A 113,290-nucleotide genomic window follows, 5' to 3' on the forward strand; every position below is an offset into this window, starting at 1 on the left:
CGTACAGCCTCTCGCTTGAACTCTGGGCTGTAGCGTTGATACCTACGTTTGTCGGTCATGGGACACCTTCCTCTCTGACGGTATAGTCACATTCGAGGTGTCCGTAAAATCAGGGTCAGTTCAGATCGACCCCATCCTTGTTGTCGCGAACCTGATCATCGCCGTGTTTTTCTTGCTGAATATTGGTGCCTTGCGGCTGGGTGTTCATCATGTCCTGATCAGCCATCACGGCTGCGGAAAAAAGCCCGCTGACAACGATCGCGCCTGCGTACAAGATTTTCATCTGAACCTCCGACTATCGGGGCGGTAAAGGACTTACCATCTCAATAACCGACCTGTCGCGCTGAAGATTCGTTCATTCCCTCCCGGTGCCCCGTTTTCGTGAGTCAGTCCGCTTTGCGCAAAATCATCCATATCGATTGCGATTGTTTTTACGCTGCGATTGAGATGCGAGACGATCCAAGCCTGGCACGGCGGCCGATTGCGGTCGGCGGCGCTGCAGATCGTCGTGGCGTCATCGCCACCTGTAATTACGAGGCGCGAGCCTATGGTGTGCGCTCGGCCATGGCTTCGGGGCACGCGCTGAAATTATGCCCGGATCTGCTGATTCTGCGCCCGCGGATGGATGCCTACCGCGAGGCATCGCGTGAGATCCAAAACATCTTCAGAACCTATACCGAACAGATCGAGCCATTGTCGCTGGACGAGGCTTATCTCGATGTGTCTGCCTGCGAGCATTTCTCTGGCAGCGCTACGCGCATTGCCGAGGACGTCCGTCGGCGAGTCTGGCAGCAGCTGCGTATCACCGTGTCGGCCGGCGTGGCGCCAAACAAGTTTCTCGCCAAGATCGCCAGTGAGTGGAACAAGCCGGACGGGCTGTTCGTCATCACGCCGGCGCAGGTGGATGAGTTCGTAAAGGACCTGGAGGTCAATCGGCTGCATGGTGTCGGCCGTGTCACGGCCGAGAAGCTGGCGCGGCTGGGGATTCGCACCTGCAGCGATCTGCGCGAGTGGGGTAGGCTGGAGCTGGTCCGCGAGTTCGGTGCGTTTGGCGAGCGGCTTTGGGGGCTTGCGCGAGGTATTGATGAGCGCCCCGTGCAGGTGGAAAGTCGGCGTCAGTCGGTAAGCGTCGAGCAGACATACGATCGGGATCTGCCTGATCTGGCGGCCTGTCTCGAACGTCTGCCGGAGCTGTTGCAACAGCTCACTACCCGTATGGCCCGGCTGGACAGCGGCTATCGGCCCGGAAAACCGTTCGTGAAGCTCAAGTTTCACGATTTTACCCAGACCACTATGGAGCAGGCTGGAGCCGGTCTCGAATTGGACGATTACGCGGACTTGCTTGCCATTGCCTTCTCTCGCGGCGCCCGCCCGGTTCGGCTGATCGGGGTCGGTGTGCGGCTGGTCGATCTGCGTGGTGGCTTCGAGCAGTTGAGCCTGTTTTGACGACTGTCGCTGTTTGCTTTCCTCGGAAAGCATGAAGCCGCTCTCGTGGAGCGGCTTCGGGTGTTGCGATAAAAGAGGGGAATCCCTGGCCTGCCTGTACCAGGGTCCCCGAAACTGGTTGATTCAGTCTATGCACTGGATGTGCCAGTTTCGTGAATAACTGGTGCAGGTGAGCCTAAGGTTATTGGAAATCAGCGCAGCGCCTTGGATATCAGTCTGCGGCTGCTGATTCGAATACCCATTTGGCCAACGCTGGAGGAGCAGTGGGGGAATAGTCCGGCCACCAAACGCCTTATGGCAGTGCGCATGCCATGTTGCATGCGCAGATATGGAGCGGTTAGTCCTGCTCGGGCCAGAGGCGTAGCGGTGTGCCTTCGGCTGGCCAGAGGCGCAGCTGATCGATGTTGGAAACGTCCCAGCGCTCGACTCGGTTGAGCAGATCGAGGAAGGCATGCTCCTGCTCCATGATCTCCTCAGCGCACAGCTTGCGTGTACTGCCCAGGTTGCTGAAGCGGAGCTGCTGTCCGTTCTGCTCGTAGCTGCCGAACCAGTGATTGCAACCGGCATTGCCGTAGGCGCGCCCTTCGCTGAGAGTGAGCGATACGGCGGTGCGGCCGATCACCGGCTCGTCGCCGATCCACTCGGCGATATAGGTGACGTCGCGCTGCAGCTCGAGTTGCTCGGTGGCACAGCCTGTGAGTCCGAGGGCGGCGATGAGTGGCAGGATTCGTGAAGTCATGCCTGTTGCTCCTTCTGGCAGCTGGGGCAGCGGTGTTGGTCGTTCTGGTCGGACCAGCCCAGTTCGGTGATGCGCGCCTGCGCGGCAGGCTTGCGGGCGGCCTCGCCGAGCTTGGCGTCGACGGCGAACTCGAAGTCCAGCTCTTTTCCACAGCTATCGCAGGCAACCTGCCAGTTGAGGATCTCAAGCTCGTGGAATACAGGCCCGTTGGCAACTGCCATCCATTGCCCGGGTGGATTGATCAGGTAGCGGACCTTATCGACGGTCAGTCGCTGTGATAGATCGCGGCTGCCCTTGAGGGTGACGATCAATACGTCGCCGCTGCGAATGGAGCCGCCATTACCGGTAACCTGATAGCGGCCAGGCACCAGCGCGCGGCATTCGGTGAGGGTGTGGGCGGGGTTGAGCAGGGTATAGCGGTAATCGTGTTCGGCCATGACTCGTGATCGACGGTGAGTTATGCGCGCAATGCTAGCACGCGTCCTGGCGGCAGGCGTGCCGCCAGGACGAATCACCTCCGAGAAGACTGTGTTCTTACTGCGCCCTGGCGGCTGCTGGTGTGCCGAATGTCTCCTCGAAGAAGCGCTGCATATCGCGCCAGGAACGCTCATCCGCGGCTTTCTGATAGGCCACGTCGAGACCGTGCTCTTTATGGGCGTCGGCGCCCGGATTGGTGAAGCCATGCTTGGCACCGGGCAGGCTGACGAACTGGTAGTCGGCGCCGGCCTTGACCATCTCGACGTTCAGCGCGGCGATGTCGTCGGTGCTGATCATGCTGTCTTCGCTTCCATGCTCGACCAGCACGCGCGCCTTGACGCTGCCTGGCGCGGCGCGGGTCTCGGTAGCAAGCGCGCCGTGGAAGCTGACCACACCATCCAGCGGAACGCCTTGGCGGGCCATGTCCAGTACCACCTTACCGCCAAAGCAGTAGCCGACGGCGCCGAGTTTGGCGGTATCGGTCCGGGCCTGTTCCTTGAGCAGGTCGAGGCCGGCATTGAAGCGTCCTTTGGCGGCATCGGCGTCCTTCAGCGCCGCCTGCATGAAGCTCATGGCGTCCTTCGGATGCTCGGTGTTCTTGCCTTCACCGTACATGTCGATGGCCAGGGCGCTGTAGCCTAGTTCGGCGAGGTCGCGAGCGCGCTGCTTGGCGTAGTCGTTCAGCCCCCACCATTCGTGAACCACGACGATGCCGGGTCGCTTGCCTTCTATGGCGTCGTCATAGGCGTAGTAGCCGATCATCTCGGTGCCATCGGCAGCGGTGTAGGGAATTTCCTGCGTCTGAATCTCGGCATTCGCAGTGACGCTGGCAGCCATGAGCAGGCCGAACAGGCAGTGGCGCATCTTGAGATCTCCTTGATGGTCGTTATGTGGCGAAGGGGGGCGAAGTAGGATAGCGGTTCTTCGACTGTGCGCGCAGCGCCTGGGTTCGGCCGTGCGATGGATACGCATAAAACGAACAAGCCCCGCCGGATGGCAGGGCTTGTTTGTAGCGCGTGGCAGAGGTGTCATCCGCCCAGGTAGGCGTCACGTACCTTTGGATCGGTCAGCAGGTCGTGACCGCTGCCCTGCATGACGATGTGACCGTTTTCCAGCACGTAACCGCGGTCGGCCAACTTGAGGGCCTGGTTGGCGTTCTGCTCGACCAGGAACACCGTCACGCCATCCTCGCGCAGCTGTTCGATGATCTCGAAGATCTGCTGGATGATGATTGGCGCCAGGCCAAGCGATGGCTCGTCGAGCAGCAACAGCTTGGGCTTGCTCATCAGTGCGCGCGCAATGGCGAGCATCTGCTGTTCACCGCCGGACATGGTGCCGCCGCGCTGCTGATAGCGTTCCTTGAGTCGCGGGAACAGGCCGAGCACCTTGTCCAGCTGCTCCTGGAAGTCCGTCTTGCCGGTGAAAAAGCCGCCCATGGAGAGGTTCTCTTCAACCGTCAGACGAGCGAAGATCCGCCGTCCCTCGGGCACCACGGCGATGGCCTTGCGCATGATGTCGCAGGTCTGCTGGCCAACCAGCTCCTCGCCCTGGAAGCGGATGCTGCCACTGGCCGCCTGCGGCGAGCCGCAGAGGGTCATCAGCAGGGTCGACTTGCCGGCGCCGTTGGCGCCGATCAGGGTGACGATCTCGCCTTGTTCCACTTGCACGTTGATGCCGTGCAGCGCCTGGATCTTGCCGTAGAAGGTTGAGACGTTTTCGAAAGTCAGCATGCTCACGCCTCCCCCAGATAAGCTTTGATCACGTCCGGATTGTTGCGCACGTCTTCAGGCGAACCATCGGCCAGCGGAGTGCCCTGGTTGATCACGTAGATGTAGTCGGAAATGCTCATGACCAGCTTCATGTCATGCTCGATCAGCAACACGGTAACGCCGTGCTCGTCACGCAGCATGGCGATCAGTGCCTTGAGGTCCTCGGTTTCCTTAGGGTTGAGGCCGGCTGCCGGTTCGTCGAGCATGAGGATGCGTGGGCGAGTCATCATGCATCGAGCGATCTCAAGCCGGCGCTGCTGACCGTAGGCGAGGGTGCCGGCCGGGCGATTGGCAACGTCGGTCAGGTTGACCTGCTCCAGCCAGTGTGCGGCGAAGTCCATCGCTGCGCGTTCACTCTTGCGAAACGCAGGCGTCTTCAGCAAGCCGGCAAGGAAGTTGGTGTTCAGATGACGGTGCTGAGCGACCAGCAGGTTTTCCACCGCCGTCATGTCCTTGAACAAACGGACGTTCTGGAAGGTACGCACCACGCCCTGGCGGGCGATCTTGTGGCCGGGCAAGCCTTGAATCGGCGTACCGTCGAGGAGGATTTCCCCAGCAGTCGGCTGATAAAAGCCGGTCAGGCAGTTGAATACCGTGGTTTTACCAGCGCCGTTGGGGCCGATCATCGAGACCACTTGCTTGTCGTGTACCGTAAGCCCTACGTCGTTGACTGCCAGCAGGCCGCCGAAGCGCATCATCAGGCCGCGTACTTCTAGAATCGGGCGGCTCATTGCTTCAACTCCAAGTGCGGGCGCTGCATCGGCAGCAGGCCTTGTGGACGCCAAATCATCATCAGCACCATCAGGGCGCCGAACATCAACATGCGGTATTCGCTGAACTCGCGCATCAGCTCGGGTAGCAGGATCATCACAATCGCCGCGAGGATCACCCCGAGCTGTGAGCCCATGCCGCCCAGCACCACGATGGCGAGAATGATCGCCGACTCGATGAAGGTAAACGACTCCGGTGAAACCAGGCCCTGGCGCGCGGCGAAGAAGCTGCCGGCGAAACCGGCGAAGGTTGCGCCAAGGGTGAAGGCCGAGAGCTTGATGACGGTGGGGTTCATGCCCAGCGCGCGGCAGGCGATCTCGTCCTCGCGCAGGGCTTCCCAGGCGCGGCCGATCGGCATGCGCAGCAGGCGGTTGATCACGAATAGAGTCAGCAGCACCAGAAGCAGGGCGATCAGGTAGAGGAAGATCACCTTGTTCACGGAGTTGTACGCTACTCCGAAGTACTCGTGGAACGTCTGCATGCCTTCGGCGGCACGGCGGTCGAAGGACAGGCCGAACAGGGTTGGCTTGTCGATGCCGCTGATACCGTTGGGGCCGCCTGTGACGCTGGTCATGTTGCGCAGCAGGATGCGAATGATCTCGCCAAAGCCGAGAGTCACGATGGCCAGGTAGTCACCGCGCAGACGCAACACCGGGAAACCCAGCAGGAAGCCGAACAACGCAGCCATCGCACCGGCGATGGGCAAGGCGGTCCAGAACCCTACACCGTAGTAATGCGAGAGCAGCGCATAAGTGTAAGCGCCCACGGCGTAGAAACCGACATAACCCAGGTCCAACAGGCCTGCCAGCCCCACCACGATGTTCAGGCCGAGGCCGAGCATCACGTAGATCAGGATCAGCGTAGCGATATCCACCGCGCCGCGTGATCCGTAGAACGGCCACACCAGCGCGACCAGCACCAGAGCCAGGATGATCCAGCGTTGCGTCGAGGGCAGGGTGAGGAAGTTGCCGGCACCGGCAGGTACGCTTGGCAGGTTCGGGCTCGCGGCCCAGCCAGCGGCCAGATGCGTGCGGAACAGCTGCCAGACGAACATGGCCACGGCGCAGGCGGCGATGATCCAGAAAGTACTGAGGTCGGCGCCATGTACTTCGACGCGGATGCCGACGGTGGTGAGCTTCAAGCCGAATACTGGAACCGCCACGGCGAAGACCAGTAGGGCGCTGAAGAAAGCTAAACGGAGATTGCCGCTCATACCTTTTCCACCTCTGGTCGGCCGAGGATGCCGGTGGGGCGGAACAGCAGCACTAGAATCAGCAGGCTGAACGCCACGACGTCCTTGTACTGATCGCCGAAGATATCAGCGCCGAAGGCTTCGGCCACACCGAGTACCAGACCGCCGAGCATAGCGCCCGGGATGCTGCCGATACCGCCGAGCACCGCCGCGGTGAATGCCTTGATCCCGGCGAGGAAGCCGATGTGCGGGTTGATTACGCCGTACTGCATGCTGATCAGCACGGCCGCGATGGCCGCCAGCGCTGCGCCGATGACGAAGGTCAGGGCGATGATGCTGTTGGTGTTGATGCCCAGCAGGTTGGCCATCTTCAAGTCTTCGGCGCAGGCGCGGCAGGCGCGACCGAGGCGTGACCGGGAGATGAACATCGTCAGGCCGTACATCGCGACGAAGGTGACCACGAAGATCAGGATCTGCATGTACGAGATCACCACGCCATTCATGGCGCTTTCGCCGATGACCAGATTGCCCGGCATCAGGTTGGGGATGGCCTTGTCCTTGGAGTCCTGCGCCAGCAGTACGACGTTCTGCAGAAAGATCGACATGCCGATTGCCGAGATCAGCGGTATCAACCGATTGCTGCCGCGAAGCGGGCGGTAGGCGACCCGTTCGATGCTGTAGCCGTAGGCGCTGGTGACGATCATGGCTGCGGCGAACGCGCCGATCATCAAGATCGGTAGTGCGTCCAGGCCCATCATGGACAGGCCGACAATCGCGATGAAGGTTACATACGAGCCGATCATGTACACCTCGCCATGGGCGAAGTTGATCATCCCGATGATGCCGTAAACCATCGTGTAACCGATGGCGATCAGCGCGTAGGTGCTGCCAACGGTCAGCCCGTTGATCAGCTGTTGTAAGTAGTGGTAAAGGTCAGGCATCACTGCGCTCCCGAAGTCCCCGTGCTTGCTTGCGGTCTGGTGCGCTGCCCACGTCGAACACACCGCACGCTTGGCGCGGCGCCACTGCGGTACGACGCCTTGCGGATCACGCAGGGCTCCGGTTCGAGGCGGGTCTGCTGTTCAGGCCGCTCGTCAGATTACAGGTATGGCAAGGCGGCCCGATGCTTGTGGCAGGGCCGCCTGCTAAAACAAAGCCCACAAGCGAGTGTGGGCTTTGCGAGGCTGATGGAAATTACTTGGCTTCGGTCTTGGTGCCGTCCTGGTGCCATTCGTAGACGACGAAATTGAAGTCTTTCAGATCGCCTTTTTCGTCGAATGCAAGCATGCCGGTCGGGGTGTCGAAGGTATTGCTGCGCAGCGCCTCGGCTACCTTGTCGGTGTCGGTGCTGCCGGCTTTTTCGATGCCTTCGGCGATGACCTGTACCGCGGCGTAGGCCGGGAATACGAACGGGCCGGTCGGGTCCTGCTTCTTGGCTTTGAAGCCGTCCACAAGCTCCTTGTTGCGCGGATCCTGATCGAACGACTTCGGCAGTGTCACGAGCATGCCTTCGGAAGCTGGACCGGCGATGGCGGAGATTTCCGAGTTGCCGACGCCTTCCGGACCCATGAAGCGTACGTTCAAGCCTTTTTCTTTGGACTGACGCAGCAGCAGACCCAGTTCCGGGTGATAGCCGCCGTAATAGATGAAGTCGACGCCTTCACGCTTGAGCTTGGCGATCAGCGAGGAAAAGTCCTTGTCGCCGGCATTGATGCCTTCGAACAGGCCGACCTTGACGTTCTTGCCTTCCAGGGTCTGCTTGACCGCAGTGGCAATGCCTTCCCCGTACTGCTGCTTGTCGTGGATGACTGCGACGTTCTTCGGTTTGACGTGGTCGGCGATGAAGTTGCCGGCGGTAGGGCCCTGCAGACTGTCCAGACCGATGGTGCGGAAGATCAGCTCATAGCCGCGGGAGGTGATGTCCGGACTGGTGGAAGCCGCGGTAATCATCAGGATGCCTTCGTCCTCGTAGATGTCGGACGCCGGCTGAGTGGAGCTGGAGCAGAGGTGGCCGACTACGAACTTGACGTTGTCGTTGACGATCTTGTTGGCCACCGCCACGGCCTGTTTCGGATCGCAGGCGTCGTCATAGCGAACACCCTTCAGTTGAGCGCCGTTCACCCCGCCGGCCTTGTTGATCTGCTCGATGGCCATTTCGGCCCCGATGAACTGCATGTCCCCGTACTGCGCCACCGGCCCTGTTACCGGCCCTGCCAATCCAATGCGGATGGTCTCGGCGGCCAGGGTGTAGCTGGCTGCGCCGGTCAGTGCCATTGCCAGGAAAATTTTCGAAAGACGCTGCTTGGTCTTCATAAGTGCTCCACTTGCTCGTTATTGTTTGAATCATGCGGACCGGAGTGCCGTTAAGAGGCGAACATCCCGAAACGCTCCGGCAACTGTACCGGCACAGTGTAGAAGTGTCTCCTGCGTTTGCACAGCCGGCAGATTCAACCGTTTGATGGGAATCGGGGCGCGGGTATCATTGCGCCCTTTTCGTTTCTGGTGAGTCCCATGGCTGACGACGCAAGCACTCTTTATGCCAAGCTGCTGGGCGAAACTGCAGCGATTACCTGGGAAGAATTGCAGCCGTTCTTTGCTCGCGGTGCGCTGCTGCAGGTATCTGGCGATGCCGATCTGGTGGAGGTCGCGCTAGCCGTCGCCGAGGATGATCGGAGCAGGGTCGCGATCTGGATGGATGGGGGGCAGTTGTCAAAGATGAGTGCCGAGCAGGCACAGGATTGGTTGGAGCGCGATCCGGACCTATGGGCCGTAGTAGTCGCCCCCTGGGTTTTGGTGCAGGAGCGCGGTCGGCAAGCTGTCGTGCACTGAAAAGGAGCGCGACGTCCAAGGATTGCCTGGGATCAGCTTCGCACCCAGCGTTGCCGTGCCCAGGCACTCAGGCTGTCCACCGCCAATACCATCAGCAGCATCGCCAGGATTACCGTCGAGGCCTGGGCTTCCTGAAACAGGCTCAAACTCATGTAGAGCATCTGACCGAGGCCGCCGGCCCCGACAAAGCCGAGCACGCTGGCCATGCGGATGTTGTTCTCCCAACGGTACAGCGTGTACGCCACCAGTTGCGGCCAGAGCGAGGGCAGCGTGCCGTAGCAGAAGGCTTCGATGCGTCCGCTTCCGGCCAGTCGCAGGGCATCACCGGGTTGTGCCGGGGTGTTTTCCAGCGCCTCGGCGAACAGGCGACCAAGCACGCCGGCTGTATGCAGGGCCAAGGCCAGGGTGCCGGCGTTCGGCCCGAGGCCCGCTGCCAGCACCATCAGCGCCGCCCACACCAGCTCCGGGATTGCCCGCAGAGCATTGAGCAGCAAGCGCGATGCCGCTTGTGGCAGCAGCCCGAAGCGGCCAGCCGCTGGCAGCGCCAGCAGTAGGCCCGCCAGGGCGGCGAGTACGGTGCCGACGGCCGACATTGCCAGCGTTTCCAGTGCCCCGAGACCGATGGCCTGAAGGTGCGCAGGCGACAGGTCGGGAGCCATGAAACCTGACGCATAAGCGGCCATTTGCCCGAGGCCGTCGCGGCTGAGCAGGGCGGCGCTTTCCAGCTGCAGAAACGTGAAAGCAGCGACCACCGCAGCGACCAGCCCAATTGGGATCAGCAGGCGCGACAGCAGCCTCATGCGAACCTCCAGCGCAGCAAACGGCTGAGCAGGTCGGCCAGCAGCACCAGCGCGAGGAACGTCAGCAGCATGCTGGCAACTTCGCCGCCGGCAAACATGCGCATCGACAGGTCCATCTGCTGGCCAAGCCCGCCGGCGCCAACGAAGCCCATCACCACCGAGGCGCGGATCGCGCACTCCCAGCGGTAGACGGTATACGACAGCATCTCGCCCGTAGCCTGCGGCAGTACGCCGTAGAGAAAGGCCTGCATCCGCGAGGCGCCGGCGCCGAGCAGTGCGCGGGCGGGCAATGGGTCGACCGATTCGAAGATCTCCGCGTAGACCTTGCCGAGCATACCGGCGTAGGTGATGGCGATGGCCAGCACGCCGGCGGTGGGGCCGAGGCCTACGGCACGCACGAAGAGCAATGCCCAGACGATCTCGGGAATGCTACGCAGTACGATCAGCAGCCCACGTACCGGCCAGCGCAGTGCCTGTGCCCACCAGGCCGGGCGGCCGCCGCGGCTGAGCGCCGAAAGCGACAGCGCACGCGTGGCGAGGAGGGCGCAGGGGATGGCGACGGCCAAGGCCAGGGTCATACCCGCGGTGGCGATGGCCAGTGTTTCCAGCGTCGCCTGCCAGAGCAGCCTGAGAAACTCGCCGCCGTGCTCCGGCGGCCAGAACGCTGAAACAAACGTACCCATGGTGTCGGCATTACTGCCATCGAACAGTACGCCCAGATCCAGCTCGCTCAGCTTCAGGCTGGGCCATAGAAGCGCCACGGCGAGCAGGGCCAGCATCAGACGCGGCGCAGCGGCAGGGTCGCGATGGGCGAGCGCGGGGTTCAGCATCGAGGAATGTTCAGTTGCGGCGCCGGCGCAGTGGGGGAGGCGGGAACATGCTCGAGCTGTTGGTTCGCATACAGCGCGGCCAGCTCGTCCGGACCGACCTCTGTGGCAGGTCTGTCGAACAGGATGCGGCCGTCTCGTACACCGACGATCCGCGGGAAGTGTTCCAGCGCCAGCTCCACCGCATGCAGGCTTGCCAGCAGCGTGGCATTTCGGCGTTGGGCCTCGCGGGTGAGCACACCTAAGGTGTGGCTGGCGAGTACAGGGTCCATGGCCGAGACGGGTTCGTCGGCGAGAATGAGGTCTGGCGCCTGGTAGAGCACGCGGGCAATTCCGACGCGCTGCAGCTGGCCGCCGGAAAGCTGGTCGCAGCGCATGTACAGCTTGTCGGACAGGTCCAGGCGCCCAAGCGCATCGGCGGCGCCCTGGCGGTCCAGTGGATAGATCAGGCTGAGCAGGCTTTTGAGCAGCGGCCATTGGCCAAGTCGCCCGGCCAGCACCGCGGTGACTACCCGCTGGCGCGGTGGCAGTGGCGGCGCCTGATGAATGAGGCCAATGTTGGCGCGCATCCGCTGGCGGGCGCCAGCGGCAAGCGTCCAGGGACGCTTGCCGAGCAGTTCGAGATCACCCTGGTCGGGCTTGAGCGCCGTGGCCAGCAGACGCAGCAAGGTGGTTTTGCCGGCCCCGGACGGTCCGATGATGGCGACACGTTCGCCTTGGGCGACTTGCAGATCAATCGCGCGCAGTGCGTTTTGTCCGCCGGCGTGGGTGTGGCCCACGCCGTGCAGCTTTAGCGCCGGCCCACGTTCGGTATTGCGGTCCGTCGCTGGCGGCGCTTGTAACGTGCTCATGTGCGATGAATACGCGGCGTCACTTCAGCAGTCCGGCAGCGCGTGCAGCTTCCTCGATGCCTTCGTAGTTCTCCGGCTTGGTCTCGATGAAGCGACTGGCAGCCTGCAGGTCGAGAATGGCCTTGTGTTCGGGGTTTGCCGGATCAAGCGCCAGGAACGCCGCTTTGATTTTCTCGACCAGCGCCGGGTCGAGGTTGCCGCGCACGGTCCAGTTGTAGTCGTAATAAGGTGGTGTGGTGGAGATAACGCGAACCTTATCGGTGTTGATCTTGCCCGCTGCGACCAGCTTGTCCCAAACCGACGCGTTGAGTACACCGGCATCGGCCTTGCCGGCTTCGACCCAGGCGGCGGTTGCGTCGTGGGCTCCGGAGTAGGCGATGCGCTTGAAAAATTTCTCCGGCTCGATGCCATCCTTGAGCATGAAGTAACGTGGCATCAAGCTGCCTGAGGTCGACGACACGGAGCCGAAGGCGAAGGTCTTGCCCTTCAAATCAGCCAGCGACTTCACTTCGGGATCAGCGGTGATGAACTTGCTGGTGAACTTCTCATCCTGTTCGCGCTGTACAAGCGGGATAGCATCGCCGGTCTTCAGGCGAGTCTGCACGAAGGTGAAGCCGCCTAGCCAAGCGAGATCGAGGCGGTCGGAGGCCAGGGATTCGACCACGGCGGCATAATCCGATACCGGGGTGAACTTCACCGGCATACCCAGTTGCTGCTCCAGGTACTCGCCCAGCGGCTTGAACTTGCGGATCAGCTCGGTAGGGGCTTCGTCGGGAATGGCGGAAACCCGAAGGACTTCAGCGGCGTGGGTGGTGACAATAGACAGGGACAGGGCAAGGCCGGCGACGGCTGCCAGGGAGCGCTTCAGCATTGAGGGTTCTCCGGTTCAATAGCGGAAAAAGCGCGCGGATTATAGAACCTGCGGCGCGTGAAGCGCCAAGCGAAAGCTGAGTGATGGCTCTAGTCGACACATAGGAAAAATATATTTAGAAATATCCTGAAACATGACGAACTTTTTTCGGGCGCAAGACCTAAGAGAACTGTAGTGGCCGAATATTAGCAATGTGCCACCCCCCCCCGTGCAGCGAAAGGAACGAATGTGAAGGGTAATGATAGGCGCCGGTCGACCGTGGTATGGGCGGATGGTCATTCGTTCAGGGAGGTCGCTCGGGTTCAAGCGCAACCTGTTGCCGATATGGAATCGATCAGTGTGCCGTTGACCAAGAAGATGTTTAACGAGGCCCGCATTGCGGCTGTGCTACTAGGCCCGTTACTCATCGATCTGCCTCAGGGCTAAGCTCACCTCTTCGGCGGGAGCTAACTAGCCGCGGCGCGACCGAGTCGCGACCGCGGCAGCTTTCTCACTCCGCTCGGCTCGTTCAGGCGCCGCTGAACAGCACAAGCAACACCACGCCGAGGATCACTCGGTAGATCACGAACGGCAGCATGCCGACCCGCTCCAGCAGCTTCAGGAAGATGTGGATGCACAGGTAGGCGCTTACCGCCGACAGCACCACGCCCAAGCCCATCGCTGTCCAATCCACAGATGCGCCACCTTCTACGAGATCGAGCGTGCTCAGCGCACTGGCGAGCACGATGATCGGGATCGACAGTAGAAAGGAGAAGCGCGCGGCGCCGGAACGAGACAGTCCCAGTAGCAAGCCTGCCGTCATGGTCACCCCAGAACGCGAAGTGCCGGGAATCAGCGCCAGAGCTTGCGCGCAGCCGATCAACAGGATGTCCTTCCAGGTAAGGCTGTGCTCATCGCGCGGTTGCGCAGTTCGTCGTCCGACCACGTCCGACCACCACAGCAGCAGACCGAAGCCGATGGTCGCCCAGGCGATCACCAGTGGCGAGCGCATCTGCACTTCGATGAAGTCCTTGAACAGCAGCCCGGCGATGCCGGCCGGAATGGTTCCGAGAATTACGGCCCAGGCCAGCCGGCTGTCACCCACGCGCTCACGGCGTGCCACCGAGGAGAACCAGTCGCGGGTCATGCCGAATACTTCCTGGCGGAAGTACCACACCACCGCGACCAGGGTGCCGAGGTGGACGGCGACGTCGAATGCCAGTCCCTGGTCTTCCCACCCAGCCAGGTGTGGGAAAAGGATCAGATGAGCCGAGCTCGATACCGGCAAGAACTCGGTAAGCCCCTGCACGATGGCCAGGACGATGATCTGAATTAAGTCCATTGCTTGTTTCCTGCGATGTTCTGGTGCACGCGCTTTGCCAAGCGGGAGTGCGTTGAGCGGTGGGTTTGCGCGAGGTGAAACCTCGGGGCCTCATTCAGAGGCGCTTTAGGGCGGATCGTTCCGGTTGATCGGGCAATTTGCTGGGTTGATCACTGATTACATTCTGACACCAGGCTGCGCACGGGCGACAGCGCCGGAGTCTTCCGCGCTATGCATGGCTGTATGTCGCAGCCCGGCGCTAGAATCGCAGCTTCGTTCACCGAGGAGCCGCCCATGACCGATCTGCCAACTCTAGCCTTCGCCGGTATCGGCCTGATGGGGCTGCCGATGTGCCGCCGCCTGCTGGCGGCAGGGTATCGCGTGGTGGTGTGGAATCGCTCGCCCGAGAAGTGTCAGCCTCTTGTCGAGCTGGGTGCCCAGGCGGCGGCGTCGCCCGCTGAGCTCTGTGCGCAGGCGGATATCGTGCTGTTGTGTCTGGCCGATACCGCCGCAGTGCGCGAGGTGTTGTTCGGCAAAGGCGGCATCGCCGAAGGTGGCAAGGCCGGCAAGCTGCTGGTCGATCACTCCAGTCTCGAGCCGACCGCGACACGCGACATGGCCGCCGAGCTGGAATTTCGCAGCGGCATGCGCTGGGTGGATGCTCCGGTGTCCGGTGGTACCGCCGGAGCGGAGGCCGGCAGCCTGGTGATCATGGCCGGTGGTCGCACCGAGGATGTGGAGCGGGTGCGGCCCGTACTGATGAATCTGGGCCAGCGTCTTACGCACATGGGGGATGTCGGCGCTGGTCAGGTGACCAAGGTGTGCAACCAGATGATCGTCGCCTGCAATGCGCTGGTAATCGCCGAAGTGGTCGCGCTCGCCGAGCGGGCAGGGGTCGATGCCAGCCTACTGGCGCCTGCGTTGGCTGGTGGATTCGCCGACTCCAAGCCGCTGCAGATTCTCGGCCCGCAGATGGCAGCGAGCGAATTCGAGCCGGTCAAATGGCATGTGCGGACCCTGCTCAAGGATCTGGATACTGCGGTGAAACTCTCCCGCGAGCAGGGCTCGGCAACGCCACTGAGCGGGCTTGCTGCGCAGCTGATGCGCCTGCATGGCAGCCAGGGCAATCTGGAGCGCGATCCAGCAACGTTGGTGCAGATGTATCGGGAGGGCAGCTTGTGAAGTTAGCCGCCAACCTTTCGCTCCTATTCAACGAACTGCCACTTGCCGAGCGCATCCTTGCTGCCCGAACGGCTGGTTTCGACGGGGTGGAGATCCAGTTTCCGTACGAACTGCCGGCCATCCGCCTGAAGGAACTGCTGGAGCGTGCGGGTTTGCCACTCGTGTTGATCAACCTGCCGGCCGGAGACCTGACGCAGGGTGGACTTGGCCTGGCCGGCGTGCCCGAGCGCCAGGAAGCGTTCGACATCGCGTTGCATGAGACCCTGACCTACGCGTTGATGGCGCGCCCGCTCAGCGTGAACGTATTGCCGGGACGGCTGGCTGAGGGCGTTGAGCGTGAGCGGGCGCTGGAGACCCTCGAACGCAACCTTTGGAAGGCTGCCGAGGCCTTCGAGATGCTCGGCATTCGCGTGCTCTGCGAAGCGATCAATCCGCTGGATATGCCGGGCTTTCTGATCAATACAGCGGAAGATCTCAAGGCGCTGCTGGAGCGGGTGGATCATCCCAACTGTATGGCGCAGCTGGATTTCTATCATATGGCCCGTCAGCAGCTGGATGTGCCGAGCTGCATCGCCCAACTGGCCGGTCGTATTGGTCACGTGCAGTTTGCCGACTGCCCGGGCCGGGGCGCGCCCGGCAGCGGTGAGCTGGACTTCAGCGCAGCGTTGCAAGCCTTGCAGGCGGTCGGCTACCAAGAGTGGCTGAGCGCCGAATACAAGCCGGGTGATCAGGGCACTGCAGCCAGCCTTGGTTGGCTGGCCGAATGGCGCGAGCGTTGAGCCATCGCGCGGCATAAGCGAGGTTGATGTTCGGAGACAGGAGCTGGCGCAGACTCTAGAGTCAGTCTCGAGTCCCGGCTGGTCTGCGGCCGGCAATATAAGAACAATTCGAGACCGACGTCATGCAGCCTTCCACCCAAGCATCCAACGCCTGGCGCGTGCTGTTTCTGCTGTTCCTGGCGAACCTGTTCAACTTCTTCGATCGCACCATTCCGGCGATCATCGCCGAGCCGATCCGGTTGGAGTGGAATCTCAATGACTTCCAGCTCGGCTTGATCGGCACCGCATTCACCATCGTCTATGCCATTGCCGGCTTGCCGTTGGGGCGCATGGCTGACCTCGGCTCGCGGCGCAAGATCATGGGCTGGGGGCTCACCGCCTGGAGTGGCCTCACGGCTGTGAATGGGCTGGCCTGGAACTTCTGGAGCTTCCTGCTGGTGCGCATGGGCATCGGCATCGGTGAGGCAAGCTATGCGCCGGCAGCCAACTCGCTGATCGGTGATCTGTTCCCGGCACACAAACGCTCTCGGGCGATGGGTATTTTCATGCTGGGGCTGCCGCTGGGGTTGCTACTGGCGTTCTTCACCATTGGCTCGATGGTCGAGGCGTTCGGCAGCTGGCGTGCACCCTTCTTCATCGCCGCGGTACCCGGGCTGGTGCTGGCGCTGTTCATCTTCATGATCAAGGAGCCATCGCGCGGCGCCGCCGAGACCGTCAAGGTTTCGCAGGAGCCGGTGAAGCAGCCGATGCGCAAGGTGTTGTCGATTCGCACCTTTTGGTGGCTGGTGATGGCCGGGCTGGCGTTCAACTTCGCAACTTATGCCTGCAACGCGTTCATGGTGCCGCTGCTGATGCGTTACCACGGCATGCCCCTGGTAGAAGCCTCGGTCGCCACTGGCGTCATCGTCGGCCTGACTGGCCTGGTCGGGCTGACGCTGGGCGGTTGGGTCGCCGACCGAATTCATCAGCGCTTCGCTCGCGGTCGCTTGATTTTCGCCGCTGTGAGTATGCTGATCGCCACCATCGCGACCGGCTACGCGCTACTGGCCGGGCGTATCGAGGCCGGCGTGTTCGTCGCGGTATTCAGCATCGGCTGGTTGTTCTCGTACAACTTCTACACCTGCGTCTATACCGCGATCCAGGATGTGGTCGAGCCGCGCCTGCGGGCCACCGCTATGGCGCTGTTCTTCGCCGGCCTTTACCTGCTCGGCGGCGGCATGGGGACGGTCGTGGTAGGCCTGCTCTCGGATCACTTTGCCGAAGCCGCGATGCTTGCCGCCGGTGCTAGCGAAATGGCCGAGGCATTCCGAGCCGAAGGATTGCACGGGGCGATGTACCTGATCCCGGGCTCGCTGCTGTTGACCATGGTGTTCCTGTTCATGGCATCGCGGACCTTCTGCGCCGATGCCAAGCGCATGACTGCGGGGATGGCTGCAGATGCGCCCGGAGCGGAAGCAGTACCTGCCTGACACGGCGTTGCGTTATGGGGTTTGTGCCCGGACCAGCAATGGCCGGGCATTTTTTTACGTCTGCAAAATCCATCGGCCTAGTGGTCGACGATAGACCTGCATCCACGGGCAGCCTCCTTTACACTGCGCGGCCGTTTTTTCCGTAGCCGTGGAATCCGCCATGCTCAACGCCTTACCTGCCCGCGCCTGCGGCATCGACTTCGGCACTTCCAACTCCACGGTTGGCTGGTGGCGGCCTGACGTCGATCCGCTGATTGCTCTCGAAGGCGAGCAACCGACCTTGCCTTCGGTGGTGTTCTTCAATCTCGAAGAGCGCCGTCCTGTCTACGGCCGGCTGGCGCTGAACGAATATCTGGAGGGTTACGAAGGCCGCCTGATGCGGTCGCTCAAGAGCTTGCTCGGCTCCAAGTTGCTGAAAAGCGAAACCACGGTGCTCGGCAGTTCCATGCCATTCAAGGAAATCCTCGGCCTGTTCCTCGGCACCCTCAAGCAGCGCGCCGAAACGGCTGCGGGCCGGCCATTCGAGGAGGTCGTGCTGGGGCGCCCTGTGTTTTTTGTCGATGACGACCCGCAGGCCGATCGAGAAGCGGCGGACACCCTGGCCGCAGCGGCGCGCAAGATCGGTTTCCGCGATGTGTCTTTCCAATACGAACCGATCGCCGCGGCCTTCGATTACGAGTCGCGTATCGAGCGCGAAGAGCGCGTGTTGATCGTCGATATCGGTGGCGGTACGTCGGACTTCTCGCTGGTGCGGCTCTCGCCGGAGCGGCGGGCTGTCGCTGATCGTCAGGCGGACATTCTGGCCACGGGTGGCGTGCATATCGGCGGCACCGATTTCGACAAGCAGCTCAGCCTGCACGGCGTGATGCCGCTGTTCGGCTATGGCAGTCGGATGAAAAGCGATGCGCCGATGCCCACCAGCACCCACCTGAACCTGGCCACGTGGCACACCATCAATGCGGTTTACGCACCCGCGTCGCAACGCGCGTTGCAGAGCATGCGCTACGACATCGTCGACCCCACTGGTATCGATCGTCTGTTCCGCCTGATCGACCAGCGCGCCGGACACTGGCTGGCGATGCAAGTCGAGCAGAGCAAGATCGAGCTGACGGAGCAGCAATATTTCGCCATCGATTTCGAACGTATCGAACCGGCGCTACGGGTCGAGCTGACCCGTCAGGGATTCGAAAGCGCCATCGCGCCATTGCTCGACCGCATCGGCGGCAGTATTGGCCAGCTGCTGGCGGATGCCGGGGTGCGTCATGATGAGGTCGATACGGTGTTCTTCACTGGCGGCTCGAGTGCCATTCCGGCGCTGCGCGAGAGCGTCGCCGGTCTGCTGCCGCGGGCACGCCACGTGGAGGGCAATCGCTTCGGCAGCATCGGTAGCGGGTTGGCCATCGAGGCGCGCAAGCGCTACGGTTGAGGCGGGAGATCTCGACGGCGCTGACACAAATCTTCACATTGCCGGGTCAACGCCCGGCTCGGTGCGCGGGTCTCAACACAGGTGCTCCTGCGGAGCGTCTCATTGAGGAAAACGCTAATGGCCTATCGAATACGCCCTGCGCGCAACGCTGCCAAAGAGGTACGCAAAGCCGCGCTGGGACGCATCAACAAGGCGATCCAGGCGCTTTGCGTTGCGCCAGCCGAGCGCGCCGAGGGCGTTCACCAGGCGCGCAAGCGTTTCAAGGAGCTGCGCGCGCTGCTGCGGCTCGTGCGTGAACCCTTGGGCACGCGCTTCAAGGTCGACAATCGCCGCCTGCGGGACGCCGGGCGACGCCTGGCAGAGTCGCGCGATGCCGCAGCCATGCTGGAAAGCTGGGACGCCCTGGCGCGCACCGATCAGCCGTTGTTTGTCAGCGATCCATTTCGCCAGATCCGTCTGCAGTTGCAGCAGCGCGCCGCACCGGATGGCGAGGCGCACACCGGCTTCGATATCGAGGTGACGCAGGTGCTTGGCGAACTGCGCTCGCTGACTCAGGACGTGAAACATTGGAAATTGCCCGGCAAGGGCTTCGGGTTGCTCGCCGACGGGTTTCGGCGGACCTACACCGATGGTGTGCGGGATCTCGCTCGGGCTCAGAAGGAAGACTCGGACGAGCTGCTCCACGAGTGGCGCAAGCGTGTGAAGGATCATTGGTACCACTGTCAGCTGCTGTCTCCGTGCTGGCCGGATGCGCTGGAAAGCCGAGCCGAGCAACTCAAACAGGTAGCTGACGCCCTGGGTGATGACCATGACCTGGCGATGATGACGCAATTGATGCAGCGCGAGCCCGACCTGTTTGGCGCGCCGGAAACACGGGACCTGTTGCAACGCTGTATCGAGCAACGTCGCGCTCAGTTGCAGCAGCGCGCATTGCACCTTGGCAGCCGGCTGTATGCCGAGCCGCCTAAAGCGCTGGCGGCCCGTGTGGGTGCGTACTGGCGAATCGCCCGCAAAGAGCAGGCTTAGGTCGCCCGACGCCTCGACTTGCTCACAGTCCCTGAAGGTGGGTTTCAACCCGCCTTCAGGACACCAGGGCGCGGTGGTACCGACTCAACCGGCGACCAACACCCGGATTGCCTCCAACCGCAGTGCAGCCTTGTCCAGCGCTGCCAGGCCGTCTTCACGCTGCTGGCGCAAGGCTTCGATCTCGCTGTCGCGCACGCTCGGGTTGACCGCTTGCAAGGCCACCAGCCGGGCGAGCTCTTCATCCAGACCTGCTCTGAGCTTGCGCTGCGCCTCGGCGACGCGCTCGGTGTGGCGCGGCGCGATCTTGGCTTCGGCGGCAGCAATCTGCGTCGCCAGTACGTCGCGCTGAGCTTGGACGAACTTGTTGGCACTGGCCCGCGGTACGCTTTCCAGCTGATCGTTCAGGGTGTCGAACGCCACCTTCGATGCCAGATCGTTGCCATTGCCGTCGAGCAGGCAACGCAGCGCCAACGGCGGCAGGAAGCGACTCAGCTGCAGTGCGCGAGGCGCAACCACTTCACTGACAAACAGTAACTCCAGCAGGACGGTGCCCGGCTTGAGGGCCTTGTTCTTGATCAGCGCCACGGCGGTGTTGCCCATGGAGCCGGACAACACGAGGTCCATACCCCCTTGCACCATGGGATGTTCCCAGGTGAGGAATTGCATGTCTTCACGAACCAGCGCCTGCTCGCGGTCGTAGGTGATGGTTACCGCTTCGTCATCGCCCAGCGGGAAGCTGGCATCCAGCATCTTTTCGCTCGGGCGCAGCACCAGAGCGTTTTCCGAGTGATCCTCGCTGTCGATGCCAAATGCGTCGAACAGCTGCTCCATGTAGATAGGGAGGGCGAACTGGTCATCCTGTTCCTCGATGGCTTCGACCAGGGCTTTACCTTGCTCGCCGCCACCGGAATTGAGTTCCAGCAGGCGGTCACGGCCGCTGTGCAACTCGGCTTCCAGGCGCTCACGCTCAGCGCGGGCTTCGTCGATCAGCAGTTGATAGGCCTCGTCGTCGCCTTCTTCCAGCTGCGACAGTAAACGTGGACCGAACCGATGCTGCAGTGCGTTACCGGTCGGGCAGGTATTGACGAAGGCATTCAGCGCCTGGTGATACCACTGGAACAGGCGTTCCTGAGGGCTGGTTTCCAGATAGGGCACGTGCAGCTGGATGATGTGCTGCTGACCGATACGGTCGAGGCGGCCGATGCGCTGCTCCAGCAGATCCGGGTGTGCCGGCAGGTCGAACAGCACCAGATGGTGGCTGAACTGGAAGTTGCGGCCTTCACTGCCGATCTCCGAACAGATCAGCACCTGTGCGCCAAACTCCTCGTCGGCAAAATAGGCTGCCGCGCGGTCGCGCTCGAGGATGCTCATGCCTTCATGAAACACTGTGGCTGGAATGCCCGAGCGCACGCGCAGCGCATCTTCCAGGTCCAGAGCGGTCTCGGCATGGGCGCAGATGACCAGCACCTTGAACTTCTTCAGCATCTTCAGCGTGTCGATCAGCCACTCGACACGTGGGTCGAACTGCCACCAGCGATTGCTCGCTTCGCCGTCGTCCTGCTGGCTCTGGAAGGCCACTTCCGGATACAGCTCGGCATGCTCGCCCAGCGGCAGTTCGAGGTATTCGGCCGGGCAGGGCAGTGGATAGGGATGCAGCTGGCGCTCGGGAAAGCCCTGTACGGCGGCGCGGGTGTTGCGGAACAGCAGGCGGCCGGTGCCGTGCCGGTCGAGCAGCTCGCGGATCAGGCGGCTGCTGGCCTCGATGTCGCCATCGGTAGCAGCCGCGAGCAGAGCTTCGCCTTCGGCGCCGAGGAAGTCGTGAATGGTCTGGTGGGCCTGCTGCGAGAGACGCCCTTCGTCAAGCAGCTCCTGCACCGCCTGGGCCACCGGCTGGTAGCTGGTGCTTTCTGCCCGGAAAGCCTCCAGATCATGAAAACGGTTCGGATCCAGCAGACGCAGGCGTGCGAAGTGGCTTTCCTGGCCCAGCTGCTCTGGGGTCGCGGTCAGCAACAGTACGCCGGGGATAACTTCGGCCAGTTGCTCGACCAGCTTGTATTCGGGGCTGGCGTTTTCCGGATGCCAGACAAGGTGATGCGCCTCGTCCACCACCAACAGATCCCAGCCGGCAGCGAAGGCTGCGTCTTGAGCGCGCTCGTCTTCCTTGAGCCACTCCAGCGATACCAGTGCCAGCTGTGTGTCTTCGAACGGGTTGCTGGCATCGCTCTCGATGAAACGCTCGGAGTCGAACAGGGCGACTTCCAGGTTAAAGCGGCGGCGCATTTCTACCAGCCATTGGTGCTGGAGGTTTTCCGGTACCAGGATCAGTACCCGGTTGGCGCGGCCCGAGAGCAGCTGACGATGGATGACCAGGCCGGCTTCAATGGTCTTGCCGAGGCCCACTTCGTCGGCAAGCAGTACACGCGGAGCGATGCGGTCGGCGACTTCCTTGGCAATGTGTAGCTGGTGCGCGATGGGCTGCGCACGCACGCCACCCAGCCCCCACAGCGAAGACTGCAGCTGAGCGCTCTGGTGGTGCAGGGTGTGATAGCGCAGGCTGAACCAGCCCAGCGGGTCGATCTGCCCGGCGAACAGGCGGTCGCTGGCCAGGCGGAACTGAATGAAGTTCGATAGCTCGGTTTCCGGCAGCGTGCGGGCTTCGTTCTGCGCGGTTAAACCGTGGTAGACCAGCAGGCCGTCGACGTCGTCGGCTTCGCGCACCGTCATCTTCCAGCCTTCGAAGTGGGTGATCTCGTCACCCGGCACGAAGCGCACTCGCGTTAGCGGCGCACTGCGTGTGGCGTACTGGCGGGTTTCGCCGGTAGCAGGGTAGAGCACGGTGAGCATCCGTCCATCCTGGGTCAGAATGGTTCCGAGGCCGAGTTCTGCCTCGCTGTCGCTGATCCAGCGTTGCCCCGGTAGATACTGCTGCGCCATGCTGCCTCCCGCTGTGAAAAAGCCGGCTATCTTAACGGAACGTTGCCATCAGAGCGACGACCGATGGCGACTGTTCGACGCATGAAGTGTAGCGGTCCTGTTAAAGTTGGCCGGTACCGCGCCGATTCATCGGTAAAGAGGGGTAACGAGCATGCTGCCACCCATTCCATCAGGCGTATTTCCGGTCAACGCCCAGCAGGACGCCGTCAAACCGCGCCCGGAAATCGCCCCGGTAACGCCCGTGCAGCCGAGCTCCGATGAAAGCGCGGTAGCCCTGGATCGGCGGCACCCTCAGGAGAGTGAGCAAATGCTGCGTGACGAGCAGCGCCGCCGGCAGCGTCGTGGGTATACCCCAGAAGAGCTGGCTACAGGCGAGACCGAGGAGCAGGACCAGGCCGAGCTCGACGAGCTGCCACGCCAGGGCCTCTGGGTGGATGTCGAGGTCTGACATGCACCACGCTGACGCAGGCCGTGAGTCGTTGATCGAACTGCCTGATGCTGTGCTGGGCTACCGCGCACATTGGATCGATAGCGAAACCGCTGACGCCTTGTTGCGAGAGCTGATCGACGCCACGCCCTGGACGCAGCCCGAAATTCGAATCTACGGTCGCTTGCTCGCGGTGCCGCGGCTGGTTGCCTGGTACGGTGATCCTGGCGTCGGGTATCGCTATTCCGGCCTGCGGCATGAGCCGCTGGCGTGGACACCGTCGCTGCAGCGAATTCGCGAGCGATTGCAGGTGGAGACCGGCCAGCGTTTCAATGGAGTGCTGCTCAACCTGTATCGCGATGGACGCGACGCCATGGGTTGGCACAGCGATGATGAAGCCGAGCTGGGTGATTGTCCGACGGTCGCTTCGCTGAGTCTGGGCGCAGAGCGGCGCTTTGACCTGCGGCGCAAGGGCGGTGGACGAATCCAGCATTCGCTCGTCCTTGGCCACGGCTCGCTGCTGGTCATGAGTGGTGCAACGCAGCATCATTGGCAACATCAGATCGCGCGTACCAGCAAGGTGCTGCAGCCGCGCCTCAACTTGACCTTCCGCCTGATCCAGCCGAGACCGACTTGATGAGCACCGACGAGAAACTGATCGATTTCAGCGCCGAGCGCGCCCGGCGCATTCATGACCTCAACGACAAGCGGCTCGAGGACATGCGCAAGACCTTCGAGCAGGTCCTGCCGCTTGGCAAAACGAAGAAGAAAGGCAAACGATCGACCAAGAAGCGCTAATCCTCCGATAACGCCCCCGCTGCAGCTGCCTTTTTCATATCTATTCGCTATTAAACGGCGGCATTCGGTGCCGTGCGTTCAAAAGTGTCCTTCTGGTCTGCCTGAAATCGCCCTGCATACCCCTATTTTCTTGACCTGGATCAGTCGTTGCGTGCGCCTGTCGCCAGCATTTTGCGCCCATTGATCAGGGTCAATTTTTTTCGAAGGTTGCCGGTTTAACTTGAACCCATCGAACAGCGAATCAAGTGTCGGAGGTAGGTCTCATGTTTGTCGATAATGTGGTGCTCGCAGGGGTGGTCACGGTCGGCCTGATGGTCGCCTTCCTCGCAGGTTTCGGATATTTCATCTGGCGGGATGCTCACAAGAAGAGCTGATCCGACAGATTCAAAGAGCACGCAAGGCATTTAGGCGACCTATGGTCGCCTTTTTTTTGCGCGCGATTTACCGACGTGCCTGAGGCTGTACGAACACGACCGTCGTGAATGCCGGTACCTCGAACTCCCCACTGATGACCGTGGCCTGGCGACTGATCGGATCGACTGAGCCTTTCAGCACTGGATGCAGCTGGTAGCCATCCCCGCCTGGCAGGCGAACCCGCTGGTCCGACGCATTGATCACTACCATCAACGAGCTATAGCGCCGGTCCAGATCGCGGCCGTCGCGCGGGCCGTCGGCCAGGCTGAAGGCGATCACGCCGGGCTGCTGTTCGGGGCCAGTGTTGTGAAACTGCAAGCGACGCTGCACTTCACGGGCGCTGTCGAGCTGGAACAGTGCACTGTCACTACGAATTTTCAGCAGCTCCAGAAAGCGCCGCTTCGCCGCGACGATTTCAGCGGCCCCCGGTTTGGCCTGTGGGTCGACGATGATCTTGCGAATCAGCGGCCAGTTGTCGCCGTCCTTGTCTGCGCGTGGCAGGCCCTTGTTCCAGTTGTTGTCCTGATAGCTGAAATCCACCGCGTTGAACCAGTCTCCCGAGTCGTAGCTGTCGCGCTGCATGGACTTTGATCGCAGCATGTCAGAGCCGAGATGAATGAACGGCACACCCTGGCTGAACAGCGGCACCGACAGCGCCAGCATGTGCATGCGAACCCGGTCGGCAACCGACAGGCTGCTGGCGAGCTTGTACTGGTTGTTGTCCCACAGCGTCTGGTTGTCGTGCTTGGAGACATAATTGACGGTTTCCTGTGGGTCCAGCGTATAGCCGGCGGGCTGGCCGTTGTAGTCGATCTCGCTGCCCTTGCGCGTGCTGCCGTCGGCGGTGACGAACTGGAAATCGCGTAGCCCGCCGGCGATGCCGACGCGGATCAGGTCGGCGGCGTGGAGCAGTTGCGCTTTTTCCTGAGCCCCGGCGCCGCTTAGTTCATTGGGCCGCAGATAGAGCCCGTTGGCGAAGCCCTGGTTGCGGCGAATGCTCTCGCCGCTGTCGAAGGGGCTGCCGCCGCGTACTGCATCACGTTGCCGATCATTGAAGGTACCGATACCGGTGCCGGCCATGTTCAGTTGATTGGCGTTGATACCGCGGGCGTTGCCGGCAACCTCGCCGAATTCCCAGCCTTCTCCGTAGAAATAAGTGTCGCGATCGATGCGGCGAACGGCGCGATACGCATCGACGATCTGCTCGCGCATGTGGTGGCCCATCAGATCGAAGCGAAAGCCGGCGATCTTGTAATCGCGGGCCCAGACCTTCAGCGAGTCGATCATCAGCTTGGCCATCATGCGATGTTCGCTGGCAGTGTTCTCGCAGCAGGTCGAGGTTTCCACCGCGCCGGTAGTCGGGTTGCGGCGGTGGTAGTAGCCAGGTACGACCTTGTCCAGAACGGATTTTTCGGCCAGGCCGGAAGCGTTGGTGTGGTTGTAGACCACGTCCATCACGGTAACGAGGCCATTGTCGGCGAGCGCCTGCACCATCTGGCGGAACTCGATGATGCGTTGCACGCCTTCGGCGTCGCTGGCGTAGCTGCCCTCGGGCGCGGTGAAGTGGAAGGGGTCGTAGCCCCAGTTGAAATCATCCAGGCCGCGCAGGTCGTCGTACAGCGATTGCGCCTGGCCGCTGGCGGGGTCGAAGCCCTCTAGCACCTGACGAACGCTCGCTGCGCCACAGTACTGCGCCCAGCGCTCCCGGGCCCCGTCCGACAGGTCGCAGAGCTTGGCGAAGGGGTCGTCCAGATTGATCCGCTGTGCGGGGTCTTCATCGATGGTGGCAATGTCGAACACCGGCAGCAACTGCACGTGGGTGAGCCCGGCCTTCTGCAGGTCACGCAGGTGCCGCATGCCGTCGCTGTTCTGGTGGGTAAACGCTGCGTAGGTACCGCGTAGCGAGGCCGGCAGACTGGTGTCGCTGGCGCTGAAGTCGCGCAGATGTGTTTCGTAGATCACGCTCGCTTCGGGGCGCTCCGGGTGTGGCGGACGCACCGCATCCCAGCCGGCGGGCTTGAGATCGTCGGCGTTCAGGTCGACGACCTGGGCGTACTGGCTGTTGCGCGACAGGCTCAGGGCATAGGGATCGCTGACCAACGTCGTCTCGATTCTGCCGGTGCTTGGCCGATAGGCGGTGACTTCGTACTGGTAGTACTGGCGATCCAGCGAGCGCGGGCCTTCCAGGCTCCAGACGCCGAGCCGCTCCCGCATGGGCTTCGGATAGCCGGGTAGCAGCCGTTTGGATGCATCGAACACGTGCAGACGAACCTGCTGCGCGGTCGGTGCCCAGAGCTTGAAAGACACACCTCTGGCATCGAGCGTCGCGCCCAGCTCGCCGTTGTAGGCGAACAGCATGTCGAGGATGCCGGCGGTCTGCACTTCGGTGGCATCGATGATCCGGCCGTCCGCGTCATAGGCGATTACCACCAGTTGGCTCATCACGGCGCGGCGCAGGTCATGTGCGCCGGCTTTGATCCGGTACGCCGGGGCATCGGCCAGATGCGGGTGCTGGCGCCTGAGGCCAGTGCGCAGGCTCGACGGCTGCATCGCCAGGCTCTGCCCGCCACTAACGGTAAGCGCCTCACTGTCGATGCGAATGCTGGCATCGTGGGCATAGCGCAGCTCGACGCGGCTGGCGCCCGGAGCGCCGCCCACCAGCGCAAGCGTGAACGGATCGAGCCAATGCGCCCGCGCGCCCTTGATCGCCACCGCGCTGCCGCTCAGCGGCGTGCTGGAAAGCTGTGGGTTGCCGCTGACCGAGAAGACACGACGGCCCAGTTCGTCGAAGCGCCAGGTCAGGTCGCCACCGCCCAGATCCTTCTCGTCGCCCTTGTGCATGATCAGGTTCAGGCAGCTGGCGTCGGCGCTGAGTGGGATGCGGTAGAGCGCGCCGTTCTGCGGGTCGGTCTCCGCCGCCGCGAGCGGTTGCGTCCAGCTGGTTTCGGTCGCACTGCCATTACAGTCGGCGGTGTTCCACAGGTGCGGGCCCCAGCCGTTGTAGTCGCCGTCGGCGCGTTGGTAGTAGAGCAGGGCCTCGTCCGGGCCAGGGTCGAGCGGAACAGCCGAAGCGGATGGCACGGCCAGCGGCAAGCCGCCGAGGAGCAGCGCCGCCAGGCGCCAGTGAGCGATCGAGCGAATGAGCATGGGTGAGGGTCCCGTTGTTGTTCTTTTTGTACTGCTCGCTGGATGGTCGATGCGCGTGATCGGATCGGCATCCTTCCTGCGGGAAGTGCACGGGGCGTAGCCAACGGCCGTAATAGCCTTGTGCCTGTCCCCCGTCCGGGGCCGGTTCCCTGCCGACAGGCGTGGTAGAAATGAAGAGGGCGCCGCTCGGGCGCCCTCCATCTACCGTCGCCAACCGGTGGCGAACCTGGAAATGCTCAGCCGATGGAAATCGGCGGCAGCTCCTTCAGTTCGACGGTTTCCTGCTTGCGCGGGGCGAGCACTTCGGCTTCGCCGTCGACCACCAGTTCGTCGTTCTGGTTGAACACCCGGGTGGCGATGCGCACGCGGTTCTTTGGCAGCTTCTCGAGAATTTCCAGGCGCACGGTCAGCGTGTCGTTGATCTTCACCGGACGGGTGAACTTCATGGTCTGGCCCAGGTAGATGGTGCCTGGGCCAGGCATGGTGCAGGCGACCGCGGCGCTGATCAGCGCGCCGCTGAACATGCCATGGGCGATGCGCTCCTTGAACAGGGTACCGGCAGCGAACTCGGCATCCAGGTGCACCGGGTTGCGATCACCGGACATCGCGGCGAACAGCTGGATGTCCTTTTCCTCGACGTGTTTTTCGTAGCTCGCCTGCTGACCGACCTCCAGGTCGGCGTAAGGCGTGTTGCTGATCGTGCTCATGGATTGTCCTCAGGCTGGTCGGCGCACCGGATGCTGCGCCCGATGGATCGAAGCGGCTCGCGCGATCCGAACTGGCCGGTGCCGCGCGCTGGGGCTGCATTCTAGAGGCATGGGCTGCGCTTGTCCCGGCGCCGGACCGCGTGATGCCGTGATGAAAGATTCACGGCGGTGATTAATGCGGCTCGGGCTGTTGCGCCGCGACGCCGACCTGCTAAGTTCGCCAGAGCCCGCTGTGCGTGGGCCAGACACTCTCAGGTAAAGAGGCCAATAACAATGCAGCCTGAATTCTGGAATGACAAACGCCCTGCCGGCGTGCCCAACGACATCGATCTCGCTGCCTATCGCTCGGTCGTGGAGGTGTTCGAGCGCGCCTGCAAGGCGCACGCCGACCGCCCGGCGTTCAGCAACATGGGCGTGACCCTCAGCTATTCCGATCTGGAACGTTACTCCGCCGCGTTCGCCGCCTGGCTGCAGCACCACACCGATCTGCAGCCCGGTGATCGCATCGCCATCCAGATGCCCAACCTGCTGCAGTACCCGGTCGCGGTGTTCGGCGCGCTGCGTGCGGGGCTCATCGTGGTCAACACCAACCCGTTGTATACCGCGCGGGAGATGCGCCACCAGTTTCAGGATTCCGGCGCGCGGGCGCTGGTGTACCTCAATACGTTCGGCAACCACGTGCAGGAGGTGCTGGCCGACACCGCGATCGAGCACCTGATCGAGGTGCAGATCGGCGACATGCTGCCGACGTTGCGCGGGGCGCTGGTCAATGCGGCGGTCAAGCATCTGAAGAAGATGGTGCCCGACTACAGCCTGCCGCAGGCCGTGGCCTTCAAGAACCTGCTGCGCGACGGCGCGCGCCACAGCCTGAAGCCGACGCCGCTCAGCCTGGATGACATCGCTGTGCTGCAGTACACCGGCGGCACCACGGGTGTGGCCAAGGGCGCCATGCTGACCCACGGCAACCTGGTGGCCAACATGCAGCAGGTGCGGGCGAACATGCAGCAGCTCGACGCCCAGGGTCACCCGGTGATCCGCGAAGGCCAGGAGGTGATGATCGCCCCACTGCCGCTGTATCACATCTATGCCTTCACGGTTAATTGCATGTGCATGATGGTCACCGGCAACCACAACGTGCTGATCACCAACCCGCGAGATATCAATGGCTTCGTCAAGGAGCTGCAGCGCTGGCAGTTCTCCGCCTTCCTCGGCCTCAACACCTTGTTCGTCGCGCTGATGGCCCATCCGCAGTTCAAGAAGGTCGACTTCTCCCGCCTCAAGGGCACCAATTCGGGCGGCACCGCGCTGGTTTCGGCGGTGGCCGAGCGCTGGAAAAGCATGACCGGCTGCACCGTCGTCGAGGGCTACGGCCTGACCGAGACGTCGCCGGTGGTCTGCGCCAATCCTCACGGCGAGCATTCGCGGCTGGGTACTGTCGGCCTGCCGGTGCCCGGCACCACGCTGAAAGTCATCGACGACGAGGGCAATGCCCTGCCGCTGGGCGAGCGCGGCGAGTTGTGCGTGAAGGGACCGCAGGTGATGAAGGGCTACTGGCAGCGCCCCGAGGCGACGGCGGAAGTGCTAGACGAAGAGGGCTGGCTGCGAACCGGTGACATCGCCGTGATCGACCAGGACGGTTTCGTCAGCATCGTCGACCGCAAGAAGGACCTGATCATCGTCTCGGGCTTCAATGTCTATCCCAACGAGATCGAGGACGTGGTGATGGCTCATCCCAAGGTGGCAGCCTGCGCCGCCATCGGCGTGGCGGACGAGAAATCCGGCGAGGCGGTCAAGTTGTTCGTCGTGCCGAGCGACCCGACGCTGACCCAGGAAGAACTGCACGCCTACTGCCGGGAGAATTTCACCGGATACAAGATGCCGCGCCATTACGTGTTCCGCGATGCATTGCCCATGACACCGGTCGGCAAGATCCTGCGCCGGGAGCTGCGCGAAAGCGCCTGATGGCGCGAGCAGGGCGCCTGTCGCAGACAAGGAAGGAAGTGACCGGGATATTTGTTCCGGTCACTTTATGTCGAAAGCCTCCTTCGCGGACTCTATTCGCTCCCCGGCAAAGCTGCTAACCTCGGGAACGCTTTTTGCCCGATCAGCGGTACAAAAGTTAACAAATCACAACAAAACAGCTGCCATCGCGCAGTGATAAAGCGGTTGCTTAGGAGTGGGGTTCATGACCGATAACTTCTGGAAGGATAAGTATCCTGTTGGGGTCGCCAGCGAGATCAATCCCGACGAGTACCAGAACATCCAGGCTGTGCTCAAACAGTCGTGCGAGCGCTTCGCGGACAAGCCGGCGTTCAGCAATCTCGGCAAGACCCTGACCTACGGTGAGCTGTACAAGCTGTCCGGCGATTTCGCCGCCTACCTGCAGCAGAACACCGATCTTCAGCCCGGCGACCGTATTGCCGTGCAACTGCCCAACCTGATCCAGTACCCCATCGTGGTGTTCGGCGCCATGCGCGCCGGGCTCATCGTGGTCAACACCAACCCGCTGTACACCGCGCGGGAGATGGAACACCAGTTCAACGACGCCGGCGCCAAGGCGCTGGTCTGCCTGGCCAACATGGCGCACCTGGCCGAGGAAGTGCTGCCCAAGACCGGCATCAAGCACGTCGTCATCACCGAAGTCGCCGACATGCTGCCACCGCTCAAGCGCATGCTGATCAACGCGGTGGTTAAGCACGTGAAGAAGATGGTGCCGGCCTACAGCCTGCCGAAAGCGGTGAAGCTCAACGATGCCCTGGCGCTGGGCCGCGGCAAGGCGGTGCGCGAAGCGTCGCCCAAGAGCGAAGACGTGGCCGTGCTGCAGTACACCGGCGGCACCACCGGCGTGGCCAAGGGCGCCATGCTGACGCACCGCAACATCGTCGCCAACATGCTGCAGTGCAAGGCGCTGATGGGGTCGAACCTCAATGACGGCAGCGAGGTGCTGATCGCCCCTCTGCCGCTCTACCACATCTACGCCTTCACCTTTCACTGCATGGCGATGATGCTCAGCGGCAACCACAACATCCTGATCTCCAATCCGCGCGACCTGCCGGCGATGATCAAGGACCTGTCGAAGTATCGCTTCAGCGGCTTCGTCGGCCTCAACACGCTGTTCGTGGCGCTGTGCAACAGCGAAGACTTCCGCAAGCTGGATTTCTCCGCGCTCAAGGTCACCCTGTCGGGCGGCATGGCGCTGCAGCTGGCGACGGCCGAGCGCTGGAAGCAGGTGACGGGTTGCCCCATCTGCGAAGGCTACGGCCTGACCGAAACCAGCCCGGTGGCCTCGGTCAATCCGATCGAGCACATCCAGATCGGCACCATCGGCATTCCGGTTCCTTCGACGCAGTTCAAGGTCATCAATGACGATGGCCAGGATCTGGCGCAAGGCGAGATCGGCGAGCTGTGCATCAAGGGCCCGCAGGTGATGAAGGGTTACTGGCAGCGCCCCGAGGCCACTGCCGAAGTGATCGACGCCGAAGGTTGGTTCAAGTCGGGCGATATCGGTGTCGTTCAGGAAGACGGTTACATCCGCATCGTCGACCGCAAGAAGGACATGATTCTGGTCTCCGGTTTCAACGTCTATCCCAACGAGCTGGAAGACGTGCTTGCCGGTCTGCCAGGGGTGCTGCAGTGCGCCGCCATTGGCGTGCCGGACGAGAAGTCCGGTGAGGCGATCAAGCTGTTCGTGGTGGTCAAGCCGGGGGAGAGCCTGACCAAGGAACAGGTCATGCAGCACATGCACGATAACCTGACCGGCTACAAGCGCCCGCGCTACGTCGAATTCCGCGACAGTCTGCCGACCACCAACGTGGGCAAGATCCTGCGTCGGGAATTGCGTGACCAAGAATTGAAGAAGCTCGCCGAAGCGAGCTGATCGAGCCGCACTCCAAAAGCCCCGCCAGCTGCACGCTGCGCGGGGCTTTTTTTTGGTCGATGCTCGCCGCGACGCTAGAAGCCCCGTGCTAGGCACATCTGACGGGCACTGACATGCGTTTTCTGAGAGACCCTTCACGCTGAAATGTTTTTTTCATCGTAGGGGTAAAGTAACCCGAGGATTAGCCGACAAGCTCTTGCAATACCTAAGTGCCATCACCTTTGGTCGGTGGTCGCTAGTACTTCAGAGATAGATGCCATGCTTTCGAATCTTCGACTTCGCGCGAAACTCCTGCTGCTGGCCCTCGGGCCGATCCTGCTCCTGACGATCATGCTCAGCGGCATCGCCGTGTATAAGCTGCGTAACCTTGCCGAGGAGCAGGAGGAGCACACCCGACAGAGCCTGATCAGCGACCGCCGTGCCGAACTGCAGAACTACGTGCAGCTCGCGCGCAATGCGCTGGCGCCGATCTACGACGCCTCGGCCGACGGCGACATGCAGGCGCGCGACCAGGCAGTGGCGATCCTCGAGCGCCTGTCGTACGGCAAGGACGGCTATTTCTGGGGCTATGACGACAAGTCCGTGCGCGTTCTGGACGGCAACACCCGCGACAAGATCGGCCAGAGCTTCTACGACTTCCGCGACCCGAATGGCGTCTATGCCATCCGTGAGCTGGTGGCGGCGACGCAGAACGGCAGCCATTACGTCGATTACAGCTTCGGGCTGGCCGCCAGCAGTACCCTGGTGCCCAAGGTCGGTTATGCCGAGTACCTGCCGAAGTGGAAGCTGGCATTCGGCACCTCGCTCAACCTCGACGACGTCGAGCGCGACGTCGAAGAGGCGCACGCCGAGTTCCAGCAGCGCATCGATGTTCTGGTGACCATCATGCTCGGCTCGGCCGCGGCGCTGCTGGTACTGATGGCGATTCTCGCGGTGTTCATGAGCAACGCCGTACTGCGGCCGCTGCTGCTGATCAAAGTCCGTCTGGACGACATGGCACAGGGCGAGGGCGACCTCACACATCGCCTGCCGGTTACCAGCAAGGACGAACTCGGTGAACTGGCCGGCGCCTTCAACCGCTTCGTCGAGAAGATTCATCTGCTGGTACGCCAGGTCGCCGGTACCACCACCGAGCTGACCGGCATGGTGGGCGCGGTGGCCAGCCAGGCGCAGCGTTCCGAGCAGGCCATGGCCAGCCAGCGACACGAAACCGACCAGGTCGCCACCGCGATCAACGAGATGTCCGCCGCCGCCCACGAAGTGGCGATGAGCGCCCAGCGTGCGGCCGAGGCGGCGCGCGAGACCGATCAGCAGGGCGTCGCCGCCAAGCAGGTGGTGGACCAGAGCATTCGCCAGATCCACGAGCTGGTGGGCGAGTTGCGCGGCAGTGGCGAGTCGCTGGAAGGTCTGCAGCAGGACGTGAAAGGCATCGTCGGCGTACTCGACGTGATCCGCGCCATTGCCGAGCAGACCAACCTGCTGGCGCTCAACGCCGCCATCGAGGCAGCCCGTGCCGGCGAGGCCGGACGCGGTTTCGCCGTGGTCGCCGATGAAGTCCGGGCGCTGGCCAGTCGCACCCAGCAGAGTACCGGCGAGATCCAGAACATGATCGATCGCCTGCAGGGCGCAACGTCGCACACGGTCAGCACCATGCTGCGCGCTGGCGAGACGGGCGAGAGCACCCGCGATCATGCCAACCAGGCCGGCGAGTCGCTGGATGCGATTTCCGCCCTGATCGGCACCATCAATTCGATGAACGCGCAGATCGCCGCCGCAGCCGAAGAGCAGACCGCCGTGGCCGAGGAAATCAACCGCAGCGTGCACCACATCGCCGATGCGGTGGACGGCGTCGCCAGTGACGCGGCGCAGGGTGCTCAGACTGCACGTGAACTCAATGGCCTGGCCGATCAGCTGCAGGGCCTGGTGGGGCAGTTCCGCATCTGACTGAAAATCTGCCAGCCGCTCTGGAATGGGCAATAGCGAAACCCTGCTTGGCAGGGTTTCGCTGTTTTCGGAGTAAAGAAATAATCCCTGGGGACGACAACGAGGGAGGTGCTGCGTTGTTTGGCGCTTAAGTCACGCCTGTTTTCGGTCGCAGTTTTCTTGCTCAATATGTGCCTACAAGGATGGATCAGAATGCTCTCCAATCTTCGTTTGCGAATGAAGCTGCTGCTACTCACGCTAGGTCCTATTCTTCTGCTTACGATCCTGCTCAGCGGCATCGCGGTCTATGAACTGCGAGCACTTGCCGAACAGCAGGAAGAACACACTCGAAACAGCCTCATTCAGGATCGCCGTGCCGAGCTCAAGCACTACGTCGAGCTTGCGAACAAGGCCATCGGGCCGATCTATGACCGTTCCGCTGAGGGCGACCTGCAGGCACGCGATCAAGCCGTGGCCATTCTCGAGCGCCTGGCTTATGGCAAGGATGGCTATTTTTGGGGTTATGACACCCAGACCGTACGCATCCTGCAGGGCAACACCAAGGACAAGATCGGTCAGAGCTTCTACGACTACCGCGACCCCAATGGCGTCTATGCCATTCGCGAGCTGGTCCGTGCCGGGCAGGACGGCAGCCATTACGTCGACTACAGTTTCGTGCTCGGCGACAGCAGCGTGCTGGTGCCCAAGGTCGGCTACGCGGAGTTCCTGCCGAAGTGGAAGATGGTCTTCGGCACATCCCTCAACCTCGACGGGGTCGAGCGTGACGTACAGGCTGCCCGTGCGGAGTTCCAGCAGCGCATCGATGGTTTGGTAGTCATCATGCTTGTCTCGGCTCTCGTGCTGCTGGCGCTCATGGCGCTGCTGGCCATTTTTATGAGCAACGCTTTGCTCCGTCCACTGCTGCTGATCAAGCGCAACCTGGACGACATGGCCCAAGGCGACGGCGACCTCACCCATCGCCTACCTGTTACCAGCCGGGATGAACTGGGCGAGCTGGCCATGTCTTTCAACCGCTTCGTCGAGAAGATTCACTCGCTGGTGCAGCAGGTCGCTGGAACCACTACGCAGCTGAGTGGCCTGGTCGGTGCGGTAGCCAGCCAGGCACAGCGTTCGGAGCAGGCCATGGCCGACCAGCGCAGCGAGACCGATCAGGTCGCCACGGCCATCAACGAGATGTCCGCTGCCGCCCATGAGGTCGCCATGAGCGCGCAGCGTGCCGCCGAGGCGGCGCGTGAAACGGATCAGCAGGGTGTTGCCGCCAAGCAGGTAGTCGACCAGAGCATCCGTCAGATCCACGAATTGGTGGGTGAGCTGCGTGGCAGTGGTGAGTCGCTGGATGGGTTGCAACAGGACGTGAAGGGGATTGTCGGCGTGCTCGATGTGATCCGCGCAATCGCCGAGCAGACCAACCTGCTGGCACTCAACGCAGCCATCGAGGCGGCACGAGCCGGTGAGGCCGGACGTGGTTTCGCCGTGGTCGCGGACGAGGTGCGTGCGCTGGCCAGCCGCACCCAGCAGAGCACTGGCGAGATCCAGGGCATGATCGACCGGCTGCAGAGCGCGACCTCGAACACCGTCTCCACCATGCTGCGTGCCGGCGAAAAGGGCGAGAGCACTCGCAACCACGCCAATCAGGCCGGTGAGTCGCTGGATGCGATCTCAGCGTTGATCGGCACGATCAACTCGATGAATGCGCAGATCGCTGCTGCGGCCGAAGAGCAGACCGCCGTGGCCGAGGAGATCAATCGCAGCGTGCACCACATTGCCGATGCGGTAGACGGCGTCGCCAGTGACGCGGCGCAGGGCGCGCAAACCTCGCGCGAACTCAATGGCCTGGCCGAGCGCTTGCAGAAGCTGGTGGGTCAGTTCCGTATCTGATCCGGGCTGTTTCAGGCGGCAGGTGCAATGCCTGCCGCCCTGTCGGGCAGGCCTGGCCGGCACTCCGGCTCATGGCTCGGTTTCTGTCGTATCCAAGACCGCTAAATATAGGTTCCCTTATCCCGATCAATGGTGCTACCGGTTGGCGGTTGTCTCAGAACCGAGACGGCGACCGTTCGGTCTAGCTCCCTATGGCCGCGTCCGCTTAATGCCGTAGGGGACGATGGCGCAAGCCACAGGCGGCCTGCCCATCAATCCGTTGCAAGGATGAGTTACCCATGCACAAGAAAAACAATGCTGTTCGGGTAGTTGCTTCTCTCGCATTGATCGTCAGCAGTGCCGCCTTGGCTGCACCGCAGGTCGATACCGCACAATTCAACGACTTCTGGACGCCAGACAAGCCCAATGCGGCGCTGTGTCGTTCTCCGCTATTGGTCGGCACGCCGGTCGGTTTGCCGCGCTGCATGCAGGCGAGCAACGTCATGAAGCATCTTGAGGCGCTGCAAGATATCGCCGCGCTCAATGACGGCAATCGCGCGTCTGGTCAGCCCGGCTATCAGGCGTCTATCGATTACGTTCGCAGTCGCCTCCAGCGCGCCGGCTATCGGGTCGAGATACAGGCCTTTCCCTTCCTCGCCTTCTATCCGGTCAGCCCCGGAACGCTGAGCGCCGTGGCGCCGCAGCCGGCGCAGTACGTATGGGAGGAAGACTTCTCCTATGCCGACCAGACCGATCCTGGCAACGTCACCGCACCTGTGGTGCCCGTAGACCTTGCACTCGGCGCCGGCAATACCTCCACCAGTGGCTGCGAGCCCGAGGATTTCGCCGGCTTCCCGGCCGGGGCCATCGCGTTGATGCAGCGCGGCACCTGTCCGTTCGGGCAGAAGGCGACCAATGCCGCGGCGGCCGGTGCGGCGGGGGCAATCATCTTCAATCAGGGCGACACCGAGGACCGCAAGGGGCTACTGGTTGCGACTCTGGGCGAGGACTACAGCGGCGGCATTCCGGTGATGTTCTCGACCTACGACAACGGCGTTGCGTGGGCGCAGACCGCTGGCTTGCAGCTGAGCATGAACGTCGATGTGGTGCGCGAGCAGACCGAAACCTACAACCTGCTGGCCGAAACGCGCCGCGGTGACCCGAGCAACGTGATCATGGTCGGCGCGCATCTGGATTCGGTGTTCGAAGGCGCCGGCATCAACGACAACGGTTCCGGCAGCGCGGCATTGCTGGAAATGGCGCTGCTGATGAGCAAGGCCCGGCCGGAGAACAAGGTGCGTTTCGCCTGGTGGGGGGCGGAGGAGTCCGGCCTGGTCGGCTCGACCTACTACGTCACGCAGTTGCCGGATGAGCAAAAGCGGCGCATCAAGGCCTACCTGAACGTCGACATGATCGGTTCACCGAACTACGGCAACTTCATCTATGACGGCGACGGCTCCGACTTCGGCCTGCAGGGACCACCCGGCTCGGGCGCCATCGAACGTCTGCTGCGCACCTACTTCCAGCTGCGCAATGCGCCTTCGGAAGGCACCGAGATCGACTTCCGCTCCGACTACGCACAGTTCTTCGAGGACGGTATCGCCTTCGGCGGACTGTTCACCGGTGCCGAGGACATCAAGACCGAGGAGCAGGCGCAGCGTTATGGCGGCGTCGCCGGGGAATCGTTCGACCAGTGCTATCACACGCCGTGCGACAACCTGGGCAACATCTCAACCGAAGCCCTGGAGTTGCATGGCGATGCGCTGGCCTTCGCCACCAGCTGGCTCTCGCTGTCGACCAAGATGATCGATGACGAGATCGCCGCAGCGGCCGAGCAGAGCATCGGCACCATGCGAATCCAGCAAGTGCAGGAGAAGTCGCGCTGGGGTCACTGGATCCGTTGATCGCCTGAATACCGCGCCGGCTAGCCGGCGCGGTCCCCTCCAAGTATCCCTTTCCCTTCGGCCCGCCGGGCAAATCTGCGACAATCGCGCTCTTCTCGAATTGCCCCACGGCTGTCCATGACCGACGCAACGCCCGCTATCGATACCCTGCTGAAGAATCTCGACCAGGCCCTGTTCGCTGATCGCCATCGTCTGCGCCGACAGCTGCATGAGCTGAGAAAGAAGCCGGACGAAGGCAAGCTGGCCCAATGGCTGGAACGTTTTCAGGCCTCCGTAGCCAAGGTCGAAGCTCGCCGGCAGAGTGTGCCGAGCATTCGCTACGACGATAGCCTGCCGATCGCAGCCAAGCGCGACGAGATCAAGGCCGCGCTGGAAAAACACCAGGTGCTGGTGATCGCCGGTGAAACCGGCTCGGGCAAGACCACTCAGCTGCCGAAGATCTGCCTGGAAATCGGCCGTGGCGTGCATGGCCTGATCGGCCATACCCAACCGCGCCGTCTGGCCGCACGAAGCGTTGCCACCCGCGTGGCCGAGGAAATCGGCACGCCGCTGGGTGAACTGGTGGGTTATCAGGTGCGCTTCGAGGATCAGAGCAAGGACAGCTCGCTGATCAAGCTGATGACCGACGGCATCCTGCTGGCCGAGACGCAGCACGACCGCTTCCTCGAGCGTTACGACACCATCATCGTCGACGAGGCCCACGAGCGTTCGCTGAACATCGACTTCCTGCTGGGCTTTCTCAAGACCCTGCTGCCGCGCCGGCCGGATCTGAACGTCATCATCACTTCGGCGACCATCGACCTGCAGCGCTTTTCGGAGCATTTCGACGGTGCGCCCATCGTCGAGGTGTCCGGGCGTACTTACCCGGTGGATACCTGGTACCGGCCACTGGCGGCCGAGATCGACGAGGACGGCAATCGCGTCGAGGACGACCTTACCGTCGACCAGGGCATCCTCGCGGCGCTGGACGAAATTACGGCCCACGAACACAGCATCGGCAAGCGCCCCGGCGATGTGCTGGTGTTCCTGCCCGGCGAACGCGAAATTCGCGACGCGGCCGAGGTGCTGCGCAAGGCCAACTTGAAGTTCACCGAGGTGCTGCCGCTGTATGCGCGGCTGACGCCGGCCGAGCAGCAGAAAATCTTCCAGCCGCGACCGGGGCGCAAGATCGTGCTGGCCACCAACGTTGCGGAAACCTCGCTGACCGTACCGGGCATCCGCTACGTGATCGACTCCGGCACTGCGCGCATCAGCCGTTACAGTTACCGCGCCAAGGTCCAGCGCCTGCCGATCGAGGCGGTGTCCCAGGCCAGCGCCAACCAGCGCAAGGGCCGTTGCGGGCGGGTCGAGCCGGGTATCTGCATTCGGCTTTACAGCGAGGAGGATTTTCTAGGCCGGCCGGAATTCACCGATCCGGAAATCCTGCGCACCAACCTCGCCGCGGTGATCCTGCAGATGCTGCATCTGCGCTTGGGTGACATTCAGGATTTCCCCTTTATCGAGTCACCGGATGGCAAGGCTATCAGCGATGGCTTCAACCTGTTGCTGGAGCTCTCGGCGGTCAACCGCGAGAACCAACTGACCCCGCTGGGCCGTCAGCTGGCGCGGCTGCCTATCGACCCGCGGCTGGGGCGCATGCTGCTTGAAGCTGCTCAGCAGGGAGGTCTCGCTGAAGTGCTGATCGTCGCCAGTGCGCTCTCGGTGCAGGATGTGCGTGAGCGCCCGGCCGACCGTCAGCAGGCGGCCGACCAGGCTCATGCGCAATGGAAAGACCCGGATTCGGACTTCGCCGCGTTGATCAACCTGTGGCGGGGCTTCGAGGAGCAACGCCAGGCGCTGGGCTCCGGTGCGCTGCGTACCTGGTGCCGGAAGAACTTCCTCAACTACCTGCGTCTGCGCGAGTGGCGTGACGCGCATCGCCAGCTGACGCTGATTGCCCGTGAACTCAGGCTTGGTACGCCCAAGACGGTGGATGGCTCCGGCCATCCACCCTATGCCCAATCCGGCTCCCGTAGCGTGGAAGACGGCGAAGCCTCTTCCACGCGTCCGGCCGGTGCCAGCACCCAACCTGCCCCGACCACCGACACCAAGGTCAACGTCATCCTCCGCCAGCAGGCCGAAGCCAGCGAGGCGGCGCAGAAGGCCAAGGGCTACGCTGCCGTGCACAAGGCAATCCTCGCCGGCCTGCTCAGCCAGGTCGGCCACAAGACCGAAGAAGGCGATTTTCTCGGCGCGCGCCAGCGGCGCTTCTGGGTGCATCCATCCAGCGTGATCGGCCGCAAGAAACCCAACTGGCTGATGGCCGCCGAGCTGGTGGAAACCACCAAGCTGTTCGCGCGCATGGTCGCCAAGATCGAGCCCGACTGGATCGAGCCGCTCGCCGGGCATCTGATCAAGAAGAACCACTTCGAGCCGCACTGGGAGAAGAAGCGCGGCCAGGTGGTGGCCTACGAGCAGGTGACGCTCTACGGAATGATCGTCGTTGGCCGCCGGCCGGTGCATTACGGCCCTATCGACCCGCCTGCGGCGCGAGCGCTATTCATTCGTGAAGGGCTGGTGCGCGGGGAGATGCACAGCCGCGCTCGTGCGCTTAGCGTCAATCGTGACCTGCTTGAACGGCTCGATGAACTGGAAGCCAAGGCCCGTCGCCGCGACATTCTCGCCGACGAGGAAACACTGTTCGACTACTACGACGCGCGCGTGCCGCAGGACATCTACCAGACCGCCAGTTTCGAGAGCTGGTATAAGCGCGAGAGCGCGAAAGACCCGCAGCTGCTGGTCATGCGCGAGGAAGACGTGCTCGCCCGCGAGGCCAGCGAAGTCACCGCCGCGCAGTACCCGGATTACCTGAACATCGGCGAGCTGCAGTTGCCGCTGGAATACCATTTCGAACCCAATCACCCGCGCGATGGCGTGACCTTGCGCGTGCCGGCGCCGCTGCTGCCGCAGTTGCGCAGCGAGCGGCTCGACTGGCTGGTGCCGGGGCTGCTGGAAGTCAAGGCGGTGGCGCTGGTGCGCAACCTGCCCAAGGCGCTGCGCAAGAACTTCGTGCCGGTGCCTGATTTCGTCGGTGCGGCGCTCGCAAAGATCAGCTTCGGTGAACGTTCGCTGCCCGAGGCGTTGGGGCGCGAACTGCTGCGCATGACCGGTGCGCGGGTGTCGGAGGAGGCTTGGACCGAGGCGGCAGCCGGCCTGGAAAACCATCTGAAGATGAATATCGAAGTGGTCGACGCCCGCGGCAAGATCCTTGGCGAAGGGCGCGATCTGGCTGAACTGACTGCGCGCTTTGCCGAAGCCAGCCAGGCTGCACTGGCGCCGCCGCAGCAGAAGGCCGAGCAGAAGCCGGTCGAGGCCAAGGACTTTGCCCAGGTCGCGGAAAAGGCCCAGGCGAAAATGGCCGGGCTGTCGATGACGGTCTACCCGGCGCTGGTGGAGGAGGCTGGGGTTGTCAAGGAAGGGCGCTTCCCGACCCAGGCCGAGGCCGAGTGGCAACATCGCCGCGCGCTGCAGCGCCTGTTGCTGCAGCAGCTGGCGGAGCCGGCCAAATACCTGCGCAACAAGCTGCCGGGGCTCACTGAGCTAGGTCTGCTCTACCGCGACATGGGCAAGGTCGATGGGCTGGTCGAGGACATCCTCCTGGCGAGCCTGGGCAGCTGCATCCTCGATGGCGAAGTCCAGTTGCCGCGTGATGGCGCCGCGCTGGCGTCGCTAGCTGAGCGCAAGCGCGGCGACTGGACCGCGCATGCCGAGCGCCTGGCACGTCTGACACTGGAAATCCTCAAGCACTGGCACGGCCTGCAGAAGCGCTTCAAGGGCAAGATCGACCTGGCTCAGGCCGTGGCGCTCAACGACATCAAGGCGCAGCTGGGTAATCTGGTCTATCCGGGCTTCGTCCGCGAAACGCCTGCCGAGTGGCTGAAGGAATACCCGCGCTACCTCAGGGCCATCGAGCAACGCTTCGAGAAGATCGGTGCGCAGCTGCAGCGTGATCGCGTCTGGTCCGGAGAGCTGGCCGGCTACTGGGAGCAGTACCAGGCGCGCCTGAAGAAGCACTCGCAGGAAGGCAAGCGCGATGCCGAGCTGGCGCTGTATCGCTGGATGCTCGAGGAATATCGCGTCTCGCTCTGGGCGCAGCAGTTGGGCACGAAGATGGCCGTCTCCGACAAGCGTCTGAACAAGCAGTGGAGCCAGGTCGAGCCCTGATAGCGGCGCCTGGCGCACGGATCGTCAATTTGCAGGAAGCCCATGGATATTCGGAACAGGCTGGCGGGCGTGGCTGGCTCGCTCGCAGCCTCGACACTCTTCGCCACGCTGTACTACTACACCTCGCTGCTCAAGCCGTTGACCGGCCAGCAGATCTACGGCTGGCGCATCCTGCTCACCGCGCCCTGCCTGGCATTACTGCTGCTCGCCATCGGGCGTTGGGGCGAAGTCCGGCAGATTCTGGTGCGCCTACCAGTAGAGCCGCGACTGTGGCTCGCTTTGCCGCTGTCCTCAGCGCTGGTCGGGCTGCAGCTCTGGCTGTTCATGTGGGCGCCGATCAATGGCCACGGGCTGGACGTCTCGCTTGGCTACTTCCTGCTGCCGCTGACCCTGGTACTTACCGGACGGCTGGTCTTCGGTGAGGCGATCAGTCGATTGCAACGCCTGGCCTGTTTGCTGGCGGCTGTGGGCGTCGGCAACCAGCTGCTGCTGGCTTCGTCGCTGTCATGGCCGGTGCTGGCCGTAGCCCTCGGCTATCCCTGCTATTTTGTCCTGCGCCGGTGGGTAGGCACCGCCAGCCTCGGTGGCCTGTGGGTCGATCTGGTCATCAGTCTGCCGGTCGCCGCGCTGTTTGCCTTCTCCGACCGAGACACCCTGCAACAGCTCGCGGCGAGCCCGGCGCTGCTGCTTCTGATCATCGGCCTGGGTGCGCTCAGTGCGCTGGCTCTGGCGCTGATGATCGTCGCCAGCAAGCACTTGGATCTCGCACTGTTCGGCTTGCTCAGCTATGTCGAACCGGTGCTGCTGGTCGTCGTGGCGCTATTGCTCGGCGAGAGCATCACAGCGGACCAATGGCTGACCTATGCCGCTATCTGGGCTGCGATCGCTGTGCTGGTCTTCGAAGGGTTGCGGGCGCTGCGTAGAGGGCGAGGGTAGCGTTCGGACGCCCTTGATCCACACGTTGAAGTGGGGGCGTCGGCTGGTCTGGTGGAAAACGGCAAAGCATTTTCCACCGACTCAGGAGCAGCGAGCTGCTAGATCAACCGCTGCGCAATTAACCCAGCGGTGACGGCCAGCCCCAACGCACCGAGTAGCAAGGCCAGGCGCCAGCCCGATTTGCGCGGAGTCTCCAGTGCCGGCGTCGAGGTTGCCGGGGTCGTGGCGACGTGCAGAGGGTTCGGCGTGGCAGGGCGGGGCCGGGCGGCCTTGGACTGGGCAGCGACAGCGGCAGGCAGGTCAGCGGCGCGGACGAATACGGTGGCGTCCTCGTCGACGATTTCTGGTGCGCTGACCTTCGGCCCGATCACCAGCAGCGTGGTATTGCCCAGCTGTACCTGATCACCCGGCTGCAGGACGGCAGTGGTGACTTTCTCGCGATTGACCATCAACCCGTTGGCTGAGGCCAGGTCTTTCACTTCCAGCACATCGCCCTTCAGATAGAACTCCGCGTGCCGTCGGGATAGCTCCGCATCGGCGAAGCAGAGCTCGCATTTGACCGAGCGGCCAAAGGTCATCGAGCCGGTGATGTGGTACTTGTGGCCTTGGTTTTCACCTTTCACAACCTGCAACAACCAGCGCGGGGCAACCGCGACCTTGGTACCGACCTTCGCTGGATCGGCGATTTCCAGCTCCACTGCACCCAGCCGCACGCGGTCGCCAGAGCGAATCTGATAACGCTCGCCGACCTTTTCGTCATTGACATAGGTGCCACCTGGCGTGCCGAGGTCGGTCAGGTAATAGAAGCGGTTTTCGAGAAGCAGCTCCGCGTGGAAGGGTGAGATTCCGGCATCGGCGAGGACCAGCTTGTTGCTGCGGTCCGAGCCAAGGGTGAAGCGCTCATCGGCAAGCCAGACCGGGCTCTGGCGGTTGTCAACGAAGTGGATCCTGAGCATGTCGGTATACCTTGAGAGGGGTGGTCTGATCGATGAGCCAGGGCTGGACGGATCAAGCCGTGAGTGTTAGTTGAAAATTCGATTCCACAGGCGCTTAACGGGGTTTGCCGGCGCCTGGGAGGTTTGCGTGGTAGCCGGTGCGGCGCGCGAGGTGCTGGCGGCGGCGCGCGGCGCAGGCCTTGGTGCACGTGCCTTGGCAGCTCGCTGGGCGTGGGCATCGTGTAGCGCGAGCAGGGGCGTGTAATCCGGCGATGCTTCCAGCCCCTGCTGGATGTATTCCTGCGCCAGCGCGTATTCGCGTCTGCTGTACGCCGCTTCGGCGAGTTCGACATAGCGCTCGCTGACCCGCGCCAGCCCATCGCGCGCCACTTCGTTCTCCGGCAGCCAGCCCAATACCTGCTGGTAGTAGTGCACGGCGCTGTCTTCGGCCGGCTGCAGCAGTTGATCGTCTGCCAGGCGTTGTGCGGCCAGCTCCAGGGCGACGGCAATGCGCGCATCGAGGACGCGCCGTAGGCCATCGAGGGCCTCTGCATTATCCGAGTCCAGGCGCAGGGCCTGGCGATAGTAGTAATCGGCGTTGTCGAACGCCGGTGTCATCAACTGGCCGTCAGTCAAGCGCGCCTCGGCGTGGCTGAGATAGTCGCTGATACGGCTGTATTGAACCCACTGATATCCACCGGCACCTAGCGCGGCTACCGCTACGACCAGCGCTGCGCTGATCCCCGCCCAGCGGCCGAACCCGCGACGTCTACGACGGCGCCTGATCTGAGGTTCGATGAATACAGCCGGCGCAATGCGGGTCTGGTCCATGTCCGGCTCGGTGAGCGTGTCGATGGCTGCCAATAGCTCGCGGCAACTGCTGAAGCGATCGCCCGGCTGCTTGGCCAGCATGCGATCGAGCAGCGGTTGGTAGGCCGCCAGCGCTGGAGGCAGCTGGGGTGCGGGCATCTGTAGATGGTTGAGCACCGTTTGCGGATAGCTGCTGGCGCGGAACGGGTTGGTCCCGGTGAGCATCTCGGCGAGGATCACCCCGAGGCTGTAGATATCGCTGCGCGCGTCCAGCGGTTGGCACTGGGCCTGCTCCGGACTGCTGTAAGCAGGACTGCCGACCGCGATGCCGAAGTGGGTGAGTTCGTTATCCAGCTCGACCGCTTTGGCAACGCCGAAGTCGGTGAGTACAACGCTGCCGTCGTCACGGAAGAGGATATTGGCCGGCTTGACGTCGCGATGAACCAGCCCGCCATCGTGCACGACTGCCAGGCCGCCAGCCAGTTGCCGGATGATGTCCAGTGCGCGCGAGGGGGAGAAGACGATGCCGCGATGCTGCGCGAGGTCGCCACCGCCGATGTACTCCATTGCCAGGTAGTGCCGGCCATCGGCGATCTTGCCGATGTCATGGATGGTGATGATGGCCGGGTGGCGCAGTGAGGCGACGATATGGCCTTCCTGGATGAAACGCTCGGTGAACGCCGCATCCTCTGTTCGCAACAGCACCTTGACCGCCACCTCGCGATCCAGCGATAGCTGCGTGGCCAGGTACACCTCAGCCATTCCGCCTTTTCCGAGCCGCTTGTGCAGGCGATAGCCCGGTATTTCCAGCATCCGATGCATTGTGAAAACTCGTGCTTGCTACGACTTGAGGGGTTTTAACAGCATGTTGATGAAGCGACGGCCGCGGGACTCGGCCATAGGGGGGGCAGCGGTGCGGCCGATTACGATGCAGGAAATGTTGTCGCGTCCGCCATGTCGATTGGCTTGGTCGATCAACTGCTCCACCAGGTTTTCGAGCGTATCGGCAAATGTGCAGCAGGCATGGATCTGCGCGTCGGTCAGCTCGTTGGTCAGGCCATCACTACACAGCAGAAGCAGTTCGCCGGCCTTGAGTGTTCCCCTGCCGGTACCCACTTCCAGGGGCACCTCGCGCCCCAGGCAGCGCAGGATGATGCTGCGCCAGGCGTGGCTTTGAGCGTCGACGGGCTTCAACTCGCCGGCGTCGATCATCATCTGCACCCAGCTGTGGTCTCGAGTCAGCTGTTCGATGCCGTTTGAGGTAACCAGATACGCTCGGCTATCACCGACCCAGGTGAGCTCGAAGTCGGCGCCATGGAAATGCGCAGCCACTAGCGTGGTTCCCATGCCATCGTCTACGGCTGCTTCCAGTACCGCCTGGTTCGCCTGCTGGACCGCTGCCTGCAGCAGTTCGCCGCTTTCGATCGCCTGCTGCAACGCTGCGAGCGCCAGGTTGCTCGCGACCTCGCCGCACTGGTGTCCTCCCATGCCGTCAGCTATCGCCCAAAGCCCCTGTGCGGGCGAGCAGAGCAGGGCGTCTTCATTATGGCTACGCTTCCGGCCAGGCGAGCTTTGCCCAGCGTAATCCAGCAATGAGTCAGAGAGGGTAGGTTGCATGCGAGGGCCCGGTCCTTGTTCCTGCGGCACGACATCGAGCGAGCATGATGCGTTGGGCTTGTGTGCCTGTCATCGACCGGGAGGGGAGGAAGCGCAAAACTGTTAACTCGTGCAAAGCGGACAGATTTATTTTGCCGCTTGGCGATCATGTGGCTGGTATGGCATCGACATCGTGCGTGCGTTGCTGCTGACGGTCAGCGATGTTTTGCGGCGGAAGGGCGGTAGCGACGGAGGAGGCTTTTATTGCCTGACGACGTTATAACGGCTTTTTGATCCGGCTTTTTTGAACAACCAGCAAGCTTCACTCTGTGAGAAATATAAGTTGGTAATGCACGTTAATTTTCCCGCCACGCATCTGGGTTCCCTGTAGTCTCACATTCCGCTCCTCACTGATAAATGCGTCGCCGCTTTACCCATCTATTTCAGTAACGAGGAGCGAACGTGCGCTTAGCTGATTTTATTATTAAAAATATTGAGTCCATCCTTCAGCAATGGGAAGACTTTGCCAAGACAATGACCCCTGCCGCCAATGGAATGGATTCGGTGGCGTTACGGGACCACGCAGAACAGATGCTGCTTACGATCGCCGCAGATCTGCGAACGACCCAGACAGCCAAGGCGCGGATCGCTAAATCGCACGGTAAAGCGCGGCCTTCGGGAGATGTCACTCCGGCAGAAACACATGCGGATATTCGGCATTCGTCCGGCTTTACGATTGGGCAGATGATTGCGGAGTACCGAGCATTGCGCACGAGCGTACTGGTGCTGTGGATGTCATCTTCTGATGAAACGAAAGAACATGAGATTTCGGACATTGTTCGGTTCAACGAAGCAGTTGATCAGGCACTTGCGGAATCGGTTGTCAGTTATGCAGAGGCCGCCGATGTTGCCCGCAACGTTTTCCTCGGCATATTGGGTCATGATCTGAGAAGCCCGCTCGGCGCCATTTTGCTAAGTGCTGACGTCCTTCTAAGTACAGCGGATCTTCCGCCCAAGTCGACTATAAATGTGTCGCGTATTTATACGAGCGTTAAGCGGTCCATCAAGATCGTGGGCGATCTATTGGACTTCACGCGCACGCACTCCGGCGCAGGAATCCCCGTTCGCAAAGACAGCGAAGATCTGGCCCTGGCGTGTGAAGGAATGGTAGAGGAGGCGAGGGCGTACAACCCGGATCGGCAAATCGTTCTGCAATCGGAGCCGAACCTCCAAGGACAATTTGATAGATCGAGAATGGAACAGGTCATTGCCAACCTGATCGGAAACGCAGTCCAGCATGGGGAAGCAGGTACGCCAGTCACTGTCAGCCTGAAAACCGATGAAGGAGCCGCGTTGTTGACTGTGCACAACGTCGGGAGGCCGATCGAAGAGTCGGCGATAGGCAGCATCTTCAATCCAATGGTGCGTCATCTTCAAAGTGGCAACGTCGAGTACGGCGCTGGAGCGGGTCTTGGGCTTGGGCTCTACATTGCTTCCGCCATAGTAGATGCGCATCACGGCAGTATCGAAGTGGATTCGAGCGCGGGTAGTGGCACCACCTTTTCTGTCCGTATCCCCTTGGACGGCTCCCAAGTTGCGTAGCGAACGCTCCGGCCTTGATCTGCTTTATCCGCAGCCGCTATCTGCTGAGCTCATAGGCGCACATATTGACCGTTGCGGCCAGGTTCAGCGATTCGATGGTGCCGCAGCCCGGAATCGTGAAGGGTTGCGCATTAAGCGCGGTCAGTTGCTCGCGAGGCACGCCGCGGGCTTCGTTGCCGAACAGGTAGCAATCGAAGGCGCGGAAACTCGCCGATTGCACGGGCTCGCCGCTCATATCCAGGCAGGCGATGCGCTCGAAGCGTGTACGCAAGGAATCCAGTTCCACATCCAGCTCCAGCGGTGCATGAAAGATGGCGCCCATGCTCGAACGCACGACCTTGGGGTTGTACGGGTCGACGCTGCCGGGGCTGAGCAGGCAGCGGAAATTGCCGAACCAGGCCAGGGTGCGCAGGATGGTGCCGAGATTGCCTGGGTCCTGAATTTCATGCAGATAGATGGCGCGTTCGCCAGCAACTGGCGCAGAAACCGGCGCGCCTGCCAGCGGCATCGGCACCAGCGCAACGATGCCCTGCGGGGTCTTGGTGTCGGCGATCTGCGCCATCTGGCGCTCGCTAATGACGTGAGTCTTGAACGGGCTTTGCCAGTGCTCGTAGGCGCTGGTCACATACAGCTCGCTGCCCTGCAGCTGTGGGTTGTGCAAGGCCGCCTTCTGCAGTTCCAGCAACAGATGCTCGCCCTCCACCAGAAAATGACCGAACTCGGCGCGGTATTTTTTCTGGTGAAGTTTTTTGATGTCGTCGAATTTCATCAGGGCGGCGCTCAGTTGCTCTGCACTTGGGGCTGTTCCGCATCAGCCAGCATGGACTTGGCCAGCGCCTCGGCAACCTTGATGCCATCCACGCCCGCCGAAAGAATGCCGCCGGCGTAACCGGCGCCTTCACCGGCCGGATACAGGCCGCGCAGGTTGAGGCTCTGCAACGTCTCGTTGTCGCGGGTGATACGGACCGGGGACGAGGTGCGTGTTTCGATGCCTGTAAGCACCGCATCAGCACGATCGAAGCCGCGGATCTGCTTGCCGAACGCCGGCAGCGCTTCGCGGATGGCCTCGATTGCATACTCGGGCAACGATGGCGCCAGATCGCCCAGGCGCACGCCCGGTTTGTAGGAGGGCTCGACCTCCCCAAACTCGGTTGAGGGCACGCCGCGAATGAAGTCGCCCACCAATTGCGCGGGCGCGCAGTAATCGCTGCCACCCAATTCATAGGCGCGCGACTCCAGGCGCTCCTGCAGTGCTAAGCCGGCCAGCGGGTCGCCCGGGAAGTCTTGCTCCGGGTTGATGCCGACGACGATGCCCGCGTTGGCATTGCGTTCGTTGCGCGAGTACTGGCTCATGCCGTTGGTCACAACGCGCCCCGGCTCGGATGTGGCCGCCACCACGGTGCCGCCCGGACACATGCAGAAGCTGTACACCGCGCGGCCATTCTTGGCGTGGTACACCAGTTTGTAGTCTGCGGCGCCCAGCTCGGGATGGCCGGCGTATTTGCCCAGCCGGGCCTGATCGATCATCCCTTGCGGGTGTTCGATACGAAAACCGATGGCAAACGGCTTGGCCTCGATGAACACGCCCTGGCGATGCAGCATGCGCACGGTATCGCGGGAGCTGTGCCCCAGCGCCAGCACCACATGGCGACTCTTGATCGTCTCGCCGCTGGCCAGCACCACGCCTTCGAGCTGGCCATCGTTGATCACGAGATCGGTCACTTTGCTCTCGAAGCGCACTTCGCCGCCGAGGGCGATGATCTCCTCGCGCATGGTCGAGACCACACCGGTGAGCCGGAAGGTGCCGATGTGCGGCTTGCTCACATACATGATCTCGGCCGGTGCGCCAGCACGAACGAACTCGTGCACCACCTTGCGGGCATAGAACTTGGGGTCCTTGATCTGACTGTAGAGCTTGCCGTCGGAGAACAGCCCGGCGCCGCCCTCGCCGAACTGCACGTTGGATTCCGGCGTCAGGACCTTCTTGCGCCACAGCGCCCAGGTGTCCTTGGTACGGCTGCGCACATCCTTGCCGCGCTCCAGCACGATGGGCTTGAAGCCCATTTGTGCGAGCAGCAGCGCCGCGAACAATCCGCAGGGGCCAAAGCCCACCACCAGCGGCCGCTCGCTCAGATTGGCTCGCGCCTGGCCTACCGGGTAGTAGTTGGTGTCCGGCGCTGGACGCACGTTGTGTTCATCGGCAAAACGCGCCAGGACGGCCGCCTCGTCGCGGACCTCCAGATCGATGATGTAGATGAACAGAATGACGCTGTTCTTCTTGCGCGCATCGTAGCTGCGCTTGAACACGGTGAAATTCAGCAGGTCGGCGTCGCTGATGTTCAGGCGTTTGACGATGGCCGCACGCAACTCCTCGGCGGAGTGATCGAGATGCAGGGATAGTTCGTTGACGCGAATCATGCTGGTAGTCCTGGCCGGTGACTCCGGCAGAGGAAGAAAACAGGGGGAAGAGGCGCGGATTGTACCGGCGCGGCTTGTGCCTGTCAGGTCAGGCCTGGTGGTACTCAAGAAGGCGCGACGTTTGCTGGTGACTACGCCTGCAACCCCGTCGATTTAACCTGCGCTGCATTATCGGCCTATAATTGCCGCCATTTCGCGCCCAACAGCTTCTGCTCTGCACCATGCGCTGGCCGGCCCGCTTCTCCCATTTTGATTTTCCGTGGTTGCCTCCCTCCATGAAACGATCCAAAAGCAGCCGTCGTTGGCTGGATGAACACGTCAACGATCCCTACGTCAAACAGGCCCAAAAGGATGGCCTGCGCTCGCGTTCCAGCTACAAGCTGATCGAACTGAACGAGAAGGACAAGCTGATACGCCCCGGCATGCTGCTGATGGACCTCGGCTCTGCCCCCGGTGGCTGGTCACAAGTGGCCGGCAGGCTCGTGGGCGAGAAAGGACGGGTCGTGGCCACCGACATCCTGCCAATGGACCCGCTGGACAACGTCGACTTCATTCAGGGCGACTTCACCGAGGACGCCGTATTCCAGCAGCTTCTCGACACGCTCGACGGCCGGCAGCCTGATCTGATCGTTTCCGATATCGCGCCCAATCTCAGCGGCGTCGCTGTCGCCGACCAGGCTTCCTCGATGTACCTGGTCGAACTCACCCTCGACATGGTCCGCAAAGTACTCAAGCCCAATGGCAACTATGTGGTCAAGGTCTTCCAGGGCGAAGGCTCCGACGATTTCCTGAGAGACGTGCGCACCTCATTCGAGAAGGTGGTGGTCCGCAAGCCCGCGGCATCACGACCGCGCTCGAACGAGGTTTATCTGGTGGCGAAGGGGTTCAAGGGCCAGTGAGTTGGCGTGGCGGCGCTGTTGCAGCAATCCAGGTTTTTGGCTGCTGCCACTCTGTTGGATCTAGCCGTATTTGAGCGAGCGCTAGTTCGGCCTGCGCGTCTTGTGAAGGCTGTGTGCAGCGCGAGCTTATTCGTACTCAAACATCCGCCAGAGTTGGCTGGGTAGTTCATTTCCACTTGGCCAATAGCGCTCTGCCTTGGCTGTTTTCGGCCAGGAGCGGAACCTAGTGAACACCGTCAGAGCACTGCCCCCATCAAAACTTTGCGCGAACGTCCACTAGCCCGTCAGTAACGACAGCGGTGACAGTTGTAAATGTAGTGAAATACATCGGCAGACTGGTCAGTTGCCTTCCGTCCGGATAAGTCACCACAAATGCTATCGACGACTCGCCCGCTACTTTGAACGTTCGCATTGCGCCCGGCGCGATGGCAGGAAGCTTTTTGCGATTGACGCTCCATTGAGCTTCAACCTGCACGGTGACGCCCGATTGGTTTCGAATGACGACCGTGGGCGTCGCCCAATAGTTAACGACTAGCAGCAGTGCGGCACATAGCGCCGACAAGGTGAGAAGGGTAACTGCGATACGTCGAGGTAGCGTACAGCTGCGGGTCATGTCGGTTCCGTTAATGGTAGATAGCTTCGCTTGTACAACGCGTTGCCGGCGAATTTTAGCAACGGAACACGTGCCCAGCCGGGCAGCCCACGCATCCTGTCCCGCGCAGCGCATTGCTTATGGACCCAATCGACGTGTGGTTTGCGTCGGCGCGTGTACTCGGCGAGCGCATCGCTGATCTTTGGGGCTCTGCCAAGCGTTTCGGCCAGTACCAGTGCATCTTCCATGGCCATCGCAGCACCCTCCGCCATGCTTGGAGAAGAGGCGTGGGCCGCATCGCCAATAAGTACCGCGCGCCCCTTCACCCAATTATTCATGACCACCTGTTCTATATGGCTGAAGTGAATCTGAGCATCAGCAGGCATGTGGGTGATGAGGGGGGATAAGGGGGGCGAGAAAGCGGCGATTAGGCCGGGTGGAAGGTCGGTCAGGTTTCGCTGCGTCTCCCATTCGTTTATCGCCATATCCGCATAGACATAGACCTGGTCGGCGCTGATCGGTATTGCCAGCAAACTCATTCCGTCCCCGAGCATGACTGTCCAACCGTCGACCTCGGCGATATCTTTGGTAATAAAGCGCCAGCACACATTGCCGGTGTACGAGGGCTTGACGTCGGGGAACAGCTCTTGGCGAACCTGCGAGTGGATGCCGTCCGCGCCGATGACGAGGTCGTACTCGCCTGCGGTGCCGTCGGAGAAGGTCGCCAGGCTTATTGGGCCACGCTGCTCGATCCCGGTGAGCGAGGTGCCGAAGCGAAGCTCAGTGTCACGCAATGAGTTGCGCAGTGCGACATGCAGAGCGGCCCGGGGCAGCGCCAGGCACGGCCCGCATGAAGACCAGACATCTCCGGTCCGCGTGACGCTCAGGGGGGTCCCTCGGCTATCAAGGATACGTTGGGTAGTAATCGGCACGGCGCCCGCTGTAATCGAGTCCAGCAGTCCTAGGGCCTGCAAGGCCCGGGTGGCATTGCCTGGCAGGTAGAGCCCGGTTCCCCCTTGTGGAAGATCAGCCCTGCGTTCGATCAGGTCGGAGGTGAATCCCTTCAACTCCAGCGCCCTGGCCATGGCGAGGCCGGCGATACCGCCGCCCACTATCAAAACTCTCATCCGGTTACTCGCTCGGTGCTGTGGCTGTAGCGATCACACCCTGCGCCGCAAGGATAAGGTCTGCCGCTCGTTCGCCGATGACGACGCAGGGCGCCATGGTATTGCCGATGGTGATGCGAGGCATGATCGATGCATCGGCGATCCGGAGTTTGTCGATGCCATGGACGCGCAGTTGATGGTCGACCACCGACATCGTATCCCGGCCCATTTTGGCTGTGCAGGACTGGTGCCAGTAGGTTACGGCCGAATTGCGGATGAATTGTTGCATCGCGCGATGTTCTCTCGGCCCTGGCACGACTTCTCGCTTGATCAAGCCATTGAAGGCTTCGCTATTGCCGAGCGCCCTGCACAGGTTGATCGATGCGAACGCCGCAGTCATATCCTCCGGAGCGCTCAGCGAGTTCGGCTCGATGAGCGGGCCATCCAGTGGACCGGCACCCGACAGGCTTACATGCCCTCGACTGACAGGCCTGGCCAGGCCTGCGAACATCGTCCAGCCATGTTGCGGCGCTGGAATACCGACTTCAGCGGGCGAGGGCACCGCGAACTCGAGTTGACACTGCAGCAAGTCCGGGGCGTCCAGGCGACTGTCGCTTTTCCAGTACAGCTTGGTTTCACACCCGCCGGCGCCCACTGGTTGAGGTTGCAGGTACTCCCAGGTGCAGCCAAAGGCGATATGGTCCTGGAGGTTTCGGCCCACTCCGGGAAGGTGATGGATCGGGGCGATACCGTGGGCACGCATCTCGTCTTCCGGGCCCACGCCCGATTGCATGAGCACCTTCGGCGTGTTTATCGCGCCCATGGATAGGATGACTTCGGTTCGAGCATGGATGCTCTGCCGTTCGCCGCCGATCACCACTTCAACGCCGACTGCCCGCGTGCCGTTCAGCAGGACACGGGCCACCAAAGCGCCGGTCAGGACCGTTAGATTCGGGTAGTGCAGTCGCGGCCGGATATACGAGTCGTACATGGATTCGCGCTTGCCGTCCTTGATGCGCAGATCGGTGATCGCGACACCACCCGGGCCCTCCATCATCTCGCCGTTGGCGCTGTCGTACCGGGGGATGCCCAAGCGGCTGGCCGCGTCCAGCGTTGCCCAGGCAAGGGGCTGAGGCGAGGCCGGCTGCTCGACGTAAACGGGGCCGCCTGAACCGCGACGCACGGCATCCGGTGTGCCTTGCCAATGCTCGATCCTGCGGTAGTAATTCAGCACTGAGTCGTAGCCCCAGGCTGGGTCGCCGGACTCGGCAGCGAAATGATCCCAGTCCGACCGATGCCCGCGCGCCCAGACCATCACGTTGATGCTGGACCCGCCGCCGAGTCCCTTGCCCATGTTGAGCGAGAGGCGACGGCCGTTGAGTTGAGGGGTGGGCTGCCCCTCGAATGCCCAGTCGCGCTCCGTGCCGAGGTTCAGCGGCCATTGCGCCGGCTCGATCACCTCGGGGCCGGCGTACCCGTTGCCGGCTTCAATCAATAACACGCGTGCATTGCCGTGGTCGGCGAGACGGGCCGCGACCACGCAGCCCGTCGTGCCTGCACCACACACGATGTAGTCATAGTTTCGATCATGCAGATGATCCATGCGTCCACTCCAGCTCCAAAGATTTTCAGTGGCGTCTGCGATCACTGCTCGCCCACGCTGCGTACCGCCTCGAGAATCACCTCGGCTACCGCGTCGGGCTGCGACTGCTGGGGAACGTGGCTGGTGTGCAGCTCCGCCACCGTGGCGCCGATGCGCTTGGCAGAGGAGCGCTGGACGTCCGGGTGAATCATCCGGTCCTCGGTGGCGAGCAGATACCAGGAGGGCTTTGTCTTCCAAGCCGCGACGGTCGTCTTGTCCTCGAAGGCGGATGCTTGGATAGGGCCTTGGGTCGCGGTCATCACAGCGGTTTGCGCCGCCGGGAGATCCTGCGCGAAGTCCTTGGCCATACCATCGGGCGTCAGGTACAGGAAGCCGTTGGCGTCTGCCTTGATCTGGCTGATGCCGGGAGGCGTGGGTGCCCCTTTACCTTGTTCGCCGCTGGTTTGCCCGGCGTCTGGTGCGAAGGCAGCGACATACACTAGCGCGCTGACCTTCTCGTCACTGCCGGCTTCAGTAATCACGGTGCCGCCCCAGGAATGGCCGACCAGAACCACCTTGCCCTGCTGGTTGCTCAGCGCACGGCGCGTAGCGGCCACATCATCAGCGAGCGAGGTAAGCGGGTTCTGCACGACCGTAACGGCAACCCCTTCGGCCTGGAGTCGCGGCACCACCTTGGCCCAGTCGGAGCCGTCGGCGAATGCGCCGTGTACGATCACCACCGAAGGCGTTGTACCTTGCGCCTGGCTGACGGTCGCGGCAAATGTACTCGCAAGGGCAAAGGCAGCTGTGGCGACTTTCGATTTGAGTGTTTTCATTGGATGAGCTCCTATGTGGGAGCTCAAATTCTGCTGACTGGCCTGCGCCTCGGGCATCGGTCATTTATCCGACCCTGGAGCATTTTTTCATGGATAGCGCGCTGCAGCTGGACATCTCTCTGAGCGGAGCACTGACGGCTATTGCCCAGGTAGGTGACCTCAGCATGGGACAGCCGCTCGGGCATTCCCAACGCGTTGCAAGCCTGGCACGCATGCTGGCGCAAGCCGCGCACGGCGATGGCGAGCACCTGCAGGTGGCGGAGCAGGTCGCCTTGTTGCGCTGGTCCGGCTGCACTGCCAATGCCGAAGGGTTTGCGGATCTGCTCGGTGATGACGTCGAGGGCCGCCGCGCGATGCTCGATCAGACCCTGGGCAAGGAAGAGATGAACGCGGTGCACCAGGCGACCCCTCTTGCCGTCGTGCATTGCGAGGTGTCTGGTGAAATCGCCAAAACCCTCGAACTTGGTATCGCTGTCGAAGCGGGATTGTGCCGCGTGTTCGAAACCTACGATGGGACCGGGCGGCCGTTGGGCGTGACCCATGAGCAGATTCCGGAGGCGGCCTATCAGGTGGTGCTTGCCGGTGATCTGGACATTCTCAGCCGAGCACATGGCCTGGACGCGGCGCTGCGCTGGATTCGCGGCCAGTCGGATCGGCGCTATCCGGCTTCGCTCGTGTCATTGCTCGTGGAAAACGCCGGGGAATGGCTGGCGAATCTCGAAACGCTCTTGAAGCCACCGGCTCATGCACAGACAGAGCGCTCCGTTTCGCTGACGCTGGTTGGGGACGTGATCGACCTGAAGCTTCCCTGGCTGGCGGGGCATTCGCGTCAGGTGGCGCATGTGGCTATGGAGGCGGCACGCCTGTCGGGGCTTAGTGAGCCCACGCTGACAGCGATCGGCAAGGCTGCGCTCATATACGGTCTCGGTCGGGCCGCCGTTTCCAACCACCTCTGGAATAGTGCGGGGGCGCTGCCCTACGGCGCTGCGGAGCGGGTGCACCTCGTGCCTTACTGGACGCAACAAGCACTGCGGCCGATCAATGAACTGGCCGCGCCTGGGGAGATTGCATCCCATGCTTACGAACGGCTCAACGGCAGCGGCTATTTTCGAGGCGTGATGGGTGATGCGCTGTGCGCTGAGCATCGGCTGTTCGCCACTTCCGTGGCCTGGGTCGCGCTAAGAGGGGCCAGGCCGTGGCGGTCGGCATATGGCGAGTCGGAGGCGGCCAAGCTGCTTAAACAGGATGCCAGCTACGGACTGTTCGACAACGACGTCTGCGAAGCGGTGATCGCAGCCGCACGGGGCGAGCGTCGGGTTCATCAGCCGAAAGCTTCAATACTCACTGCGAGAGAATGCCGCATTCTTCTGGAGATCAGCCGTGGCGCCAGCAATAAGCAGGTGGCGCGGCTACTGGACATCAGCCCGAGCACGGTCCGCACGCACGTGGAGAGTATCTTTCGCAAGCTGGAATGCTCGACCCGAGCCGCTGCCACCTTGAAGGCGCTGACGCTGGGACTGATCGCCTGATAGCGGGCGCGGCAAATGGATCGCTCGAGCGGCTGCTGGGGCGGGTGATCGGGATTAGGCGAGTTCGTCTTAGCTTTTTTGGCTGGCGCGAACCAGGGCTACGAATGCCTGGAACGCGGCAGAGGGGTTGCGGCGGTTCGGGTAGTACAGGCAGAGGTTGTCCCGGGGAGGCGTCCAGTCCTCAAGGACCCGCTCGAACTGCCCGGCTTCGATTTCAGCCTGAACGTCCTGCTCCATGAAAAAGCCGAGCCCCAAGCCTTGTTGCACGACCGCCTTGGACACACTGGCCTCGTCGAGGGTCAGCGGCCCGGCCACATCAAGCTTTATAACTTCATCATCTCGTTCGAAATGCCAGGGAAAGAGGGCGCCATTAGGGAGCCTTATGCGGATACAGGCATGGTTGAGAAGGTCGGGTGGGGTGCGAGGCCGTCCATGTCGGGCGAAATAAGCAGGCGTACCGACAACCGCGTAGCGCCGGGGCTGGCTGAGCGAAATCACGATCATGTCGCTCGGTACGAGGCTTGCGGAACGTACCCCAAAATCGAAACCGTCAGCGACGATGTCCACCAGGCGGCCTTCGGTGACGAGGTCGATATGCACCTTCGGATGCTGTCGCAGGAACTCCACCACCAGCGGCAAGAGCGCTGCCCGTGCGGCAGTGGCGAACGCGTTGATTCGCAGCGTGCCCGAGGCGCTTGCATTATGCGATCGCACGGCGTCGAGCGCTGCCCGTACATCTTGCAAGGCCGGCCCCACCTGCTCCAGAAAGATCCTGCCTGCCTCGGTGACAGCCACGCTGCGTGTCGTGCGATTGAACAGCCGCGTCTCGAGGCTCGCTTCCACTTTGGCGATGGTGTTGCTAAGCGCGGTGGTCGATACGTTGAGGTCAATGGCTGCCTGGCGAAACGAAGCCCGGCGCGCCACCGCGATAACAGCGTCCAACTCACCGAGGCCAAGGCGTAGGTCTGGCATGGATTGTCCTGTATTGCGGGATGGGACATTTGGGTATGTCCCAGTTGAGCAAATTGTCGCTTCGGCAGCAAGATCGCTCGCCAAGCCCGTCCAGGACTAAACCAATGCACCTTCAGCTTCTCGACCCTGATGAGGCACGCGACCAGCTCGGCGGTAGCGGCAGCCGGGTTGTAGCTGACGCGTCCAGTGCCACAGCCGCCGGCGGCAAGCGCCGGTTGCATCAGCCGAGGGCAGCAGTGCTCAGCGCACGCGAATGCCGTGTTCTTCTGGAAATCAGCCGGGGCGCCAGCAATAAGCAGGTGGCGCGGCTGTTGGAGATCAGCCCGAGCACCGTGCGCACTCACGTAGAAAACATCTTTCGGAAACTGGATTGTTCCACCCGAGCGGCCGCAACCCTGAGGGCATCGATGCTAGGTTTGATCTCCTGATCTTGGCGCCCCGGCACACGTGCGATGCTCGTGGCTCTGCCTGGCCAAGAGCAACCGCTACTAGCATCTTGACCGCGCCCGTGGATCATGCGAGCCAACCTCTTTGGGCCTCCATCGTAGTCACGGATGTGCCTGGGCTATCTGCCTACCGGTTTCTAAACATCCAACTTCGCTTGGCGGACATGTCGCGCCTTAAAGCCTGGCGCTACACCGTTAGGCCCGTCTTTCTCAGCTCACCCACGCCCCCAGCAGCTCAGGTCGTGCGCAGACGGACGAAAGCTTGATAGGCCATTAAGTTTAGCCGAATGCTATTAATTGTCCTGATTTAAGGGATTAGCCATGAATCTTTGTCCCTATTGAGCTGGCTGTTACCGCGGCCGCAAGATCGCTTTGAAATCCATCCAGGAGAAATTTCGAATGAGCCTACAGCTTCCGGACGTCGTCGAGACGTACTTTGACATCAGCAGCGGTGGTGACCTATCGCAGCTTGCCAGCTGCTTCTGCACGGACGCCACGGTGTTCGACGAGAACAAAACTCATGACGGCCTCGCGGCCATCGAAGCCTGGCAGCATGAGGTTCGGCAGGCCTTCGCCTTCGAAGTTGAACCGCTTCAGGCGCTACAGGGGGAGGGCAAGCTGACTGTCAACACGCGGCTTACCGGTAATTTCCCTGGTAGCCCGGTCCAGCTGAACCAAGTGTTTAGGCTGGAGAACGGCCGAATCCTCTCGCTGGAGATCATCCCGTGCTGAACCTTGAATTGAGCGGTAAGCGGGTCTTGGTGACCGGAGGCACGAAGGGCGTTGGGCGTGCGGTTGTCGACTTGTTCCTGGCTCAGGGCGCGAAGGTGATGACCTCGGCCCGGCAGGCCGACTTCGAAATGCCGGGAGGCCTCTTGGTCGCGGCAGATCTCTCGACCCCGAAAGGCTGTGAGGCGTTGGCATCCGCAGTCAAAGCGCGACTGGGAGGCGTCGACATTATCGTGCATGTGCTGGGTGGCTCTTCGGCCCCCGGTGGCGGCTTCGCTGCCCTGGATGACGAGCAGTGGCAACGCGAGCTCGACCTGAACCTGTTTCCGGCCGTGCGCCTGGATCGCGCCTTGCTGCCGGATATGCTGGCGCAGGGGCAGGGCGTCATCATCCACGTGACTTCGATCCAGAGTCGGCTGCCTCTGCCGGAAGCCACGACCGCTTATGCCGCGGCCAAGGCTGCGCTCTCGACTTACAGCAAGAGCCTATCGAAAGAGGTATCGCCGAACGGGGTGCGGGTCGTCCGAGTATCGCCTGGCTGGGTTGAAACCGAAGCCTCAGTCGCATTGGCCGAGCGGCTCGCGCAGGAAGCGGGAACTGACTATGAGGGTGGCAAGCAGATCATCATGGGCGCACTGGGGGGTATCCCGCTTGGGCGCCCATCGACACCGATGGAAGTTGCTGACCTGATTGCTTTCCTTGCTTCGCCTCGGGCCGCTTCCATCACCGGGACGGAGTTCGTTATTGATGGTGGAACAGTGCCGACAGCCTAGCCTTGGCTGGCTTGAGAGAATGTGCCGGAAACAGAGGTCAGCAAGGTGTGCCCGTCATGACATCCGGATGTCTGCCTCTGGCCGAAATGGACTTTAGCGACCGGCAACTCATGGCCGGTCGCTTCTGATAATGGCGAACGGAAACCGGAAGCTGGCCAAGCCTCGTGCGAGAACTTTGCTAGCGTGACGATCCTATTAATGGTGCTCGAAGATCTTATGTATCTTCTGAAGCACAGCAGCATCAACTCGCGGAACAAGCTCGAGCGCTCCGAGGTTTTCCTGCAACTGCGCCACGCTTGAGGCGCCTACCAAAACTGACGTTACAGCTTGGTTTTGAAGCACCCAGGCTAATGCCAGCTGGGCCCGGGTTGCTCCGAGGCCATTGGCTATTGCCTTGAGCTGCTTGGCCGCCGCAATTCGCTCATCTCTCTTGTTCTCGAAAACGAAATCTTCGAGCCAAGAAAAACCCTCGGTCGTCAGTCGAGTGCCTGCAGGAATGCCTTCGTCGTAGCGCCCAGCCAGAACTCCGGATGCCAGCGGGGACCAAGTAGTCAGGCCGAGCCCATGGTCATGAACCAGCGGCTGGTACTCGTTCTCGACACGTTCTCGATGGAACAGATTGTATTGCGGCTGCTCCAGTTGGGGCGGGATGAGACTGTTGTGCTGACAAAACTCTATCAGTCTCAGAATATCCTTCGCGGGCCACTCCGATGTTCCCCAGTACAAGACCTTACCTTGCTGAACTAGCGTGTTCATCGTCCAGGCAATTTCCGCGATAGACATGCCGGGTTCAGGACGGTGGCAGAGGTAGAAATCTAGGTAATCGACACCGAAGCGTTGCAGCGCTTGGTGGCAGGCCTCTGTGATGTGCTTGCGGCTCAGGCCCTGCTGGGTGGGGCGCGATGGATTCGCGGTCGCGTGGTTGTCGCCAGTGCCGAACAGCACTTTGCTGGAAATGCAGTAACCATCACGCGACCAGCCGAGTGTTTTGATTCCCTGGCCAAGCATGCGCTCTGCCTCACCGCCAAGATATACCTCGGCACTGTCAAAGAAGTTAATGCCGTGGTCGTAAGCACACGCGAGGCATTCATTGGCGCCACGTTGATCTAGACGTGTGCCGAAGGTTATCCAGCTTCCGAATGAAAGGACTGAAAGCTGCAGAGACGAACTGCCCAATGAGCGATATTGCATGACCGATCTCCGGTTGGAAAAAGACATGCGCATGCTGGGGCCAGCCACACTCCCGGTGAAATACCGTTTATGTCGGCCAGTGAGACGAAAGAAGTATCAAGCGTGGCGCTTGACCATCTCGACGAACGCGTCACGCAGGGGCGAGATAACCGCGTTGTTGCTGGCAATGTTGAGCGCCACCGAGCCAAGCTCTTGGGAAGCACTGTGTCGCAGAGGCCGGAATACAACATCCTGCAGCCCTGAGCGTTCAAATGAGGCCGGTACCAGCGCTACCCCATAACCCGCCGCTACCAGTCCCAAGACTGTCTGAATTTGTCGAGCGTATTGAACGATCCGTGGTGAAAATCCCGCACCTTTGCATAGCGCGAGTAACTGATCATGAAAGCCCTGACCGAGTGCGCGAGCCGACATGACGAATGATTCTCTGGCAAGATCCTCAAGCCTGACAGTGTTGCTTAACGCCAACGGGTGACTGGATGGCAATGCAACTTGGATGGGGTCGAACAGCAGCCGCTCGATGGTCAGCAAGGGTGTTGTCGTCCCAGGACAACGCATCACGCCTATATCGGCTTCGCCGCTCTCCAAAAGCTCGACCTGCTCCCTTGTAGTGGCCTCGATGAAGCTCAGCTCAACAGAAGGCATCTGCTCTCTGAATATGCCCAGGGCCCGCCAAAAGCCTGGATAGTAATTGAGGCTGATCACGGCAATTACCAAGTTCCCCTCGATGCCTTGGGCGACTCTGCGGGTGTAGGCGACACCTTCGTTCAGCGCTTCGAGCAGCTCGTGGGCCTTGCCCAGGAGTGCCATTCCTGCACTGGTGAGCTCCACAGTTCGTTTGTCGCGAACGAACAAGGGATAACCGATATGTTCCTCCAGCCTCCTGATAGCCTGGCTGAGTGGAGGCTGCGCCATATGCAGCCGTTCCGCGGCGCGGCTGAAATGCAGCTCTTCGGCGACGACAACGAACTGGCGTAACAGGCGTGTTTCAATCATTTATCCACCTCGGTATGCCGATAGTTTTGGTGCGGCCAGGCATTTTGGCCAAGGAATCTCTGCCGGCTCGATTCAGGTATTTGGAATCGGAAAAGGTCGGCGCAATCACATGGCAGGCAGTGTAGGAGCTTCATTTCTACGCAGACGCATCCATGCCAGAAGCGCCACCATAAGTACGACGGCACCCGCAACGAGCGATAGGGAAAAACCGGCTTGGGCGCCTTCGTTGTCGACAATCTGGCCGGACACAGCAGCTCCCAGTGCCACGCCAACATTTAAGCCAGCCAGAAGCCAAGTCGTGCCCTCTGTCAGCTTCCGTTCGGGTACTAGGCGCTCGATCAGGGTCATTGCCACGATCATGGTGGGTGCGAAGAACAGCCCGGCTACCAGCACTGCGGTTGCCAGGTAAGGAATGCTGTCTACGACCATCAGCGGTAGTGTGGTCACGGCAGTAGCCAGGCCACCTAACAGCAACTGGTGATGCAGAGGGGCTTTTAACTGAAGCGCTCCATACCACAATCCCGACACACAGGAGCCCACGGCATACGCTGACAACACTACGCTGGCGGCTGCCGGACGGCCGAGTTGGTCAGCAAAAGCTACGCTGACCATATCCACCGTACCGACGATCATTCCCATGGCCACCATCAGCAGCGTTAGCAGCTGTACATTCGGCATTAGCATCACGGAACCTGAACAGCCTTTCGACGGTTCCTGAGTCTCCACAGCAGGCTCGGTGTCTCGTTGAATGAGCAAGGCGAATACTCCGAGTGTCAATACTAACGCTGCTGCCAGCAGAGCTGCTTGGGGTAACACCATCACTGCCAGCCCCACAGCCAGTGGAGGCCCGACAATGAACGTCACCTCGTCAAAAACCGTTTCTAACGAGTAGGCCGTTTGCAAATGGGGCCGGCCTCGATAGATGGCTGTCCAGCGAGCCCGAACCATCGCTGACATGCTCGGCATGAAGCCCGCGAGTAACGCACCGAGGAACAGGCTCCAGTCTGGCGCGTTCCACTTGGAGCAAACCGCCAGAGCCATAAGCCCGATGACGCTGATGGCGGTAGAGAAGGGTAGTATTCGGCTCTGACCATGCAGGTCTACCAAGCGCGATACTTGAGGTGACAGCATTGCGTAAGTCAGCACGAACGTAGCCGAAACCATGCCTGCCAATGCATAACTGCTCTGTGATTGGGACAGCATCGTAATGATGCCGATACCGGTCATTGGCAATGGTATACGGGCCAGTAGGCCTGCCAAGGCGAAGGCTCTACTGCCAGGTGCCTCGAAAAGTTCTCGGTAATAGGTGGCCATCTGAGTCTCCTTGGTAACCAGCTTTTAATACATTGCAGCGAGATGGGAATACATACGCCGCGTATGAATATGATCGTATATACATACGCCTGGTATGTAAATAATCATGCAGGTCTAATAAGGAGGGGTTAGATGGCGCGCCGCACCCGTGTGGAAATGGAAGAAACCCGCGCTTCGTTGATCAGCACCGCCCGCAAGGTGTTCTGTGAGCGTGGTTATGCCGAAACCTCGATGGATGATCTGACGGCGCAGGCGGGGTTGACGAGGGGCGCGCTCTACCACCACTTCGGTGACAAGCAGGGCTTGCTAGCGGCGGTCGTCGCTCAGATCGATGGTGAGATGGATGCCCGCCTTCAGGCAATTTCCGACAACGTTGCGGATGCATGGGGAGGTTTTACTGGCCGATGCTATGGGTATCTTGAAATGGCTCAAGAGGCTGAGATTCAACGCATCGTGTTACTTGACGCGCCCTCTGTGCTTGGCAATGCCGGCGACTCTCAGCAGCAGTGCATTGCCTCTCTGCTGGGGTTGATCGAAGCGCTTATTGATGGAGGGGTGGTTCGAAAGATAGACCCTCATGCTCTGTCGGTTATGATTCAAGGCAGCTTGACTGAAGCTGCTTTCTGGATAGCTCGTGGGGAAGGTGAGGGACATCGACTTAAACAAGCGAAAAGCGTTCTTCAAGTGCTGCTCGAGGGGATTCGAATCAGCTGTGACCAAGGTTAAGAGCCTAGGATGCCGCTTCTGGCCGAAAGCAGCACGTCGCCACCGGCATCTACCGGCAAGAAGCGGGCTGTAAAGCACCTCTACCTAACAGCGGTTCTTCGCGTCATTCCCCAACCCTTTCGTTCGGGGCTAGGAAGGATCGACATAAGGGCTTGTCGGGTTTCTGCGTAACAAGCTCACAGGAGTTCTGGCCGGGCTGGTTGATATAGCCCTCTGTAGCGGACGAAGAGCACATTCACTTCTTTCAACTGCTAAGACTTCTCATTTATATTCGCAGCCATATTCCTTGCCCTCTCGCGGCCCCATCGTGTCTCACGCCCCATCCCGATCATCCTTGGTCACGGTGCTAACCCGTCATTACGACGAGTTGGTCGATTCTGTGCGCCGCCGCTTTGGTGATCGTCATGCGGCGCATGAGGTCGTGCACGATGTTTGCGTACAGCTGCTTGAGTCACCCGAGAAGGAAGGTGTGCGTCTGCCCTTGGCCTTGCTGCGCAAGATCACCCATGATCGTGCCATCAGCCATTACCGCAGCGAGCGTCGACGACTGGCTTGGGTCGACGAGCATGTAGAGTTGCCAGATGTCATCTGCAGCGCATTGAGCCCGGAGTGCCATCACCAGGTCGCTGACGAGTTGGAGCGCCTCAGCGCCGCTGTCTCTACCTTGTCGCCACGCTGCCAGCAGGTGTTCATCATGCACAAGATCCATGAGTTGCCGCAGAAAGAGGTAGCAGTGCAGCTGGGGATATCGCTGAAGGCCGTGGAGAAGCACCTCAAGCTGGGCATGACCCGCTGCCGTATCATGCTCGGCTACCAGAAGGCCTAGTCATGAACCAGAACGAACCGCAACAGAGCGAATTCGTCCCCGCAGACGACGCTATTGCACGCCACCGCGATGAGCTGAAAAAGCGCTTTCCGCTGCCATCACCGGTAAAGCAACCTAAACCCCGCAGTTTCACCACGCTGAGTGTCGTGATCGCCACCCTGGGGCTTGCCGGCGTTCTGGCCTGGCTCGACCCCAGCTACAAGACCGAGCAGTTTGGCAGCGCTATTGGTGAGCATCAGGTTATCCCGCTGGCGGACGGCAGTCGCATAACTCTGGATGCTGCTAGTCGGATCAAGGTCAGTTGGCACCTGCGCTCACGCCGGGTGGAGCTGCAAGCCGGCCAGGCACTTTTCAGTGTCGCCCCCGCCCTCTATCGCCCATTCCTGACCAGCGCGGGCTCGACCCAGATCAAGGTGGTCGGCACCCGCTACAACGTCAGTCGTTATCAGGACGATGTGCGTGTCACGGTAGAAGAAGGCAAGGTCGATGTTCGTGGTAACCATGCAGGCGTCCGTCTCGGGGCAGGCGGGCAGATTGAGGTACGCAATGGTCGGCTCGGGAAACCTGCGCGGGTCGACGCTACGGCCTTCGTCGCCTGGAAAGAGGGTCGCCTGGTATTCGAGCGCACGCCCCTGCGTGAAGTGCTCGAGGTAATTCAGCGGTACCAGCGCCAGCCCATCGTCATGGATGACAGCAGCCTGGCCGAGCTTCCGGTATCGGGGGCCTTCGACAGCGCGCGCCTGGACGTAATGCTGGCATTGCTGCCGAAGATCCTGCCGCTAGAGTTGAACACTGATACCGATGGCGCGCTGCATCTGACGCGGCGCACAGCGCAAAAATAAATAACGCCCTGAGGTAGGGTTTCCTCTTCGCTGTGGCGGCTAACTCCAGGAACACAACACTTTTCCCGGAGAACCACGCGTGATAACCCCGACCCTGCGCCTTTCCCTGTTGGCCAGCAGCCTGTTGCTTGGCTTGTCGTCGATGGCCCAGGCTGCCACTGAAGTCGACTTCGACCTGCCGGCCGCACCGCTCGAACAATCGCTGAACGCCTTGGCCAACCAGTCCGACGCGCAGATTCTCTTTTCCAGCGATATCGCGGCCGGCAAACAGACGCCAGCGTTGCGCGGTCGCTATACCACCTCTGATGCGTTGCAGAGGTTGCTCGGCAATAGCGGCCTCAAGGTGCAACAGCAGGACGAACACACCTATATCGTGGTGCCCGACGTAGCCGCAGCGCCGCGCCCAGCACCAGCCGCACCGCTTGAGCTCGCCCCGATCATGGTCAGCGGTGAGAAAATCAGTCGTACCCTGGCACAAACCCAGTCGAGCGTCGTGGTCGAGACAGCCGAAAGCATGCGCGCGCATGGCGACAGGGATATCGGCAGTGTATTCAGCCGAACCCCAGGCGTGTACACCCAGGCCGGCAATGAAAACTGGGGCATCCGCGGCGTACCGGTTTCGGGCTTCGATGATCAAGGCCCGGCGACCCTGAACGGTGCCGTTTCGGTATACGTGGACGGAGCCCAACAGCCCAACCGGGCGCTGACCCTGAGCCCGATGTCGATGTGGGATGTAGAGCAGGTAGAAGTGCTGCTTGGCCCGCAATCCACCACCCAAGGCCGTAACTCCCTGGCCGGTGCGGTGGTGATTCAAACCCGTAACCCCACGTTCGAGCCGACTTTCTCGGCACAAACCAATGCCGGCAGCTATGGCGAAAGCGGCGCAGCGGTGGCCGGTGGCGGCGCGCTGATCGATGGTGTGATCGCCGGCCGCGTGGCCGTGGATTACCAGGACGGTGATGGCTATATCGACAACATCACCACCGGCAGCGACGCCAACCCCAACCGCAACAAGAATGCCCGGGGCAAGCTGCTGATCCTGCCCAACGACGACCTCGACGTACTGCTTACCTACGCCCATCACAACAGCCAGCAGGGCGACAATTCGATTCTGCGCAGCAACAACGATGTGCAGTATTACAAGATCGCCTCCAACACCAAGGCCTTCGACAAGCTGCAGCAAAATACCGCCACCGCCAAAGCTGACTACCGCCTGGACGAGGCCTTTTCCCTGACCAGCCTGACCACCGGTACGCAGTCGGATTACCAGTCGCGGCTGGACTTTGACCAGACCGCCACTCGCGACCAGGAAGTCGCGCGCACCCAGGAAACCCACCTGTTCAGCCAGGAGCTGCGGCTGGCTTACGAGGGCGACAACCTGCGCGGTTTTGCCGGCGCTTATTACGGCCGCACCAGCAACGCCTACCACGACAGGCTGAGCAATAATGGCAATCTGCTCGGCACCGTGAAGGGCTACACCAGGATCCACAACAAGGCGGTGTTCGGCGAACTGAACTGGACCTTCGCGCCTGACTGGACCCTGATCACCGGCCTGCGCTACGACAACGAGCAGAACGATACCGATGTTGAGCAGGATGACTTTTCCAGCCCTGGCCAGGTATCGAAAACGTTCAACGCACTGCTGCCAAAGCTCGGGCTGGACTATCAGTTCGCAGCCGATCAGTACCTCGGCTTCATGGTGCAGAAAGGTTACCGCGGCGGTGGTGTCAACGTCCGCGCCGGCGGCGGGCACGCCGACTACGATCCGGAGTACACCATCAACTACGAGCTGTCATACCGTGGTTCGTGGCTGGACGACAGCCTGCGAGCTCGGGCCAACCTGTACTACACCGACTGGAAGGACCAGCAGGTGAGCATGCTCGATAACGCCGGTGACTTCTTCCAGGTTTATAACGCCGCCAACAGCACCATCAGGGGCCTGGAGTTGTTCGTCGAGCAGGATCTCACCAGCCGCCTGCAGGTGAATGCCGGGCTCGCCTACACCGATGGGCGTTACGGCGACTTTGTATTTGGCGATGGTGACGACCTCAGTGGCGAGTCGTTCCTCTATGCACCCAAGTACAAGGTTTCGGTCGGTGGAAGCTATCGCTTCGACAATGGCCTGAAAGTCACCAGCGACGTGATCTATCAGGAAGGCAGCCCATCGCAGTACGAGTTCGACGCCAGCGGTGACGTGATCCATACACGCCGCAGTGATGACTTTGTACTGGTCAACCTCAATGCCGAATATGAGCTGATCAAGGGCTTGGCCGTGTCGGGCTACGTGAAAAACCTGTTCGACAAGGAGTACGTCACCAACAACCGTGGTGGCGACATCATCGATGTGGGTGCCCCTCGGACTGTCGGTCTGGTTTTGCACTACGACCTCTAACCTTGGAGTGAAGCCAAAACAGTGGCCAGAGCAATCCGCCACGCGCTCTGGCCCGATTTAGGGGGACGGGCGTGCACACTCTAGCGAAAACCCCGGCAGGGAATACGGCTCTGGCACGTGGCGCTTATCTGCTTGTTGTGCTGGTGGCCAGCTATGCCGCGATCTGGACGCTTACGGGCTTTACCGGGCTGGTCTTGTTGCACCTGGGCTTGGCGCGCAGTGAGGCGGCGATCTTCAGCAGCTTGCTGGGCTTCGTACTCTATCCGGCGCTCGTCATCGCGGCACTTGTAGTTAAGCGGTCATTGCGGCTCTGGGGTGTATTGATGGCGGCTAGCGTTTTGCTGGAAGTGATCAGCCGCTGTTGGGGGAGTCCCTGATGTTTAGCAACTTGCGCCAGGCCATGCTCTGGATGCACAGCGTGCTCGGCCTGGCCTTCACGGGGCTGCTGTTCGTGGTGTTCTTTATGGGCAGTCTGGCCTTGTACGATCGCGAGCTGGACCGCTGGATGCTGCCGCAGACGCGGCTGCCAACGGCTGCAGCCGAGCTGTCCCTGGATGGTCACGTGCTGCCGATGGTTGAGTCGCTAATTGCGGGGCAGGCGCTGGAACAATGGTTTATAGAACTGCCCAGCAGCCGGGTGCCGCCGCTACGCCTGCAGACCTGGGATCTGCAGGGCAAGGGGCAAAGCCGCTTTATCGACCCAGGCACTGGCCATGTGCTCGAAACGACGGCTAGCCAGGGCGGAGACTTCTTCTACCGCTTCCATTACACCCTGCACCTGGAGGTCGGTCGCCTGGGCCTGCTGCTGGTTGGCCTGGCCAGCATGGCCGGGTTGCTGGTGATCATCGCCGGGCTGCTGATCCATGTGCGACTGTTCAAGGACTTCTTCAGCTTTCGGCCGGACAAGATACCGAGGCGCTTGCTGGATCTGCATAACCTCTCCGGGGTGTTCGCCCTGCCGTTCTTTCTGACCTTGCTGCTGAGCGGCCTGGTTATCAGCTTTCCGCACTATTTACCGGCCGGCATGCTGGCGACTTATCAGGAGCAGGCTGGTGAACTCGCCAGCGAGGCACGTGACCTCTTTAGCCGGCCGGCGTCAGGCCAGGCTGGCAGCCTGGCGTCGCTGGATGACATGGCCGAGCAGACGCGAGCCATATGGCAAGGCGGAGAACCGGCATTCATCCGTGTCTGGCACCCGGGTGATGCCCTGGCCTATGTGGAGATCAGTCGTTCCCTCGCTAGCCGCGTGAGCCAGGACGCCGACACCCTGTACTTCGATGGCCCCAGCGGGCGGCTGTTACATCAAGCCAGGCTCAAACCCGCAGCCTCCATCTATAGCCTGCTGGCTGGGCTGCATGTGGCGTATTTCCAGCAGCCATTGCTGCGTGCGTTGTACTTCCTGGCTGGGGTCAGCTGCTGCCTTGTGCTGGCCAGCGGCCTGCTCTATTGGACCGAGAAACGTCGCTTGCGTTTGCCCCAAGGCAGAGCGGGCCTGCGTATGGCCGAAGTACTGGCGGCCTGCCTGATCACCGGCCTACCGCTGGCGACCCTGGCCATGCTGGTGAGCAATAGGCTGTTGCCGGAGAGTCTGGTGCAGCGGGCGAGTTGGGAGCAGTGGTTATTCTTCGCCACCTGGTTGGTCGCAGCCGTGCATGCGCTCTTCATGGTTTGCCGCTCTAGCGAAAGCCGGGCGCCATGGCGAAGCCAATGTGCGGCTATCGCCATGCTTGCCCTGGTGACGCTGTTGCTCAACGGCATAACCACCGGCGACTATCTATGGCGAAGCCTGAGCCAGTCCCACTGGGCCGTAGCCGGGGTAGATGGCGGCTTATTACTTAGCGCTTGGCTGGCTGCCTACACCTGGCTGCGCCTGGGCCGGCCCCGGCGCTTGCACTATAAGGCGCTCGAGGATGCTTGATCTGCTGCTCATTGCCAGCCTGCTGGTTCTTTATCTACTCGGGCTGGCGTGCCTGGCGCTAGCCCAGGACAAACACTGGAAAACGCTGAACCTTTGCTCTCAGCGCCAAGCCTGGGTAGTTCCTATCGGCTGGGGCAGTCTGGCACTGAGCCTACTGCTGGCCTGGGCCTATCAAGGCGTGGCTTTCGGCAGCCTGATGTGGGTGCTTCTGCTGCCGCCCAGCGGCTATGTCATGGTCTTCATCCTGGCCTGGAGACCGCAGTGGTTACGGCCGCTGGCCAGGCTACTGAGCCGGTAGTTTCTCCGTTCAGCTGTAGAAGCTCGAAGGCGGAACGCCGAACTGCCGGCGGAAAGCAGCGGCGAAGGCGCTCTGGCTTTCGTAGCCGTGCTGTAGGGCGACTTGCAGCACCGGCAGGCCTTCGGCCAGGGCTTCCAGCGAGAGCAGCAGGCGTGCCTGTTGGCGCCAGCGGCCGAAGGTGATGCCGGTGCTGCGAAGGAAGCGCCGGTGAAAGGTCTTCGGGCTCATAGCCAGCTGCTCCGCCCAATGCTCGGCGCCGCCTTCCTGCGCCGGGTTCTGCGCTAGGGCGTAGCAGACTCGGGCTATGCGTTCGTCATTTGGCCAAGGCAGGTGGAAGGGCAGTACCGGCAGGCTGCGCAGTTCGTCGAGGAGGAAACGCATCAGGCGGCCGTCCCGGCTGTCCGCACGGTACTGCGCCGGCACCTGGGTAGCGGCCTGGATGAGTTCGCGCAGTAGCGGCGACACATCGATCACGCAGTTGCCCGTGGGCAGTCCGTCGATGGCGTCGGGGTTGACGAATACGCTGCGCATGCACGCCGTGCCGCGTATGCGCAGGGAGTGCTCGACGCCGGCCTGCAGCCAGACGCCACGGGTCGGCGGTATGACCCACCGGCCGGCGGGGGTCTCCACCACTAGCACCCCGGAGATGGCATAGATCAACTGCGCACGTGGATGGCTGTGGGCGGGCACTTGATGACCGCTGGGATAGTCGACTGCGACGCCGGTGACCGGCATGGCCAGGGATTCGTAGGGCTGTTGGCTGTGGTCGACCATAGGCGGATCCAGAGTGTGCTGCTGGCCAGCTTAGTCGCAGGAATGACCATTTGGCGATAACGACGGACCATTTGCCGTGAATATCCAGGGGTGCGGCTGCCTATGCTGGGCGCATGTCTCACCGGAACCCCGCCATGAACGCTCCGCCTCCCTCGCTAATGCTAATCGCTCTGAGCCTCGGCCGGGGTCTGTCGCCGCGCATGCGGTGGCGAATTGCGATCTCCCCCAGATCCCGGCCTTGAACAGCCCGCCATGGCGGGTAGGGGAGATTGGCACCGTCCATTTTCCCGTTCGAGGTCCGACCCATGCTCCGCAATCCGCAAACCAAGTACCGTCCCTTTCCCGGCATCGACCTGCCCGATCGCCGCTGGCCTTCTCGCCGCATCGCTGAGGCGCCGGTGTGGCTGTCCACCGACCTGCGCGACGGCAACCAGGCGCTTTTCGAACCAATGAACCGAGAGCGCAAGCTGCGCCTGTTCGGTGAGCTGGTGCGGCTGGGCTTCAAGGAGATCGAGATGGGCTTCCCGGCCGCCTCGCGCACCGACTTCGAGATCATCCGCCAACTGATCGACGAGGGCGGCATTCCCGATGACGTCACGCCCATGGTCATGACCCAGCTGCGCGAGGACCTGATCGACGAGACCGTGCGGGCCGTGGCCGGCGCGCGGCGGGTGATCGTACACCTGTACAACGCCATCGCCCCGGGGTGGCGGCGCTTGGTGTTCGGCCTCTCGGTGGACGAAGTGGAACAGTTGGTAGTGCGCCACGTGCAGCTGCTCAAGGACAAGGTGGCTGCGCACCCGCAGACTGAGTGGGTGCTGCAGTACTCCCCGGAAACTTTCTGCATGGCCGAGCTGGAGGTGTCACTGCGCATGTGTAACGCAGCTATCCGCACCTGGGACGCTGGCCCCGGCCGGCCGATCATCGTCAACCTGCCGACTACGGTGGAAGTGGCGACGCCGAACGTCTTCGCCGACCAGATCGAGTGGATGCACGAGCGCCTGGAGCGCCGTGAGCACGTGGTTCTCTCGGTTCACCCGCACAATGATCGCGGCACCGGCGTGGCCTGCGCCGAGCAGGCGCTATTGGCCGGCGCCCAGCGCGTGGAAGGCTGCCTGTTCGGCAATGGCGAGCGCAGCGGCAACCTCGACCTGGTAACCCTGGCGTTGAACCTCTACACCCAGGGCGTCGACCCGCGCCTGGACTTCTCCGACATCGCCGGCGTGGCGCGGGTCGCTGAGGCTTGCACCGGGTTGCCAATCCACCCGCGCCATCCCTATGTCGGCGACCTGGTGTTCACCGCCTTTTCCGGCTCGCACCAAGACGCCATCGCCAAGGGGTTCGCCGCACAGGACCCGGAGGGCTTCTGGGAGGTGCCCTACCTGCCGATCGATCCCAAGGACCTGGGACGCACCTATGACAGCATCGTGCGGGTCAACAGCCAGTCGGGCAAAGGCGGCATCGCCTACCTGCTGCAGCGTGACCACGGCGTGTTGATGCCGCGGCGGATGCAGGTGGAGTTCAGCGCCATCGTGCAGAAAATGGCGGACAGCAGCGAGACAGAATTGACCAGTACTGAACTCTGGGAACTGTTCCAGCGCACTTATCTGGCGCCGGCGCGCCCTGGTGGCAATCTTGTCTATATCGGCCACCAGCTGTTCGAGGACAGAGCTGGCCAGGGAGTGGTGCTGGAGATCGCGCTGCCCAATGGCCGGCAACGGAATCTGCAGGGAGTGGGCAACGGCCCGATCGACGCGGTGGTTGCCGCCCTCGGCCTGCCCATCCGAGTCGACGGCTACGAGGAGCGCAGTTTGGGTGGTGGTGCTGGAGCCCAGGCCCTGGCGCTGGTCGAGGTTGCCTGGCCGGGCGTGGCCGGCTCGCGCTTCGGTGCCGGCAACCACGCGAACATCATCATTGCGTCGATCCAGGCGCTGCTTGTCGCGGTGTCACGCTTCGACGACGGCCCAGCGCAGTTGGCCGAACGCTGAGCTAGATCACGCGTCAGTTGCCTCCAAAGGCCTTTGACAGCCACAGGCGGGTTTTCAGGTGACGGGGGTTGTAGCCGCTTATCACTTAGTCCTCTAGCGTTTCCAGCGGATGATCCAGCGTTTGCACGAACGCTTCGCTGGCACAGTACAAGCGAAGATCGTTCGCGAGCCCGCTGCCTGTGAAGGGCAGCGGTTGTCCGCCCAACACGTTATGGATAAGCGCCCGGTTGCCATAGGCCATGGGGTAGCGAAAACCTGCGCTGGTACCGGCTATTCCGTCATGCAGTCTGTCGGGGGTACGAGCGTACCGCCAGGAACCCCGTGACGCAGTGATCCGTTGTAGTTGAAACGCTGCACGCCTACGAGGGTTTGTCTGATGGACTACTGTCAGGCATCTCCAGACGACTTCGAGAATACTAAAGTGCTCGCCTTCCAATGTCTGGTATTGGCTGAGGATTCAATCGGTCGTAATCGTGCTTATCGAGAGATAAAAAAGGCCGCCTTGCACGGGCGGCCCCACGTTGGGGTTAAAACTTGACCACAGCCCCGTCTTCCGGAATGTCTACGCGGTCTTGGATACCCTTCTCGGTGACGTAGGCTTTCAGCTCTTCGCGGCTCTGGCCCATATGATTGATAGCGTCCATGTGGGTGGCTACGATCCTGGCGTTGGGCAAAGCCTGGGCTGCACGTGCTACGTCTTCCTTGCCCATGATGATGGCGCCGTCATAGCCGGTCACCAATGCATAGCCGGCGTTAACGACGACTACCTCCGGGTTGTACTGGGCTAGTGCCTGGTCCACTTCGTCGCGCCAGATGGTGTCGCCGATCAGGTACATGGTCTTCTGGCCCGAGACCTGGAAAACCACACCCATCGCCTCACCGAGAAATTCAGCAAGTTGAGCATTGGCGTACATCTTGTCGGTGCCATGCTGGCCACCGGTCTTGCTCAGGGTAACGCCGCCGAATTCTGTTCCGTCTTCGAGGATGCGGACATTCTTGAAGCCTTGATCACGGATGATCCTGGCATCCGACTCGTTCTGTACGAATAGCGGGAGGTTCTTTGGCAGCAGCTCTTGCGCCGCGTCGTCCCAATGGTCGAGATGAGTGTGCGTAACGATGACTGCGTCTACTCCAGCAAGTATTTCCTGCGTCGACATCGGCAGCTCGACCAGTGGGTTGCGTAGCTCGCTGCGATAGGTGCCTTCGAAACCGGGGTAGGTGCCTTTTTTCGCCAGCATCGGATCGATGAGGAACGTGGTATCGGCGTAGATGATCTTCACTGTGGCATTGCGGATCTGCTGCATCTGCACGGCGGCACTAGCCGGGGTAGACGAACCAGTGTTTGCATCATTTGCCCAACTGGCGCCGGCGGTAAGGCTGAGTGCGAGGACCAGAGAACCTGCGAGGCTGCGTTGAAAAAGCATGAGCGACTCCTGAGAGTTTGTACCGTTGGTAGGTGCTCATTGTGGAGACCGAGCTACAGTGATGAAATCGGCCTGAACGACAATCATGAATAAATTCGGGCCAATGTTTGCGGTATGGTCTAGCCTATCGCTGGTCCGAAGAACATAAGACGCAGAGCGCTCGTTTGGCCCTGCGTAAATGTTCGTCCGTCGTAACGCTACCGGGAGCTCAATGACCTCAACACATGTCTGTGTCGTCGCCTTCGAAGGTGTCAGCCTGTTTCATCTTTCCGTGCCTGCGATGGTCCTGGGTGCAGGAGAAGAGGGCGCCAGTGACTCGCGCTATGAGGTGTCTTACTGTGCGGCGCAGCCGGGCAAGGTGCGCTGTGATCAGGGGCTCAGCATCGATGTGCCGGAAGGCATGGCAGCCATGGAGCGGGCCGATATCGTCATCGTTTCTGCCTGGAGCGATCCCGAACTGGCCGCGCCTGTTGAGCTGATCGAAGGCTTGCGCCAGGCTCACGCCCGCGGCGCCTTGATCGTCGGCCTGTGTCTTGGCGCTTTCGTACTGGGCGACGCCGGGCTGCTCGATGGGCGAGAAGCGACCACCCATTGGGTGGCGCGTGAAGTGTTTGCACGGCGCTTTCCGCATAGCCACTTCCGGCCCGACGTGCTCTATGTGGCAGACGACAACGTCATCACCTCGGCCGGGACGGTGGCGGCCATCGACTGCTGTCTGCATTTGCTGCGTCAACGTCACGGTGCGGATGTCGCCAACCGGATTGCGCGGCTGCTGGTCACGCCCCCGCATCGTCAGGGCGGGCAGGCCCAGTACATCGAACAGCCGGTGCCTCAGTTGCCGAGCGAGAGCCGGCTACCCGAGGTGCTGACATGGGCGCGCGAGCATCTGCAGGAGGCCTTGTCGCTGGATGCCCTTGCCGAGGTCGCCCATATGAGCCGCCGAACTTTTACCCGGCGATTCCGCGAGGCAACCGGCACCACCTTCATCAAGTGGCTCAATGCCGAACGAGTGGCAAGAGCCCAGCAGTTGCTGGAAACGACGGACATGCCCATCGAATGCGTCGCCTCGCAGGTCGGCTTCGGCACCACGCTTTCGCTGCGCCAGCAGTTCGCCGCTCAGCTGGGCACCACGCCCTCGGAGTATCGGCGTACGTTCCATGCGGTGGTTGGTTGAGACTGGCTAGCGGGCGAGCAAGTGCGCTCAGGAGTAGGCCTATCCGCTTTCTCACGTCCGCGACCGGCAGAAATCGGCCAAAAGCAGCCAGTGGCTAACGGCAGAGCTGTGAGCAACGGCAGTGTTTACGACCTGCGCCTCGATCACGCGGATCTCTTCGGGCCTATTTGGGCTGCCAAAGATCACGCCCCAGCGCTTCATTGAGTAGATCGCAGGCACCGCCTCATCGTTGGCGCGGACCAAGGGCTGCTGTTTAGCAGTTTAAGAGGCGCTGGAATTGGTCTGATACGTCTTGGTAGCGGAACGGCTTTCTTAGGACAGTCTGCTCGTTATATCTGGCCGGTACTCCCTCCGCGCCAAATCCGGTTGCAAACATGAAGGGTACGCCGCGCGCGATGAGCGCGTCGGCAATGGGAAAGCTTTTGATCCCGTGTAGGTTGACGTCCAATGTCGCGGCGTCGAAGTCTTTCTCGTCGATAAAAGCAAGTGCTTGATCAACAGTTGCGGCTGACGTGATGGACGTACACCCGAGTTCGGCCAGCATGTCCTCGACAAGCATCAAAACCATCAACTCGTCTTCGACGACCAAGATGCGCCGACCGGCAAGCGGCTTACTCGACATGGGCACACTCGGGTGCCGGAATATCAATCGTGCAAACCGCGCCTTCTTCCGGAAAGTCGAGATGCACGGTCCCTGCCAGCTCATGACACAAACCACGCTCGATCACCTGCGAACCGAACCCTTTGCGCGACGGCGGAGCCACAGTTGGGCCGTCCTTTTCCTGCCAACGAATAATCAGCCTGTTGCCCGCCGGCATGGGCGCGACCGCCCACTCGATCAGGACGCATCCTGCTTCGTTGGATAAGGCACCGTACTTCAGGGCGTTTGTCGCGAGCTCGTTGAGCGCGACACCGAGCGCCAGCGCCGTCTGCGGTGAAATGCGGACATTTCGACCCGTGATGACGAAGCGCGCCGCGCCATCGCCTGCGACCCCAAACGGCTCCAATACCTCGTTCACTAAATCGCGAAAACTCACGCCGTTCCAATGCTCACGGGTAAGGAGATCATGCGATCGAGAAAGAGCAAAGAGGCGGGAATCGATAGACTCTCGAACGATCTGGATATCGGATGACTTTTTGAACGACTGCCAGACTATCGCCTGCACCGTGGCTAAAGTGTTTTTTACGCGATGATTAAGCTCGTCGATGAACATTTCCGACTTGTTTTGCGCCTCTTTGTGCTTGGTAATATCCATGAACGAAACGAAATGCTGCACGATCTCGCCACTCTCGTCCCACACCGGGCTTATGAAAACCGAGACGAACAACGTACTGCCGTCCTTCCGGTTATAGTCGATATCCAAGTTATTGTCGTGATTCTCACATTTCTCGAATTCGGACTTGATCTTCTCGATGACCTCAGGGTCAACGCGCTGTTCCAGTAAGGAATTGAAACTCTTGCCCAATGCCTCGTTCCGATCGTACCCAGTCAGCTTTAGAAAGCTGTCGTTTGCGTAAACGATCGGGTCGCCGGGTGCCTTCGCGTCGGTAAAAAGCATTGCCATGCGTGTCGTCTCCGCGGCAACAACAAAAGGTCCAAGGTCCTTTCGGAAAACGTCGACGACGGCCTCAGCGTCTTCCTGCTTTTCGGATTTTGGCTGGACTTCAGACATATCAAAGCTCCACTCGAATTGTCTGCTAGACCTTATGCCGCCTGGAAACGAATCAAGTCTCCTACATGAACCATCACAATAGAGGATCGTCCATCGGCTTATTGGTTCCAACGTTCGTCATGTGTCCGCGCTTAGCTCAATTAAGCGAGCATCCGATGCGTTGGCCCAGCCACGCAAACAGGATATAGCCGCCGAAGATTACGGTCAGGATCACTCCGCCGATCACGGGGCCAATAGGTCCGGCTGCGGGTAACAGGCTTCGTGATGCCTGAGGTTACGCTCGGTCCCGAATGTCTGCATCTGGCCGTAGCCGCCAATCCCCTTGTCGGAAAGGCAGTCTGGTGGCCGACTAACATCCAAGCACATCCGCCCCGAGTTTCCTCTTTCCATGAGATTTTGGGGAACGCAACGCCTCACCCCATCGCCTGCAAAAACCGCCCAACCCGCTCCAACACTTGCTCCGGCTGCTCGCGATGCGGTACGTGGCCGACGTCGGGTAGCAGTGCTTGTTCGACATGGCCGCTGGCGTGTTGGGCGATTAGTTGGGGGTGGCGTTCGGAGCCGAATTCGTCGGTGTCGCCATGGATGGCCAGTGCCGGGCAGCGTACGTCTGGCAGGGCGTGGGCGAGGGTCCAGGAGGCGAAGTCGGGGGCGAGCCAGGTGTCGATCCAGGCGCTGAGCACCCAGTCGCTTCGCTCGCCATGGTAGCGACGCAGACGTTCGCGCTGTGCAGGGTCAGCGAACCAGGCTTTGGCTTGGCGAATGCCTTCCAGGGTGCGTGCTTCGACGAACGTGACCGCTGACATCGTGATCATCGCCTGGCAGGCTTCGGGATATTGCGCGGCGCAGTGCACGGCCATGCTGCCGCCGACGCTGTGACCGAGCACGACGAAGCGCTCGATGCCCAGATGTTCCAGCACGCATGCGAAGCCTTGCCCAGCTTCGTCCTCGACGAAGGTCGGCGCGGGTGGTGCGGTCAGTCGGTCGGAGCGGCCGAAGCCCAGCCGGTCATAGGCGACCACCGTTCGACCGGTTGCCTGGGCGAGTGCGGCGGGGAAATCTTTCCATTGTTCGATACAGCCGAGCGACTCGTGCAGCAGCAGGATCGGCGCGCAGTTCGAGCGCAGCGCGCCGGCATCGGGAAACCAGCTGCGGACGAACATCTGCCCGTGCGTGCTCTGTATCCATAGGTCGGTCGAGTCGTTGCCGAGCGTTGCGCTGCTGGTCATTGAGGCTTTTCCTGAGCGGTGCGGACGGCATAGCAGTACTGTTCTTTTACGTAAACGTCAACATGCAGTGACGGATGTATCGGCAGCGCTTTGCTGCCTGCGGGAGGAGCAAGGGCAGTCGATAGCACGCGTTGATGTGCTGCATAAGGCGCGGGCGTTCTGCGGGCAGATTGGCGCAGAGTCGGGTTGGACCGCGGCGGCTAGGCCCGCCACGGTGGCGCGCGTCAGCTCAGATAGCGCTGGAACCAGGCGATGGTGCGCTGCCAGGCCAGTTCCGCTGCCTGCTCGTCATAGCGTGGTGTGCTGTCGTTGTGAAAGCCATGGTGGGTGCCGGGGTAGATGTAGGACTCGTAGTGCTTGCCGGCCGCCTTGAGCGCGGCTTCATAAGCGGGCCAGGTTTCGTTGACGCGCTCGTCGTGCTCGGCGAATTGGAACAGCAACGGTGCCTGAATCTTTTCAACATCCGCCGGATTGGCCTGGCGCCCGTAGAACGGCACCGCTGCCGCCAGTTCCGGGTATGCCACCGCGGCCGCATTGGCCACGCCACCGCCATAGCAGAAGCCGGTGATGCCGACCTTTTCGGTGGTGGCTTCGTGGGCCATCAGCCATTCGATCGCGGCGAAGAAGTCGTTCATCAGCTTCTGCGGATCGACCGCGGCCTGCAGTTCACGGCCCTTGTCGTCGTTGCCGGGATAGCCACCGACCGAACTCAGCCCGTCTGGCGCCAGGGCGATAAAACCGGCCTTGGCCACGCGCCGTGCGACGTCTTCGATATAGGGGTTGAGGCCGCGGTTTTCATGGACGACGACAATGCCTGGCAGCTTGCCCTCGGCCTTGGCCGGACTGACCAGGTAGGCACGTACTTCACCGTGGCCGTTGGGCGATGGGTAAGTGATGTATTCGGCGACGATGTCGGGATCGGTGAAGGCGACCTGCTTGGCCAGCACGTAATTAGGTGTAAGCGCCTCGAGCACCGCCACGGCAGTCATGCTGCACAGGGTGAAGGCCGCCGCGCGGTCGAGGAATTCCCGGCGGCTGAGCTTGCCGTGAACGTAGAAGTCGTAGAGTTCGAGCAGCTCGGGGGCGAAGTCTTTTGCGGTAAGACGTTCCATCGGCGGCTCCGTCGAGTCAAGCGGTGCTGGGCGGCTGCGCTGGCAGCGGGTCAGCAACCAGTGTAGTCAGCCAGGTCGCAGCCGCCGTGATCGCTGACGATCTTTATAGTGCTGAACGCGGCGGGCGCTGGTTGGGTGGCTCGACCGCTGTCAGCTGACCGTCCTTGCCGAGGCGTAAGCGCATGAAGTCTTCGGCAAGCAGCAACTGGCCGGAGTAGAGCTCGCTGGCCTCGGCGCGCAGGTCTTCGATGGAATGACCGCGACTTGCATTCTTCTGGTAGCGCGCGCTGAAGTGGGTCAGCACCAGATTCGGCAGGCCGACCGTTTGCGCAAAGCGCGCCACCGATGCCGCAGTGCTGTGGCCGAAGTCACTGCGGGCGTCGTTGGCGACCGCCTTGGTGTAGGTCGCCTCATGCACCAGCAACTGGGCGCCGCGACAGGCGTCGGCGAGTAGTTCGGGACGGTCATTGTCGCCGCCGATGACGATGCGCTGCGGCGCGCGGCTGAAGCTCAGGTAGTCGTCGCTGTGCAGTACGCGGCCTTCGTGCTCGATGTCGAAGCCGCGCGCCAGTTGGCCCCAGAGCGGGCCGCGGGGCACGCCGTCGCGTTCGAGGCGGTCGATGTCCAGGCGCGGATCAGGCCGGGCCTCGGTGAAGCTGTAGCCATAGCAGGGCACACGGTGGGAAAGGGCGGTGGCCTCGATACGCGTGTTCAGGCTGCGCCATTCGTCCAGTGACTCGACGGCGAGAAAGTCGAGGTCGTAGCCGAGCCAGCTCTGGCTCATCTCCAGCGTCGCGCGCACCCAGGTTTCGATGCCTTGCGGGGCGATGATCGTCAGGGCGGTCTTGCGTCCCATCATCCCGGCGCTGGCGAGCAGGCCGGGCAGGCCGTAGCAGTGGTCGCCATGCACATGGGTGATGCAGATCGCTCGCAGGTCGTGCAGCGACAGCGGCGTGCGCAGCAACCGGTGTTGGGTGCCTTCGCCGCAGTCAATCAGGTACCAGCTCTTGCCGATGTCCTCCAACAACGCCAAGGCAGTGACATTGCGGCTCCGGGTGGGAGTGCCGGATGAGGTGCCGAGAAATAACAGATCCACGTCACTGTTCCTTTCTGCCGTTCAGATTGATTACGAATGGTCTAGCCTTTGCCAGTGCAGTCGCATTTGCGTTTTCTCCCGACATATCCCCTCACAGCTGTGCCTGCTTTAACGGAGCCGGGTAAAGGTTGCTGAAAGCTTGGTTTCGTAGCCTCCGGGCTCAGCTGTTTCAGCTGGACAAAAATAATGAGGAGATAAGCTGTGTTGACCCTTATTGGTCTGTTGACCATTTGCAGCCTGGTTGTGTTGTTGCTCGTCGGGCGCATGGCGCCCATTCTGCCGCTGATTCTGGTACCCCTGGCAGGCGCGCTGCTGGCCGGCTTTGGGCTGGAGGCCATTACCGGGTTCTTTACCGATGGCCTTGGCAAGGTGATCTCCATTGCCACCATGTTCGTCTTCGCCATCACCTTTTTTGGCGTGCTGCAGGATACCGGGTTGTTCCGCCCCATTATCGGAACAATGGTCAAGCTGACCCGCGGCAATGTCATCGCCGTTACGGTGGCCACCGCAGTGATCGGTATGTTGGCCCACCTCGATGGCGCCGGTGCGACCACTTTTCTGCTGACGATTCCGGCCTTGCTGCCGCTTTACCGGCAGCTGCGCATGAGTCCCTACCTGATGTTGCTGCTGTTGGCCCTGGGCGCCGGCATCTTCAATATGGTGCCCTGGGCAGGGCCGCTTGGTCGTGCGGCGGCGGTCACGGGTATCGAAGTCACCGAGCTGTGGCGTCCGTTGATCGCCATTCAGGGCGTCGGCGTGGTGCTGTTGGTGGCGCTGGCGGCGTTGCTGGGCTGGCGTGAGCAGAGGCGCATCGCATCAGGCGTCGGTGGTGCCGATGCCGGTGTCCTGGTCGAAAGCAAACACAATCTTCACGAGCCCACCGATGAAGAGCGCGCTCTTGAGCGTCCCGGCCGGCTCTGGGTCAATGGTGGGCTGTTCCTGTTGGTGCTGATTTCGCTGTTCGCCGGCGTGTTGCCGGCCGGCTATATCTTCATGATCGGGCTGTCGTTGGTGCTGCTGATCAACTACCCCGGCGGCAAGGCGCAAATGCAACGCATCGCGGCGCACGCACCGGCGGCCCTGAGCATGGGCATGATCATCCTGGCAGCCGGTTCGATGCTGGGGATTTTCACGGGCACGGGCATGCTGACATCCATTGCGCAGGATCTGGTTCAGGTGTTGCCAGCCTCGATGGTGCCCAATCTGCACATCATCCTTGGCGTCTTCGGTCTGCCGATGGAGCTGATGTTGAGTACCGACGCCTACTACTTCGGTCTGTTGCCGGTCACCCTGGAAGTGGTGGCGAACCATGGCGTCGAGCCGGCGAGCGTGGTGTACGCGATGACCATCGGCAACATCATCGGAACGTTCATCAGCCCGTTCTCGCCAGCGCTCTGGCTCGCGCTCGGGCTTGCCGGTCTCGATCTGGGCCGACACATCCGCTACTCGCTGTGGTGGATGTGGGGCTTTTCCCTCGTGTTGTTCTTCGTCGCCTGGACGCTCGGCTTGTTCTGAGACCTGCACGACTGAGCCAGGCTACGCGCCTTCGAAAGCGATTCATTCGAGGGCGCATAGCAGGCGACCGCGCTGGTGTACCTACAGATACTTGAGCCAGGTGATGTCCCTGCGCCGCGCCTTGAGTTCGGCGAACCAGCGCACCGCCGGGAACAGGACCACAGCCAGCGCTACGGTGCATAGCCACAGCGGCCACACTGCGTCGAAACCGAAGTGATTGCCGCGGTTCAGGCCCCAGATAGCCACGGCGGCGATATAGAGCAGCTTCAGCACATACAGGTGCAGCAGGTAGAAGAACATCGGCGCGGCGCCGAACACCGTGAGCGGTCGCAGCCAGGCGCTACCCTGCTTGCGTTCGAAGTAGCGCAGCAGAAGTAGGCCGCAACCCAACGTCAGGCACAGGAACAGCAGCGACGGCGGGTACTTGGTGATGTTGAGCAGGCTCATCAGGGTGCGCAGACCGTCTTCGCCGACGACCCAGTGCTGCTCACCGTAGCCGTTGATCAGCCGCAGCAGGATGAAGGTGAGCAGGGCGCCTTGAGCCCAGCCGCCCAGGTAGCGCTGACGTCGCTCGGCGTCCGCGTTCCTGCCGAACCAGGGGCCGGCGGCATAGCCGAGAGCGATCACGCCGATCCACGGTAGCAGCGGGTAGGAGGTGCGCAGGCGCAGGCTTTCCGAAACCTCGAGCCAGCCGCGGTCGTGCAGGATCGCCCATGGCACGTGAAGCGCGGAGTCTGCTGCGAACTGCAGCGGATCGAGCAGGTTATGCCCGCCAATGATCACCAGTCCCAGCACGATCAGCGCTGGGCGCGGCAGCCAGAGCAGCACCGACAATGCCAGCATGCTCAGGCCGATGGCCCAGATGACTTGCAGATAGATCACCTGTGGCGGGAACTGGAACGTCCAGGCGAAGTTCACCAAGGTGAACTCCAGCGCCACCAGGAACAGCCCGCGTTTGAGCAGAAAGCTCGACACCGCACGACGGTCCTGATGCTTTTCTCCATAAAGGAAAGCGGACAGGCCGGTGAGGAAGATGAACACCGGCGCGCACAGATGCGCCAGCGTGCGGCTGAAGAACAGCGCCGGCTCGGTGACCGCGACGTCCATCGGGTCGGGCACTTGCATATGGAGGAGGAAGGTTTCGCGGACATGGTCCAGCAGCATGAACAGGATCACCAGGCCGCGCAGCGCGTCGATGGATTGCAGGCGCGCCGAGGCTGGCAGGGTGAGGTTGGGGGATGGCATGAACGGCTCACAACGGGATGATCGCGACGCGGGCGCAGAACACTGTGCCCGCCAGGAGGTGCGATACGTTATAACAAAGACGCCGCCTCTCCAAATGCGAATCAACCACGAATACCGTTACTGACGTGAAAACGGCAGGTTGCGGTCAGCCTTATTCGCAGTTGACCATCCAGGACACGCCAAAGCGGTCGGTAAGCATGCCGAAGCGCTCGGCCCAGAAGGTTTTTTCCAGCGGCATGACCACTGTGCCGCCCTCGGCCAGTGCAGCGAACAGCTTTTCGCTTTCGCCCACGCTGCTTGGATGCAGGGAAACCGAGCAACCCTTGATGCCTTCGTATGGCCCGCCGCCACAGGTGTCGGGCAAGGAGTCGGAGGCCATCAGCACACCATCGCCGAGGTTCAGGCAGGCGTGCATGATCCGTTCGCGATACTCGGCGGGAAACTGCTCGGCATCCGGTGCCTGGGCAAAGGTCATCATCTCCAGCGTGCCGCCCAGTACGTCTTTGTAGAAGGTGAACGCCTCGCGGGTGGTGCCGTCCAGGGTTAGGTAAGTGGTGATCTTCATTGCTTGCTCCTTGTGCTCAGTGGTTGAGTTGCGCGCGCAGGCGCTCTTCCTGCTCGCGCAGTTCGGGAGTGAATTCGGCGCCGAAGTCCTCCGCTTCGAATATCTGGCGGATCTCGATTTCGGCATCGCCGATGGCTGACGGCGGGCAGCGCTTGATCCAGTCAATCGTCTCCTGCAGCGAGGCGGTCTGGAACAGCCAGTAGCCGGCGATCAGCTCACGGGTTTCGGCGAACGGGCCGTCGATCACGTTGCTTTGGCCGTTGCTGAACCGGACGCGCGCGCCCTTGCGGCTGGGCTGTAGTCCTTCACCGCCGAGCAGGACGCCAGCGCTGGCCAGTTCTTCGTTGTAGCGGCCCATCGCCGCGAGAACGTCCTCGCTGGGCATCTCGCCAGCTTCGGTTTGCGGGGTGGCCTTGATCATCACCATGAAACGCATCGGTGGACTCCTTCAGTGGAATGGAAAGAGCCTAGACGGGCATACGGCAATTTCCGCCGGCTCCGATCATTGGTCGAACGGGCGCGGAAGGAATCGACAGGTCTTTGAGAATTCTTTGCTCAGGGCAGTGGATAGGTCAGCAGAAGCAGATGCAGGCTGTTGACCGCACCGTGCAGAAACACCGCGACCCACAGGCGATCACCGGAGTAATGGAAGGCCAGGCCGTAGCCCAGACCTGCCAGCGTGGCGAGCCCGGCGAAACCGAAGCCGCCCGGCAGGTGCGCGGCGCCGAACAGGGCCGTCGCCAGGCCGATGCCGATGGCCGCACCGAAGCGGCGGACCAGCTCGCGCTGCAGCAGGCCGCGAAAAATCAGCTCTTCGGCCAGGCAGGTGATGCCCAGGTTGACCAGCAGCCAGGGCAGGAACAGCGCCGGCCATTTCGGTTGCCAGCCCAGCACGCCAGAGGCCAGTGCCAGCAGGGGGACGAGAATCAGGCAAGCACCTGACGCAAGCAGGGGGAGTCTGATCGAGCGCCAATCCGTTCGTGGCTGGCCCAGCCACCAGGCCAGCAGCAGTGCCGCGACCATCGCCTTGTCCGGGCTGATGCGCAGCTGCCAGGGCAATGCCCCGCCCAGATCCTGCGGTGCTCCGAGTGGCAGCGGGGTAAAGCCTGGCAGCAGGTGCGCGGCGAGTAGCAGGGCCCCGAGCAGCGCACCAAATAGCCACAGCGGGCGGGGCAAGCGGGGCTGAGCGATAAGCCAGCCAGCGAATAGCAGAACGGACAGCGCGCCCATCGGCTCGATCATGCCGAGGGCAAGGCCGAGCAGCAGCGTGATTGCGGGAATGCAGCAGTGCAGCGCGCGGCTCACGTTACTGCAGCCGGTAATGCGCGAGCTCCTTGGGCGTCAGTACGCGCATGCGCCTTGGCTCGATCAGCTGCATGTCGTCGGCCAACCGCGTATTCACGCCCATGTCCCGAAAATAAATGCGTGGTGTGCGGTGTGGTCGCTGGGCAATCGACAGCGCTGACTCTCCGCTGGCGATATGCGGCCGGTGCAGGCCAACATGGCCACGCACGGTGCGCTGTCGCCCCGCCGCCAGCAAATAGATGCAGCTGCCCTGGCAGACCGCAGCGGCAGGCACCAGGGCATCGAAACCGGTCTCGCGCAGCAGATAGCCCATGCGCATGGCTTCCGCGGCGCTACCACCAATGTTGTCGAGGATGAGCAGCTTGCGCGCATGTTTGCCAGGGTGAGCCGTGATGCCCTTGAGCAGTGCCTCGTAATCACCGGGAGCGATCTGCTCGGTAACCCGCGCGACCAGCACCAGCCCCTGGTCTTCGTGCTCCAGCGGCAGCACTTCAACCTTGGCGTGAGCGGTGCAGGCGAACAGCGCCAGTGCGCAAAGGGTGACGAGGCGGTGCATTGGGCGGAAGGTCCTGTACTGAGAGGTGGCGAAGATACCCGCAGCGCCGGCTTTCGCCTACTGCGACCTTCGCCCCTCGCTCGGGCCTGGCTAGCGTGTCAGCGCGCGGCGTCTTCGGCAGACAATGCACGAATCATCGCCGTCGTCAGGTACAGACGCGGCGCGATGCTCGACAGCTCGATGTACTCGTCTTCCGAATGCAGCCCGGCACCGACCACGCCCATGGTTTCCAGCACGGCCGGGTTGTCGCTGTCCGGCACGTAGGCGTAGCCGGCGTCAGTGCCGAAGCGCATGGCGATCGGCTCGATGCGCTGGTCGATCTCGCCGTACAGGCGCTGCGCGGTTTCGGCCAGGCGCTCCGATGCCGGATTCTTCGCCAGTGGTGGGCGACCCTTGTCGATGCGCAGTTCGACACGGGCGTCGTCGATCAGCTGTTCCTTGATGATCTTCTGGCCATCGGCGAGCACACGGTCGGTTTCGCTGATATCCGAATAGCGCATGTCCGCCTCGGCGGTCGCCTTGTTCGGGATGATATTGCGCTTCTCGCCGCCGGCGATCATGGTCCAGCTGACCGTGGTGCCCTTGTCCGGGTCGCCCAGGTCCTTGAGCTGCACCAGCTGGTGCGCCAGTTCCAGCACGGCGTTGCGACCGTCTTCTGGCGCGGAGCCGGCGTGGGACGACTTGCCCTTCACCTCTAGCATCACCGCATTGATGCCATTGGTGGCGGTGGTCACCGCATCGCTGTCCGGCGGCTCGTAGGAAAAGACGTAGTCATGCTTGCGAGCGAGCTCGGCGATGATCTTCTTCGAACCGGCCGAGCCCATTTCCTCGTCTGGATTGAACAGCACGGTGATCGTGCCGTAGCCGTCGAACTGTTGCGCCTTGAGTAGTTCGAGCGCATGCAGAATCATCGCCACGCCACCCTTGGCATCAGCCACACCGGGCCCGTAGGCGCGCTGCTCGTCCATGCGGAACGGGCGCTCCTGCGCGGTGCCTTCGGCAAATACCGTGTCGTAATGCACCATCAGCAGGAAGTCCTTGCTGCCAGTGCCCTTGAGGGTGCCGACGATGTTGTCGCCGGCCGATGGCGTCGCGGGGCTGGTGCTGACTTCGGCCCCCAGTGCCTGCAGACGCTCGACCAGCATTTTGCTGACCGTGGCCAAGCCCGCCGCCTGCCCTGTGCCGGTATCCACCGCGACCAGTTGCTTGACGGTCTCGATATAGGCGGGCTGTTCGGCTTTGGCCTGATCGAGCAGTTCGGAGGGCTTGATGTCGGCAGCCATGGCGGACAGGGAAGACAGGCAAAGGGCGACTGCAGCTGCAATCGGGGCGACGGCGCGGGCGTGCATCATCGGAATAACCTCGGATCGCGGGGATGATGAGATTGAGAGCGCCGCCATGACCGCAACGTTCCGAAGCATCGCTGCGCAAGTCGCTGGCGCGCAGAGAATGCTAAGGTTTGTGTTTTCGACTTGCCGGAGAAGCCAAGGTGTCCCTGACCACCCCCTACGACCCGCAAAACATCTTCGCCCAGATCATTCGTGGCGATGCTCCTTGCTACAAAATTTACGAAGATGACAACGTGCTCGCCTTCCTCGACCTGTTCCCGCAATCCTTCGGCCACACGCTGGTAATCCCGAAGCGTTCGGCGGCCTGCAACATCCTCGATGTGGATACCGAGGCGCTAGCCAAGGTCATGGCTGTGGTGCAGAAGCTCACCCGCGTGATCGTCGACGAGCTGCAGCCCGATGGTGTACAGGTCGCGCAGTTCAACGGCGCGCCGGCGGGCCAGACGGTGTTCCACATCCACGTACATATCGTGCCGCGCTACTCGGGCGAGGGGCTCGGTATCCATGCCGCCGGCAAGGCCGATCCGGCCGAGCTGGAAAAGCTACAGGCGCGCTTGCAGCAGCGTATCGCCGCGCAGGGCTGAGCCAGGCTGCGATGTCGTGGCGGGGTCAAGCCCGCTGCGACCATCGCAGCAGCCAACAGACACCAAAGTACAATTCGTGCCCGGCAGGGGGCTTCGTACCCTGCAGGCATGATGCCTTTCTTGCCGGTCCTCATCCTGTTCATTCGACGCGCTCGCCTTGTGCTGCTGGCGCTGGTGCTGCTGCCCTTGTGCGCGCAGGCGCAGGAGCTGCCGGTGTTGACTCTCAGCGCCCTGCAGTTCGGCACGCCGCACTGGGAGTTGGAGCATCTCAAACGTCAGGGCCTGGACCGCGCCAACGGCTTCGAGCTGAAGGTAAGGCTGGTGGCCGATGTACCGGCCTCGCGGCTGGCGCTGACCAGCGGCAGCGTAGACGGTGCGGTGAGCGATCTGCTCTGGGCGCAGGCGCGCTACCAGGCCGGCACGGCCTATCGTTACGTACCCTTTTCCTCGCAGATCGGTGAAGTGCTGGTGCCCGAAGGCAGCGCCATCCGGACGCTGGCCGACCTGCGCGGCAAGCGCATCGGTGTCGCTGGCGGGCCGGACGGGCTGGGCTGGCAGTTGCTGCAGCATGCCGCGGCCCAGGACGGAATCGATCTGGCCAAACAGGCGACTGTTCAAAGCGCGGCACCACCACTGCTCAGCCAGGCCCTTCGCCGTGGTCAGGTGGATGCGCTGCTGACCTTCTGGCATTTCTCCGCGCGCATGCGCGGCGAGGGCGGGGTACAGGCGGCGTTTGGGCTGGCCGATCTGCTGCAGTCGCTGGAACTCGACCCTGAACTGCCGGTGCTCGGCTATCTGTTCGCCGAGTCATGGGCCGCCGAGCATGAGGCACTGCTGCAGCGTTTCGCCACGGCGTTGGGCCAGACCAAACACCAGCTCGCCAACGAGCCCGCGCACTGGCAGGCGCTGCGGCCGCTGATGCGTGCCGACGAGGATGGCGTGTTCGCCGCGCTGCGCGACAGTTTCGTTGAAGGCATCCCGCAGCCGCTGGATCAGGCGCGTATCGCCGACCTGCAGCGATTGCTGATCCTCACCGGCGCCGATCCGGCGAAGCTGATGCCGGTCGCGCTGTTCCAGAGCACGCCATGAGCAGCTCACGCTGGGCCTGCTGGATAGCCTTGCCGATGGCAGTGGCGCTTTGGGCAATCGTTGCGCTGGTGTTGCAGACGCCGTTGCTGCCGAGCCCCGCTGCAGTGCTCGAGACCTTCTGGCTGGCGGTACAGAGCGGCGAACTACCCGAGCACCTGCTGGTGACGCTGCGCCGGGTGCTGATCGCTTTCGTGCTGGCGATGGCGCTGGGCACGCTGCTCGGCGTCTGGATGGGGCGATCGCGCCTGGCCAATTCGCTGCTCGATCCGCTGTTGGTGCTGTTTCTCAACCTGCCGGCGCTGGTCACCATCATCCTGCTCTACGTCTGGTTCGGGCTGGTGGAGGCCGCGGCAGTATTGGCAGTGGTGATCAACAAGGTGCCGAACGTGGCGGTCACAGTGCGCGAGGGCGCACGCAGCCTCGATCCCAAGCTGGAACAGATGGCCCGCGTCTACGGCTTCACGCGTTGGCACCGGGTCGCCGATGTTTGGGTGCCGCAGCTGTTTCCCTATCTGATGGCAGCAACCCGCGGCGGGCTGGCACTGATCTGGAAGATCGTGCTGGTGGTCGAGCTGCTCGGGCGCTCCGATGGCATCGGCTTTCAGCTGCACATGGCCTTTCAGGTGTTCGATGTGGCGAGCATTCTGGCGTACAGCCTGGCGTTCATCGCGGTAGTCCAGCTGATCGAGCTGACCCTGCTGCAGCCGCTGGAGCGCCGCGCATCGTCCTGGCGCGAAGCGGGCGTGCGCCATGCTTGAGATGCGTCTGAACGGTCGCCACCCGGTGCTGGGCATGATCGATGCGCAGGTGCATGAAGGTGAGCGTATCTGTCTGCTCGGGCCTTCCGGCGTTGGCAAGACCACATTGCTCAACGCCATCGCCGGGCTCGATCCGTGCCTGAGTCCGATGATCGCGCAACGTGCCGGGTTGCGGGTCGGCTATCTGTTTCAGGAACACCGCCTGCTGCCCTGGCGCACCGTGCTGCAGAACCTGGCACTGGTCGGTGCCAGCGCGGCGGATAGCGAGCGACTATTGGCCGACGTCGGCTTGAGTGAGGCGGGCGAGTGTTTGCCCGATCAGCTTTCGCTGGGCATGGCGCGTCGGGCCGCCTTGGCCCGCGCCTTGGCGATCAAACCCGACCTACTGCTGCTCGATGAACCCTTTGCTTCGCTGGATGCGGACCGCGCCGCCGAACTGCGCGGACTGATTGCTCGCCTGCTGGACCGGCACCCCGGCATGGCAATGATCTGCGTGACTCACGATGCGCGTGATGCCGACGAGCTCGCCAATCGCCTGTGGTACCTCAGCGGCACGCCGGCCACCTTGCATTGGGACCAGCCGCTTGGCTGTGCAGACAGCGCCAGCCGGATCAGTGCGCAAATGCGTAGTGCCTGAGACACATCAGCCGGCGAACAGCTGTGTCAGCGCATGCAACGCCAAACCGACCAGTCCACCGACCAGCGTGCCGTTGATGCGGATGTACTGCAGATCCTTGCCGACGCTCTGTTCCAACTGCTCGACCAGCTCGCGACTTTCCCAGTTCTCCACCCGCTGCGCGATATAGGCGCCTATCTGCCCACGGTAGCGCTCCAGCAGCCCGGGCGCGGCCGCCAGCAGCTGCTCGTTGATCCAGTTGCGCATGGATTCGTCCGCGGCCAGGCCGTCGCCCAGGCCGCTGCAAAGGCTGACGATGCGCCGGCCGATGCGTGAGTCGTCGCTGGCCAGGTCGCTTTCCAGCCAGGCCGTGAGTTCCTGCCAGAGATTGCCGAAATAGGCGCTGGTGGCCGGGTGCTCGAGGAGTTGCGCGAGGATGCGCTCGACCTCCAGGGCGTATTGCGGGTCCTGCTCCAGGCGCTCGATGTATTCACTGACGTGCTCGTCGAAGCGCTGGCGGATCAGGTGCTCGGGATCGGCGGCGATCTCGGCGATCAGCGCGGACAGGCCGTCGACGAACTTGTTTGCCGACCAGCCGCTCACCGGCCGGCTCAGGCCCAGATAGCGGAGGGTACGGATTTCCCGGCTGATTGCATCGGCGACCAGCGCGCGGGTTTCATCGTCCTGCATGATCGAATCGAGGCGGATCAGCAGCTCGTCGAGCATCGCCTGATGCCGGCCCTGGCTGGTCAGCACGCGCAAGGCCTGGGCCAGCGGCGCGGAGAGGTCGAACTTGCGCAGCCGCGTGGTGACCTTGGCCTCGACGAAGGCGCGCACGCGCTCGTCGTGCAGCGCGGCGATGCCGAAATGCGCGACACCGGTGAGTCGACGTCCGACGGCTTGCGCATTGCTCGGATGGCGCAGCCAGCCGGCCAGACGCGAGGCAATGTCGAGTTCCTGCAACTTGGCCAGCACCAGCGGCGTGGCGAGGAAATGGGTGGTGATGAAACTGGACAGGCTCTGGCCGATGCGCGCCTTGCTACGCGGGATGATCGCGGTGTGCGGGATCGGCAGGCCCAGCGGGCGGCGGAACAGGGCGGTGACGGCGAACCAGTCGGCAATCGCGCCGATCATGGCCGCTTCGGCGAACGAGGCGACGTAGCCCCACGCCGGATGGCTGGCCTCGAAGCGTGTCGCGACGATGTAGAGCAGGGCGGCCAACAGCAGCAGAAGGCCGGCAACCAGCTTCATCCGCGAAACCGGCGACTGCCAGGCGCTAGTCAAGGAACGCATGCAGATCCTCGTAGTTGATGGTGAGCGAGCTGAGTGTCTACCGGGGTAGACAGCTAAGCAACGCCACGAGGTCAGCGCAGGTGTAAAAGGGGCGGTGCGGCTCGAAGCTGCCAGAGCGCGAGGGGCGATCTGCTTCGATTTGCACAACGTGCTGCGACTTAGCGCAGTAGGTGGGCTTTAGCCCACCATTGGTGTTGCGGCTTTTCGGTGGGCTGAAGCCCACCCTACGGATGGTGCTGGGGCCGTAGGGTGGTTGTCGCGTTCTACATCCAGCGGGAAGTCACTGGATCAGACCTCTTCTTCTTCCTCGCGGATCAGGACGTATTCGCCTTCGGCATCGTTCAGGCAGTCCCAGACGTAGAACATCGAGACCTTGCCCGGGCCTTCGGTCACGGCGGCGTAATCGCCGGGTACGGCGGTGAAGTAGACGCCGGAATCGGGCGCTGCCTGGCAGGCGATGCGGCCGGTGACGAAGGCTTCCGGCGAGGTGCCGTCGAAGTAGTCGTCACGGTCCTTGGCATCCCATTCGGCGGGGGCTTGGAAGGGCCCCGAAATGATGATGCGTGCGTCTCCAAGGTCCTGCTCTTCCGCTTCCTCGTCGTATTCGTCGGGGCGGTACAGGGTGCATTCCAGGGCGTCCGGGTTTTCGAGAATGGCCGCGCGGGATTGTGGGGTGAGTGTCTGCATGGAATCTCCGACTGCGGTTGTGTGAGTGGGCAGTGTGGTGGAGCTGAACGGGCAGCGCAATCGGTTGGATGGTCGCGCTTGTTCCTGCGCAAGTGGGCGGGCCGTAGAAAGCCCGTTTCGGCGGCTTCGAGTTGTAGCGACAACCTTCGGACCGCCGGCACGTCGCGCCACGAACGCGGCGTCGTTTGGCCCCTCCAATCGTTATCAGCCACACACTGCAATAGGCGAGGCAAGCATGAAACCGGACGACCAGCAAACAGCCGATGAGCCTGATGTGACCATGACCGACGGGGGCGAAAAGGAGCCCGGCGAAGATCCGGATTTCGACGAAGAACCGTCGCGCCTGGACGATCCCGACGAGCCGGAAGTGCTCCCAGACGACCCGGACATTCAGGGCGACGACGGCTCCGGCCAGCCGGAATAGCTCCTTACCTACCTCATTCCCGCTATTGGCGGGATTTCCGATGCAGAGGAATCGCCATGAACATCTATCAGGTCAGACCTACCGAAACGGGCTGGGAGCTGGAAGACCAGCAATCGCAGGAAACCGTGTTGCGTACCCTCACCAAGGACGAGATGTATAGCGCCCTGGACGCCTTCATGGAGGGCCGCACTGCATCGGTCGAAGTCATCGGGCGCGATGGCGAGCTGGAAGAAGAACGGCCCTACCCGGGCAGCCATCACCTGTAGCGGATACAGGGTAATTTCCTTCAATAAGGTGGCGTTCTGAGCCAGTAGTCTGCTGCCCTTCTTCGGATCGGCAAGTAGAGCACTTATGGACCTTTATCTCTCCATGGCCGCGTTCGCCCTGGCGTCTTCGATCACGCCGGGGCCGGTCAATCTGGTGGCATTGAACTGCGGCGCGCGCTTCGGCTTTCGCGCCAGCGGGCGGCATATCGCTGGCGCCACCATCGGTTTTACGCTGCTACTGCTGCTGATCGGCCTCGGCCTTTACGAGCTGCTGGAGCGCGCGCCGATGCTGATGCGTGGCATCCAGTGGGGCGGTGTGGCCTTTCTGTTGTACATGGCCTGGCGTTTGGCCGCTGACGATGGTCGGCTCGAACCTGCTGCCGCCAGTGGTGGCCCCTCGTTGCTCGATGGGGCGCTGATGCAGTGGCTCAATCCCAAGGCCTGGCTGGCTTCCGTCGCCGGGATGGGCTTGTTTGCGGCAAACGGCGATGTTCTGCGGGTCTGGCTGTTCGCCGCTCTGTACTTCCTGATCTGCTATGCCTCGATTGCCTGCTGGGCCGGCGCCGGCGCCTTTCTCAGTCGATACCTGCAGGAGCCGTCGCGAGTGCGTTGGCTGAACCGGACGATGGCGGTCTTGCTGGCCGGTAGCGCCCTGTATCTAGTGGCCGGTTGAGCCCGAGCCGGTGCGATCGCGGTATTGCCCGGGCGTTGCGGCCAGCTGGCGTTTGAAGGTGCGCTGGAAGTGCGCTTGGTCGGCGAAGCCTGCGGCCAGCGCAACCTCCGCGAGGTCGTGACCTTGGCGAAGCCAATGCTGGCTGCGCTGGATACGACGATTGAGCAGATAGGCATGCGGGGTCATGCCGTAGTGCTGCTTGAAGGTACGGATCAGGTAGGAGGGCGACAGTCCGGCAGCCTGACAGATGTCTTCCAGGCGCAGCGCCTCAGTGCAGTGTTCGGCGATATAGTCGGCCGCGCGACTCAGTTGCAGCAGCGGCTCGCCGCACGATTCCGGCGGTGCAGGCGCCAGTGTTTGCTGCAGCAAGGTGAAGTATTCGATTGCGGCGCTCTGCATGCTCAGGACGTCGGCCAGCGGATCGAGCAGCGTGGCATAGAGCTGAGTCAACCCGTTGAACAGTGCCGGGTCGAGACTCTGGATCGGCGCATAGGGCACGAAGGTGCCGTCGATACTGGCGCCCAATTCCAGCTGCAGCGACCCCAGCCAGCGCGCGTCGACATAGAACATGAGATAAGACCAGGCTTGGCCGTCGATGGGGTTGCAGGCATGGACCGTCTGCGGGTTGATGATCACCAGTGTCCCGCGGGTAACGCACACCCGAGCGTCGCCGTTGAAATAGGTGCTGGCGCCCGCGGTAATCGCTCCGATGGAGAAGGTTTCGTGGCAATGCGGTGCGTAGCAGACCTTGCGGCCATCGGCCACGGCGCGCGCTTCGAGAAAGGGCAGGGCGGCATCGCGCCAGAAGCGTGGCTGGCTGTCGTCCGGTATGTTCACGTTCCACCTGCCGCTATCGATACGAAAATAAGATCCGACTCTAGCAATCATTCCGTGCTCTGGCATGCTCCATGGCCACGGCAAGCCGTTTCGTCCCCAGCCAAGGAGCTCACATGCGCCTGACCCTCGTTTTTCCTGCACTACTGGCCCTGGCAGGCTGCACTTCCTGGCAGCCCGGTGCCGAGGATGTCGTGCCGGTGCCGACCGACCGAGTGTTGGCCTATCAGCAGCCGCTGGAGAATGCCGGTGAGGTGGTGGTAACGCGGGATTACGGCATGCGCGGTGGTGGTTGCTATATCGCCGTGCTGATCGATCGCGAGCTGGCGGCGCGCATTCATGTTGGTGAGCGGGTGCGTTTTCAGGTCCCGGCTGGTGCGCGGATCGTAAGCATCGGTACCGATCCGTTGGATGACACGCTGTGCGGCAAGCTCAGCCTGCGCCGCGAGAAGCTGGCACAGGTGCAGGCTGGGCAGAGTCTGGAGTTTCGCGTGACCAGCGACAACCGCATCGGTTTCGATATTCTGCCGGTCGAACCCTGATGGGCGTGCGGATTACTTGATCACCGTTCGCGCGGTTTTCAGGTAGTCGGTGGCGTGGCTTTTCACCTCGTCGGCGTCCTGCGCTTCAGAGGCGATATGGATCTCTTCCAGGGTGTCGGTCAGCCCGTCCATTTCTTCGTTGATCTTCTCTAGCGCGTCTTTCAGCGTGTAGGTCAGTTCATGGATCTGTGCCATGTTCTGCGGAGTCAGACCCTGTGCCATGGTCTGCTCCAGCCGAGTGTTGTATTCGGAGAAGTTCTTCACCGCCTCTGCCAGGTTGCGTGACGGCTGCACGTCGGCGAATGCATGGCTGGCGATGAGGCTGGACAACGCCAGAACGGTGGTCTGGATGAGCGATTTCACGACAGGTCCCCTGCTGCAATTTGTGGGGCGCGAAGGTATCACCTGCTCCGGTGAGCGATGTGCAGCAGCGCACAGTCTGGGCTGCGCCATTAGTCGCATGCGCTGTCGACCTGATGAGGTGGTATGGCGATCTCGGCCAGCACATCGTCGTTGGTGAGGCATCTGGCTGGCTCGGTGAGTCGCCGAAGCCATCTCCCTCGAACGCTGCTACGTCCGCTCTGGCATGGGCCTTGCGAGCTAGATTTGGTTACAGCTTTCGTTAAAGGCTGCGGCGGTACGGCCGATACCGAACTGCTTGCTAGCACAATGCCTTTATTCAGGTCGCAAGCTTTCGAGGATTCAACAACAAGTACCTCGCCCAAATCCGCTTATGACGTCCTGCAACAGGACATCGACCGACACTCATCGGTCGCGCTGCGCCCAACTATTCGAAAGTCGCGCCTTACTTGCCAATTGCCGCCCTCCAAGCCGGCACGCCATATGGAAAGAACGAATGATGCAGCAACTGACTATCCGTACCCGCCTGTTGATACTGGTCGGGGCGATGCTAACCGCCTGTCTGGTCATCGGCCTGACAGGGCTGAATGCGCAGCAGCGCAGTGTGGCTGGCCTCAACACCGTCTACCTCGATCGTGTCGTGCCGCTGCGTGACCTCAAGCTTATCGCCGACCTGTATGCGGTGAAGATCGTCGATACCACGCACAAGACGCGCAGCGGGATGCTCAGCTATGGGCAGGCACGTGATGACGTGCGCAATGCTCGTGCGGAGATCCGTCGGATCTGGGATGAGTATCTGAGCACTGATCTGATCGAGGCCGAACGCCTGGCGTCCGCTCGTATCGAAGCGCTGATGAAAAAGGCGGACGAGCCACTCGACGGCCTTGAGCGCATTCTCGACCGCCACAGCGAGAAGCGTCTGGCAGCGTTCGTCATCAACGATCTATATCCGCTGATCGACCCTATTTCCGAAGGCTTCACCCAATTGATCGAGCTGCAGCTGGGCGAAGCGAAGGCCGAGTACGACCAGGCGCTGGCACTGTATGAACGCAACCGCGTGCTGAATATCGGCCTGTTGTTGGCGCTGCTGATCGGCGGCGGCCTGTTTGCCATGGTGCTGCTACGCAGCATCAGCCGACCGCTGGAAGAGCTGAAGCAGGCCGCTGCATCGGTTGCCGCCGGCGATCTGAGCCGTACCATCGATTGCCGTGGTCGGGACGAGATCACCGAGGTGCAGCAGTCGATCCGCCAGATGCAGCAGACATTGCGCAATACGCTGCAGGACATTCAGGGCTCTGCCACGCAGCTGGCTTCGGCGGCCGAGGAGTTGCACGCGGTCACCCAGCATACCGCCCAGGGCATTCATCAGCAGAACGAGGAAGTGCAGATGGCGGCCACGGCGGTTACCGAGATGTCGGCAGCGGTGGACGAGGTCGCTGGCAACGCCAACCGGACGTCCGACGCTTCGCGTGACGCCGAGACTGTCGCCGATGCGGGCCGCCATCAGGTCACCGCGACGCGCCAGACCATTCACCAGCTCAGCGACCGCTTGCAGCAGTCTGCCGGCACCGTGGCGCGGCTGGCGGAGGAAGCGGCGAGCATCGGCCAGGTCGCCGATGTGATCCGCTCGATTGCCGATCAGACCAATCTGCTGGCCTTGAACGCCGCCATTGAAGCGGCTAGGGCCGGCGAGGCCGGGCGCGGCTTCGCGGTGGTCGCCGATGAAGTGCGCAACCTGGCGCAACGCACGCAGAGTTCGACCCAGGAGATCGAGCGCATGATCGGCGCGATCCAGAGTGCTACCGAGCAGTCGGTGCGCGATATGCAGCAGAGCAGCGAATTCGCCTCGCGCAGCCAGGCGATGGCCGACGAAGCGGACCAGGCGCTGGGCCTGATTGCCGAGCGGGTGGGACAGATCAACGAGATGAATCTGGTAATCGCCAGTGCGGCTGAGGAACAGGCGCAGGTCGCCCGCGAGGTGGACCGCAACCTGGTGGCCATTCGTGACATCTCCGAGCAGAGCGCTACTGGTGCGCAGCAGACCTCGGTGGCCAGCGACGAGCTGGCACGCCTGGCGACGCACCTCAACCAGCTGGTCGGGCGCTTCCGTCTGTAAGGGTGACGCGGTCGGGACATGCGATGTCGCAATCGGACCGCGAACCTGGCTGCACGAATGCATTCCTATGTACGGAGTTTCCCGATCCGTACTGAACAGGAGTCGCGCGTGAAAACAGCCGTGTCCGCCCTGGCGCTTGCCGCCGGTCTAACCCTCAGCCTGCCACTGCTGGCCGAAAGCCGAGCGGCCTACGGCCCGCAGCTGGAAGGTTTCAGCTATCCGCATCCGCTCAAGCACTACCGTTTCGAGTCCCAGGGCAAGGCGCTGCAGATGGCCTTCATGGACGTTGCGCCGCCTGGCAAGGCGAACGGTCGCACGACGCTATTGCTGCATGGCAAGAACTTCTGCGGTGCGACCTGGGAGCGCACCATCGAGGTGCTCAGCGATGCCGGCTACAGGGTGATCGCACCCGATCAGGTCGGCTTCTGCAGCTCCAGCAAGCCCGAGGGCTATCAGTTCAGCTTCGCCCAACTGGCGCACAATACGCAGGCGCTGCTGGAGCAGGAAAACATCGAACAGGTCACCGTGATCGGCCACTCCATGGGCGGCATGCTGGCGGCGCGGTTGGCGCTGAACTACCCGCAGCGGGTCGAGCAGCTGGTGCTGGTCAACCCCATCGGCCTGGAGGACTGGCAGGCCGAAGGCGTACCGTACGCTTCGATCGATCAGCTCTACCAGTCCGAACTCAAGACCGATTTCGACAGCATCAAGGCCTACCAGCAGAAGTTCTACTACAACGGCAACTGGAAGCCGGAGTACGACCGCTGGGTCGGCATGCTGGCCGGGATGTATGCCGGAAAGGGCAAGGAGCAGGTCGCCTGGAACCAGGCGCAGACCTCGGAGATGGTTTTCACCCAGCCGGTGATCCATGAGTTTTCACGGATCAAAACGCCGAGCCTGCTGCTGATCGGCGGGCTGGATCGCACCGCGCCGGGCGCCAACCGTGCATCGGAGGACGTCGCCAAGCGCCTGGGCAATTATCCGGAACTGGGTCGTCACGCCGCCGCGAAGATTCCGGATGCGACGCTAGTGGCCTTTCCTGATCTGGGGCATTCCCCCCAGGTCGAGGCACCGGAAGCGTTCCACCGTGCCTTGCTCGAAGGGCTGCAGCGCTAAGGGGTTCAGCCGCACTGCCGGGCGACTCACCTCCGTTACGTAGGGTCGGCTTTAGCCCACCGGGAAGTCCCGCGGTGTATCGGCTGGTGGGCTGAACCCACCCTACGGCGAGGTCCGCACCGGGGCGCAGGGCGGCCAACCGTTATCCTCTATCCTCTCGTCGCCAAGCCTAACCGCGCCTGGAGATTTCCACAGACGGCTGCGTGGCGGATTCCAGCAACGCCTGCAGCGCCCGGCCATAGGCGCCGAGCGCCACACGCAGGCTGTTGTTGTGCGTGCCGCCCTCGACCAGCAAAAGCTGTTTGGGCTGGCGTGCAGCTTGATACAACTGTTCGCTGAAGCGCGCCGGGACATAGCGGTCTTCGGTGCCGTGGACTACGAGTAACGGCATGCCGATGCGGTCGATCTTCTTCACCGAGTCGAACTTCTGCGACAGCAGCCAGCGCACCGGCAAGGTAGTGTCGGACACCTCCGTCGCCACGTCCGCCAGCGAGGTGAAGGTCGATTCGATGATCAACGCGCGCGCCTCGGCCGGTGTTTCGTCGCGCTCGGCCTGCTGCCCCAGCTCGGACGCCAGATCGACGGCCACTGCGCCGCCAAGCGAATGCCCGTAGATGAAGCGCTTGCCGGCGTCTGGCTGCAGTTCTTTCAGGCGTTCCCAGCCGATGCGAGCGTCGGCATAGACGCTGCGTTCCGACGGCAGGTCGCCGAGGCTCTGGCCGAAGCCTCGGTAGTCGATGGCCAGCACGGAGAAGCCCAGCGCGCGCAGCTGCTCCAGGCGGAACAAATGGCCGGTGAGGTTCCAGCGCACGCCGTGCAGATAGAGCAGCGCAGGCGCGTCGGCATCGGCAGCCGGCCACCACCAAGCGTGAATATTCTGCTCGTCGCCGAATGCCGAATGGGTCAGCTGCAATTCTTCGATGCCGCGCGGCAGGCCGCTGAACCAGGAGGCGGTGCCCGGTTCGATACGGAACACCAGCTCGCGCTCTTTCTGTTCGAGCACCGAACAGCCCACTGGCAGGCCAACGGCGAACAGGGTAATCAGCAGCAGGCAGAGCCGCCGGGTTTTACTTCGGAACAGGAAAAAGCGCTGCAATGTCAGGATCTCGAAATCAGAAGCTATAGATAGGACCCGCTCGCAGAATGATCTGCAATGCGGGCCTTCGCTTCACTGATTACTGCATGTTGCGCGCCATGGGCGCTGCCAGCGGACAACCGGCGGCGGAATCAGCAGCAGGTCACCGGGCTCGACTCGGCATTGTTCACCGCGCGCTCGATTTTCCAGGCCCAGGCGAACACCAGCAGGCCGCCAACGGCCGTAGCCGCGCCGATGTAGCCGGTGGAAGTCCAACCAAAGCCCGCCGTGATCGCCAGGCCGCCGAGCCAGGGCCCAAGCGCATTGGCGACATTGAAGGCGGCGTGGTTGGAGGCGGCAGCCAGGGTTTGGGCATCCGCCGCGACATCCATCAGATGGGTCTGCAGCGCGGGTGACAGCGACACCATGGTGCCCACGGCGAACACTGCCGGAAAGATCGTCCATACCGAGTGCGCCGCCAGCGGAAATACCAGCAACACCAGCGCGCTCCACAACAGCAGCCAGGCGACCGCCTTGAAGCGCAGCTTATCGAACAGCCAGCCGCCGACCAGATTGCCGACGATGCCCCCGAGGCCGAACGCAGCGAGGGCAAACGGAATCCAGCCGGCGCTGACGCCGGTGACTTCCAGTAGCGTGGGTGCCATGTAGCTGAACACACAAAACATCCCGGCGAAGCCAATGGAGCTGATAGCCAGCGCCAGCCAGACCTGCGGCCGGTTGAAGGCGCGGATTTCGTGCAGCGGGCTATTGCGCGGCTCGTTGCGGTTCAACGGCAGGAACAGCGCCACCAGCAATACCGTCAGCAGGGCGATGGCGCCGACGAGGGCAAAGGCATAGCGCCAGCTCAGCCATTGCCCGAGCCAGGTGGCCAGCGGGTTGCCGATCAGGATTGCCACCGTCAGCCCCATCAGCACGCGCGCTACCGCTTGGGCGCGTTTGTCCGGCGGCACCATGGAGGCGGCTACCAGCATCGCCACGCCGAAATAGGCCCCGTGGGGCAGGCCGGTGATGAAGCGGAAGATCATCAGCGTCGAATAATCCGGCGCTAGGGCGCTGGCGAAGTTGCCGAGGGCGAAGAAGCCCATCAGCAACAGCAGCAGGTGCCGGCGGAACAGCCGTGAACCGAGGATCGCCAGCAACGGCGCGCCCACCACTACACCCATGGCATAGGTGCTGATGACGTTGCCGACCTGGGGTTCGCTGATGCCCAACCCTTCGGCGACGTTTGGCATCAGACCCATGATGGCGAATTCGCCGGTGCCAATGGCGAAGCCGCCCATGGCCAGCGCCAGCTCGAGCAGTAGCACGGCACGGGCGGAGAGGGGCGGAGTGGCTGCGGTGGCTGGCGCCGTCATGGCTACCTCGTTGCGTCGAAAGGGGCGGCTTTATTCATGCTTGCGGGCTCAGGTAAAGCCCTACTGCCAAAGAAGGAGATCACAGGGTGGTGGGATTGCATTGGCACGTCGGAGTTCGCCCATTGGTGCACCAATGCCTCGACGCAGAGGTGACGTTGGAACGTGCAGCCGGATAGACGGCTTGCTGGCGCCGGTCTTTTGCCCTTCGATCTTGATTCTGGTCAGGGTGACCGCCGAGTCGGCTCCGTATTTTGCGCGGCAGATCTCATTTCGTTCTGACCGGCTGAAAGCGTCTCGGTAACCGCCCGGGGTAACTCGACGTCGATCAGCTTCGTGTAGCGCCTCGTGCCGCCTAGGAATGCCCCATGAAACTCGTCTTTGCCCCTGCCGAACTGCTGATGAACCGGCTCAACTACCCGAGCAAGTTCGCCCTGATCGGCTTGCTGGTATTTCTCGCCTTCGCCAGCCTGATGTGGACCATAGCCAGTCAGCTCAACCGCACCATCGAGCGTGCCGAGAACGAGCTGGTGGCATCTGCCCTGGCGCGACCGCTGTCCAAGCTGGTGGAGCTGACTCAGCAGCACCGCGGCGTGTCGGCCATGCTGTTGGGCGGCAATTCCGCCATGGCCGATCGCCGTATCGCGCTGCAAGCTAGCGTCGATGCAGCCATGGCCGAGATGAACCGCGTGCTGGCCGACGACAAACGTGGCATGCGCGAATGGCAAAACATCGGCCGCGACTGGGACGAGATCAAGCGGAGCGTGCAGGGCTGGTCGCACCCGCAGAGCTATCAGGCGCATACCGCGCTGATTGGCGAGCTATTGAACTTCCAGACGCTGCTCTCCGATGCTTACGGCCTGACCTTCGATCCGGAGCCGCAGAGCTATTACCTGATGACCACAGCAGTCAATCGCCTGCCGTTTTTGATCGAGCGGTTGGGTCGTCTGCGCGGCAGTGCATCGGCGATGCTAGCCAAGGGTGAGATCAGCGATGAGCAACGCACGGCGTTGATCGTGGTGACCGAGGAGATCCGCTCGGCTACGGTGGAGATGGAGCGCAGCATGGAAAAGGTCATCGCCCAGCGGCCGGAGCTGCAGACGCAGCTCAACCGAGCGGTGGCGACCCTGCGCGAACGCGGTGAAGCGGTCGACCGCGTGGTGCAGGGTATGGTGGTACGCGGCGATTTCAGCAGCACCTCATCGGCGCAGTTCTTCGACATGACCACCGAAGCGATTGGCATCGGCTACACGCAAATGTACGACGTGCTGCTGCCGAGCCTGGACCAGTTGCTGCAGCAGCGTATCGACGACGCCCGACAGATGCTGCATGGCAACCTCGCCATGCTGCTGGTGGTATTGGCCTTTATCGGCTATCTCTCGGTGGGTGCGTACCTGTCGGTGATGACCAGCATTCATAGCCTGCGTGACGGCAGTGAGCGGCTTGCCGCTGGCGATCTCACTGCGCATATCCAGCTCGCTGCGCGGGACGAGCTGCGATATGTGGCCGGCAGCTTCAACGCCATGGCCGAGTCCATGTGCCAGTTGATCGGCAGCATCAAAAACAATTCCGACCACGTCGCCGACTCGGCCCGTAACCTGGTGACGGCTTCGGGGCAGATCCATGTCGCCTCGCAATGCCAGAGCGATGCGGCATCGAGCATGGCGGCAGCCGTGGAGCAGATGACCGTCGGCATCGAGAGTATCGCGCGCAACGCCGGCGAGGCCGATGCGCTGGCCAATCGCTCGGGCGAACTGTCGCGCCAGGGTGGCGAGATCGTTGCCGCAGTGGTCGAGGAAATCAGCCAGATCGCCATATCCGTAGGCGACTCAGCGCGCACCGTGGCCGAGCTGGGCGAGCGTTCCGGGCAGATATCGGCCATCGTCGGAGTAATTGGCGATATCGCTGCACAAACCAACCTGCTGGCGCTGAACGCGGCTATCGAAGCAGCGCGGGCCGGTGATCAGGGGCGTGGTTTTGCGGTGGTGGCCGATGAGGTGCGCAAGCTGGCCGAACGCACCGCCAATTCCACCAAGGAAATCGCGCAGATGGTTGCGGCCATTCAGCAGGGCACCGAGGGGGCAGTGCAGGGCATGGAGCAGGGCGTGGCGAAGGTCAACGAAGGCGTGGCGCGTGCTCAGCGTGCCGGTGAGGCCATGGGGGGCATCCGTGACGCGGCCAACCAGGTGCTTTCGACGGTCGCCGAGATTTCCAATGCGCTGCGCGAGCAGAGCGCGGCATCCGCGGAAATCGCCCAGCAGGTGACCACCATCGCGCGCATGGCCGAGGAAAACGGCGAAGCGGTGGGCGCCAACCACCACACTGCCAGCCGCCTGAGCGACCTGGCCGGCACCCTGCTGGACAACGTCAGCCGTTTCAAGGCGAGCTGAGCATCAGCCCCAGCGACGGCGCCACTCGGCGCCGTCGGACTTGTTTCACAGGGGCCAGATCCAGAGGATCGTCGGCACGGCGCAGAGCACCACCAGAATCGACAGCGGCAGACCAAGCCGCCAATAGTCACCGAAGCGATAGCCGCCCGGCGCCATCACCAGCGTGTTGGACTGATGACCGATGGGTGTCAGGAAGGCGCAGGAGGCACCGATTGCCACGGCCATCAGGAACGGATCAGCCGAGACGTCCATCCCACGTGCCAGGCTGATCGCTACGGGTGCGGCGAGCACCGCGGCGGCAGCGTTGTTGACCACGTTGGAGATCAGCATCACTGCCACCATCAGTAGCGCCAACGTCCCGGCTGGCGGCAGCGACTGGCCCAGCCCCAGCAGGGTTTCGGCAATCAGTTGTGAGCCCCCGCTGGTTTCCAGCGCCTGGCCGACCGGCAGCATGGCCGCGACCAACACGATGACGGGCATGTCGATGCTTTCGTAGATGCCGCCCAGAGGAATCAGTCCGACCAGAATCATCACCAGCGCTCCGGTGACCAATGCAGTGGCGGCTGGCACCAGGCCGAAAGCGATTGTCGCCAGGGTGATCGCGAAGATGGCGCTGGCCAGCAGCACGTTGCGCGGTGTGGTGATGCTTAGCCCACGGGACGCCAGCGGCAGGCAGCCCAGGCTGTTGAGACTCGATTGCAGGGCATTCTCACGGGCCTGCAGCAGCAGGATGTCGCCGGATGCGAAACGAATGTTCCCGAGGCGCTGGCGCAGGCGCTGACCCTGGCGTGCGACAGCCAGCACGTTGACGCCATGGCGCTCGCGCAAATCGAGGCCGGTGGCCGTAGTACCCACCAGCATGGAGCCAGGGGAGACAATGGCCTCGGCCAGGGTCAGTTCGCCATGCCGGCTCTTGTGAGATTTCTCGGGCTTTTCGGTTTTCTCACCTTGTTCGGCGTTCTCATCCTTGACCGCTTGTTCTGCGGCCTGCTGCTCGTCGCGCGCCCTGGCTTCCTGTTCTTCGACATTGGCCGCGAGTTCGACGCCGGTGACGTCGAGCAGGGCCTTGAGGCTGTCCGAATCTGCTTCCACCAGCAGGATGTCACCCTCGCGCAGCACCTCGTAGGTCGATGGCATGCGCTGGCGCTCGTCGTCGCGCACAAGGGCGATCACCTGCACATCGGCCTCGTCCTTCACCGCATCGATCAGCGCGTGCAGGGTGCGCCCTACGTGCTTGCAGCTTTCCGGCACCCGCACTTCGGTGAGGTAGGCGCTGATCTCGAACAGGTCGCCGTTGCCTTCCTGTTCCTGCCGCCGCGGCACCAACCGCCAGCCGAGCAAGGCGATGAACAGCACGCCGGCGACGGTCACTGCAGCGCCCACCGGCAGAAAGGCGAACATGCCGAACGGGGCCTCGCCTGCCTCGGCGCGGTAGCCGGCGATGATCAGGTTCGGCGGTGTGCCGATTAGCGTCAGGGTGCCGCCAAGCAGCGAACCGAACGCCAGCGGCATCAGCAGATACGAGGGCGAACGGCCGCTCTGGCGCGACATCCAGATGGCCACCGGCATGAACAGCGCGAGTGCGCCGACATTGTTCATGAAGCCTGAGCTGAGCGCGACGATTCCGGTCAGTGCGGCCACTTGCGCCCATGGCCGCTCGCCGACCTGCATCAGCCGCCGCGCTACGGAATCCACCACGCCGGCATTGAGCAGTCCGCGGCTGAGGACCAGCACCGCGGCCACCGAGATCACCGCTGGATGGCCGATGCCGGAGAACACCTCGTCAGCCGGCACCACGCCGGTCAGCGCACAGGCAAGCAGCGCGCCGAGGGCGACCAGGTCGTAGCGCCAGCGATTCCAGACGAACAGCACCAGCGTCGCCGCCAGTACGCCAAAGACGATCAGCTGTTCGCCGGTCATATGCTTTTCTCCGAGCCGCCAGGAATCCTCAGCACATTGGTGCTGTAAGTCGGGGCGGTAATGCCATTGGGAACCACGGTGAGATACTGCGCTGGCGTCATCAGAGCCGGCCAATCTGTGTTGGCCTGGCGTAATGGCGCTGTCATAAACAGACTGCTGCCGCTGGCCAAAGGTGCCGGCAGGTTATGGCAAAAATCCGCGCTGCGGGGCAAGGTGGCGGCACAATAATTCGAAGGTCGTTGCCATGCCCGAGTCCGTTTCTTTGCGCTGCACCGATGGTTTCATCCTCGCCGCACAGCTGTGGCGGCCGGCAGGCACTGAGCGCGGTGCGGTGATCCTCAGCTGCGCAACCGGGGTGTTGTCCCGTTATTACGCACGCTACGCCAGTTTTCTTACCGAGCATGGCTTTACCGCCCTGACCTATGACTTTCGCGGCATCGGCGGCTCGCGGCCGCAGCGCCTGCGCGACATGCAGATGCGTTGGCGAGACTGGGGTGAATACGATTTCGATGCCGCGGTGCGCTTTATGCGCGAGCGTGATCCGCAAGGGCTGCTGGTTGCGGTGGGGCACAGCGCCGGTGGCTTTATGCCGGGCTTTGCCGAAGCCGCCAGCGAGGTGGATCGATATCTGAACGTCGCCGGGCAGTACGCCTATTGGCGCGACTACGCGGCCCAGCGGCGGCTGCGCATGTATGCCAAGTGGCACCTGTTCATGCCTGCGGTGACCCGGCTCTACGGCTATTTCCCCGGGCGCCGCTTCGGCTGGCTGGAAGATCTGCCGGCAGGTGTCGCGCTCGAGTGGTCCCGGCGCGGCGCGCGGCTGGAAGACAGCTACCCGGCGCACGAGCATGAATTGCTGTTCAGCCGCTTCGCCGCGATTCGTGCGCCGATCCTCGCGGTCAGCACCAGCGACGACGAGTTCGCCACGCTGGCGGCCATGCGCCGCGGGCTGGACTACTTTCGCAACAGCCCACGCCAGCTGGTGCAGCTCAACCCCCGCGCGCTGGGCTTCGAACGCATCGGCCATTTCGGCCTGTTCCATGATCGACACCGCAACGGTTTCTGGCGTGAGACGCTGGAGTGGATAGCCGAGGGTCGCAATCCCTGGCTGGCCGATGCGGTCATCGAGCCCGGCGCGGCTCCGGAGGGCGATGACGCCATTCCCTTCGGCGCTTCGCCGGGCTATAAGCCTCTCCCATGAACAAGACCGCCCTTCAGCAGCAGATCATCGCCACCCTCGAAGCCGACCGCGAAGTCGCCAAAGCCGTGCTGGCCGCCACCCACGAGGCGGCCACCCATGCCGAAAGCAAGGCCGAGAACAAGTACGACACCCGTGGCCTGGAAGCCGCCTACCTGGCTGACGGCCAGCGGAGGCGCCTGTACGAGATCGAGACGGCGCTTGCTGCTTACCGCAAGCTGGAGCCGAGTATTTGTCCGGCCGGTAACGTGCGGGTCGGAGCGCTGCTATGTCTGGAGCATGACGGCCATGAACGCTGGTTTTTCCTTGGCCCCGACGCGGCGGGACTGAAGTTGCAGCACGAGGGGCGGGAAATCCTGGTGATCTCGCCTCGCTCACCGCTGGGGCAAGGCCTGCTCGGTCGTGAGGTGGGAGATGAGGTGGGCATTCGGGTAAACGCCCTGCCGCAGGTGTACACAGTGCTGGACGTGCAATAACGGACCTGCCACTGGACGGTGCGAGTCGCTGATGCTTTCGTGGGAGGCCCGCCCTCGGGGCGATGCTTTTGATCTGGGCAATGCGGTGCCTGTATTCGCCGCGGGGGCGCGCCTCCCACTGGGTCGGTGCGGGCGCTTGGCTTTTGTGGGAGGCCCGCCCTCGGGGCGAAGCTTTTGATCTTTGGGTAGGTGCGGTGGCTGTATTCGCCGCGGGGGCGAAGCTTTTGATCTTCGGGCAATACGGTGGCTGTATTCGCCGCGGGGCGCGCCTCCCACTAGGGCAGTGCGGTCGCTGGTGCTTTTGTAGGAGGCCCGCCCGGTCCATCCCATCAATCCGCCGCACGTGCTTTTCTCGTGCGTGGGCCGCCCATCTTGCGCGCCGCGCCGCTGCGTTTCTTCTTCCACGGTTTCCCCCTTCGGCCAGAAGCAACCGGCGGGCCGCTGATGATCATGCGCAGCCCAGCGCAGCGCTCGACCAGCTTGCTCATCCAGGCCGACTGCTTGGCGACGAATTCTTCCAGCGGCATCTCGCCGCTCTGCACCATGTCCAGCGCCTGTTCCCAGATTGCCGTGGTGCCTGGGTCGGCGATCGGCCGTGGCACGGCGTCGATCAGGCTGAACGCGGCCGATGTCGCCGCCAGTGCCTTGCCCTGGCGAACCAGATAACCGCGGTCGAGCAGGCCCTGGATGATGCCGGCGCGGGTCGCCTCGGTGCCGATGCCGGTGGTGTCCTTGAGTTTCTGTTTCAGCCGCGGGTCGTCCACCAGCTTGGCGACGTTCTTCATCGCCTTGATCAGGTCGCCTTCAGTGAAGGGTTTCGGCGGCTGGGTCTGCTGGTCCTTGAGCGTGATATCGCCCACGGCATAGTCCTGGCCCTGCTGCAGCGTCGGCAGGCTTTGCGGCGCGGCTGCTTCACGATTGCCCCGTGCCGGCGCCAGCGCCTCGGGCATGGCGCGTTTCCAGCCGGGTTCGACGACGCGTTTGCCCACCGCCCGCAGTGCCTGGCCGGCGCAGTCGAAGTCGGCCTGGGTGCGGTCGTATTCGTGGTTGGGCAGGAACTGCGCCAGATAGCGCGCGCGAATCAGCGTGTAGACCGCACGCTGCCGGCCGGCCAGGCGTTCCAGACCACGCGCAGCGACGGTGGGGATGATGCCGTGGTGGGCGCCTACCTTGGCGTCGTTCCATGCCCGTGAGCGGCGCGACAGGTCCAGATGCGGTTGCAGCGCCGCGAGTGTCGGGTCGGCTTGCCCTAGCGCCGCGACAATCGCCCGCGCCTCGCCGTGCTGGCTCAGCGGCAGGTAGCCGCAATCGCTGCGCGGGTAGGTGATCAGCTTGTGGGTTTCGTAGAGCGCCTGGGCAGTGTCGAGGGTTTCCTGGGCGCCGAGGCCGAGCTTCTTCGAGCAGACCTCCTGCAGCGTACCGAGATCGAAGGGCAGCGGCGCCGCCTCGCGCTGGCGTTCGGTCTTCAGTTTCACCAGCCGGGCACTCTCGGCGTTGCGCATGGCTTCGGCAGCCTGCTGCGCACGGGCCTGATCGAGGCAGCGGCCCTGGTCATCGCAATGGTCGTCCGGCGCCTGCCATTGCGCGGTGAACGCGTTGCCATCGGCGAGCAGCTGCACATCGATGGCCCAGAACGGCACCGGGACGAAGTCGGCGATACTGCGGTCGCGGTCGACTACCAGGCGGAGCGTCGGCGTTTGCACGCGGCCCACCGGCAGCACGCCCTGATAGCCGGACTGCCGGCCGAGCAGGGTGAACAGCCGGCTCATGTTCATGCCGATCAACCAGTCGGCACGCGAGCGGCCGAGGGCGGCGTGGTAGAGATTGAAGGTCTCGGCGCCGGGCTTGAGCGCGGCCAGCGCCTTGCGGATCGAGGCGTCGTCCAGCGCCGACAGCCACAAGCGGCGGATCGGCCCGCGATAGCGGCAGTGCTCGACCAGCTCGCGGGCGATCATCTCGCCTTCGCGGTCGGCGTCGGTGGCGATCACCAGTTCGCTGCATTCGCCGAGCAGGCGCTTGACTGCCTTGAACTGACTGGCGGTCTTCGGCTTGACCAACATCTTCCAGCGTTCTGGCACGATCGGCAGGTCGGCCAGCACCCAGCGCTTGTAGCGCGGATCATAGGCATCCGGCGGGGCGGTTTCCAGCAGATGGCCGATGCACCAGGTCACCGTCACCCCGGCGCCCTGCAGGCAGCCGTCGCCACGTCGGTTGGCGCCGAGCACCTTGGCGATGTCGCGGGCCTGGGAAGGTTTTTCGCAGAGATAGAGTTGCATGGAGGCTGTGACGGCAGCGGTCGATGACGCGAAGCATGTGCACAAACGGCGCTTCAGGCAATCTTTATCTGTATATGTATACAGTTGTTGCGGGCCGATGCCGGTGGTTCTTGAGCATGATCAAGTCTGGCGGCGGCGAGGAGGCTTAGCCTGTGGCCACTGCAACAACGCCCGAAAGGCACTCGCAATGGCCAAGAAATTTCCCCTCGAACCTTCCCACCCCGAACGTGTGTGCTGGGGCTGCGACCGCTATTGCCCGGCGACGTCGCTGGCCTGTGGCAACGGCGCGGGCCGAACCCAGCATCCGGCGGAAATGTTCGGCGAGGACTGGTATCTGGACGAATGCTGGGGCATCGACCCGGAGCTGATCGCCAAGACCCGCAAGGAGTCGTCGAGCTGATGTTGCGCCGGGTCCTGCCCTAGCAGCCTAGTCGCGGTCGGCGAAACGCTGCACCACCACACTGCCGATGATGTCGCCCTCGACATTGACCGCAGTGCGGACGGTATCCAGCAGGCGGTCGATCGGCAGCAGGATCGCCACCGCTTCAGCCGGCAGGCCGACCGCCTGCAGCACCATCACCATGGTCACCATGCCCGCACTGGGAATCCCCGGCGCGCCGGTCGAGGCGATCATCGCGGTGAAGAAAACCACCGCCTGCTGCGCCAGGCTCAGCTCGATACCCATCAGATTGGCTACGAACAGCGCAGCCGCGGCTTCGTAGAGCGCCGTGCCGTCCATGTTCATGGTCGCACCAAGCGGCAGCACGAAGCCTGCAATGCCCGGGCGCACCTTGAGATTGTCTTCGGCACAGCGCATGGAGATTGGCAGCGTCGCCGCGCTGGAGCTGGTGGCAAACGCGGTGATCAGCGCCTCGCGGGTACCGCGGAAGAACCACAGCGGTGATTTACCGGTGGCCAGGAAGAGAATACCCGGCAACACGACGATGCCGTGGAACAGCGTGGTGGCGAACACCAGCACGATGAAACCGCCGACGGCGCTGAGCAGCGCCACGTCCTGCTCGGCCACCAGTTTGATCAGTAGCGCGAGGATGCCCAGCGGCGCCAGGCGCATGATCCAGCTAATGATGCGCATCATCAGCTCGAGAAATTCCTGCAGCACCACCAGGATGTTGCGGTAGCGCTCGCCGCCGGCCACCAGCGCCACGCCGATGAACATGGCGAATACCACGACGGCGAGGATGCTGCCGTTGGCCAGTGCGGCGAAGGGGTTCTGGAACAGGTTGGCGAAGAAGTGCAGGAAGAATTCGGGCAGCGTCAGCTGGCGCGCCTCGAAGTCGTTCATGGCATCGGCGAATAGGTCGAGAGAAAGCCCTGCGCCAGGCTTGAAGACGTTCGCTGCTACCAGCGCCACCAGCATCGCGGCGCCGGTGGTCAGGGTGAAGTAGACCAGCGCACCACCCCAGACTCGATGCACTTGCCGATGTGCCTGCAGATTGGCCACGCCGACCACGATGGAAGTGAAGATCAGCGGAATCAGCACCATTTTCAGCAGGCCGATGAAGATGCCGCCGAGCAGGGTGCTCGCGTAGAGCACGCCTTCGCGTACGGGCGCGTCGGTCGGCAGCGTGCCGGTCAGCCAGCCGATTGCGACACCCAGGCAGGCCGCGATAAGAATCTGCAGATTGAGACTGGGCAAGGGGTGGCTCCTCGGATCGGTAGCGGTAGCGGTAGCGGTGGCGCTAAGCAAAAGAATGAATACCGCAGCGAAAGTTCGAAATCGCGCGGGCCGCCATCATACAGATGCGACGCAACCAGCGTGCCAATGCCCCGGGCGCCGGCGGTTGCAGACAAAGGCTGGCTGCTGGGTTTTCATGGAGCGCAGGTGGGGGAGCGCGAGACATGAGCGAACTGGAGCAGGGCATCGAACGGCGCATCGCTGGCGATATCGCCAAATGGCAGCGCGGCGTGCAGCAAAAGGGCGAGCCCTTGGTTATCGACAGTGGCTGGCTGCCGACGCCGCCAGCGCTTCGGTTGCCGTTCTCGGTGCTGGACAGCGCCGGGGTGCCGCCGCATGAGGTGGAGTTACTGGCGCAGCGCACGGCACTGCGTGAGCGGCTGCAAGCCTGCACCGACCCGGTGCAACAGGCGCGCTTGGCGTGTGAGCTAAGCGGGTTGGAGCAGATCATCGCCTTTCGGCTGAAAGCGCTGCAACGCCTGAGCCGCAGCCAGGACAAGGCTGCTTACACCTGAAAGGCCTGCTGGGTCGCACAGCACGCCTTGGCCGAAGGTCGGGAGCCTAGGTGCAGGAGGGGGCGGGTGCCTGTTGTCCATTCAACGATGGAGTGCGATATGCGGGTACGGCGGATGGTGCGCGTTTCGCTAACGTAGAGTGGCCAGGGCGACACCTGCTGGCCTGAATTGCATGCGCTTATTCGATGCGCTGTTTGCCGCTGAATGCCAGTGTTGTCTTGCAGCGGCGGCAGTAATAGCGCCGCCCCTTGGCAACCAATGCATGACGCTGGGGGCTGAAGGCGAACTCCTGCTCTGTGCAACTGCAGTTGTAAACGTAACGGGTAACGGGGCGGCGTTGGATCGCATAGGTATGGCAGCGGTCTGGAGCCAGTTCGTACACGCCTCGCATGATCAGTTGCCACTCCTCGCCATGGGGCTGAATGCGCGAGCCAAACATCTGATGGGCAATCAGATGCGCCACCTCATGAGCGACGGTCTGACGCAGGAAGTGCTCAGTATTTTCCCGATACAGCTGCTCATTGAAGCGCAACAGGTTTTGCTGAAGGTGAGCCACGCCGGCCTTCTGGCCGCGGAGCTTGAGACTCACCTCGGCTCGCGTGAAGCGACGATTGAAAAACTGCTCGGCCAGCGTATAGCAGGCTTCGACACGGGCATTGAGACGCTCGGGCATTGGGCAACTCCTGAGAGCGGCGCATTATGCCAAACCAGCCGGGTCCGAGCAGCAGCTCTCGTTGTTACTCGTTTGGTCGCTCGTTGAATCGACGTTCGTTATCCAGTCCGCCCGGCTCGTCCTGTGGACGATTCTCCTCGAAACCGTAGCTTTGGTTCTGTGGTGTATTGCGTTCGTAAGTCGGGTCCAGTGCAAGGGACCAGAACAGGATCATCGGCACCTTGAGGTTGACCAGTACCAGCAAACCAACACCCCAGGTGCACGCGCCGTAGAGGAAGGTATTGCGGTTGTCGATGCGCATGAACTTGGGCAGACCGACGAACAACAGATACGTGGAGTAAATCCCTGCGACCACCAGCACTAGAATCGCGGTCCAGCGCGAAGGGTAGAGCGCGCCGAGGCCCGCAAAGAAGAAAGGCGTGATGACATAGGCGATGAAGCCTACGCACTGATTGAAGGTCGGGCGTGCATCGAAGGTGCGGGACATCCAGCGCAGAAAGAAACCCATGATGAAGGTGCCAGCGACGATCGTGATGTAGATCAGCGCGCTGAGTTGGAATGCGCTGCGGGTATCGAGCCAGATTCGCTCGTCTTCAACCAGGCTCCAGCCCACGTAACGAGTGCCTATGAACATGCATATCGCTGGCAGCAACGCCCAGAGCAGCAGGTGGACGAGATAATTGGAACTGTTTTTTTCTTCGTCGCGGCGAATGTCGACCCACGCCTGATCGGGGCGAGTGAGCAATGTGAAAAAGTGCGGGATCATACCGAGCCTCCGTCTGCCTTGAGGGCCCCCCATGGCGCAAGCGAAGGGTGGCGTTATGGCTTTAGAACGGCATATGCGGTGAGGGTTTCCCTTTAATGTGCAGTCGTTTCGTCGCACAACGATGCAGCGATGATTTCAGCACGCAAAAAGGCCGCCTGGGGGCGGCCTTCAGAGGTGAGGTTATTTAGCGGACGTAGACCGGACCGACGCCCATCCCCCAGGTAATGACGGAGAGGGCAATGATCGCAACCAGTACTACCAGGCCCACCGCAAGTACCGAACTGGAGAACATGAAGCCCTCATCCTCCGAGATATTCATGAACTTCGGCAGCCCGACATATA

The 113,290-nt window shown here is 62.3% G+C and carries 103 protein-coding genes and 2 pseudogenes (1 of these 105 cut by a window edge); 49 read left to right on the top strand and 56 right to left on the bottom strand.

Annotated features, from left to right (window positions below; genetic code table 11):
* Positions 1-115 precede the first annotated feature (115 nt).
* A complete protein-coding gene (locus CXK91_RS22725) occupies positions 116-283 on the bottom strand; it encodes a hypothetical protein (protein ID WP_181003960.1) in 168 nt (55 codons plus the stop codon).
* 98 nt (positions 284-381) lie between these two features.
* On the opposite strand from CXK91_RS22725, the gene dinB reads away from it, so the two are divergent.
* Positions 382-1,446: a DNA polymerase IV gene (gene dinB, locus CXK91_RS12665; RefSeq protein WP_103456500.1), complete on the top strand. Its 1,065-nt coding sequence runs from the start codon at positions 382-384 to the stop codon at positions 1,444-1,446.
* Between the two features lie 337 nt (positions 1,447-1,783).
* Here dinB and CXK91_RS12670 read toward each other — a convergent pair whose 3' ends face one another.
* From CXK91_RS12670 to CXK91_RS12705, 8 genes are all read right to left on the bottom strand, one after another.
* Positions 1,784-2,185, bottom strand: a complete 402-nt coding sequence (locus CXK91_RS12670) for an META domain-containing protein (protein WP_103456501.1) — start codon at positions 2,183-2,185, stop codon at positions 1,784-1,786.
* Positions 2,182-2,622 (bottom strand): hypothetical protein, encoded by a 441-nt coding sequence (locus CXK91_RS12675; RefSeq protein ID WP_103456502.1) that lies wholly within the window; start codon positions 2,620-2,622, stop codon positions 2,182-2,184. The genes CXK91_RS12670 and CXK91_RS12675 overlap by 4 nt, the downstream gene beginning before the upstream one ends.
* A gap of 97 nt (positions 2,623-2,719) precedes the next feature.
* Positions 2,720-3,526 (bottom strand): dienelactone hydrolase family protein, encoded by an 807-nt coding sequence (locus CXK91_RS12680; RefSeq protein WP_103456503.1) that lies wholly within the window; start codon positions 3,524-3,526, stop codon positions 2,720-2,722.
* A gap of 164 nt (positions 3,527-3,690) precedes the next feature.
* Positions 3,691-4,392: an ABC transporter ATP-binding protein gene (locus CXK91_RS12685; protein ID WP_103456504.1), complete on the bottom strand. Its 702-nt coding sequence runs from the start codon at positions 4,390-4,392 to the stop codon at positions 3,691-3,693.
* A gap of 2 nt (positions 4,393-4,394) precedes the next feature.
* Entirely contained in the window at positions 4,395-5,162 is a 768-nt protein-coding gene (gene livG / locus CXK91_RS12690; protein WP_103456505.1) for a high-affinity branched-chain amino acid ABC transporter ATP-binding protein LivG, read from the bottom strand.
* The gene (locus CXK91_RS12695) at positions 5,159-6,415 is read right to left on the bottom strand and encodes a high-affinity branched-chain amino acid ABC transporter permease LivM (RefSeq protein WP_103456506.1); all 1,257 of its coding nucleotides are present in this window, start codon (positions 6,413-6,415) and stop codon (positions 5,159-5,161) included. The genes livG and CXK91_RS12695 overlap by 4 nt, the downstream gene beginning before the upstream one ends.
* Positions 6,412-7,335 carry a high-affinity branched-chain amino acid ABC transporter permease LivH gene (livH, locus tag CXK91_RS12700; RefSeq protein ID WP_103456507.1) on the bottom strand — a complete coding sequence of 308 codons (924 nt, stop codon included), beginning with the start codon at positions 7,333-7,335 and terminating at the stop codon, positions 6,412-6,414. The genes CXK91_RS12695 and livH overlap by 4 nt, the downstream gene beginning before the upstream one ends.
* Positions 7,336-7,588: 253 nt before the next feature.
* Complete coding sequence (locus CXK91_RS12705) at positions 7,589-8,707, bottom strand: branched-chain amino acid ABC transporter substrate-binding protein (protein WP_103456508.1); 1,119 nt, start codon at positions 8,705-8,707, stop codon at positions 7,589-7,591.
* 198 nt (positions 8,708-8,905) lie between these two features.
* On the opposite strand from CXK91_RS12705, the gene CXK91_RS12710 reads away from it, so the two are divergent.
* Positions 8,906-9,223 (top strand): DUF2288 domain-containing protein, encoded by a 318-nt coding sequence (locus CXK91_RS12710; RefSeq protein ID WP_103456509.1) that lies wholly within the window; start codon positions 8,906-8,908, stop codon positions 9,221-9,223.
* Between the two features lie 32 nt (positions 9,224-9,255).
* On the opposite strand, the gene phnE is transcribed toward CXK91_RS12710, so the two are convergent.
* From phnE to CXK91_RS12740, 5 genes are all read right to left on the bottom strand, one after another.
* Positions 9,256-10,023 (bottom strand): phosphonate ABC transporter, permease protein PhnE, encoded by a 768-nt coding sequence (phnE, locus tag CXK91_RS12715; protein WP_103456510.1) that lies wholly within the window; start codon positions 10,021-10,023, stop codon positions 9,256-9,258.
* Positions 10,020-10,853, bottom strand: a complete 834-nt coding sequence (locus CXK91_RS12720) for a PhnE/PtxC family ABC transporter permease (RefSeq protein WP_103456511.1) — start codon at positions 10,851-10,853, stop codon at positions 10,020-10,022. Before CXK91_RS12720 ends, phnE begins: the two co-directional genes overlap by 4 nt.
* Positions 10,847-11,701 carry a phosphonate ABC transporter ATP-binding protein gene (locus tag CXK91_RS12725; RefSeq protein ID WP_103456512.1) on the bottom strand — a complete coding sequence of 285 codons (855 nt, stop codon included), beginning with the start codon at positions 11,699-11,701 and terminating at the stop codon, positions 10,847-10,849. The genes CXK91_RS12720 and CXK91_RS12725 overlap by 7 nt, the downstream gene beginning before the upstream one ends.
* A gap of 19 nt (positions 11,702-11,720) precedes the next feature.
* Positions 11,721-12,572 carry a putative selenate ABC transporter substrate-binding protein gene (locus CXK91_RS12730; protein ID WP_103456513.1) on the bottom strand — a complete coding sequence of 284 codons (852 nt, stop codon included), beginning with the start codon at positions 12,570-12,572 and terminating at the stop codon, positions 11,721-11,723.
* Positions 12,573-13,080: 508 nt separating this feature from the next.
* On the bottom strand, positions 13,081-13,893 hold the full coding sequence (locus tag CXK91_RS12740) for an undecaprenyl-diphosphate phosphatase (RefSeq protein ID WP_103456515.1): 813 nt from the start codon (positions 13,891-13,893) through the stop codon (positions 13,081-13,083).
* A 273-nt stretch (positions 13,894-14,166) separates the two neighbouring features.
* Between CXK91_RS12740 and CXK91_RS12745 the strand changes: the two genes are divergently transcribed.
* The 5 genes from CXK91_RS12745 to CXK91_RS12765 all read left to right on the top strand — a co-directional run bounded on the left by CXK91_RS12745 (position 14,167) and on the right by CXK91_RS12765 (position 19,754).
* On the top strand, positions 14,167-15,054 hold the full coding sequence (locus tag CXK91_RS12745; protein ID WP_103456516.1) for an NAD(P)-dependent oxidoreductase: 888 nt from the start codon (positions 14,167-14,169) through the stop codon (positions 15,052-15,054).
* Positions 15,051-15,833, top strand: a complete 783-nt coding sequence (locus CXK91_RS12750) for a hydroxypyruvate isomerase family protein (RefSeq protein WP_103456517.1) — start codon at positions 15,051-15,053, stop codon at positions 15,831-15,833. The genes CXK91_RS12745 and CXK91_RS12750 overlap by 4 nt, the downstream gene beginning before the upstream one ends.
* Before the next feature lie 122 nt (positions 15,834-15,955).
* Positions 15,956-17,302, top strand: coding sequence for a spinster family MFS transporter (locus CXK91_RS12755; RefSeq protein ID WP_003281361.1), 1,347 nt, complete (start codon positions 15,956-15,958; stop codon positions 17,300-17,302).
* Between the two features lie 160 nt (positions 17,303-17,462).
* Positions 17,463-18,728, top strand: a complete 1,266-nt coding sequence (locus CXK91_RS12760) for an Hsp70 family protein (protein ID WP_058065298.1) — start codon at positions 17,463-17,465, stop codon at positions 18,726-18,728.
* Positions 18,729-18,845: 117 nt separating this feature from the next.
* Positions 18,846-19,754: a CHAD domain-containing protein gene (locus CXK91_RS12765; protein ID WP_103456518.1), complete on the top strand. Its 909-nt coding sequence runs from the start codon at positions 18,846-18,848 to the stop codon at positions 19,752-19,754.
* Positions 19,755-19,838: 84 nt separating this feature from the next.
* On the opposite strand, the gene rapA is transcribed toward CXK91_RS12765, so the two are convergent.
* Entirely contained in the window at positions 19,839-22,688 is a 2,850-nt protein-coding gene (rapA, locus tag CXK91_RS12770) for an RNA polymerase-associated protein RapA (RefSeq protein ID WP_103456519.1), read from the bottom strand.
* Between the two features lie 151 nt (positions 22,689-22,839).
* On the opposite strand from rapA, the gene CXK91_RS12775 reads away from it, so the two are divergent.
* The 4 genes from CXK91_RS12775 (at position 22,840) to ccoM (ending at position 24,287) form a co-directional block, all read left to right on the top strand.
* On the top strand, positions 22,840-23,136 hold the full coding sequence (locus CXK91_RS12775; protein WP_003281368.1) for a hypothetical protein: 297 nt from the start codon (positions 22,840-22,842) through the stop codon (positions 23,134-23,136).
* A gap of 1 nt (position 23,137) precedes the next feature.
* A complete protein-coding gene (locus CXK91_RS12780; RefSeq protein WP_103456520.1) occupies positions 23,138-23,752 on the top strand; it encodes an alpha-ketoglutarate-dependent dioxygenase AlkB family protein in 615 nt (204 codons plus the stop codon).
* Positions 23,752-23,913, top strand: a complete 162-nt coding sequence (locus tag CXK91_RS22730) for a hypothetical protein (RefSeq protein WP_003281372.1) — start codon at positions 23,752-23,754, stop codon at positions 23,911-23,913. The genes CXK91_RS12780 and CXK91_RS22730 overlap by 1 nt, the downstream gene beginning before the upstream one ends.
* A 263-nt stretch (positions 23,914-24,176) precedes the next feature.
* Positions 24,177-24,287: a cytochrome c oxidase subunit CcoM gene (ccoM, locus tag CXK91_RS23005; protein WP_003281374.1), complete on the top strand. Its 111-nt coding sequence runs from the start codon at positions 24,177-24,179 to the stop codon at positions 24,285-24,287.
* Positions 24,288-24,354: 67 nt separating this feature from the next.
* On the opposite strand, the gene pulA is transcribed toward ccoM, so the two are convergent.
* Complete coding sequence (gene pulA / locus CXK91_RS12785) at positions 24,355-27,474, bottom strand: pullulanase-type alpha-1,6-glucosidase (protein ID WP_103456521.1); 3,120 nt, start codon at positions 27,472-27,474, stop codon at positions 24,355-24,357.
* Positions 27,475-27,710: 236 nt separating this feature from the next.
* Positions 27,711-28,181, bottom strand: coding sequence for a MaoC family dehydratase (locus CXK91_RS12790; protein ID WP_011914063.1), 471 nt, complete (start codon positions 28,179-28,181; stop codon positions 27,711-27,713).
* Between the two features lie 273 nt (positions 28,182-28,454).
* Between CXK91_RS12790 and fadD2 the strand changes: the two genes are divergently transcribed.
* The 7 genes from fadD2 to rarD all read left to right on the top strand — a co-directional run bounded on the left by fadD2 (position 28,455) and on the right by rarD (position 42,902).
* Complete coding sequence (fadD2, locus tag CXK91_RS12795) at positions 28,455-30,143, top strand: long-chain-fatty-acid--CoA ligase FadD2 (protein WP_014597355.1); 1,689 nt, start codon at positions 28,455-28,457, stop codon at positions 30,141-30,143.
* Positions 30,144-30,366: 223 nt separating this feature from the next.
* Positions 30,367-32,058, top strand: coding sequence for a long-chain-fatty-acid--CoA ligase FadD1 (fadD1, locus tag CXK91_RS12800; RefSeq protein ID WP_103456522.1), 1,692 nt, complete (start codon positions 30,367-30,369; stop codon positions 32,056-32,058).
* A gap of 258 nt (positions 32,059-32,316) precedes the next feature.
* Positions 32,317-34,002, top strand: a complete 1,686-nt coding sequence (locus tag CXK91_RS12805) for a methyl-accepting chemotaxis protein (RefSeq protein WP_103456523.1) — start codon at positions 32,317-32,319, stop codon at positions 34,000-34,002.
* Positions 34,003-34,194: 192 nt separating this feature from the next.
* A complete protein-coding gene (locus CXK91_RS12810; RefSeq protein ID WP_103456524.1) occupies positions 34,195-35,880 on the top strand; it encodes a methyl-accepting chemotaxis protein in 1,686 nt (561 codons plus the stop codon).
* A gap of 278 nt (positions 35,881-36,158) precedes the next feature.
* Entirely contained in the window at positions 36,159-37,763 is a 1,605-nt protein-coding gene (locus tag CXK91_RS12815) for a M28 family metallopeptidase (protein WP_103456525.1), read from the top strand.
* Between the two features lie 117 nt (positions 37,764-37,880).
* Positions 37,881-41,966, top strand: coding sequence for an ATP-dependent RNA helicase HrpA (gene hrpA / locus CXK91_RS12820; protein WP_103456526.1), 4,086 nt, complete (start codon positions 37,881-37,883; stop codon positions 41,964-41,966).
* A gap of 42 nt (positions 41,967-42,008) precedes the next feature.
* Positions 42,009-42,902, top strand: coding sequence for an EamA family transporter RarD (rarD, locus tag CXK91_RS12825; RefSeq protein ID WP_103456527.1), 894 nt, complete (start codon positions 42,009-42,011; stop codon positions 42,900-42,902).
* Positions 42,903-43,000: 98 nt separating this feature from the next.
* On the opposite strand, the gene CXK91_RS12830 is transcribed toward rarD, so the two are convergent.
* The 3 genes from CXK91_RS12830 to CXK91_RS12840 form a co-directional block, all read right to left on the bottom strand.
* Positions 43,001-43,858: an FHA domain-containing protein gene (locus tag CXK91_RS12830; RefSeq protein WP_103456528.1), complete on the bottom strand. Its 858-nt coding sequence runs from the start codon at positions 43,856-43,858 to the stop codon at positions 43,001-43,003.
* 66 nt (positions 43,859-43,924) lie between these two features.
* A complete protein-coding gene (locus CXK91_RS12835) occupies positions 43,925-45,469 on the bottom strand; it encodes a serine/threonine-protein kinase (RefSeq protein ID WP_103456529.1) in 1,545 nt (514 codons plus the stop codon).
* Between the two features lie 18 nt (positions 45,470-45,487).
* The gene (locus CXK91_RS12840; protein ID WP_103456530.1) at positions 45,488-46,264 is read right to left on the bottom strand and encodes a PP2C family protein-serine/threonine phosphatase; all 777 of its coding nucleotides are present in this window, start codon (positions 46,262-46,264) and stop codon (positions 45,488-45,490) included.
* A 441-nt stretch (positions 46,265-46,705) separates the two neighbouring features.
* Between CXK91_RS12840 and CXK91_RS12845 the strand changes: the two genes are divergently transcribed.
* The gene (locus tag CXK91_RS12845; RefSeq protein ID WP_103456531.1) at positions 46,706-47,845 is read left to right on the top strand and encodes a sensor histidine kinase; all 1,140 of its coding nucleotides are present in this window, start codon (positions 46,706-46,708) and stop codon (positions 47,843-47,845) included.
* Positions 47,846-47,882: 37 nt separating this feature from the next.
* Here CXK91_RS12845 and CXK91_RS12850 read toward each other — a convergent pair whose 3' ends face one another.
* On the bottom strand, positions 47,883-48,614 hold the full coding sequence (locus CXK91_RS12850) for a TrmH family RNA methyltransferase (RefSeq protein WP_103456532.1): 732 nt from the start codon (positions 48,612-48,614) through the stop codon (positions 47,883-47,885).
* Positions 48,615-48,625: 11 nt separating this feature from the next.
* Entirely contained in the window at positions 48,626-50,263 is a 1,638-nt protein-coding gene (locus CXK91_RS12855) for an NAD(P)/FAD-dependent oxidoreductase (RefSeq protein WP_103456533.1), read from the bottom strand.
* A 275-nt stretch (positions 50,264-50,538) separates the two neighbouring features.
* On the opposite strand from CXK91_RS12855, the gene rlmE reads away from it, so the two are divergent.
* Positions 50,539-51,162: a 23S rRNA (uridine(2552)-2'-O)-methyltransferase RlmE gene (gene rlmE / locus CXK91_RS12860; protein WP_102823245.1), complete on the top strand. Its 624-nt coding sequence runs from the start codon at positions 50,539-50,541 to the stop codon at positions 51,160-51,162.
* Between the two features lie 253 nt (positions 51,163-51,415).
* Here rlmE and CXK91_RS12865 read toward each other — a convergent pair whose 3' ends face one another.
* Genes CXK91_RS12865 through CXK91_RS12880 form a run of 4 tightly spaced genes read right to left on the bottom strand, consistent with a single transcriptional unit; the run spans position 51,416 to position 55,278 of the window.
* Complete coding sequence (locus CXK91_RS12865) at positions 51,416-51,775, bottom strand: hypothetical protein (RefSeq protein WP_103456534.1); 360 nt, start codon at positions 51,773-51,775, stop codon at positions 51,416-51,418.
* Positions 51,772-52,881, bottom strand: a complete 1,110-nt coding sequence (locus CXK91_RS12870; RefSeq protein WP_256055720.1) for an FAD-dependent monooxygenase — start codon at positions 52,879-52,881, stop codon at positions 51,772-51,774. The genes CXK91_RS12865 and CXK91_RS12870 overlap by 4 nt, the downstream gene beginning before the upstream one ends.
* Positions 52,882-52,885: 4 nt before the next feature.
* Positions 52,886-54,463: a GMC family oxidoreductase gene (locus CXK91_RS12875; protein ID WP_103456535.1), complete on the bottom strand. Its 1,578-nt coding sequence runs from the start codon at positions 54,461-54,463 to the stop codon at positions 52,886-52,888.
* Positions 54,464-54,504: 41 nt separating this feature from the next.
* Entirely contained in the window at positions 54,505-55,278 is a 774-nt protein-coding gene (locus CXK91_RS12880; RefSeq protein WP_103456536.1) for an alpha/beta fold hydrolase, read from the bottom strand.
* A gap of 89 nt (positions 55,279-55,367) precedes the next feature.
* Here CXK91_RS12880 and CXK91_RS12885 point away from each other — a divergent pair, with 89 nt between their 5' ends.
* Complete coding sequence (locus tag CXK91_RS12885) at positions 55,368-56,807, top strand: HD domain-containing phosphohydrolase (RefSeq protein ID WP_103456537.1); 1,440 nt, start codon at positions 55,368-55,370, stop codon at positions 56,805-56,807.
* A 69-nt stretch (positions 56,808-56,876) separates the two neighbouring features.
* Here CXK91_RS12885 and CXK91_RS12890 read toward each other — a convergent pair whose 3' ends face one another.
* On the bottom strand, positions 56,877-57,779 hold the full coding sequence (locus tag CXK91_RS12890) for a LysR substrate-binding domain-containing protein (RefSeq protein WP_103456538.1): 903 nt from the start codon (positions 57,777-57,779) through the stop codon (positions 56,877-56,879).
* A gap of 194 nt (positions 57,780-57,973) precedes the next feature.
* On the opposite strand from CXK91_RS12890, the pseudogene CXK91_RS22910 reads away from it, so the two are divergent.
* From CXK91_RS22910 to CXK91_RS12905, 3 genes and pseudogenes are all read left to right on the top strand, one after another.
* A pseudogene (locus tag CXK91_RS22910) lies at positions 57,974-58,207 on the top strand (response regulator transcription factor); the annotation flags it as partial.
* Positions 58,208-58,624: 417 nt separating this feature from the next.
* Positions 58,625-58,957 (top strand): nuclear transport factor 2 family protein, encoded by a 333-nt coding sequence (locus tag CXK91_RS12900; RefSeq protein WP_103456540.1) that lies wholly within the window; start codon positions 58,625-58,627, stop codon positions 58,955-58,957.
* Positions 58,951-59,727: an SDR family oxidoreductase gene (locus CXK91_RS12905; protein WP_103456541.1), complete on the top strand. Its 777-nt coding sequence runs from the start codon at positions 58,951-58,953 to the stop codon at positions 59,725-59,727. Before CXK91_RS12900 ends, CXK91_RS12905 begins: the two co-directional genes overlap by 7 nt.
* 195 nt (positions 59,728-59,922) lie before the next feature.
* Here CXK91_RS12905 and CXK91_RS12910 read toward each other — a convergent pair whose 3' ends face one another.
* From CXK91_RS12910 to CXK91_RS12920, 3 genes are all read right to left on the bottom strand, one after another.
* Positions 59,923-60,918: an aldo/keto reductase gene (locus tag CXK91_RS12910; RefSeq protein ID WP_103456542.1), complete on the bottom strand. Its 996-nt coding sequence runs from the start codon at positions 60,916-60,918 to the stop codon at positions 59,923-59,925.
* Positions 60,919-61,014: 96 nt separating this feature from the next.
* Entirely contained in the window at positions 61,015-61,911 is an 897-nt protein-coding gene (locus CXK91_RS12915; RefSeq protein WP_103456543.1) for a LysR substrate-binding domain-containing protein, read from the bottom strand.
* Positions 61,912-62,016: 105 nt separating this feature from the next.
* A complete protein-coding gene (locus tag CXK91_RS12920; RefSeq protein ID WP_103456544.1) occupies positions 62,017-63,225 on the bottom strand; it encodes an MFS transporter in 1,209 nt (402 codons plus the stop codon).
* Positions 63,226-63,357: 132 nt separating this feature from the next.
* Here CXK91_RS12920 and CXK91_RS12925 point away from each other — a divergent pair, with 132 nt between their 5' ends.
* From CXK91_RS12925 to CXK91_RS12955, 7 genes are all read left to right on the top strand, one after another.
* Positions 63,358-63,951: a TetR/AcrR family transcriptional regulator gene (locus CXK91_RS12925; protein ID WP_103456545.1), complete on the top strand. Its 594-nt coding sequence runs from the start codon at positions 63,358-63,360 to the stop codon at positions 63,949-63,951.
* Positions 63,952-64,258: 307 nt separating this feature from the next.
* The gene (locus tag CXK91_RS12930; RefSeq protein ID WP_103456546.1) at positions 64,259-64,777 is read left to right on the top strand and encodes an RNA polymerase sigma factor; all 519 of its coding nucleotides are present in this window, start codon (positions 64,259-64,261) and stop codon (positions 64,775-64,777) included.
* Positions 64,778-64,779: 2 nt separating this feature from the next.
* Positions 64,780-65,619, top strand: coding sequence for a FecR family protein (locus CXK91_RS12935; RefSeq protein ID WP_103456547.1), 840 nt, complete (start codon positions 64,780-64,782; stop codon positions 65,617-65,619).
* Between the two features lie 79 nt (positions 65,620-65,698).
* Complete coding sequence (locus CXK91_RS12940) at positions 65,699-68,011, top strand: TonB-dependent receptor domain-containing protein (protein ID WP_256055722.1); 2,313 nt, start codon at positions 65,699-65,701, stop codon at positions 68,009-68,011.
* Between the two features lie 71 nt (positions 68,012-68,082).
* On the top strand, positions 68,083-68,388 hold the full coding sequence (locus CXK91_RS12945; RefSeq protein WP_146048130.1) for a hypothetical protein: 306 nt from the start codon (positions 68,083-68,085) through the stop codon (positions 68,386-68,388).
* A complete protein-coding gene (locus tag CXK91_RS12950) occupies positions 68,388-69,929 on the top strand; it encodes a PepSY-associated TM helix domain-containing protein (protein WP_103456549.1) in 1,542 nt (513 codons plus the stop codon). The genes CXK91_RS12945 and CXK91_RS12950 overlap by 1 nt, the downstream gene beginning before the upstream one ends.
* Positions 69,922-70,227: a DUF3325 family protein gene (locus CXK91_RS12955; RefSeq protein ID WP_181003953.1), complete on the top strand. Its 306-nt coding sequence runs from the start codon at positions 69,922-69,924 to the stop codon at positions 70,225-70,227. The genes CXK91_RS12950 and CXK91_RS12955 overlap by 8 nt, the downstream gene beginning before the upstream one ends.
* Positions 70,228-70,236: 9 nt before the next feature.
* Here CXK91_RS12955 and CXK91_RS12960 read toward each other — a convergent pair whose 3' ends face one another.
* The gene (locus CXK91_RS12960) at positions 70,237-71,001 is read right to left on the bottom strand and encodes an AraC family transcriptional regulator (protein ID WP_103456550.1); all 765 of its coding nucleotides are present in this window, start codon (positions 70,999-71,001) and stop codon (positions 70,237-70,239) included.
* Positions 71,002-71,306: 305 nt separating this feature from the next.
* Here CXK91_RS12960 and CXK91_RS12970 point away from each other — a divergent pair, with 305 nt between their 5' ends.
* A complete protein-coding gene (locus CXK91_RS12970) occupies positions 71,307-72,989 on the top strand; it encodes a 2-isopropylmalate synthase (RefSeq protein ID WP_103456552.1) in 1,683 nt (560 codons plus the stop codon).
* Positions 72,990-73,077: 88 nt separating this feature from the next.
* On the opposite strand, the pseudogene CXK91_RS22915 reads toward CXK91_RS12970, so the two are convergent.
* A pseudogene (locus CXK91_RS22915) lies at positions 73,078-73,370 on the bottom strand (AraC family ligand binding domain-containing protein); the annotation flags it as partial.
* A 146-nt stretch (positions 73,371-73,516) separates the two neighbouring features.
* Complete coding sequence (locus tag CXK91_RS12980; protein WP_103456553.1) at positions 73,517-74,413, bottom strand: MBL fold metallo-hydrolase; 897 nt, start codon at positions 74,411-74,413, stop codon at positions 73,517-73,519.
* Positions 74,414-74,624: 211 nt separating this feature from the next.
* On the opposite strand from CXK91_RS12980, the gene CXK91_RS12985 reads away from it, so the two are divergent.
* Positions 74,625-75,587, top strand: a complete 963-nt coding sequence (locus CXK91_RS12985) for a GlxA family transcriptional regulator (RefSeq protein ID WP_103456554.1) — start codon at positions 74,625-74,627, stop codon at positions 75,585-75,587.
* Positions 75,588-75,840: 253 nt separating this feature from the next.
* On the opposite strand, the gene CXK91_RS12990 is transcribed toward CXK91_RS12985, so the two are convergent.
* The 5 genes from CXK91_RS12990 to CXK91_RS13010 form a co-directional block, all read right to left on the bottom strand.
* Positions 75,841-76,209, bottom strand: coding sequence for a response regulator (locus tag CXK91_RS12990; RefSeq protein ID WP_181003954.1), 369 nt, complete (start codon positions 76,207-76,209; stop codon positions 75,841-75,843).
* A complete protein-coding gene (locus tag CXK91_RS12995; RefSeq protein ID WP_103456556.1) occupies positions 76,199-77,260 on the bottom strand; it encodes an HWE histidine kinase domain-containing protein in 1,062 nt (353 codons plus the stop codon). Before CXK91_RS12995 ends, CXK91_RS12990 begins: the two co-directional genes overlap by 11 nt.
* A 413-nt stretch (positions 77,261-77,673) precedes the next feature.
* A complete protein-coding gene (locus CXK91_RS13000) occupies positions 77,674-78,489 on the bottom strand; it encodes an alpha/beta fold hydrolase (protein ID WP_103456557.1) in 816 nt (271 codons plus the stop codon).
* A 224-nt stretch (positions 78,490-78,713) separates the two neighbouring features.
* On the bottom strand, positions 78,714-79,601 hold the full coding sequence (gene yghX, locus CXK91_RS13005; RefSeq protein ID WP_103456558.1) for a YghX family hydrolase: 888 nt from the start codon (positions 79,599-79,601) through the stop codon (positions 78,714-78,716).
* 103 nt (positions 79,602-79,704) lie between these two features.
* Positions 79,705-80,697, bottom strand: a complete 993-nt coding sequence (locus CXK91_RS13010; protein ID WP_103456559.1) for a ribonuclease Z — start codon at positions 80,695-80,697, stop codon at positions 79,705-79,707.
* A gap of 201 nt (positions 80,698-80,898) precedes the next feature.
* Between CXK91_RS13010 and CXK91_RS13015 the strand changes: the two genes are divergently transcribed.
* Positions 80,899-82,212, top strand: coding sequence for a CitMHS family transporter (locus CXK91_RS13015; protein WP_103456560.1), 1,314 nt, complete (start codon positions 80,899-80,901; stop codon positions 82,210-82,212).
* 81 nt (positions 82,213-82,293) lie between these two features.
* Here the strand turns inward: CXK91_RS13015 and CXK91_RS13020 are convergent, their stop codons facing one another.
* From CXK91_RS13020 to CXK91_RS13045, 6 genes are all read right to left on the bottom strand, one after another.
* Entirely contained in the window at positions 82,294-83,457 is a 1,164-nt protein-coding gene (locus CXK91_RS13020; protein WP_103456561.1) for a DUF1624 domain-containing protein, read from the bottom strand.
* Between the two features lie 151 nt (positions 83,458-83,608).
* The gene (locus CXK91_RS13025; protein ID WP_103456562.1) at positions 83,609-84,022 is read right to left on the bottom strand and encodes a VOC family protein; all 414 of its coding nucleotides are present in this window, start codon (positions 84,020-84,022) and stop codon (positions 83,609-83,611) included.
* Positions 84,023-84,038: 16 nt separating this feature from the next.
* Positions 84,039-84,458 carry a YciI family protein gene (locus CXK91_RS13030; protein ID WP_103456563.1) on the bottom strand — a complete coding sequence of 140 codons (420 nt, stop codon included), beginning with the start codon at positions 84,456-84,458 and terminating at the stop codon, positions 84,039-84,041.
* A gap of 119 nt (positions 84,459-84,577) precedes the next feature.
* Positions 84,578-85,327: a lysostaphin resistance A-like protein gene (locus CXK91_RS13035; RefSeq protein WP_423833900.1), complete on the bottom strand. Its 750-nt coding sequence runs from the start codon at positions 85,325-85,327 to the stop codon at positions 84,578-84,580.
* A gap of 1 nt (position 85,328) precedes the next feature.
* Complete coding sequence (locus tag CXK91_RS13040; RefSeq protein WP_003283875.1) at positions 85,329-85,883, bottom strand: hypothetical protein; 555 nt, start codon at positions 85,881-85,883, stop codon at positions 85,329-85,331.
* Between the two features lie 98 nt (positions 85,884-85,981).
* Positions 85,982-87,232 (bottom strand): M20/M25/M40 family metallo-hydrolase, encoded by a 1,251-nt coding sequence (locus tag CXK91_RS13045; RefSeq protein ID WP_103456896.1) that lies wholly within the window; start codon positions 87,230-87,232, stop codon positions 85,982-85,984.
* A 140-nt stretch (positions 87,233-87,372) separates the two neighbouring features.
* Here CXK91_RS13045 and CXK91_RS13050 point away from each other — a divergent pair, with 140 nt between their 5' ends.
* From CXK91_RS13050 to CXK91_RS13065, 4 genes are all read left to right on the top strand, one after another.
* Entirely contained in the window at positions 87,373-87,816 is a 444-nt protein-coding gene (locus CXK91_RS13050) for an HIT family protein (RefSeq protein ID WP_103456564.1), read from the top strand.
* Between the two features lie 108 nt (positions 87,817-87,924).
* The gene (locus CXK91_RS13055; RefSeq protein ID WP_103456565.1) at positions 87,925-88,905 is read left to right on the top strand and encodes an ABC transporter substrate-binding protein; all 981 of its coding nucleotides are present in this window, start codon (positions 87,925-87,927) and stop codon (positions 88,903-88,905) included.
* Positions 88,902-89,663 carry an ABC transporter permease gene (locus CXK91_RS13060; protein ID WP_103456566.1) on the top strand — a complete coding sequence of 254 codons (762 nt, stop codon included), beginning with the start codon at positions 88,902-88,904 and terminating at the stop codon, positions 89,661-89,663. The genes CXK91_RS13055 and CXK91_RS13060 overlap by 4 nt, the downstream gene beginning before the upstream one ends.
* Positions 89,656-90,300 (top strand): ATP-binding cassette domain-containing protein, encoded by a 645-nt coding sequence (locus CXK91_RS13065; RefSeq protein ID WP_103456567.1) that lies wholly within the window; start codon positions 89,656-89,658, stop codon positions 90,298-90,300. Before CXK91_RS13060 ends, CXK91_RS13065 begins: the two co-directional genes overlap by 8 nt.
* A 6-nt stretch (positions 90,301-90,306) precedes the next feature.
* Here CXK91_RS13065 and CXK91_RS13070 read toward each other — a convergent pair whose 3' ends face one another.
* Both CXK91_RS13070 and CXK91_RS13075 read right to left on the bottom strand, forming a co-directional pair.
* The gene (locus CXK91_RS13070) at positions 90,307-91,572 is read right to left on the bottom strand and encodes a DUF445 domain-containing protein (protein WP_103456568.1); all 1,266 of its coding nucleotides are present in this window, start codon (positions 91,570-91,572) and stop codon (positions 90,307-90,309) included.
* 288 nt (positions 91,573-91,860) lie between these two features.
* On the bottom strand, positions 91,861-92,259 hold the full coding sequence (locus CXK91_RS13075) for a hypothetical protein (RefSeq protein WP_103456569.1): 399 nt from the start codon (positions 92,257-92,259) through the stop codon (positions 91,861-91,863).
* A 235-nt stretch (positions 92,260-92,494) separates the two neighbouring features.
* On the opposite strand from CXK91_RS13075, the gene CXK91_RS13080 reads away from it, so the two are divergent.
* The 3 genes from CXK91_RS13080 to CXK91_RS13090 all read left to right on the top strand — a co-directional run bounded on the left by CXK91_RS13080 (position 92,495) and on the right by CXK91_RS13090 (position 93,622).
* A complete protein-coding gene (locus CXK91_RS13080; protein ID WP_103456570.1) occupies positions 92,495-92,683 on the top strand; it encodes a hypothetical protein in 189 nt (62 codons plus the stop codon).
* Positions 92,684-92,739: 56 nt separating this feature from the next.
* Positions 92,740-92,949, top strand: coding sequence for a hypothetical protein (locus CXK91_RS13085; RefSeq protein WP_103456571.1), 210 nt, complete (start codon positions 92,740-92,742; stop codon positions 92,947-92,949).
* Between the two features lie 85 nt (positions 92,950-93,034).
* Positions 93,035-93,622 carry a LysE family translocator gene (locus CXK91_RS13090; RefSeq protein ID WP_103456572.1) on the top strand — a complete coding sequence of 196 codons (588 nt, stop codon included), beginning with the start codon at positions 93,035-93,037 and terminating at the stop codon, positions 93,620-93,622.
* Here CXK91_RS13090 and CXK91_RS13095 read toward each other — a convergent pair.
* The gene (locus tag CXK91_RS13095) at positions 93,608-94,459 is read right to left on the bottom strand and encodes an AraC family transcriptional regulator (protein ID WP_103456573.1); all 852 of its coding nucleotides are present in this window, start codon (positions 94,457-94,459) and stop codon (positions 93,608-93,610) included. The two genes, CXK91_RS13090 and CXK91_RS13095, sit on opposite strands and share 15 nt — an antisense overlap.
* Positions 94,460-94,572: 113 nt before the next feature.
* Between CXK91_RS13095 and CXK91_RS13100 the strand changes: the two genes are divergently transcribed.
* On the top strand, positions 94,573-94,998 hold the full coding sequence (locus tag CXK91_RS13100; protein ID WP_103456574.1) for a 3-isopropylmalate dehydratase: 426 nt from the start codon (positions 94,573-94,575) through the stop codon (positions 94,996-94,998).
* Between the two features lie 12 nt (positions 94,999-95,010).
* On the opposite strand, the gene CXK91_RS13105 is transcribed toward CXK91_RS13100, so the two are convergent.
* On the bottom strand, positions 95,011-95,361 hold the full coding sequence (locus CXK91_RS13105; protein ID WP_103456575.1) for a DUF6746 family protein: 351 nt from the start codon (positions 95,359-95,361) through the stop codon (positions 95,011-95,013).
* 493 nt (positions 95,362-95,854) lie between these two features.
* Here CXK91_RS13105 and CXK91_RS13110 point away from each other — a divergent pair, with 493 nt between their 5' ends.
* Together CXK91_RS13110 and CXK91_RS13115 are read left to right on the top strand one after the other, a co-directional pair.
* Positions 95,855-97,474 carry a methyl-accepting chemotaxis protein gene (locus CXK91_RS13110; RefSeq protein WP_103456576.1) on the top strand — a complete coding sequence of 540 codons (1,620 nt, stop codon included), beginning with the start codon at positions 95,855-95,857 and terminating at the stop codon, positions 97,472-97,474.
* Positions 97,475-97,582: 108 nt separating this feature from the next.
* Positions 97,583-98,590, top strand: a complete 1,008-nt coding sequence (locus tag CXK91_RS13115; protein WP_103456577.1) for an alpha/beta fold hydrolase — start codon at positions 97,583-97,585, stop codon at positions 98,588-98,590.
* A gap of 169 nt (positions 98,591-98,759) precedes the next feature.
* Here CXK91_RS13115 and CXK91_RS13120 read toward each other — a convergent pair whose 3' ends face one another.
* Positions 98,760-99,686, bottom strand: coding sequence for an alpha/beta hydrolase (locus CXK91_RS13120; RefSeq protein WP_103456578.1), 927 nt, complete (start codon positions 99,684-99,686; stop codon positions 98,760-98,762).
* Between the two features lie 131 nt (positions 99,687-99,817).
* Positions 99,818-101,041: an MFS transporter gene (locus tag CXK91_RS13125; RefSeq protein WP_103456579.1), complete on the bottom strand. Its 1,224-nt coding sequence runs from the start codon at positions 101,039-101,041 to the stop codon at positions 99,818-99,820.
* Positions 101,042-101,406: 365 nt separating this feature from the next.
* Here CXK91_RS13125 and CXK91_RS13130 point away from each other — a divergent pair, with 365 nt between their 5' ends.
* A complete protein-coding gene (locus CXK91_RS13130) occupies positions 101,407-103,428 on the top strand; it encodes a methyl-accepting chemotaxis protein (protein ID WP_103456580.1) in 2,022 nt (673 codons plus the stop codon).
* Between the two features lie 45 nt (positions 103,429-103,473).
* On the opposite strand, the gene CXK91_RS13135 is transcribed toward CXK91_RS13130, so the two are convergent.
* On the bottom strand, positions 103,474-105,348 hold the full coding sequence (locus CXK91_RS13135; RefSeq protein ID WP_103456581.1) for an SLC13 family permease: 1,875 nt from the start codon (positions 105,346-105,348) through the stop codon (positions 103,474-103,476).
* A 244-nt stretch (positions 105,349-105,592) separates the two neighbouring features.
* Between CXK91_RS13135 and CXK91_RS13140 the strand changes: the two genes are divergently transcribed.
* Together CXK91_RS13140 and CXK91_RS13145 are read left to right on the top strand one after the other, a co-directional pair.
* The gene (locus CXK91_RS13140; protein ID WP_103456582.1) at positions 105,593-106,549 is read left to right on the top strand and encodes an alpha/beta fold hydrolase; all 957 of its coding nucleotides are present in this window, start codon (positions 105,593-105,595) and stop codon (positions 106,547-106,549) included.
* Positions 106,546-107,022 (top strand): GreA/GreB family elongation factor, encoded by a 477-nt coding sequence (locus CXK91_RS13145; protein ID WP_103456583.1) that lies wholly within the window; start codon positions 106,546-106,548, stop codon positions 107,020-107,022. The genes CXK91_RS13140 and CXK91_RS13145 overlap by 4 nt, the downstream gene beginning before the upstream one ends.
* A gap of 329 nt (positions 107,023-107,351) precedes the next feature.
* On the opposite strand, the gene CXK91_RS13150 is transcribed toward CXK91_RS13145, so the two are convergent.
* Entirely contained in the window at positions 107,352-109,298 is a 1,947-nt protein-coding gene (locus CXK91_RS13150; RefSeq protein WP_103456584.1) for a DNA topoisomerase III, read from the bottom strand.
* A 187-nt stretch (positions 109,299-109,485) separates the two neighbouring features.
* Here CXK91_RS13150 and CXK91_RS13155 point away from each other — a divergent pair, with 187 nt between their 5' ends.
* Positions 109,486-109,698, top strand: coding sequence for a DUF3079 domain-containing protein (locus CXK91_RS13155; RefSeq protein ID WP_103456585.1), 213 nt, complete (start codon positions 109,486-109,488; stop codon positions 109,696-109,698).
* A 27-nt stretch (positions 109,699-109,725) separates the two neighbouring features.
* Here the strand turns inward: CXK91_RS13155 and CXK91_RS13160 are convergent, their stop codons facing one another.
* Positions 109,726-110,955, bottom strand: coding sequence for a dicarboxylate/amino acid:cation symporter (locus tag CXK91_RS13160; RefSeq protein ID WP_103456586.1), 1,230 nt, complete (start codon positions 110,953-110,955; stop codon positions 109,726-109,728).
* Positions 110,956-111,158: 203 nt separating this feature from the next.
* Between CXK91_RS13160 and CXK91_RS13165 the strand changes: the two genes are divergently transcribed.
* Positions 111,159-111,509, top strand: coding sequence for a hypothetical protein (locus CXK91_RS13165; protein WP_103456587.1), 351 nt, complete (start codon positions 111,159-111,161; stop codon positions 111,507-111,509).
* Positions 111,510-111,687: 178 nt separating this feature from the next.
* On the opposite strand, the gene CXK91_RS13170 is transcribed toward CXK91_RS13165, so the two are convergent.
* From CXK91_RS13170 to CXK91_RS13180, 3 genes are all read right to left on the bottom strand, one after another.
* Entirely contained in the window at positions 111,688-112,182 is a 495-nt protein-coding gene (locus tag CXK91_RS13170) for a SprT family zinc-dependent metalloprotease (RefSeq protein WP_103456588.1), read from the bottom strand.
* A 64-nt stretch (positions 112,183-112,246) separates the two neighbouring features.
* A complete protein-coding gene (locus tag CXK91_RS13175; RefSeq protein ID WP_103456589.1) occupies positions 112,247-112,948 on the bottom strand; it encodes a Yip1 family protein in 702 nt (233 codons plus the stop codon).
* A 184-nt stretch (positions 112,949-113,132) separates the two neighbouring features.
* Positions 113,133-113,290, bottom strand: the end of a protein-coding gene (locus CXK91_RS13180) for a Yip1 family protein (protein WP_103456590.1). 442 nt of this gene lie beyond the right edge of the window; only the last 158 of its 600 coding nucleotides appear in the window; its start codon lies off the right edge, out of view; it ends in the stop codon at positions 113,133-113,135.

Source organism: Stutzerimonas stutzeri (assembly GCF_002909485.1).
GTDB classification, from domain to species: domain Bacteria; phylum Pseudomonadota; class Gammaproteobacteria; order Pseudomonadales; family Pseudomonadaceae; genus Stutzerimonas; species Stutzerimonas stutzeri_AH.

What these genes read in the sequence shown, in the direction of transcription:
- CXK91_RS22725 (WP_181003960.1), bottom strand. Translation starts at nt 283, where the DNA reads ATGAAAATCTTGTACGCAGGCGCGATCGTTGTCAGCGGGCTTTTTTCC.
- CXK91_RS12670 (WP_103456501.1), bottom strand. Translation starts at nt 2,185, where the DNA reads ATGACTTCACGAATCCTGCCACTCATCGCCGCCCTCGGACTCACAGGC.
- CXK91_RS12675 (WP_103456502.1), bottom strand. Translation starts at nt 2,622, where the DNA reads ATGGCCGAACACGATTACCGCTATACCCTGCTCAACCCCGCCCACACC.
- CXK91_RS12680 (WP_103456503.1), bottom strand. Translation starts at nt 3,526, where the DNA reads ATGCGCCACTGCCTGTTCGGCCTGCTCATGGCTGCCAGCGTCACTGCG.
- CXK91_RS12685 (WP_103456504.1), bottom strand. Translation starts at nt 4,392, where the DNA reads ATGCTGACTTTCGAAAACGTCTCAACCTTCTACGGCAAGATCCAGGCG.
- livG (WP_103456505.1), bottom strand. Translation starts at nt 5,162, where the DNA reads ATGAGCCGCCCGATTCTAGAAGTACGCGGCCTGATGATGCGCTTCGGC.
- CXK91_RS12695 (WP_103456506.1), bottom strand. Translation starts at nt 6,415, where the DNA reads ATGAGCGGCAATCTCCGTTTAGCTTTCTTCAGCGCCCTACTGGTCTTC.
- livH (WP_103456507.1), bottom strand. Translation starts at nt 7,335, where the DNA reads ATGCCTGACCTTTACCACTACTTACAACAGCTGATCAACGGGCTGACC.
- CXK91_RS12705 (WP_103456508.1), bottom strand. Translation starts at nt 8,707, where the DNA reads ATGAAGACCAAGCAGCGTCTTTCGAAAATTTTCCTGGCAATGGCACTG.
- CXK91_RS12710 (WP_103456509.1), top strand. Translation starts at nt 8,906, where the DNA reads ATGGCTGACGACGCAAGCACTCTTTATGCCAAGCTGCTGGGCGAAACT.
- phnE (WP_103456510.1), bottom strand. Translation starts at nt 10,023, where the DNA reads ATGAGGCTGCTGTCGCGCCTGCTGATCCCAATTGGGCTGGTCGCTGCG.
- CXK91_RS12720 (WP_103456511.1), bottom strand. Translation starts at nt 10,853, where the DNA reads ATGCTGAACCCCGCGCTCGCCCATCGCGACCCTGCCGCTGCGCCGCGT.
- CXK91_RS12725 (WP_103456512.1), bottom strand. Translation starts at nt 11,701, where the DNA reads ATGAGCACGTTACAAGCGCCGCCAGCGACGGACCGCAATACCGAACGT.
- CXK91_RS12730 (WP_103456513.1), bottom strand. Translation starts at nt 12,572, where the DNA reads ATGCTGAAGCGCTCCCTGGCAGCCGTCGCCGGCCTTGCCCTGTCCCTG.
- CXK91_RS12740 (WP_103456515.1), bottom strand. Translation starts at nt 13,893, where the DNA reads ATGGACTTAATTCAGATCATCGTCCTGGCCATCGTGCAGGGGCTTACC.
- CXK91_RS12745 (WP_103456516.1), top strand. Translation starts at nt 14,167, where the DNA reads ATGACCGATCTGCCAACTCTAGCCTTCGCCGGTATCGGCCTGATGGGG.
- CXK91_RS12755 (WP_003281361.1), top strand. Translation starts at nt 15,956, where the DNA reads ATGCAGCCTTCCACCCAAGCATCCAACGCCTGGCGCGTGCTGTTTCTG.
- CXK91_RS12760 (WP_058065298.1), top strand. Translation starts at nt 17,463, where the DNA reads ATGCTCAACGCCTTACCTGCCCGCGCCTGCGGCATCGACTTCGGCACT.
- CXK91_RS12765 (WP_103456518.1), top strand. Translation starts at nt 18,846, where the DNA reads ATGGCCTATCGAATACGCCCTGCGCGCAACGCTGCCAAAGAGGTACGC.
- rapA (WP_103456519.1), bottom strand. Translation starts at nt 22,688, where the DNA reads ATGGCGCAGCAGTATCTACCGGGGCAACGCTGGATCAGCGACAGCGAG.
- CXK91_RS12775 (WP_003281368.1), top strand. Translation starts at nt 22,840, where the DNA reads ATGCTGCCACCCATTCCATCAGGCGTATTTCCGGTCAACGCCCAGCAG.
- CXK91_RS12780 (WP_103456520.1), top strand. Translation starts at nt 23,138, where the DNA reads ATGCACCACGCTGACGCAGGCCGTGAGTCGTTGATCGAACTGCCTGAT.
- CXK91_RS22730 (WP_003281372.1), top strand. Translation starts at nt 23,752, where the DNA reads ATGAGCACCGACGAGAAACTGATCGATTTCAGCGCCGAGCGCGCCCGG.
- ccoM (WP_003281374.1), top strand. Translation starts at nt 24,177, where the DNA reads ATGTTTGTCGATAATGTGGTGCTCGCAGGGGTGGTCACGGTCGGCCTG.
- pulA (WP_103456521.1), bottom strand. Translation starts at nt 27,474, where the DNA reads ATGCTCATTCGCTCGATCGCTCACTGGCGCCTGGCGGCGCTGCTCCTC.
- CXK91_RS12790 (WP_011914063.1), bottom strand. Translation starts at nt 28,181, where the DNA reads ATGAGCACGATCAGCAACACGCCTTACGCCGACCTGGAGGTCGGTCAG.
- fadD2 (WP_014597355.1), top strand. Translation starts at nt 28,455, where the DNA reads ATGCAGCCTGAATTCTGGAATGACAAACGCCCTGCCGGCGTGCCCAAC.
- fadD1 (WP_103456522.1), top strand. Translation starts at nt 30,367, where the DNA reads ATGACCGATAACTTCTGGAAGGATAAGTATCCTGTTGGGGTCGCCAGC.
- CXK91_RS12805 (WP_103456523.1), top strand. Translation starts at nt 32,317, where the DNA reads ATGCTTTCGAATCTTCGACTTCGCGCGAAACTCCTGCTGCTGGCCCTC.
- CXK91_RS12810 (WP_103456524.1), top strand. Translation starts at nt 34,195, where the DNA reads ATGCTCTCCAATCTTCGTTTGCGAATGAAGCTGCTGCTACTCACGCTA.
- CXK91_RS12815 (WP_103456525.1), top strand. Translation starts at nt 36,159, where the DNA reads ATGCACAAGAAAAACAATGCTGTTCGGGTAGTTGCTTCTCTCGCATTG.
- hrpA (WP_103456526.1), top strand. Translation starts at nt 37,881, where the DNA reads ATGACCGACGCAACGCCCGCTATCGATACCCTGCTGAAGAATCTCGAC.
- rarD (WP_103456527.1), top strand. Translation starts at nt 42,009, where the DNA reads ATGGATATTCGGAACAGGCTGGCGGGCGTGGCTGGCTCGCTCGCAGCC.
- CXK91_RS12830 (WP_103456528.1), bottom strand. Translation starts at nt 43,858, where the DNA reads ATGCTCAGGATCCACTTCGTTGACAACCGCCAGAGCCCGGTCTGGCTT.
- CXK91_RS12835 (WP_103456529.1), bottom strand. Translation starts at nt 45,469, where the DNA reads ATGCATCGGATGCTGGAAATACCGGGCTATCGCCTGCACAAGCGGCTC.
- CXK91_RS12840 (WP_103456530.1), bottom strand. Translation starts at nt 46,264, where the DNA reads ATGCAACCTACCCTCTCTGACTCATTGCTGGATTACGCTGGGCAAAGC.
- CXK91_RS12850 (WP_103456532.1), bottom strand. Translation starts at nt 48,614, where the DNA reads ATGAAATTCGACGACATCAAAAAACTTCACCAGAAAAAATACCGCGCC.
- CXK91_RS12855 (WP_103456533.1), bottom strand. Translation starts at nt 50,263, where the DNA reads ATGATTCGCGTCAACGAACTATCCCTGCATCTCGATCACTCCGCCGAG.
- rlmE (WP_102823245.1), top strand. Translation starts at nt 50,539, where the DNA reads ATGAAACGATCCAAAAGCAGCCGTCGTTGGCTGGATGAACACGTCAAC.
- CXK91_RS12865 (WP_103456534.1), bottom strand. Translation starts at nt 51,775, where the DNA reads ATGACCCGCAGCTGTACGCTACCTCGACGTATCGCAGTTACCCTTCTC.
- CXK91_RS12870 (WP_256055720.1), bottom strand. Translation starts at nt 52,881, where the DNA reads ATGAGAGTTTTGATAGTGGGCGGCGGTATCGCCGGCCTCGCCATGGCC.
- CXK91_RS12875 (WP_103456535.1), bottom strand. Translation starts at nt 54,463, where the DNA reads ATGGATCATCTGCATGATCGAAACTATGACTACATCGTGTGTGGTGCA.
- CXK91_RS12880 (WP_103456536.1), bottom strand. Translation starts at nt 55,278, where the DNA reads ATGAAAACACTCAAATCGAAAGTCGCCACAGCTGCCTTTGCCCTTGCG.
- CXK91_RS12885 (WP_103456537.1), top strand. Translation starts at nt 55,368, where the DNA reads ATGGATAGCGCGCTGCAGCTGGACATCTCTCTGAGCGGAGCACTGACG.
- CXK91_RS12890 (WP_103456538.1), bottom strand. Translation starts at nt 57,779, where the DNA reads ATGCCAGACCTACGCCTTGGCCTCGGTGAGTTGGACGCTGTTATCGCG.
- CXK91_RS12900 (WP_103456540.1), top strand. Translation starts at nt 58,625, where the DNA reads ATGAGCCTACAGCTTCCGGACGTCGTCGAGACGTACTTTGACATCAGC.
- CXK91_RS12910 (WP_103456542.1), bottom strand. Translation starts at nt 60,918, where the DNA reads ATGCAATATCGCTCATTGGGCAGTTCGTCTCTGCAGCTTTCAGTCCTT.
- CXK91_RS12915 (WP_103456543.1), bottom strand. Translation starts at nt 61,911, where the DNA reads ATGATTGAAACACGCCTGTTACGCCAGTTCGTTGTCGTCGCCGAAGAG.
- CXK91_RS12920 (WP_103456544.1), bottom strand. Translation starts at nt 63,225, where the DNA reads ATGGCCACCTATTACCGAGAACTTTTCGAGGCACCTGGCAGTAGAGCC.
- CXK91_RS12925 (WP_103456545.1), top strand. Translation starts at nt 63,358, where the DNA reads ATGGCGCGCCGCACCCGTGTGGAAATGGAAGAAACCCGCGCTTCGTTG.
- CXK91_RS12935 (WP_103456547.1), top strand. Translation starts at nt 64,780, where the DNA reads ATGAACCAGAACGAACCGCAACAGAGCGAATTCGTCCCCGCAGACGAC.
- CXK91_RS12950 (WP_103456549.1), top strand. Translation starts at nt 68,388, where the DNA reads ATGTTTAGCAACTTGCGCCAGGCCATGCTCTGGATGCACAGCGTGCTC.
- CXK91_RS12955 (WP_181003953.1), top strand. Translation starts at nt 69,922, where the DNA reads ATGCTTGATCTGCTGCTCATTGCCAGCCTGCTGGTTCTTTATCTACTC.
- CXK91_RS12960 (WP_103456550.1), bottom strand. Translation starts at nt 71,001, where the DNA reads ATGGTCGACCACAGCCAACAGCCCTACGAATCCCTGGCCATGCCGGTC.
- CXK91_RS12970 (WP_103456552.1), top strand. Translation starts at nt 71,307, where the DNA reads ATGCTCCGCAATCCGCAAACCAAGTACCGTCCCTTTCCCGGCATCGAC.
- CXK91_RS12980 (WP_103456553.1), bottom strand. Translation starts at nt 74,413, where the DNA reads ATGCTTTTTCAACGCAGCCTCGCAGGTTCTCTGGTCCTCGCACTCAGC.
- CXK91_RS12985 (WP_103456554.1), top strand. Translation starts at nt 74,625, where the DNA reads ATGACCTCAACACATGTCTGTGTCGTCGCCTTCGAAGGTGTCAGCCTG.
- CXK91_RS12990 (WP_181003954.1), bottom strand. Translation starts at nt 76,209, where the DNA reads ATGTCGAGTAAGCCGCTTGCCGGTCGGCGCATCTTGGTCGTCGAAGAC.
- CXK91_RS12995 (WP_103456556.1), bottom strand. Translation starts at nt 77,260, where the DNA reads ATGTCTGAAGTCCAGCCAAAATCCGAAAAGCAGGAAGACGCTGAGGCC.
- CXK91_RS13000 (WP_103456557.1), bottom strand. Translation starts at nt 78,489, where the DNA reads ATGACCAGCAGCGCAACGCTCGGCAACGACTCGACCGACCTATGGATA.
- yghX (WP_103456558.1), bottom strand. Translation starts at nt 79,601, where the DNA reads ATGGAACGTCTTACCGCAAAAGACTTCGCCCCCGAGCTGCTCGAACTC.
- CXK91_RS13020 (WP_103456561.1), bottom strand. Translation starts at nt 83,457, where the DNA reads ATGCCATCCCCCAACCTCACCCTGCCAGCCTCGGCGCGCCTGCAATCC.
- CXK91_RS13025 (WP_103456562.1), bottom strand. Translation starts at nt 84,022, where the DNA reads ATGAAGATCACCACTTACCTAACCCTGGACGGCACCACCCGCGAGGCG.
- CXK91_RS13030 (WP_103456563.1), bottom strand. Translation starts at nt 84,458, where the DNA reads ATGCGTTTCATGGTGATGATCAAGGCCACCCCGCAAACCGAAGCTGGC.
- CXK91_RS13040 (WP_003283875.1), bottom strand. Translation starts at nt 85,883, where the DNA reads ATGCACCGCCTCGTCACCCTTTGCGCACTGGCGCTGTTCGCCTGCACC.
- CXK91_RS13045 (WP_103456896.1), bottom strand. Translation starts at nt 87,232, where the DNA reads ATGCACGCCCGCGCCGTCGCCCCGATTGCAGCTGCAGTCGCCCTTTGC.
- CXK91_RS13055 (WP_103456565.1), top strand. Translation starts at nt 87,925, where the DNA reads ATGATGCCTTTCTTGCCGGTCCTCATCCTGTTCATTCGACGCGCTCGC.
- CXK91_RS13060 (WP_103456566.1), top strand. Translation starts at nt 88,902, where the DNA reads ATGAGCAGCTCACGCTGGGCCTGCTGGATAGCCTTGCCGATGGCAGTG.
- CXK91_RS13065 (WP_103456567.1), top strand. Translation starts at nt 89,656, where the DNA reads ATGCTTGAGATGCGTCTGAACGGTCGCCACCCGGTGCTGGGCATGATC.
- CXK91_RS13070 (WP_103456568.1), bottom strand. Translation starts at nt 91,572, where the DNA reads ATGCGTTCCTTGACTAGCGCCTGGCAGTCGCCGGTTTCGCGGATGAAG.
- CXK91_RS13075 (WP_103456569.1), bottom strand. Translation starts at nt 92,259, where the DNA reads ATGCAGACACTCACCCCACAATCCCGCGCGGCCATTCTCGAAAACCCG.
- CXK91_RS13080 (WP_103456570.1), top strand. Translation starts at nt 92,495, where the DNA reads ATGAAACCGGACGACCAGCAAACAGCCGATGAGCCTGATGTGACCATG.
- CXK91_RS13085 (WP_103456571.1), top strand. Translation starts at nt 92,740, where the DNA reads ATGAACATCTATCAGGTCAGACCTACCGAAACGGGCTGGGAGCTGGAA.
- CXK91_RS13090 (WP_103456572.1), top strand. Translation starts at nt 93,035, where the DNA reads ATGGACCTTTATCTCTCCATGGCCGCGTTCGCCCTGGCGTCTTCGATC.
- CXK91_RS13100 (WP_103456574.1), top strand. Translation starts at nt 94,573, where the DNA reads ATGCGCCTGACCCTCGTTTTTCCTGCACTACTGGCCCTGGCAGGCTGC.
- CXK91_RS13110 (WP_103456576.1), top strand. Translation starts at nt 95,855, where the DNA reads ATGATGCAGCAACTGACTATCCGTACCCGCCTGTTGATACTGGTCGGG.
- CXK91_RS13125 (WP_103456579.1), bottom strand. Translation starts at nt 101,041, where the DNA reads ATGACGGCGCCAGCCACCGCAGCCACTCCGCCCCTCTCCGCCCGTGCC.
- CXK91_RS13130 (WP_103456580.1), top strand. Translation starts at nt 101,407, where the DNA reads ATGAAACTCGTCTTTGCCCCTGCCGAACTGCTGATGAACCGGCTCAAC.
- CXK91_RS13135 (WP_103456581.1), bottom strand. Translation starts at nt 105,348, where the DNA reads ATGACCGGCGAACAGCTGATCGTCTTTGGCGTACTGGCGGCGACGCTG.
- CXK91_RS13140 (WP_103456582.1), top strand. Translation starts at nt 105,593, where the DNA reads ATGCCCGAGTCCGTTTCTTTGCGCTGCACCGATGGTTTCATCCTCGCC.
- CXK91_RS13145 (WP_103456583.1), top strand. Translation starts at nt 106,546, where the DNA reads ATGAACAAGACCGCCCTTCAGCAGCAGATCATCGCCACCCTCGAAGCC.
- CXK91_RS13150 (WP_103456584.1), bottom strand. Translation starts at nt 109,298, where the DNA reads ATGCAACTCTATCTCTGCGAAAAACCTTCCCAGGCCCGCGACATCGCC.
- CXK91_RS13155 (WP_103456585.1), top strand. Translation starts at nt 109,486, where the DNA reads ATGGCCAAGAAATTTCCCCTCGAACCTTCCCACCCCGAACGTGTGTGC.
- CXK91_RS13165 (WP_103456587.1), top strand. Translation starts at nt 111,159, where the DNA reads ATGAGCGAACTGGAGCAGGGCATCGAACGGCGCATCGCTGGCGATATC.
- CXK91_RS13170 (WP_103456588.1), bottom strand. Translation starts at nt 112,182, where the DNA reads ATGCCCGAGCGTCTCAATGCCCGTGTCGAAGCCTGCTATACGCTGGCC.
- CXK91_RS13175 (WP_103456589.1), bottom strand. Translation starts at nt 112,948, where the DNA reads ATGATCCCGCACTTTTTCACATTGCTCACTCGCCCCGATCAGGCGTGG.